Source organism: Chitinophaga sp. CF418, from assembly GCF_900142925.1.
In the GTDB taxonomy this organism is placed as follows: domain Bacteria; phylum Bacteroidota; class Bacteroidia; order Chitinophagales; family Chitinophagaceae; genus Chitinophaga.
The window spans coordinates 172228-287570 of record NZ_FRCN01000014.1 but is presented as its reverse complement, the minus strand read 5'-3'; the positions used below and the strand labels follow the sequence as shown (position 1 = coordinate 287570).

Annotated in this window: 102 protein-coding genes (2 of these 102 only partly in view); 59 read left to right on the top strand and 43 right to left on the bottom strand. The window is 43.4% G+C overall.

The annotated features are described in order from the left end of the window. From F3I09_RS27630 to F3I09_RS27620, 3 genes are all read left to right on the top strand, one after another. On the top strand, positions 1-349 hold the 3' end of the coding sequence (locus F3I09_RS27630) for an NAD(P)/FAD-dependent oxidoreductase (protein WP_149698290.1). Its footprint begins 1088 nt before the window's first position; 349 of the gene's 1437 nt are visible here — the last part of the coding sequence; the start codon falls outside the window, past its left edge; its stop codon occupies positions 347-349. 233 nt (positions 350-582) lie between these two features. Continuing rightward, positions 583-3168, top strand: coding sequence for a T9SS type A sorting domain-containing protein (locus tag F3I09_RS27625; RefSeq protein WP_223233406.1), 2586 nt, complete (start codon positions 583-585; stop codon positions 3166-3168). Between the two features lie 234 nt (positions 3169-3402). Then, positions 3403-4278, top strand: coding sequence for a polysaccharide lyase (locus tag F3I09_RS27620; RefSeq protein WP_149698288.1), 876 nt, complete (start codon positions 3403-3405; stop codon positions 4276-4278). A 57-nt stretch (positions 4279-4335) separates the two neighbouring features. Here the strand turns inward: F3I09_RS27620 and F3I09_RS27615 are convergent, their stop codons facing one another. The 7 genes from F3I09_RS27615 to F3I09_RS27585 all read right to left on the bottom strand — a co-directional run bounded on the left by F3I09_RS27615 (position 4336) and on the right by F3I09_RS27585 (position 14314). Beyond that, positions 4336-5079, bottom strand: a complete 744-nt coding sequence (locus F3I09_RS27615; protein WP_149698287.1) for a hypothetical protein — start codon at positions 5077-5079, stop codon at positions 4336-4338. Positions 5080-5176: 97 nt separating this feature from the next. Continuing rightward, positions 5177-7645 (bottom strand): PAS domain-containing sensor histidine kinase, encoded by a 2469-nt coding sequence (locus F3I09_RS27610; protein WP_149698286.1) that lies wholly within the window; start codon positions 7643-7645, stop codon positions 5177-5179. A 51-nt stretch (positions 7646-7696) separates the two neighbouring features. Then, entirely contained in the window at positions 7697-8176 is a 480-nt protein-coding gene (locus F3I09_RS27605) for a YdeI/OmpD-associated family protein (RefSeq protein ID WP_149698285.1), read from the bottom strand. Positions 8177-8185: 9 nt separating this feature from the next. Further along, entirely contained in the window at positions 8186-8842 is a 657-nt protein-coding gene (locus tag F3I09_RS27600) for a hypothetical protein (RefSeq protein WP_149698284.1), read from the bottom strand. Positions 8843-8847: 5 nt separating this feature from the next. After that, a complete protein-coding gene (locus F3I09_RS27595; RefSeq protein ID WP_149698283.1) occupies positions 8848-9351 on the bottom strand; it encodes an RNA polymerase sigma factor in 504 nt (167 codons plus the stop codon). Positions 9352-9808: 457 nt separating this feature from the next. Next, positions 9809-13870: a DEAD/DEAH box helicase gene (locus F3I09_RS27590; RefSeq protein WP_149698282.1), complete on the bottom strand. Its 4062-nt coding sequence runs from the start codon at positions 13868-13870 to the stop codon at positions 9809-9811. A gap of 30 nt (positions 13871-13900) precedes the next feature. Beyond that, positions 13901-14314 (bottom strand): response regulator, encoded by a 414-nt coding sequence (locus F3I09_RS27585; RefSeq protein WP_149698281.1) that lies wholly within the window; start codon positions 14312-14314, stop codon positions 13901-13903. A 153-nt stretch (positions 14315-14467) separates the two neighbouring features. Between F3I09_RS27585 and F3I09_RS27580 the strand changes: the two genes are divergently transcribed. Next, on the top strand, positions 14468-20581 hold the full coding sequence (locus F3I09_RS27580; RefSeq protein ID WP_188133980.1) for a HAMP domain-containing protein: 6114 nt from the start codon (positions 14468-14470) through the stop codon (positions 20579-20581). Positions 20582-20611: 30 nt separating this feature from the next. Further along, positions 20612-21874 carry a response regulator gene (locus F3I09_RS27575; RefSeq protein ID WP_149698280.1) on the top strand — a complete coding sequence of 421 codons (1263 nt, stop codon included), beginning with the start codon at positions 20612-20614 and terminating at the stop codon, positions 21872-21874. A gap of 77 nt (positions 21875-21951) precedes the next feature. Here the strand turns inward: F3I09_RS27575 and F3I09_RS27570 are convergent, their stop codons facing one another. Next, positions 21952-24375 carry a glycoside hydrolase family 3 N-terminal domain-containing protein gene (locus tag F3I09_RS27570; protein WP_188133979.1) on the bottom strand — a complete coding sequence of 808 codons (2424 nt, stop codon included), beginning with the start codon at positions 24373-24375 and terminating at the stop codon, positions 21952-21954. A gap of 216 nt (positions 24376-24591) precedes the next feature. On the opposite strand from F3I09_RS27570, the gene F3I09_RS27565 reads away from it, so the two are divergent. From F3I09_RS27565 to F3I09_RS27540, 6 genes are all read left to right on the top strand, one after another. Further along, complete coding sequence (locus F3I09_RS27565; RefSeq protein ID WP_149698279.1) at positions 24592-25698, top strand: Fic family protein; 1107 nt, start codon at positions 24592-24594, stop codon at positions 25696-25698. A 106-nt stretch (positions 25699-25804) separates the two neighbouring features. After that, entirely contained in the window at positions 25805-26470 is a 666-nt protein-coding gene (locus F3I09_RS27560; protein ID WP_149698278.1) for a hydrolase, read from the top strand. A 160-nt stretch (positions 26471-26630) separates the two neighbouring features. Further along, positions 26631-28523 (top strand): amidohydrolase, encoded by a 1893-nt coding sequence (locus F3I09_RS27555; protein WP_149698277.1) that lies wholly within the window; start codon positions 26631-26633, stop codon positions 28521-28523. Positions 28524-28538: 15 nt separating this feature from the next. After that, positions 28539-28973, top strand: a complete 435-nt coding sequence (locus tag F3I09_RS27550) for a DoxX family protein (protein WP_149698276.1) — start codon at positions 28539-28541, stop codon at positions 28971-28973. Between the two features lie 12 nt (positions 28974-28985). Further along, positions 28986-29459: a Dps family protein gene (locus F3I09_RS27545; RefSeq protein WP_149698275.1), complete on the top strand. Its 474-nt coding sequence runs from the start codon at positions 28986-28988 to the stop codon at positions 29457-29459. A 6-nt stretch (positions 29460-29465) separates the two neighbouring features. Next, positions 29466-30110, top strand: a complete 645-nt coding sequence (locus F3I09_RS27540; protein ID WP_149698274.1) for a YoaK family protein — start codon at positions 29466-29468, stop codon at positions 30108-30110. A 109-nt stretch (positions 30111-30219) separates the two neighbouring features. Here F3I09_RS27540 and F3I09_RS27535 read toward each other — a convergent pair whose 3' ends face one another. Both F3I09_RS27535 and F3I09_RS27530 read right to left on the bottom strand, forming a co-directional pair. Next, positions 30220-32136 (bottom strand): SPFH domain-containing protein, encoded by a 1917-nt coding sequence (locus F3I09_RS27535; protein ID WP_149698273.1) that lies wholly within the window; start codon positions 32134-32136, stop codon positions 30220-30222. A 554-nt stretch (positions 32137-32690) separates the two neighbouring features. Next, entirely contained in the window at positions 32691-33086 is a 396-nt protein-coding gene (locus tag F3I09_RS27530) for a VOC family protein (RefSeq protein ID WP_149698272.1), read from the bottom strand. A gap of 38 nt (positions 33087-33124) precedes the next feature. Between F3I09_RS27530 and F3I09_RS27525 the strand changes: the two genes are divergently transcribed. Continuing rightward, positions 33125-34351, top strand: coding sequence for a cytochrome c3 family protein (locus F3I09_RS27525; RefSeq protein WP_149698271.1), 1227 nt, complete (start codon positions 33125-33127; stop codon positions 34349-34351). Here the strand turns inward: F3I09_RS27525 and F3I09_RS27520 are convergent. Beyond that, complete coding sequence (locus F3I09_RS27520) at positions 34344-34919, bottom strand: Crp/Fnr family transcriptional regulator (RefSeq protein WP_149698270.1); 576 nt, start codon at positions 34917-34919, stop codon at positions 34344-34346. The genes F3I09_RS27525 and F3I09_RS27520 overlap by 8 nt on opposite strands. Positions 34920-35002: 83 nt before the next feature. Between F3I09_RS27520 and F3I09_RS27515 the strand changes: the two genes are divergently transcribed. From F3I09_RS27515 to F3I09_RS27500, 4 genes are all read left to right on the top strand, one after another. Next, the gene (locus tag F3I09_RS27515; RefSeq protein WP_149698269.1) at positions 35003-35983 is read left to right on the top strand and encodes an NAD(P)-dependent oxidoreductase; all 981 of its coding nucleotides are present in this window, start codon (positions 35003-35005) and stop codon (positions 35981-35983) included. Positions 35984-36255: 272 nt separating this feature from the next. Further along, positions 36256-36672 carry a PQQ-binding-like beta-propeller repeat protein gene (locus tag F3I09_RS27510; RefSeq protein WP_149698268.1) on the top strand — a complete coding sequence of 139 codons (417 nt, stop codon included), beginning with the start codon at positions 36256-36258 and terminating at the stop codon, positions 36670-36672. A gap of 334 nt (positions 36673-37006) precedes the next feature. After that, positions 37007-38080, top strand: a complete 1074-nt coding sequence (locus tag F3I09_RS27505; protein WP_149698267.1) for a sensor histidine kinase — start codon at positions 37007-37009, stop codon at positions 38078-38080. Then, entirely contained in the window at positions 38058-38810 is a 753-nt protein-coding gene (locus tag F3I09_RS27500; RefSeq protein WP_149698266.1) for a LytTR family DNA-binding domain-containing protein, read from the top strand. Before F3I09_RS27505 ends, F3I09_RS27500 begins: the two co-directional genes overlap by 23 nt. On the opposite strand, the gene F3I09_RS34220 is transcribed toward F3I09_RS27500, so the two are convergent. After that, complete coding sequence (locus tag F3I09_RS34220) at positions 38807-38962, bottom strand: hypothetical protein (RefSeq protein WP_188133978.1); 156 nt, start codon at positions 38960-38962, stop codon at positions 38807-38809. The genes F3I09_RS27500 and F3I09_RS34220 overlap by 4 nt on opposite strands. A gap of 114 nt (positions 38963-39076) precedes the next feature. Here F3I09_RS34220 and F3I09_RS27495 point away from each other — a divergent pair, with 114 nt between their 5' ends. After that, a complete protein-coding gene (locus tag F3I09_RS27495) occupies positions 39077-39889 on the top strand; it encodes a 2OG-Fe(II) oxygenase (RefSeq protein ID WP_149698265.1) in 813 nt (270 codons plus the stop codon). Positions 39890-39953: 64 nt separating this feature from the next. Here the strand turns inward: F3I09_RS27495 and F3I09_RS27490 are convergent, their stop codons facing one another. From F3I09_RS27490 to F3I09_RS27480, 3 genes are read right to left on the bottom strand one after another with little or no spacing between them, the layout of a single operon-like run. Continuing rightward, positions 39954-41435: a hypothetical protein gene (locus F3I09_RS27490; RefSeq protein WP_149698264.1), complete on the bottom strand. Its 1482-nt coding sequence runs from the start codon at positions 41433-41435 to the stop codon at positions 39954-39956. Further along, complete coding sequence (locus F3I09_RS27485; RefSeq protein ID WP_149698263.1) at positions 41407-42363, bottom strand: FecR family protein; 957 nt, start codon at positions 42361-42363, stop codon at positions 41407-41409. Before F3I09_RS27485 ends, F3I09_RS27490 begins: the two co-directional genes overlap by 29 nt. Positions 42364-42365: 2 nt before the next feature. Next, positions 42366-42947 carry an RNA polymerase sigma-70 factor gene (locus F3I09_RS27480; protein ID WP_188133977.1) on the bottom strand — a complete coding sequence of 194 codons (582 nt, stop codon included), beginning with the start codon at positions 42945-42947 and terminating at the stop codon, positions 42366-42368. Positions 42948-43160: 213 nt separating this feature from the next. Here F3I09_RS27480 and abc-f point away from each other — a divergent pair, with 213 nt between their 5' ends. Beyond that, complete coding sequence (gene abc-f, locus F3I09_RS27475) at positions 43161-44750, top strand: ribosomal protection-like ABC-F family protein (protein WP_149698261.1); 1590 nt, start codon at positions 43161-43163, stop codon at positions 44748-44750. Positions 44751-44763: 13 nt separating this feature from the next. Here the strand turns inward: abc-f and F3I09_RS27470 are convergent, their stop codons facing one another. Then, a complete protein-coding gene (locus F3I09_RS27470) occupies positions 44764-45129 on the bottom strand; it encodes a hypothetical protein (RefSeq protein ID WP_223233405.1) in 366 nt (121 codons plus the stop codon). A 245-nt stretch (positions 45130-45374) separates the two neighbouring features. Here F3I09_RS27470 and F3I09_RS27465 point away from each other — a divergent pair, with 245 nt between their 5' ends. Then, on the top strand, positions 45375-45641 hold the full coding sequence (locus F3I09_RS27465; protein ID WP_149698260.1) for a hypothetical protein: 267 nt from the start codon (positions 45375-45377) through the stop codon (positions 45639-45641). Positions 45642-46320: 679 nt separating this feature from the next. Here F3I09_RS27465 and F3I09_RS27460 read toward each other — a convergent pair. Next, positions 46321-47115 (bottom strand): SDR family oxidoreductase, encoded by a 795-nt coding sequence (locus F3I09_RS27460; protein ID WP_149698259.1) that lies wholly within the window; start codon positions 47113-47115, stop codon positions 46321-46323. 127 nt (positions 47116-47242) lie between these two features. Between F3I09_RS27460 and F3I09_RS27455 the strand changes: the two genes are divergently transcribed. Continuing rightward, positions 47243-47620 (top strand): helix-turn-helix domain-containing protein, encoded by a 378-nt coding sequence (locus F3I09_RS27455; RefSeq protein WP_149698258.1) that lies wholly within the window; start codon positions 47243-47245, stop codon positions 47618-47620. Here F3I09_RS27455 and F3I09_RS27450 read toward each other — a convergent pair. Both F3I09_RS27450 and F3I09_RS27445 read right to left on the bottom strand, forming a co-directional pair. Beyond that, positions 47608-47976, bottom strand: a complete 369-nt coding sequence (locus F3I09_RS27450) for a VOC family protein (protein ID WP_149698257.1) — start codon at positions 47974-47976, stop codon at positions 47608-47610. The two genes, F3I09_RS27455 and F3I09_RS27450, sit on opposite strands and share 13 nt — an antisense overlap. Positions 47977-48038: 62 nt before the next feature. Next, the gene (locus F3I09_RS27445) at positions 48039-48623 is read right to left on the bottom strand and encodes a TetR/AcrR family transcriptional regulator (RefSeq protein ID WP_149698256.1); all 585 of its coding nucleotides are present in this window, start codon (positions 48621-48623) and stop codon (positions 48039-48041) included. A 138-nt stretch (positions 48624-48761) separates the two neighbouring features. On the opposite strand from F3I09_RS27445, the gene F3I09_RS27440 reads away from it, so the two are divergent. Then, a complete protein-coding gene (locus F3I09_RS27440) occupies positions 48762-50888 on the top strand; it encodes a T9SS type A sorting domain-containing protein (protein ID WP_149698255.1) in 2127 nt (708 codons plus the stop codon). 387 nt (positions 50889-51275) lie between these two features. Beyond that, positions 51276-52649 carry a hypothetical protein gene (locus F3I09_RS27435; protein ID WP_149698254.1) on the top strand — a complete coding sequence of 458 codons (1374 nt, stop codon included), beginning with the start codon at positions 51276-51278 and terminating at the stop codon, positions 52647-52649. On the opposite strand, the gene F3I09_RS27430 is transcribed toward F3I09_RS27435, so the two are convergent. The 10 genes from F3I09_RS27430 to F3I09_RS27385 all read right to left on the bottom strand — a co-directional run bounded on the left by F3I09_RS27430 (position 52617) and on the right by F3I09_RS27385 (position 62480). Continuing rightward, positions 52617-53384: an ABC transporter permease subunit gene (locus F3I09_RS27430; RefSeq protein WP_149698253.1), complete on the bottom strand. Its 768-nt coding sequence runs from the start codon at positions 53382-53384 to the stop codon at positions 52617-52619. The genes F3I09_RS27435 and F3I09_RS27430 overlap by 33 nt on opposite strands. Continuing rightward, positions 53384-54112, bottom strand: a complete 729-nt coding sequence (locus F3I09_RS27425; protein WP_149698252.1) for an ABC transporter ATP-binding protein — start codon at positions 54110-54112, stop codon at positions 53384-53386. Before F3I09_RS27425 ends, F3I09_RS27430 begins: the two co-directional genes overlap by 1 nt. Beyond that, positions 54109-55341: a nitrous oxide reductase family maturation protein NosD gene (gene nosD, locus F3I09_RS27420; RefSeq protein ID WP_149698251.1), complete on the bottom strand. Its 1233-nt coding sequence runs from the start codon at positions 55339-55341 to the stop codon at positions 54109-54111. Before nosD ends, F3I09_RS27425 begins: the two co-directional genes overlap by 4 nt. Positions 55342-55346: 5 nt before the next feature. Beyond that, positions 55347-55775: a hypothetical protein gene (locus F3I09_RS27415; RefSeq protein ID WP_149698250.1), complete on the bottom strand. Its 429-nt coding sequence runs from the start codon at positions 55773-55775 to the stop codon at positions 55347-55349. After that, on the bottom strand, positions 55772-56350 hold the full coding sequence (locus F3I09_RS27410; RefSeq protein ID WP_223233404.1) for a hypothetical protein: 579 nt from the start codon (positions 56348-56350) through the stop codon (positions 55772-55774). Before F3I09_RS27410 ends, F3I09_RS27415 begins: the two co-directional genes overlap by 4 nt. Before the next feature lie 58 nt (positions 56351-56408). Then, positions 56409-58325, bottom strand: coding sequence for a Sec-dependent nitrous-oxide reductase (nosZ, locus tag F3I09_RS27405; RefSeq protein ID WP_223233403.1), 1917 nt, complete (start codon positions 58323-58325; stop codon positions 56409-56411). Between the two features lie 97 nt (positions 58326-58422). Next, positions 58423-58911 (bottom strand): cytochrome c family protein, encoded by a 489-nt coding sequence (locus F3I09_RS27400; protein ID WP_149698248.1) that lies wholly within the window; start codon positions 58909-58911, stop codon positions 58423-58425. Between the two features lie 578 nt (positions 58912-59489). Continuing rightward, positions 59490-60557, bottom strand: coding sequence for a YncE family protein (locus F3I09_RS27395; RefSeq protein WP_149698247.1), 1068 nt, complete (start codon positions 60555-60557; stop codon positions 59490-59492). A gap of 114 nt (positions 60558-60671) precedes the next feature. After that, positions 60672-61406 carry an AAA family ATPase gene (locus F3I09_RS27390; RefSeq protein ID WP_149698246.1) on the bottom strand — a complete coding sequence of 245 codons (735 nt, stop codon included), beginning with the start codon at positions 61404-61406 and terminating at the stop codon, positions 60672-60674. A 219-nt stretch (positions 61407-61625) separates the two neighbouring features. Beyond that, entirely contained in the window at positions 61626-62480 is an 855-nt protein-coding gene (locus tag F3I09_RS27385) for an enoyl-CoA hydratase/isomerase family protein (protein ID WP_149698245.1), read from the bottom strand. 95 nt (positions 62481-62575) lie between these two features. Between F3I09_RS27385 and F3I09_RS27380 the strand changes: the two genes are divergently transcribed. Beyond that, positions 62576-62941 carry a helix-turn-helix domain-containing protein gene (locus tag F3I09_RS27380; protein WP_149698244.1) on the top strand — a complete coding sequence of 122 codons (366 nt, stop codon included), beginning with the start codon at positions 62576-62578 and terminating at the stop codon, positions 62939-62941. Positions 62942-62980: 39 nt separating this feature from the next. Here the strand turns inward: F3I09_RS27380 and F3I09_RS27375 are convergent, their stop codons facing one another. From F3I09_RS27375 to F3I09_RS27365, 3 genes are read right to left on the bottom strand one after another with little or no spacing between them, the layout of a single operon-like run. Beyond that, positions 62981-63748, bottom strand: coding sequence for an ABC transporter permease (locus F3I09_RS27375; RefSeq protein ID WP_149698243.1), 768 nt, complete (start codon positions 63746-63748; stop codon positions 62981-62983). Between the two features lies 1 nt (position 63749). After that, on the bottom strand, positions 63750-64508 hold the full coding sequence (locus tag F3I09_RS27370) for an ABC transporter ATP-binding protein (protein ID WP_149698242.1): 759 nt from the start codon (positions 64506-64508) through the stop codon (positions 63750-63752). A 12-nt stretch (positions 64509-64520) separates the two neighbouring features. After that, a complete protein-coding gene (locus F3I09_RS27365) occupies positions 64521-65465 on the bottom strand; it encodes a pentapeptide repeat-containing protein (protein WP_149698241.1) in 945 nt (314 codons plus the stop codon). Positions 65466-65829: 364 nt separating this feature from the next. Here F3I09_RS27365 and F3I09_RS27360 point away from each other — a divergent pair, with 364 nt between their 5' ends. Beyond that, positions 65830-66255: a VOC family protein gene (locus F3I09_RS27360; protein ID WP_223233402.1), complete on the top strand. Its 426-nt coding sequence runs from the start codon at positions 65830-65832 to the stop codon at positions 66253-66255. Between the two features lie 328 nt (positions 66256-66583). Here F3I09_RS27360 and F3I09_RS27355 read toward each other — a convergent pair whose 3' ends face one another. Continuing rightward, positions 66584-67480, bottom strand: a complete 897-nt coding sequence (locus F3I09_RS27355) for a LysR family transcriptional regulator (RefSeq protein ID WP_149698239.1) — start codon at positions 67478-67480, stop codon at positions 66584-66586. 109 nt (positions 67481-67589) lie between these two features. On the opposite strand from F3I09_RS27355, the gene F3I09_RS27350 reads away from it, so the two are divergent. Continuing rightward, a complete protein-coding gene (locus F3I09_RS27350; protein ID WP_149698238.1) occupies positions 67590-68141 on the top strand; it encodes a hypothetical protein in 552 nt (183 codons plus the stop codon). A 288-nt stretch (positions 68142-68429) separates the two neighbouring features. On the opposite strand, the gene F3I09_RS27345 is transcribed toward F3I09_RS27350, so the two are convergent. From F3I09_RS27345 to F3I09_RS27335, 3 genes are all read right to left on the bottom strand, one after another. Next, positions 68430-70673 carry a histidine kinase dimerization/phosphoacceptor domain -containing protein gene (locus tag F3I09_RS27345; protein ID WP_149698237.1) on the bottom strand — a complete coding sequence of 748 codons (2244 nt, stop codon included), beginning with the start codon at positions 70671-70673 and terminating at the stop codon, positions 68430-68432. A gap of 121 nt (positions 70674-70794) precedes the next feature. Further along, positions 70795-71691 carry a LysR family transcriptional regulator gene (locus tag F3I09_RS27340; RefSeq protein WP_149698236.1) on the bottom strand — a complete coding sequence of 299 codons (897 nt, stop codon included), beginning with the start codon at positions 71689-71691 and terminating at the stop codon, positions 70795-70797. 242 nt (positions 71692-71933) lie between these two features. Next, a complete protein-coding gene (locus tag F3I09_RS27335; protein ID WP_149698235.1) occupies positions 71934-73886 on the bottom strand; it encodes a sigma 54-interacting response regulator in 1953 nt (650 codons plus the stop codon). A 278-nt stretch (positions 73887-74164) separates the two neighbouring features. Here F3I09_RS27335 and F3I09_RS27330 point away from each other — a divergent pair, with 278 nt between their 5' ends. From F3I09_RS27330 to F3I09_RS27310, 5 genes are all read left to right on the top strand, one after another. After that, the gene (locus F3I09_RS27330; RefSeq protein WP_149698234.1) at positions 74165-74839 is read left to right on the top strand and encodes a putative quinol monooxygenase; all 675 of its coding nucleotides are present in this window, start codon (positions 74165-74167) and stop codon (positions 74837-74839) included. A 349-nt stretch (positions 74840-75188) separates the two neighbouring features. Then, positions 75189-76094, top strand: coding sequence for an alpha/beta fold hydrolase (locus tag F3I09_RS27325; RefSeq protein WP_149698233.1), 906 nt, complete (start codon positions 75189-75191; stop codon positions 76092-76094). A gap of 356 nt (positions 76095-76450) precedes the next feature. Continuing rightward, positions 76451-77068 (top strand): pyridoxamine 5'-phosphate oxidase family protein, encoded by a 618-nt coding sequence (locus tag F3I09_RS27320; protein WP_149698232.1) that lies wholly within the window; start codon positions 76451-76453, stop codon positions 77066-77068. Between the two features lie 17 nt (positions 77069-77085). Further along, on the top strand, positions 77086-77955 hold the full coding sequence (locus F3I09_RS27315; protein WP_149698231.1) for a helix-turn-helix domain-containing protein: 870 nt from the start codon (positions 77086-77088) through the stop codon (positions 77953-77955). 35 nt (positions 77956-77990) lie between these two features. Further along, the gene (locus tag F3I09_RS27310) at positions 77991-78434 is read left to right on the top strand and encodes a DMT family transporter (protein WP_149698230.1); all 444 of its coding nucleotides are present in this window, start codon (positions 77991-77993) and stop codon (positions 78432-78434) included. Between the two features lie 120 nt (positions 78435-78554). Here the strand turns inward: F3I09_RS27310 and F3I09_RS27305 are convergent, their stop codons facing one another. Next, entirely contained in the window at positions 78555-79601 is a 1047-nt protein-coding gene (locus F3I09_RS27305) for a proline iminopeptidase-family hydrolase (protein WP_149698229.1), read from the bottom strand. A 123-nt stretch (positions 79602-79724) separates the two neighbouring features. Continuing rightward, a complete protein-coding gene (locus tag F3I09_RS27300; RefSeq protein ID WP_223233401.1) occupies positions 79725-80300 on the bottom strand; it encodes a Crp/Fnr family transcriptional regulator in 576 nt (191 codons plus the stop codon). Positions 80301-80552: 252 nt separating this feature from the next. Here F3I09_RS27300 and F3I09_RS27295 point away from each other — a divergent pair, with 252 nt between their 5' ends. The 3 genes from F3I09_RS27295 to F3I09_RS27285 all read left to right on the top strand — a co-directional run bounded on the left by F3I09_RS27295 (position 80553) and on the right by F3I09_RS27285 (position 82574). Then, on the top strand, positions 80553-81365 hold the full coding sequence (locus tag F3I09_RS27295; RefSeq protein WP_149698227.1) for an alpha/beta fold hydrolase: 813 nt from the start codon (positions 80553-80555) through the stop codon (positions 81363-81365). Between the two features lie 39 nt (positions 81366-81404). Next, positions 81405-82262, top strand: a complete 858-nt coding sequence (locus F3I09_RS27290; RefSeq protein WP_149698226.1) for an alpha/beta fold hydrolase — start codon at positions 81405-81407, stop codon at positions 82260-82262. A 135-nt stretch (positions 82263-82397) separates the two neighbouring features. Further along, positions 82398-82574 (top strand): alpha/beta fold hydrolase, encoded by a 177-nt coding sequence (locus tag F3I09_RS27285; RefSeq protein ID WP_370512670.1) that lies wholly within the window; start codon positions 82398-82400, stop codon positions 82572-82574. Here the strand turns inward: F3I09_RS27285 and F3I09_RS27280 are convergent. Next, positions 82571-83146: a TlpA disulfide reductase family protein gene (locus F3I09_RS27280; protein ID WP_149698225.1), complete on the bottom strand. Its 576-nt coding sequence runs from the start codon at positions 83144-83146 to the stop codon at positions 82571-82573. The two genes, F3I09_RS27285 and F3I09_RS27280, sit on opposite strands and share 4 nt — an antisense overlap. Before the next feature lie 129 nt (positions 83147-83275). On the opposite strand from F3I09_RS27280, the gene F3I09_RS27275 reads away from it, so the two are divergent. The 6 genes from F3I09_RS27275 to F3I09_RS27255 all read left to right on the top strand — a co-directional run bounded on the left by F3I09_RS27275 (position 83276) and on the right by F3I09_RS27255 (position 93063). After that, positions 83276-84628: a cell wall metabolism sensor histidine kinase WalK gene (locus F3I09_RS27275; protein WP_149698224.1), complete on the top strand. Its 1353-nt coding sequence runs from the start codon at positions 83276-83278 to the stop codon at positions 84626-84628. Beyond that, the gene (locus F3I09_RS27270; protein WP_223233399.1) at positions 84621-85322 is read left to right on the top strand and encodes a response regulator transcription factor; all 702 of its coding nucleotides are present in this window, start codon (positions 84621-84623) and stop codon (positions 85320-85322) included. The genes F3I09_RS27275 and F3I09_RS27270 overlap by 8 nt, the downstream gene beginning before the upstream one ends. A 488-nt stretch (positions 85323-85810) precedes the next feature. Further along, a complete protein-coding gene (locus F3I09_RS27265) occupies positions 85811-87583 on the top strand; it encodes a hypothetical protein (RefSeq protein WP_149698223.1) in 1773 nt (590 codons plus the stop codon). 254 nt (positions 87584-87837) lie between these two features. Continuing rightward, positions 87838-88239 (top strand): DUF1016 N-terminal domain-containing protein, encoded by a 402-nt coding sequence (locus F3I09_RS34485; RefSeq protein WP_370512669.1) that lies wholly within the window; start codon positions 87838-87840, stop codon positions 88237-88239. Continuing rightward, positions 88214-88588, top strand: a complete 375-nt coding sequence (locus tag F3I09_RS34840; protein ID WP_223233398.1) for a PDDEXK nuclease domain-containing protein — start codon at positions 88214-88216, stop codon at positions 88586-88588. The genes F3I09_RS34485 and F3I09_RS34840 overlap by 26 nt, the downstream gene beginning before the upstream one ends. Before the next feature lie 350 nt (positions 88589-88938). Continuing rightward, positions 88939-93063 carry a hypothetical protein gene (locus F3I09_RS27255; RefSeq protein ID WP_149698222.1) on the top strand — a complete coding sequence of 1375 codons (4125 nt, stop codon included), beginning with the start codon at positions 88939-88941 and terminating at the stop codon, positions 93061-93063. A gap of 104 nt (positions 93064-93167) precedes the next feature. Here F3I09_RS27255 and F3I09_RS27250 read toward each other — a convergent pair whose 3' ends face one another. Further along, complete coding sequence (locus tag F3I09_RS27250; protein WP_149698221.1) at positions 93168-93947, bottom strand: PIN domain-containing protein; 780 nt, start codon at positions 93945-93947, stop codon at positions 93168-93170. A 115-nt stretch (positions 93948-94062) separates the two neighbouring features. Then, positions 94063-94482 carry a hypothetical protein gene (locus tag F3I09_RS27245; protein WP_149698220.1) on the bottom strand — a complete coding sequence of 140 codons (420 nt, stop codon included), beginning with the start codon at positions 94480-94482 and terminating at the stop codon, positions 94063-94065. Between the two features lie 102 nt (positions 94483-94584). On the opposite strand from F3I09_RS27245, the gene F3I09_RS27240 reads away from it, so the two are divergent. Beyond that, positions 94585-96195 carry a recombinase family protein gene (locus F3I09_RS27240; RefSeq protein ID WP_223233409.1) on the top strand — a complete coding sequence of 537 codons (1611 nt, stop codon included), beginning with the start codon at positions 94585-94587 and terminating at the stop codon, positions 96193-96195. Between the two features lie 67 nt (positions 96196-96262). On the opposite strand, the gene F3I09_RS27235 is transcribed toward F3I09_RS27240, so the two are convergent. Then, positions 96263-96955: a S24 family peptidase gene (locus tag F3I09_RS27235; protein ID WP_149698218.1), complete on the bottom strand. Its 693-nt coding sequence runs from the start codon at positions 96953-96955 to the stop codon at positions 96263-96265. A gap of 1037 nt (positions 96956-97992) precedes the next feature. Between F3I09_RS27235 and F3I09_RS27230 the strand changes: the two genes are divergently transcribed. From F3I09_RS27230 to F3I09_RS27200, 7 genes are all read left to right on the top strand, one after another. After that, positions 97993-98628 (top strand): hypothetical protein, encoded by a 636-nt coding sequence (locus tag F3I09_RS27230; protein ID WP_149698217.1) that lies wholly within the window; start codon positions 97993-97995, stop codon positions 98626-98628. Positions 98629-98928: 300 nt separating this feature from the next. Beyond that, positions 98929-99531, top strand: coding sequence for a hypothetical protein (locus tag F3I09_RS27225; RefSeq protein WP_188133976.1), 603 nt, complete (start codon positions 98929-98931; stop codon positions 99529-99531). A 633-nt stretch (positions 99532-100164) separates the two neighbouring features. Then, positions 100165-101052 (top strand): DNA cytosine methyltransferase, encoded by an 888-nt coding sequence (locus tag F3I09_RS27220; protein WP_149698215.1) that lies wholly within the window; start codon positions 100165-100167, stop codon positions 101050-101052. Between the two features lie 66 nt (positions 101053-101118). Next, positions 101119-101568, top strand: coding sequence for a hypothetical protein (locus tag F3I09_RS27215; RefSeq protein WP_149698214.1), 450 nt, complete (start codon positions 101119-101121; stop codon positions 101566-101568). Between the two features lie 44 nt (positions 101569-101612). Beyond that, complete coding sequence (locus tag F3I09_RS27210) at positions 101613-102455, top strand: hypothetical protein (protein WP_149698213.1); 843 nt, start codon at positions 101613-101615, stop codon at positions 102453-102455. 58 nt (positions 102456-102513) lie between these two features. Further along, positions 102514-102987, top strand: coding sequence for a hypothetical protein (locus tag F3I09_RS27205; RefSeq protein WP_149698212.1), 474 nt, complete (start codon positions 102514-102516; stop codon positions 102985-102987). Then, positions 102984-103799: a hypothetical protein gene (locus F3I09_RS27200; protein WP_149698211.1), complete on the top strand. Its 816-nt coding sequence runs from the start codon at positions 102984-102986 to the stop codon at positions 103797-103799. Before F3I09_RS27205 ends, F3I09_RS27200 begins: the two co-directional genes overlap by 4 nt. Before the next feature lie 146 nt (positions 103800-103945). On the opposite strand, the gene F3I09_RS27195 is transcribed toward F3I09_RS27200, so the two are convergent. After that, on the bottom strand, positions 103946-104698 hold the full coding sequence (locus tag F3I09_RS27195; protein ID WP_149698210.1) for a HAMP domain-containing sensor histidine kinase: 753 nt from the start codon (positions 104696-104698) through the stop codon (positions 103946-103948). Between the two features lie 170 nt (positions 104699-104868). Between F3I09_RS27195 and F3I09_RS27190 the strand changes: the two genes are divergently transcribed. From F3I09_RS27190 to F3I09_RS27135, 12 genes are all read left to right on the top strand, one after another. Further along, positions 104869-105120 carry a helix-turn-helix domain-containing protein gene (locus F3I09_RS27190; protein ID WP_149698209.1) on the top strand — a complete coding sequence of 84 codons (252 nt, stop codon included), beginning with the start codon at positions 104869-104871 and terminating at the stop codon, positions 105118-105120. Between the two features lie 381 nt (positions 105121-105501). Continuing rightward, positions 105502-105795: a type II toxin-antitoxin system HigB family toxin gene (locus F3I09_RS34835; RefSeq protein ID WP_149698208.1), complete on the top strand. Its 294-nt coding sequence runs from the start codon at positions 105502-105504 to the stop codon at positions 105793-105795. 185 nt (positions 105796-105980) lie between these two features. Continuing rightward, on the top strand, positions 105981-106364 hold the full coding sequence (locus F3I09_RS27180) for a transcriptional regulator (protein ID WP_149698207.1): 384 nt from the start codon (positions 105981-105983) through the stop codon (positions 106362-106364). A gap of 270 nt (positions 106365-106634) precedes the next feature. Further along, entirely contained in the window at positions 106635-107297 is a 663-nt protein-coding gene (locus F3I09_RS27175) for a hypothetical protein (RefSeq protein WP_149698206.1), read from the top strand. A gap of 217 nt (positions 107298-107514) precedes the next feature. Beyond that, entirely contained in the window at positions 107515-108225 is a 711-nt protein-coding gene (locus F3I09_RS27170; RefSeq protein ID WP_149698205.1) for a hypothetical protein, read from the top strand. A 187-nt stretch (positions 108226-108412) separates the two neighbouring features. Next, on the top strand, positions 108413-108976 hold the full coding sequence (locus F3I09_RS27165; RefSeq protein ID WP_149698204.1) for a hypothetical protein: 564 nt from the start codon (positions 108413-108415) through the stop codon (positions 108974-108976). 3 nt (positions 108977-108979) lie between these two features. Then, positions 108980-110884: a phage terminase large subunit family protein gene (locus tag F3I09_RS27160; RefSeq protein WP_149698203.1), complete on the top strand. Its 1905-nt coding sequence runs from the start codon at positions 108980-108982 to the stop codon at positions 110882-110884. A gap of 11 nt (positions 110885-110895) precedes the next feature. Continuing rightward, positions 110896-111306 carry a hypothetical protein gene (locus tag F3I09_RS27155; protein WP_149698202.1) on the top strand — a complete coding sequence of 137 codons (411 nt, stop codon included), beginning with the start codon at positions 110896-110898 and terminating at the stop codon, positions 111304-111306. Continuing rightward, positions 111306-111515, top strand: a complete 210-nt coding sequence (locus F3I09_RS27150) for a phage head-tail joining protein (RefSeq protein ID WP_149698201.1) — start codon at positions 111306-111308, stop codon at positions 111513-111515. Before F3I09_RS27155 ends, F3I09_RS27150 begins: the two co-directional genes overlap by 1 nt. Next, the gene (locus tag F3I09_RS27145; protein WP_149698200.1) at positions 111515-113017 is read left to right on the top strand and encodes a phage portal protein; all 1503 of its coding nucleotides are present in this window, start codon (positions 111515-111517) and stop codon (positions 113015-113017) included. The genes F3I09_RS27150 and F3I09_RS27145 overlap by 1 nt, the downstream gene beginning before the upstream one ends. Next, entirely contained in the window at positions 112971-113321 is a 351-nt protein-coding gene (locus F3I09_RS34830; protein ID WP_149698199.1) for a DUF1064 domain-containing protein, read from the top strand. The genes F3I09_RS27145 and F3I09_RS34830 overlap by 47 nt, the downstream gene beginning before the upstream one ends. Before the next feature lie 51 nt (positions 113322-113372). Next, positions 113373-115343: the 5' portion of a prohead protease/major capsid protein fusion protein gene (locus F3I09_RS27135; protein ID WP_149698198.1), read on the top strand. 21 nt of this gene lie beyond the right edge of the window; only the first 1971 of its 1992 coding nucleotides appear in the window; the start codon lies at positions 113373-113375; its stop codon lies off the right edge, out of view.

The following is a 115343-nucleotide window of genomic DNA, read 5'->3' as shown; positions in this document are numbered from 1 at the left end:
CCATGTTCCCAATGGCTCTACGAAAGATATGACAGCTGCTATTGAGAACCAGGTAGAGCGTTTTGCACCTGGTTTTAAAGATCTTATCATTGGCAGGCATGTGATGAATACTGCGGATGTAGAAGCCTATAACCCCAATTATATCGGCGGAGATATCAACGGTGGTATTCTCGATATCACACAACTATATACGAGGCCTGCAATGAGATGGTCGCCTTATACTACGCCGGCTAAAGGTATTTATGTATGTTCTTCTTCCACACCACCCGGAGGTGGCATTCATGGTATGTGCGGTTATCATGCTGCAAAGAAGGCTTTGAAAGATGTCTTTGACATCATCATAAAATAATCATGATCCATGGTTTAAATTCTGTTAACATTCCGTTTGATATCTATTGACAGCTTTGCCCCCAATTGCTTGCTATATTAGTAAGATCGTATATCGTACGTGTGTAACCCGTTTTGTGAGCACTCAATATCAACCAACGTCAGACCACGAGAAAACTTCACATCAACCTATGTTTTATAAGAATCAATAGCGCCTTTATTCACAAACCTTAAATGACCAATTTACTTATGCGTATGCCTAATTTTACAAAGCTGTCTTTGTATGTGACCCTGCTATGCGGTACTGTGCCGGCCCTTGCACAGACTGACATAACATCAGCCGCTGGAGTACTGACGGTTCAGTATTCCAACTCGAATGCGGCAGAGAACTATCCGAAGCTGATAGACGACAATGTTAATACGAAGTATTACATTGCCAAAACAGCGATCTGGGTGCAGTTTGAAGCTGCCAGATCAGCTACTGTTAACCAGTACTCCATCACCTCTGCCAATGATTTTTCCACCAGAGACCCTAAAGACTGGAACCTCCAGGCCTCAGATGATGGCAGGACATGGACTACACTGGATACCCAGACGGGACAAGCATTTACAGCCCGTTTCCAGACCAAAACCTATTCATTTACCAACACAACTCCTTACCTCTATTACCGGTTGAATATTACCGCTAATAATGGCGCAGGAGCTATTCAGTTCTCTGAATGGGAGCTGACAGGTACCCTTGGTGGACCTGGTTCCGGTCCCGGTGGCTTGACAGCCACCCTGCAGCCAGGGAATAAGGCAAGCCTCAGCTGGTCTGACAATGCGACCAATGAAACTGGTTACCGTATTGAAAGCTCGCTGGATGCGGTTACGTTCCTGCCACGTGCAACCGTAGGTGCTAACGTGACATCCTATACAGATTCTTCACTGAGTATCGGTACTAATTTCATTTACCGGGTGAGAGCAGTGAATGCTACCGGCGTATCTGTTGCAGATACTTCTGATGTCGTGACAACTCCTAATGTGGCTGCGGGTGCTGACATCACCAACTTTGCAGATGCTGTGGTAACAGATCAGTACAATACCACCGGCGCGGAAGGACTGGCCAAAGTGGTAGATAACAATACTTACAGCAAATACCTGGCATGGGCGCCTGTGACCTGGATCCGTTATTACTTACAGGGTGGCGCTGTCGCTACCATGTATAGTATAACTTCTGCAAATGATGCGGTAGAAAGGGACCCGAAGAACTGGGTATTCCAGGGTTCAAATAATGGTAGTACCTGGACCGATCTGCAGGTACAGACTAATCAGCTGTTTACAACCAGGTTTAAGAAACGTATTTATGTAGTGCCCAACACGACTTCCTATAAATACTACCGTTTAAATATCACCGCCAATAACGGCGCTGGCATTACACAACTGGCGGAACTGGAGATCTTTGGTGCAGGCACTGGTACGGTAGATACTTCCGCTCCTGCAGCGCCGACCGGATTTACAACACAGACGGTTTCCAGCAATCAGATCATCCTTAACTGGCAGGACAATGCTGCAACAGAGACCAGCTATCGCCTGGAGAGAACTACAGATACATTGAACTGGGATGACGCGTTTGTGCTACCGGCAAATACCAGCCGGTATTTCTCGCTGGACCTGTCTCCGCTGACTACCTATTATTACAGGGTGAGAGCTGAAAATGCAAATGGTGTGTCTACATGGATAAGCGGCAGTAATACTACTGTGACTGATGTGCCGCCTACACAATGGCAGGAACACTGGGCTGGTCATACAGAATTGTTGTCGCGGGTATATACCAACAGTAGTGTAAATATCTGGTTTGATGACGCTGTAAGCCGTTCCGCCACCTGGATGAACCAGGACTTCACAGATGTATGGGAGTATGTAAAACAAAACTATGGCTCTTTCAGCGATCCTAAAGTGAACATGATTTTCCATAGTAAATCAGGGTATTCCGGCGGACATCCGTCAGTAGTATTTGATGCCGATCACGACTATAAGAACTCCGGCGACCTGGGGGGCAGCTGGGACACGAGAGAAGGCTGGAACCTGCATGCTTCTATTCACGAAGTAGGACATATTGTGGAAGGTGGCAGTAAGGGCATTCATAACTCCCCTTCATTCCCTATCTGGGGAGATAGTAAATGGGCGGAAATATTCATTTATGACGTCATGAAACGCCTTGGTTGGGAAGGAGATGCCCAGCAGGCTTACAATGATTTTGTGGTGAAAGAGGAAAGTTTTCCTAAGCCTGGTACGCACTGGTTCCGCGACTGGTTCTTCCCAATCTATGACAGGGCAGATTCCAGTGCCGCATTAAACCGCTATTTTGACCTGCTGGCGCAATATTTCCCACAGCATAATGGTGAATATACCCGTGACCTGAACCTGGGTGAATTTATACACTTCTGGAGCGGCGCTGCGCAATTCAGTCTTGAAGCGCAGGCAGATACTGCTTTCGGATGGTCAAAAGACGTGGAGATGCAGTTTAAACAGGCACAGATAGATTTCCCCTTCACTTATCCACAGCCACTCAATATCAGCACAACAGCCGTTGCCTCTGTCAAGGCGAAATCGGTATTGAATATCTGGCCTAACCCGGCCAGCAATACGCTGAATCTTTCCCTGCCTGCAGATAACAAAGTGTATACAGTAGATATATATAATATCGCCGGTGTAAGAAGGCTGTCTCAGCGGATAAAAGGAAATTATAATAACCTGAATATCTCTTCCCTGCCGGATGGCGTGTATATCGTTACCGTGAGGGATAATAAACAGGTGATCCAAAAGGAAAAGATATTGGTAAACAATACTTCCCGTTAACCAGCGTTATAACATGCAATAGCAGTTCCGCCCGCCTAAGGCGCGGCGGAACTTTTTTTGTTTATTTAAGTAGTACTAACTGCAGCTTCGTCCGACATCTAGGATAATCCACAGCTTAGAACCAGAAGACCCTTATATGCATAGATGCAATCGATTGTCTTAATGACCAAATGACGAACAGCATAATATATTGAGCATATCTTTTTTCATTTTCCCTTAAAAAACCATTACAAAATGAACAGACATCAAATTGTCAATGTCACCAGGTGCGCTGCACTTTCCATGATCACATTACTATCAGCCTGTACTAAAGAAACCGTTAAGGAAGAGCGCCTGGCCGCAGGCAGTAGCCTGGAAACCGAGGCTGTAGGCAGCACTATTCTGAACAGTTGGAGTGTAAACTGGGATAATTATGCCCATGGCAGCACTTATACAGCAAACAACGCTGCTACAGATTTCGGTAATGTAACCGGCTGGGTTGACAGCCGGGGAATGATCTCCAATGGAAATCTGCGTATCACATTATTAAAGAATGCATTATCCGGTGCGGGTGGTGTGGTTGCCAACATTGATATCTCAGACGGTACTGCCTATGAAGTTGATTATGACATCAGGTTTCACAGCCAGTTTGACTGGAGCAGAGGCGGAAAGTTAGGTTTTGGCTTCTCTATCGGTGATGGTAACACTGGGGGCGACCCGGGTTGGGATGGTAATGGTGGATCCGCACGCCTGATGTGGTACCAGACCGACGCCGGCAGGGTATTCTTCCAACCTTACCTTTATTTTAAAGACCAGTCAGGCGAGTACGGAGAAACATTCGGTAAGTCCTATCCTTCTTCGGGTAGCCTGGTTAAAGGGCAGACCTATCACGTACACCTGTATGTGAAAAGTAATACCGGCAGTAATACCGATGGCCACGTACAATACGTAATTGATGGTACAGTAGTGCTTGACAGGGATATCCGCTGGACAACAAATGACAGCAAGAGATTGATCAAAGGGTTGACCTTCCATACTTTCCGCGGTGGTAGCCAGGATTATTGGGAGTCAGCTACAGATGGATATATCTATTATGATAACCTGAAAGTTAATAGGATCAGCACTAACTGACAACATAAAAATAGCTAAGCCTCCAAAGCCTTTCAAAAGGGCTTTGGAGGCTTTTTATTATAAATCAGCCATTTCCCGTTTGGAGAGTCTCACCCACTGGGTATTCAGCCTGCGCACATATCCCGGATGGAGTTCTATTTCATCCTTTACAGCCTGGAACTGTGCTTTTGCCTCCTGCGTACGTTGTTGTTTCTTCAACATCATTCCGTAATAGTACATGGCTTCCAGTGAGTGATGTACGCGGACCACCTTTTTGTATTCTTCTTCGGCTTTTACATAATCAGTGCTGCCTTCCAGTGCTCTTGCATACAGCAGCTCGTCTTCCTGTTTGGTCATCCGGAAATTACGCATGTCCAACAGCCGGTTGTAAAAGGAGACACTCTCGAAATACTGTTCATTATAAAAATATAGTCTTGCCAGTAGTAGTAGAATGCCCTGGTCGTTAGCATGATGGGCATTGAGACAGGATTGCGCCAGTTCAATAGCCTGCTGGTATTGCCGTCGGTGTGCATATGCATTGGCCAGTGCCAGTTTGTTGGCAACGGTATCGGAGATCCTTACTTTACGTTCCAGCTCCTTGATGTTATGGCCTGGTACAAATAACTCCTGGAGATTGCTGGTCACTTGTCCGCCATTAAGGGTCGGCCAGATCTCCCGGACGAAATAGGCAATGGCGCCAACGCCTGGCAGGAAAAGCAGGATGTAGATCCAGTCCTTCTTTCCATTTTTCATAGCATGCACAATACAAACAAGTTGTGCAATAAGTATCAGGTAGTAATAGTCATTCCAGAAAGGTAACATGGCATTCTAGGTTAGGTATAGGAGGTTTTACAGGCAGCAAAAATAATTCAATGCTTTGAAATTTAATATCCGGAGTTTGATTTTCGTTTCGTTACTGTTATACTCCCGGTATGATGATATGGAAAGTAGTGCCTTTACCCGGTGATGACTCTACGTACAGATGCCCTGAGTGGTTGGCCACGATACGTCTGCATAGAGACAATCCTATACCTGAACCGGGATAATCAGATCGGGTGTGGAGACGTTTGAAGACTTCAAATATCTGGTCAGCATATTTTTGTTCAAAGCCAATACCATTGTCGCTGAAAGAGATATCGAAGTATTGTTTATATCGTTCTGGTTTACCCATATAGATACTGGCCTGTTCTCCTGAAATAGGCGCAGATTTAATTTCGATTACCGGACGGATGCCTGGTTGAATAAACTTCAGGGCATTGCTCATCAGGTTATAAAATAGCTGGTTGATCTGTAAAGGAATGCCTTGCACAACAGGTAATGACCCTATAATAATCTCCGCGTGTCTTTCCTCCACGATCAATTCAAAATCGCTGATCACGCTTTGCAGGATAATGGCAAGGTCTATTTCCCGCATCATATTGCCCTTTTCCAGCAGGCGTGAAAATTCCAGCAGATCTTTAATCAGCATGGACATTCTCTCTGAAGACTGGTTGATCTTTTCCACCATCCGTTTATGATGGTGAGGAAGGTCTTCTTTGTTATTCAGAATGTCAGCATAGATACGGATCTTTCGCAATGGTTCCTGCAGGTCATGGCTGGCTACATAGGCATATTGTTCCAGTTCCTGGTTGGAACGTACCAGGCTAAGATTGGCGTCCTGCAATTCTTCGTTCATTGCAGCCAGTTCTTCATTGGAAGCGGCCAGTTCTTCCGTTCTTTCAGCCACCACCAATTCCAGGGTACTTTGATACTCCAGCAGTTTATTCCGTGCCAGCACTTGTTCTGTCACATCAATGGTCATATCTACCACGGCATAAACTTCTCCTGCTGCATTCAGAAGGGGCTTATAGGTGAAATTGAAGTAGAAGGTTTCGGGCTTGCCATTAATGACCAATACTGATCTGGCTTCTTTTTCATGGTGGGCTACACCGGTGGTATATACAGTATCCAGTATCTTCATGAAAGGTTGATCATTCAGTTCAGGTACCGCTACTCCCAATGGTTTGCCCAATACTGAATAACCTTTACCCCAGAACCTGATCATCGGTTCGTTGGCTACTTCTATAATAAACCGGGGCCCCACAAAGAGAGCAGTTGCTACCGGGGCTTCTTCTACCAGTGAACGGAAACGGGCTTCGCTCTCACGCAGCGCCTGTTGTACACCCAATTCCGCCCTGAGGTCACGTGCTACACAGGCAACGGCAATGGGCTCTCCGTTCATTGGGCTGTCCAGTCTGAAAGCATTGGTATGGAAAGGTATCTGTTCACCCGTTTCCTGATGGGTATAATATTGTCTTCCCATCCATTTACCTATATTGACAACAGTGGGGAGGATCTCTTTTTCCAGCTCTATCCGGTGTTCCCGTGTAAAGATATCCCTGATATTGAGGGTAAGGGCGGATACTTTGCTGCTTATTCCAAGAAGTTGCACACCTGCATCGTTCACGTAGGCAATCGAGCCATCCATGTTTGCAACAGCAATAAGGTCACTGCTGTTTTCCACGAGCGTTAGCAGTTTTTGCTGTTCCTTTCCAATAGCCGCATTATTAAACGAAAGGGAGAAACGTTGTTCCACTTCTTTTAACAGTCCGTCCTGCTCTTTCTGAGTGGTAATGTCCAGGCAGATGCCGGAAAAGGAAACCGGGGTACCGGAGATGTCATACTCGTATTTGCCCCGCACCTTTCCCCAATGAATAGAACCGTCATCCCAGACGAAGCGGGCTTCATAATGAAGGAATCCGGTATTTTCGGCTTCCTTATAGGCCCGTTCTCTCAACATTCTATCTTCCGGATGAACATGACTGATCAATATGTCACGGTCTTTGACCACCTTTTCCCTGTTGCCCGTCATGATATAGTATAGATTGGGGGAAAAATCGATGGTATTATTAATGAGGTCTATTGTAAAGATGCCAGCATCCGATGCTTCAACGGCAAGAGCCGCCATTTTTTCTGCTGCCTGAGCTTTCGCATTGGCGGTGACTTCGGCGGTAACATCCTGACTGATGCCTGAAAGGCGGTTTGCTATTCCTTTAGTATTGAAGTACGCCTGTCCTTTAACATTCAGCCATATGATATTCTTACTATCCACAGTAGTGCATCTGAAACGTACATTGAACAGATGATCTGAATCTGGTTGTAAAGCTTGTTTGATTGCCTCTCGGATAGCTGGCTGGTCGGCAGGATGAATATGCCGGATAACGGACTCATAAGTAGGCTCTTCCATTTCATCCAGGCAGAAAAGTGCTCTGCACCGGTCATCCAGAACGATTTGCCGGTTAAGGATATCTACATCCCATGTGCCGATCCCTGCGGCATGCAATGCGAATCTTATCTGTAATTCCTGGCCCTTTGGGATAGATTTATCAGGTCTTGGACGTTCACTCATTTTCTCTTTGGCAGTACAGTACACTACAAGTTAATAAATCAGCTGAATAATTTATTTATCATTCAGCTTTCTGCCATTTTCCAGTTTTTCAATTAAAAGGCTGAGCCTGTTCTGCCTGGTCTCTTCTCTTTTGGCAGAAGTGATCCAGACGATATATTCTTTCCTGTCGGTATAGGACAGCTTATCAAAAAAGACCCTGGCCTTAGGGTGTTTGGAGAAAAGGGCCGTCACTTCTTCAGGCAGTATCACTTCTCTGGGTGCCAGGTCTTGCTCCAATACGATGTGAATAGTGTCCCCCAGCTCCTTTCCCAACTCTTTCCGGATTGCCTGGGTAATGCCAAGTGTGTGACAGGTGGTACCCATTTTCGACAGGCTGCCTCTGTAGGTTACCTTACCATCTATTAATGCCTTTACTTTCACCTGGCCTTTTACACCATACAACTCTTGTACATCGTAGGGGAATTCAACATAACCGGCATTCATACTGCCATGTTGCACTATTACAGCATCAAAAGTTACTTTCTTTGACATTTTTCAGATTTATTCTTTTTCGTAAGCCTCGATCTCTTTCAGAAAATTCATCGCCTTTATAACGGAGGTCCACTCGTTACTACCAAATATAAACTTAAACCAGGGTTTATCGGCATTCTCCAGCCTGATGTTCCGGTACAGCCAGACAGAAATTATTGTGAAAACGATGGTAACGGTCAGCTGTAATACCCACAACCCGATGGTCCCATGTTCGAACATACTTTTATTAATATAAAAAGTCGTGTAAAAGGGCGCTGAAAGGAATAATATCCGGGCAATATTGATAGTGGAAGATTGGAGTGCAGCGAGTTTACGCTGTACTTCCACCACATGCATGCTGTTGTCGATCTGTTGAATGAGCACCACTTGCCTGATATAAGCAACGATGGCGGCTACTGTGGTAATAATAATGGCCACTGCGGATATTACAAAGAAGTGCCGGTAATACGTCATGGCCGATAAGGCAAAGCATACGAGCACGGACAGTAATAAGGCCCACAAGATCCCTAAAATGACTGCAATGATCTTGACTGTTTTCAATGGGCGTAGGGCAGTCCGGGCTTTTTGTGTTTGTATCTCGGTAATGATGCGGTGATTAAGTGCCAGTGATCTTTCCAGCTTCTTATCATAATTGGCCCACATTTCTTTTAATGCGTTGTCTTCCATATTAATTAATTATGAATAGTAGAGAATTTTCTTTTCAGTTTGTTTTTGATACGGTTGATCTTCGTTGCAATGTTTGTTTCAGTGAGTCCCAGAATTTCTGCAATTTCCCTGTAGCTTTTTTCTTCCAGGTAGAGGATCATGATGGCCCTGTCCAGTTCAGGCAATTCACTGATGAAACGTTGAAGGAGCTTAAGCTGTGGGCCGGTATCTTCTTCTTCTTCCGCGGCTATTATAATATCAGCAGTAAGCCCGGAGGTACGGCCTGCTCTTTTGCTGTCTTTGCGATAAAAGGAGATCGCTACATTCAGCGCTATTCTGTATAGCCAGGTGGAATACTTATACTGATCATTGTACCCACCAAACGACCGCCATAACTGATAGACGATCTCCTGGATAAGGTCTTTTCTATCCTCAGTATTTTTGCAATAGGAGTTCGCTATTTTATAGATAATCCCTTTATGCTGTTCTATTACCAATAGAAAGGCATTATCTTCTTTTGAAGGGGGCATAAATGGTTGCAATTAAGGTCATGAATAAGATATTTTACCTTATTATTCGCAGAGGGGAATAAAAAATCACAACAGGATACCAGCCGGTCCTGAAAGTAGTACTATTTAACAATATGGGGTTGGGATTTAATTAAGGTTTTCTAACGCCTTTTTAAAACAAAGGCAGGTAATTCATAGGATAGTAAAAATTATTTTCAAGAGTTTCAATCTTCGGCTCAAACTCCACACCATAGCAGGATTCGAGCCGAAGTAAAAAGGCGTTTCATAGGATAGTATACGCTAAAGATAATCAAATTTTGATATCAGGAAATTATTTCTTCTCTTTTTGAAATATTTAATATTAAAATGAAAAAAATAGCGTTGTGGAATAAAAATTCCGCAGTTTTTGAACGATAAATTATTAAAAATCTATTGAGTATTTCTATCATTCCCCTGATAGATTTATTTAACGTTGTTATCAACTCTTCGAGATCAACGAAAGCAATTCTTCCGTCGATAATTTTCCGCTAATATCACTTCCTTCAAGCAACCTGTCGGCCAGGTCTCTTTTACTATGATGAAGAGCAATGATCTTTTCTTCGATGGTATGTTTTGCTACCAGCCGGTAAATGGTAACCGGTCTTGTCTGGCCGATACGGTAAGCCCTGTCAGAGGCCTGTTCTTCAATAGCAGGGTTCCACCATGGATCAAGATGTATGACATAATCGGCGGCAGTCAGATTCAGGCCAGTTCCTCCCGCTTTCAGGCTGATCAGGAATAGTGAGCCTTCGCCTGACTGGAATTGTTGAACTACTTTTTCTCTTGCAGGGATAGGCGTACTGCCATCCAGATAACAATATGGTATACACAATTCATCAAGTGCCTGCCGTACCAGTTCCAGGTGACGTACATACTGGCTGAATACAAGCGCACGATGATTGTTGTCGATCAGTTCTTTTACTATTTCAAGGAATACAGCCAGTTTGGTTGAGTGGATGTCTATCTCAGGATCTATCATCCGGGCATTACATGCAGCCATCCGTAGTTTACCTATTTCTGTCAGCGTGTTCAGATGTTGTTTGCTATTCTTTTCCCGGCTGTATTTTTTGATGTTCTCTACGGCATTCCGGCGCATGACCTCATAAAATGCGGCTTCGTCCGGTGAGAGGGAAACCATTTTAACGATCTCGGTTTTCTCCGGCAGCTCATCCAGAACCGCTGTTTTTGTGCGGCGCAACATGAATGGGCCTATTAATTTCCTGAGATGTTTGGTCACACTGCTTTCCGCATTATAAATGACCGGTGTGGCAAATTGTTTATTGAAGTGTTGCAGGTTGCCGAGTAGTCCGGGATTGATAAAGTTAAAAAGGTTCCATATTTCTGTCAGATGATTCTGTACAGGTGTACCCGTCAGGATCAGTTTAAATCCGGCCTGCAGTGCCATGGCGGCCCTGGAGGTTTTAGTCTGGTAATTTTTAATGGTATGGGCTTCATCGAGTACAACGGTATTCCAGTGGATACCTGCCAGCAATTTATCTTCTGACTGCAGGATGCCATAAGTGATCAGGACTATATCAAAAGGTCCTGCTGTTTTCAATACAGCCGACCTGCTGCCATTATTGATCTGCTTTACCTGCAAAGAAGGTGCAAACCTGTACAGTTCATTGGCCCAGTTAGGTAATACCGATGCCGGACATACTACCAATGCTGGCCCATCACCTGCCCGGTACAGTAACATGGTAATAGCCTGTATGGTCTTGCCAAGCCCCATATCATCCGCCAGGCAGGCGCCTGCTCCCCAGCCTGCAATGCGTACCATCCAACGGAAACCTTCTTCCTGGTAGGGACGTAATTGTGTTTGTAGGGTAGCCGGTACTTCGGGATGAATATCTTCAGCCATTGCCTGCCTGGCGCGCAATGTCTTCCAGTGTTCGTCAGTGTCCGCATTGCCTGCGCCCTCCAGCAATTCATCCAGCATATGTGCTGCCAGCGGACGGATATGTATCTGCTCATGTTCCATCAGCGCAATACTGGCCAGTTCATTGAGTTGCCTGTGCAGTTTTGTGGTGAGTGAGAGGAACTCTCCGTTTCGTAAGGTGATGAACCGTGTAGGATTGACTTTAACCGCATCCAGCAGTTCCTTTAATGACAAGACCGTGTCTTCATCTATTTTCAGTTCTCCGTTGCAGGTAAACCATTTCCCATCCACTTTACGGATCGTGACCCGTAGCTGTGCCTGATGCGCCACTCCTCTGACTTTCAGTTTTTGTCCTTCCGGCCATTCTGCTACCGCGAGTTCAGGATGCCGGTATATTATTTCTAGCAGCTGCAGGCAGTCCAGCGGATCATCAAAGATGATGGTATCGTCCACGACTTCCTGTACTACAGATTCCTGTATCAGGATCATCAGTTTGGCCAGGTTGCTTTTCTCTGCCTCCAGGTCCCTGATAGCCTGGCATCTTTCGCCATTGGTGACACCAATAAGGTGCCGGGCGCCCTCTCCCGGTTTACAGTAAGGAGGATCAACCGCAAATGGTTTTACGAAGAAAGAGGCTTTGAGCGCATCTCCGGTAGGTTGCAGCTGTACCCGTATCCGCGCATCCGCGGCACGTTGCTTTATATTTAAAGCGGCTGTATCGTCTAAATTGGAATGGACAGTGATATGTGTGCCGATATTCCGCAGGGCATGCAACAGTTTATCTTTGCCTTCCGCCGGCACTGTGCCGATCTGTTTTAATGTTTGGAGTACTGACCGTTGCTGTTGCGTCAGCCTGATCACTCTTAAACGGGTAGACGTTTCTTTTATCAGCACTGTTTCCCGCGTATGATCGCTGATGTTGGTACTGAATATATATCCTTTGCCCGTTCCGTTTACAATCAGTTCTGGCTGACCCTTGATCACTTCTACAGGAACAGAGGGATCTTCCAGTAAAAAAAGATTGGGATGACCGGTTATTTCCTGCCAGACCCTTTCTCCAAAAATATATGACGCTGTACCATAAGTATGATAGCTCTCTTTCAGAATGGTGCCCGCTATCCTCATATCATGGTCTGTCAGGTTTTCCAGCTGCCCTTCCTTCAGCTTCTTCAGATCTGTGGGCCTGCCACGGCTCCAGCCGGTATCCTCCTGGTGCGTTTGTATAACGGGCAGTATCTCCGATCTGCTTATATCTATCAGGTAAGCCAGACGGGTAATGGTCGGTGTCTTTTCTTTCAATGGTGTGCTGGTCTCCGGGAGGATCAGGGTATTCAGTAACCGCTCCCATTCAGGTACGGCCTGCATACGGGAGAATATGGGCTGTTTCCCTATGAAAGCAGTAAGCTCCCGGAAGGTTTTTTCTGTGCCCAGGTAGGCCTGTTCCCGGAATAGATAAAGCAGTTCATATGTCAGCAGGCGGTAGTGATGATGTATCCCCCTGTATAGCATCTCTTTAATGAAAGGGGCATATGTTTTCAGCAGTTTGCTTTTAGGATAAAAAGCTTGCAGGCATATCACTGAAAGATAGCTGAGAATGTGTTTTTCCGGTTGCCGGGATGTAGTTTCCAGCAGGATCTGTAGCATGTGTTCTGCCCGCTCTTTCCTGCCATTATGAAAGTGTAACAGGCTGATAGCCGGTGTGATATCCTGGAAAAGTTTTTTGTCATATGCCGTCAGTATTTTGTTGATGACGGCATATGTTTTTTCTTCCGGTAATATGGTCAATGTATAGGCATACAAAAAAGCAAAAAGTGGAGATACAGGAATACTGTTCTTTTTATCCTGCTGCCGCTGCTGTTTGATACCTTGTTCAAATAAGGCCAGTGTTTTGTCCGGCTGGCCTTCATAAAGCTGTACAACTGCACCTGCATAAAGTGCATCGGTACCACTAATGTCTTCTTTGATGTAGCCTTCCTGCAATGCAACCTCGGCATGAGCCAGTAAAGCCGCTTCCACACTGATAAATGCCGCTACCTGTTGCCTGAACGCATGTAATGTTTCCAGGGGTGTCATGGCCAACAGATGCTGTTTTACTGCTGCCGTATATAGCTTTATAATGCTATCGGTATCAAATAAACGCAGTAACCCTTCGTACTCCGGATAATATAGCAGATAACACAGGTGGGGGACGTATTCCTGCAACTCAAAAGAGATCTTTCTTACGGGGGGCAGTAGTAAGGACTTTTCTCCGGTAAAGTAAGCGGTCAGTAATTGCTGCAGTTCCTGCAGACGGGCACTGGTACTATAAAAAGAGTAAGGTTTGGCATGATCAAGTAAGCGGAGGTATTGCGGTTGGCGAATATTTTCAGGAAACAGGAGAAAACCCAGTTCGGGTATCAGTGAATAATTGCCGGCCAGGTTGTAACTGCCGAGGCCTTTTTCTCTCAGTAGTTCCAGTATATCAATAATCCTATCTTGTGACATCTCCCTGACGCGGTTCACCGCATCAATGAACGTATACCGCTCCAACGGATAAAGATAGACGGATAGTACGTCAATGATGATCCTGGCGTCGGCATCCTGGGACTGATATTGTTCTTTGTAAAAGGAAAGATTCACCATCGTTGGTGCAATCTACATTTTATCTGTCGTTCATGGTTTGACAAAAGACAGCATATAGCGGGCAGTGGTCAGGAAGGAAGCCAGGTCGCTGGGTTTGGTAATATAGTCTTTAACCCCCAACTCGATGCTTTTAGCCTTGAATACAGGTGAAGTGGATGTGCTCCAGATAATTTTAGGAATGTCCATGAAACGTCCCTGATCGTTCAGCTCTTTAACAACTTCTACACCGGTCAGCTCAGGAATATTATAATCAAGGATCATAAGCGCTGGTAATTCCCCTTCTCCGATACTGTCCAGATATCTGACAAACTTTCTGCCATTAGGAATGCACACCAATTGCCAGCCAGGATCTATTTCTTCAATCGCATTTTCAAGCAGCTCCTGGTCATCAATATCATCTTCTGCCAACAGGATCAGCCTCTTCGAATGGCCTAAAAGTTGCATCTGTTAAGTTGTTTTTATGGAAACAAAAATACTTACTTCAAACCACATAATACATAGCATCTATATGGTATAGAGCTGAGTTCAAAAAGAACTGTAAACACAACTTAAAGAAAAAATTGATTTATATATAGAGCTTGAGCTAACACCTTTATCATGAACACGCGGAGAAAAAGTCCCGAGAATACTGCTTTGCCTGAAAAGGGTGTGGAGAAAAATCCACAAACTTCCACAGCAAAAAGCAAAAAGCAAACAAAACAGGTCTATGCGCCGGTGACTGACGAATTGGATTTACGTCAGCTATTACAGGTGTTATCTGAGGTCAGAAGCGGTAACTTCTCGGCCAGGATGCCGGCAGACAGCATCGGGTTAAGTGGTAAGATCTGTGATACTGTCAATGAGATCATTTCCCTGAATGAAACACTGGTAGAAGAATTAACCCTGGCGCGGAATACCATTGGGAAAATGGGACGTCTGAATCACCGGGTGGTGATGCCCCGTACTGCAAAAGGATCCTGGGACACGGCGGTGCTCTCCATCAATACATTGATCTCGGATCTCGTACATCCAACTATCGAAATAGCACATGTAATCAGTTCTGTGGCGAAAGGAAATCTTTCCCAGGAAATGCCGTTGCAGATAGAAGATCACGTGCTGCAAGGGGAGTTTGCCCGTATTGCCACTGAAGTGAATGGGATGGTGAAACAGCTGAACCTCTTCTCCCGCGAGGTGACACGTGTAGCCCGTGAGGTAGGCTCTGAAGGTAAACTGGGAGGACAGGCGAAAGTAAAAGACGTGGCAGGTGTATGGAAAGATCTTACCGACTCTGTAAACCAGATGGCGGGCAACCTGACCGCCCAGGTGCGTAATATCGCAGATGTGACCACAGCGGTGGCGAAAGGAGATCTTTCCAAGAAAATTACAGTAGACGTACAGGGAGAGATCCTTGAACTGAAAGATACGATCAATACCATGGTGGACCAGCTAAACTCCTTCTCATCCGAGGTAACGCGCGTGGCGCGTGAGGTGGGTACAGATGGTAAGCTGGGAGGTCAGGCTGAGGTGAAAGGGGTGGCAGGTACCTGGAAGGACCTGACAGACTCTGTGAACCAGATGGCGTCCAACCTGACAGGCCAGGTACGTAACATCGCCGAGGTAACGACAGCGGTGGCAAGAGGCGACCTGTCACGTAAGATCACCGTGGATGTGCGCGGGGAGATCCTGGAGCTTAAAAACACCATGAACACGATGGTGGACCAGCTGAACTCTTTCTCTGCTGAGGTAACGCGTGTGGCGCGTGAGGTAGGTTCTGAAGGTAAGCTTGGAGGCCAGGCGACCGTAAAAGGCGTAGGTGGTGTGTGGAAAGACCTGACGGACTCTGTAAACCAGATGGCGGGTAACCTGACGGCCCAGGTACGTAACATCGCAGACGTGACAACGGCCGTAGCGAAAGGTGACCTCTCCCGTAAGATCACTGTGGACGTAAAGGGAGAGATCCTGGAACTGAAAAATACCATTAATACCATGGTGGACCAGCTGAACTCCTTCGCTTCTGAGGTGACCCGTGTGGCACTGGAAGTAGGTACGGAAGGTAAGCTGGGTGGCCAGGCGAAAGTGCAGGGAGTGGGTGGTACCTGGAAAGATCTGACGGACTCCGTAAACCAGATGGCGTCCAACCTGACGGCCCAGGTGCGTAATATTGCTGAAGTAACAACAGCGGTAGCGAATGGTGATTTGTCCAAAAAGATCACTGTGAATGTGGAAGGAGAAATCCTGGAGCTGAAAAAGACGATCAACACAATGGTGGACCAGCTGAACTCTTTCGCCTCTGAGGTGACCCGTGTGGCGCTGGAAGTAGGTACAGAAGGTAAGTTGGGGGGCCAGGCGAAAGTGCAGGGCGTGGGCGGTACCTGGAAAGATCTGACAGAATCCGTGAACCAGATGGGGTCTAACCTGACAGCCCAGGTGCGTAATATTGCAGAGGTGACGACAGCGGTAGCGAAAGGTGACCTCTCCCGTAAGATCACGGTGGACGTAAAAGGAGAGATCCTGGAGTTGAAAAATACGATCAACACCATGGTGGATCAGCTGAACTCATTTGGTTCGGAAGTGTTCCGTGTGGCCCGTGAAGTAGGTTCTGAAGGTAAACTTGGCGGCCAGGCAGATGTACCTGGCGTGGAGGGCTTATGGAAAGACCTGACGGACTCCGTGAACATTATGGCGTCCAACCTGACATCGCAGGTACGTAACATCGCAGAGGTAACAACTGCGGTGGCAAATGGTGACCTGTCCCGTAAAATTGAAGTAGACGTAAAAGGAGAGATCCTTGAATTGAAGAATACCATCAATACCATGGTGGAACAGCTGCGCGCCTTTGCCTCTGAGGTAACGCGTGTGGCCCGTGAGGTAGGTACAGACGGTAAACTGGGTGGTCAGGCATTCGTACCGGGCGTAGGTGGTACCTGGAAAGATCTGACGGACTCAGTAAACCAGATGGCGGGTAACCTGACAGCCCAGGTGCGTAACATCGCCGATGTGGCTATTGCCGTGGCAAACGGAGATATGTCCCGTAAGATCACAGTAGACGTACGCGGAGAGATCCTGCAGCTGAAAGAAACCCTTAATACCATGGTGGACCAGCTGCGTGCGTTTGCCTCTGAGGTAACGCGTGTGGCCCGTGAAGTAGGTACAGACGGTAAACTGGGTGGACAGGCATTTGTACCGGGGGTGGCCGGTACCTGGAAAGACCTGACGGACTCTGTAAACCAGATGACTGGTAACCTGACCTCACAGGTGCGTAACATTGCAGAGGTAACGAAAGCCGTGGCCTCCGGTGACTTATCCAAAAAAGTAACGATAGACGTAAAAGGAGAGATCCTTGATCTGAAAAATACCATCAACACGATGGTGGACCAGCTGAACTCATTCGCCTTCGAGGTAACGCGTGTGGCCCGTGAGGTGGGTACCGAAGGTAAGCTGGGTGGCCAGGCAGAAGTACAGGGTGTGGGAGGTACCTGGAAGGACCTGACGGACTCTGTAAATATGATGGCGTCCAACCTGACCAACCAGGTACGTGGTATCGCCAAGGTGGTAACTGCCGTGGCTACAGGTAACCTGAAACAGAAATTGTCCATCGTATCCCGTGGTGAGGTGGCACAGTTGACAGAGACCATCAATGAAATGATCGATACGCTGGCATTGTTTGCCGACCAGGTAACGACGGTGGCCCGTGAAGTGGGTGTGGAAGGACGACTGGGAGGTCAGGCGAGTGTGCCAGGCGCTTCCGGTATCTGGAAGAACCTGACAGAAAACGTGAACCAGCTGGCGGAAAACCTCACTACCCAGGTGCGTGCTATCTCCGCAGTGGCATCTGCGGTAACGAAAGGTGATCTCACCCAGATGATCCGCGTGGAAGCAAAAGGTGAGGTGGAAGAATTGAAAGATACCATCAACCAGATGATTGCCAATCTGAAACAGACAACGCTGCGTAACCAGGAGCAGGACTGGCTGAAATCCAACCTGGCCAAGTTCACACAAATGCTGCAGGGCCAAAAAGACCTGAATACGGTAACCCGCCGCATCCTATCGGAGCTGGCGCAGGTGGTGAACGCGCAGAAAGGCATGTTCTACATCCTTGAACAGGAAGAGAACCTGGTAAATCCAAAACTGAAGTTATTTGCAGCATACGCTTATGGCAGCGAGGTAGGCATGTCCCGGGAATTTGCACTCGGACAGGGCCTGGTAGGACAATGTGCTGTGGAGAAAGAACGTATCCTGCTGACCAATGTACCCTCCAACTATATTAAGATCAGCTCCGGCCTGGGCGAGGCCCCCCCGGTGAACCTGATCGTGCTGCCCGTATTGTTTGAAACACAGATCAAGGCGGTGATAGAACTGGCCTCCTTCGATATGTTCAGCCAGACACACCTGGACTTCCTCAGCCAGCTGACGGAAAGTATCGGTATCGTGCTGAATACGATCGAAGCGAATTCCAGAACGGAAGACTTGCTGGAACAGTCCCAGTCACTGGCGGATGAGTTAAGACGTACCAACGAAGAGCTGCAGGATAAAGCCCACCTGCTGGTGAAACAGAAGGAGGAGGTGGAAGAGAAGAACAAAGAGGTGGAAGAGGCAAGGAAATCTTTGGAAGAAAAAGCAGAACAGTTACAGCTTACTTCCAAGTATAAATCGGAGTTCCTGGCCAATATGTCACACGAGCTGCGTACGCCGTTGAACTCCCTGCTGATCCTGGCGCAACAGCTGTATGAAAACCATGACGGCAACCTGAATGAAAAACAGGTACGTTATGCAAAAACCATCCACAGTTGCGGCGATGACCTGATCCAGCTGATCAATGATATTCTCGACCTGTCGAAGATTGAATCCGGTTATATTTCCACAGACTTCATCAAGGTGCGTTTCAGCGAGGTGGTATCTTTTGTGGAGACTACATTTAAACACGTCTCAGAAAGTAAGAACCTGCGCTTCCGGATCGAGATGGACGACCAGCTACCTCCGTCTCTGGAAACGGACGTACAGCGTCTGAACCAGATCCTGAAAAACCTGCTTTCCAATGCGTTTAAGTTCACAGAAAAAGGAGAAGTGAAGCTCCGTATCTATGAAGCAAAACGTAACTGGCGTATGATCAGTGAAAGCCTGGAAAGCGCGGACAAAGTAGTGGCCTTCGAGATCAGGGATACGGGAATAGGTATTTCAAAAGATAAGCAGAATATTATCTTCGAAGCTTTCCAGCAGGCAGAAGGCTCCACCAGCCGAAAATATGGAGGTACCGGCCTCGGGCTGTCCATCAGCCGTGGCCTGGCAGACCTGCTGGGTGGTTCCATTGAACTGGAAAGTGTGGCCGGACGGGGTAGTACCTTTACACTGTTCCTACCACTGCAATATAACCCTGCTACTATCAGAAGAGAGAAACAAAGCAGCCTGACGGTAGGACAATACCAGCTACCTGACGGATATGAGGCTTCTCTCATGCAAACCATACCCGGAGTAAAGGTCCCTGAAACAAAAGACCTGGACGGCTTAAATGAGATCATTAACGAAATAGGTGATGACCGGACACATATTATCGATACGGATAAAGTAGTGCTGATCGTAGAAGATGATGTGCGTTTTGCCAAGATCATGCTCGAAAAGGCACATGAGATGGGCCTGAAAGTAGTAGTGGCTACCAGCTTCGGCGATGTGTTCGACCTGACAAACAAATACAATCCGATTGCAGTGACATTGGATGTAAAACTGCCGGACGCCAGCGGGTGGAGGGTATTGGATCTCTTTAAGAATGACATTAACCTTCGCCACATTCCTATTCACCTGATCTCGGGAGAAGAGAACCGTTTACTGGCGATGCATCGTGGCGCCAGAAGTTTTAGTCTGAAGCCGTTGAAGGCGGAAGCATTAAATGTATTATTCGCCAACATTTTGGAACATGATAACCGGAGAACGAAAAAAGTATTGGTCGTGGAAGATAATGAACCGGATGCTTCACAGATCGCCAGGATACTGGACAATGGTGATCTGATCGAGATGGATTTTGTGGTAAATGGAAAAGCGGCGATTGATCGCGTAAATAATACAGTATATGATTGTATCATTGCAGATTATATGCTGCCGGATATTGACGGTGCGGAGTTCGTTGCCAATATGAATACGGTGAACCGGTACAATGCAACGCCGGTGATTGTATATTCAGCAAAGGATTTTTCCAATAGTGAAAAATCAAAGCTGAAACAGTATGCAAATAAAATATTGCTGAAAGGTGTTAATTCCCTTGACCTGTTATTGGAAGAAACGGTGATGCAGCTGCACATTAGTCACCAGTCCCTGTTGCCGGAAAAGAGAAAGCTGATCGAAGATCTCCGTTCTCAGAAAGATGTACTGATCCATAAAAATGTCCTGGTAGTAGATGATGACGTTCGCAATCTGTTTGCACTGACTACTGCATTTGAAAGATTCCATATTAATACGATTACGGCGGAAAGCGGTAAGGAGGCAATGAATATTCTTAGTGAAAATAGCGACATCGATATTGTACTGATGGATATCATGATGCCTGAAATGGATGGTTATGAAACGATGCAGAAGATCAGAAGGGAGCATAAAAACAGTGCATTGCCTATTATTGCTGTAACAGCAAAAGCAATGAAAGGTGACAGGGAGAAATGCCTGGAAGCCGGTGCCTCTGACTATATCACAAAACCATTAAAAATTGATCAATTGCTGTCGCTGATGCGTGTATGGCTGTACAGGTAGTTTTTATATTCAATTGAAAATCGAACAATTTTGCAGGACCAGGACTTAATTAAAATATTGGTTGTCGACGACCGGCCGGATAATTTATTATCCATAGAATCCATCCTGGAAAGGGAGAGCTATACGATTGTAAAAGCCAGTTCAGGGAGGGCTGCGCTGAAAATCCTGTTAAAGGAATTCGATTTCTCATTAATACTGATGGATGTGCAGATGCCTGACATGAATGGTTTTGAAACAGCTGCGCTTATCTATCAACGGGATAAACTGAAAGAGATCCCCATCATCTTTATTACAGCCCACAGCCATGAAGAGGAGGCTATTTTTAAAGGATATAGAGTAGGGGCGGTAGATTTTATCTATAAACCTATCAATCCTGAATTGTTGCGTATAAAGGTGGGACTGTTCGTTGAACTGTACCGTAAAACGCAATCTCTCATTGCACAGGAACAGAAGTTGCTGCTGGCAAATGCTTCCCTGCAACGGGAAATTGTAGAAAGAGAAGCTTCCGAACTTAAAGTACGCGAACTGAACCGGCAACTGCTGCAGAATAACATACATCTGAAGGCTGTGAATGAAGAACTGGACAGGTTTGCGTACATAGCATCTCATGATCTGCAGGAACCTTTGCGAAAGATCAGGGTCTTCAGTGATATGATCCTGCAAAGGAAAAACGGCGAAGTGGAAGTGAATAAATATGTGCAAAAGATCACAAATGCGACTATTCGCATGCAACAACTGGTAAGCGATCTGTTAAGGTTTTCACGCCATTCCATACAGGGAGGTGACTTTATGCTGTGCGATCTGAATGAGCTGGTGAAAGAGGCGTTGACGGAACTGGAGATCAAGATCCAGCAGACCAATGCCAGGATACAGATTGACGCATTGCCCTCCTTACAGGTGATCCCGACCCTGATGCGGCAGGTGTTCTATAATCTTATCAGCAATGCATTAAAGTTCCGGAAAAAGGAAGTAGCGCCAGAAGTACATATTTATGCAGAGATGGTGACCTCCCCGGAGTATCTGAGAGAAAGAGATAACGGTAATTACTACAAGATCTTTGTAACGGATAATGGTATTGGTTTCGAGAGCCAGTATGTAGAGGATATTTTCGTTGTGTTCAAGAGATTGCACAGTTATCATGAGATAGAAGGCACAGGCATCGGCTTGTCTATCTGCAAAAAGATCATGGAACAGCACAATGGCTTTATTACAGCCACGAGTGAGATTGATAACGGTGCTACCTTTATCATTGGTATTCCTGAGAAGCAACTGCTGCCAATGAATATAGCGTAACTTAATATTTTATGAAATAGAAATAGCCATCCCGTTTGTGCGAGATGACTATTTCTATTTTTGTTGTTTGCTACGGATCAATATTTACACAATACCTGTTGCTTCACCTCAAAGCTGCCATTTAAACGGATGTCGTCAGATGACGCGCCGACCATTACAGAAAAAGTACCTGGTTCTACCACCCATTTCATATCAATATTCAGCAACTTCAGATCTTCAGGTAACAGTTCAAAGGTAACTTCCTGCTGTTCGCCTGGCGCCAGATGTATACGCTTGAATTTCTTCAATTGTTTTACCGCAGTAACAACGGCGCTGGCATCATCACGAACATATAACTGAGCTACTTCATCGCCGGCTACCTTGCTTGTATTCTTCAATGTGAAGGTAACAGACACTTTCAGGTTATTGCCTGTGGCCTGTACGTTAGTCTTCAGGTGCTGATAGTCGAAAGTAGAATAGCTTAAACCATAGCCGAAGCTGTATAAAGGTTTCGCATCCATTTCTACATAGTCATGCCTGGATGCATGTTTGTAGTTGTAATATACGGGCAATTGTCCTACAGACTTAGGAATGGAAACTGGTAAACGGCCAGCAGGGTTATAATCACCAAATAGTACATCTGCCACTGCATTTCCACCTTCCTGACCAGGATACCATGCATTCACAATGGCAGGTACATGCTGTGCTGCCCAGTTGATATTCAGCGGACGGCCTTCAATCAGTACCAGTACCACCGGTTTACCGGTAGCCATAATACGCTCCAGCAGGCGGGATTGTAAACCCATCAGGTCAAGGCTTACCCTGTCATATCCTTCCCCGCTTTCCATATCGCTTACTGCCACTTCTGCTGATTTAACTTCTGCCGCGCCGGTGCTCTGGTAAGAGGTTTCGAAATCGCGTGCGCTGGAGCCACCCAGTACCAGCACTACAGCGTCTGCCTGTTGGGCAGCTGCAACAGCTTCATTGATGCTGGCATGAGCAGTATCGCGGATGGCACAACCTTTTACATAAGTAATCTTTGTATCAGGTGATACTTTGGCCTTAATACCTTCCAGTACGGTCACTATCTTTTCCTGAGGCTGTGGAGCGGTATAATCCCCCAGCTGGTTGTAAATGTTGTCTGCATTGGGGCCGATCACTGCCAGATTTTTAATGGTCTTATTCAGTGGCAGCAACCCATTTTCATTCTTCATCAGTACGATTGATTCAGCTGCTACGCGTTTTGCCAGTGCTTTATTCTCAGCCGTACCTACTGACTTTTCTGCAACATCTGCATCTACATATGGGTGCTCGAACAAGCCCATGGCGAATTTCAGTCTGAGTACATGCGCCACAGCTGTATCAACCGTTGCCATTGTTACCTTTTTATCGTTCACAGCTTTTATTAAAGCATCGCTATAAGCTTCGCCTCCAAGGTCTGCATCCAAACCTGCGTTGATAGACAGCGCCGCCGCTTCTTCCATGGTCGCCGCTACATGATGATTAGAGCGCACACCGGGAATGCCGCCCAGATCAGAAACGGTGAAGCCTCTGAATCCCCATTGTTTTACCAGCACATTTTTCAACAGGAAACTGTTGGAGCTGCACGGTACGCCGTCAATGGAGTTGTAAGACGCCATGATGGATAATGCTCCCGCTTTGATAGCTGACTGGAAAGGAGGCAGATAGGATGAATACAGGTCTCTCAGACCGGTAAGTGCGATACCGCCGTTATGTCCGCCTTCAGGAGAACCATATGCGGTGAAATGTTTCAATGTAGAGATCACATTGCTGCCGGTATTGATATTACTGCCCTGGAAGCCTTTTACCATAGAGATACCCATCTGGCCGATCAGGTATGGATCTTCTCCATAGGTTTCTTCCAGTCTGGACCAGCGGGGCTCACGTACGAGATCCAGTACCGGGCCGTAGCCAATATGTGCACCCTGTACGCGTGCTTCCTTTGCAATGGCCGCTGCCATCTCCTGGATCAGGGCTGGGTCCCATGTGCTGGCCTGACCTATAGATGTAGAGAAGACAGTGGTTCCGATGGCCATATGTCCATGCGGACATTCCTCTGCCAGCAGAAGAGGTATACCCAGGCGGGTATTTTCCATCATATACTTCTGCAGGGCATTGGTAGCCTTCGCAGACAACTTCGGTGTCAGACCGGTCACCAGCGTTTTCTTCGTCCATGGATCGGCTCTTAAAGTAGCCCAGAAGCTACCAATATACCGTTTGGTGATCACTGTCTTAAATGCTTCACTGATGCCTACGGAATCACCTTTCTTTTCATACATATCCCATCCCAGCAGGGTGCATAACTGCCCTACTTTCTCTTCCAGTGTCATTCTCTTCAGCAGGTCTTTTACCCGGGCATCAACCGGTGCTGAAGGGTTTTTGTAAACGGCAGGGCTGGCAGTTCCTTTTTTTACCTGCCCCAGGGCTTGTGAGCCTAACCCGAGCACCATTATGAAAAGCATAAGATAACTCCGGCTAATAGCGATTTTGTTCATTCTCATTGGACCTGTTGATAAGATTCTATTATGTTAAGCTAATTGACAATCATTTGTTTAAAGCTCTATCAGTAAAAATAACAAGTACTGTGAGGAATTTCATAAGAATTTTGTCCGGTGGGGTTTTGCGGAGATTATGTAGCTTATTCTCCGCAAATTATGCGGAGAATAAGAGCGTCCTGACATGAATAAATCGTATATTCACCGCATAATTTGCGGAGAATGGCTACCTATATACATGAACTTGAAGATTGGCCGCATTTTCATTGGGAGCAGGAAATGCTTTCCGTGAAATTGGGTGCTGTACGCCATCGGCAGGGAAAGATCATGGGCCATATGGAGGCGTTAGGTTTTCCTTTGCAGGAAGAAGCGATGCTGGTGATCCTGACGTTGGATATTGTAAAGACGAATGAAATAGAAGGAGAGCTGCTGAATCCTGAACAGGTACGTTCTTCAGTTGCGCGCAAGCTGGGAATGGACATTCCGGGACTTATTCCTTCAGACAGACACATAGAAGGAGTGGTAGAGATGATGCTGGATGCTATCCTCCGGTATGATCTGCCACTCACTGAGGAACGTTTATTTGACTGGCATGCCGCAATGTTTCCGGCCGGAAGAAGCGGTATGTATAAAATCATTGCAGGAGACTGGCGTGACGATTCCAAAGGTCCCATGCAGGTTGTTTCCGGCGCTGCGGGAAAAGAACAGGTACATTTTCAGGCGCCACACGCCGATATGATAGCCAGAGAGATAAAAATCTTTCTGGATTGGTTTAATGGAGGTGTTAATATTGACCCTGTGCTAAAAGCAGCGGTTGCACACCTGTGGTTTTTGACGATCCATCCCTTTGCAGATGGTAACGGGCGTATTGCCCGCGCCGTAGCCGATATGCAACTGGCCCGCGCAGATCAGACCAGCCTTCGCTTTTACAGTATGTCTGCACAGATCAAAAAGGAAAGAAATGCGTATTATAAAATATTGGAAAGAACGCAGAAGGGAAGTCTTGATATTACAAAATGGCTGGAATGGTTTATTGACTGCCTGGAGCGTACCCTGATCGCCACTGAGGATATACTATCAGCAGTATTGAAGAAAGCCCGTTATTGGGATAAACACACTGCTGTTACCTTGAATGAGCGTCAGCGCCTGATGATAAATAAACTATTTGACGGGTTTGAAGGCAACCTCACTTCTTCCAAATGGGCAAAGATCACCAAATGTTCACAGGATACCGCTTTGCGAGACATCCAGGATCTCGTTGATAAAGGCATGTTACAAAAAACATCCTCAGGTGGAAGAAACACAAATTATGTGTTGAAAATGGATTAACCCCCACTTCGCCGGTGAATTGTACAACATTTCTCTGCATATGGCAATTGCGCCCCTCTCCCGTCCTTAATAACTTTGGATCTATTAACTTACCAAATTATAGATCATGCCAAACGCCACGCAATTGTCAGGTAAAGAAGCGCAACCATCTGCCGAACTACTCAATCCCGAAAATCATACACTTGTACTGATCGATTACGAAGGACAAATGGGTTTTGCCACTAAGAGCATCGATATCACAGAACTTCGTAATAATGTAGCCATTATAGCAGGAGCATCAAAAATCTTCAATGTACCCACTGTTGTAACAACTGTAGCAGAGGATAGCTTTAGTGGTCCGGTATTCCTGGAGCTGGAAGCTGCATATCCCAAAGCTACCTCCGGTTACATCGACAGAACTTCCATGAACACATGGGAAGATATCAATGCTTACAATGCCATTGTGGGAAAAGGAAAGAATAAAATTGTACTGGCCGGATTATGGACCAGCGTGTGTATTGTCGGTCCTGCACTTTCTGCCATTGCAGCAGGATACGAAGTATATGTAGTTACTGACGCCTGTGGCGACGTGTCAACAGAAGCGCATGAAAGAGCGGTACAGCGTATGATACAGGCAGGTGCGAAACCTGTTACTTCTATACAATATCTGCTCGAGTTACAACGCGACTGGGCAAGACAAGGCACTTATGAACCAGTGACCACACTTGTAAAGAAACATGGAGGTGGCTATGGCCTCGGCATTCAGTATGCACATACGATGTTAAAACACTAACAGCACAGATATTTTTCATAGCAGAGATCCTCTGCAGATAATATAGGGGAACAGGGCGTTTTCAAAGAACTGTGAGAGAAGTACGAATCCCGTACTTCTCCTTCACAGTGACGGCCCTTAATACTGTTTAATAACACCTATGCGCGTCAAATAAGGGTTCATGAAAGCAGATCTGATACTTTATAACGGGAATATACATACAGTTGACCGGGACAATCCTGCTGCTACAGCTGTCGCTATCAAAGATGGTAAATTCATAGCGGTGGGAGACGATATAAGCGTCATGAAAATGGCAGGTGAAGGTTCCACATTGATAGATCTGAAAAGAAGACGTACCATCCCCGGATTAAATGATTCACACACTCACCTGATACGTGGTGGCCTGAACTTTAACCTGGAACTACGTTGGGATGGAGTGCCATCCCTGGCAGATGCGATGAGAATGCTGAAAGAACAGGTAGCCCGCACGCCTTCACCACAATGGGTTCGCGTAGTAGGTGGCTGGAGTGAATTCCAGTTTGCAGAAAAGCGTATGCCTACCCTGGATGAGATCAACGCAGCAGCTCCGGATACACCTGTTTTTATCTTACACCTGTACGATAGGGCGCTGCTCAACAGAGCGGCATTGAGAGCGGTGGGATATACAAAAGACACGCCTGATCCTCCCGGAGGAAAGATCCAGCGGGATGCCGGAGGGGAACCTACCGGGCTGCTGCTGGCTACGCCCAATGCTATGATCCTGTATTCGACACTGTCAAAAGGACCTAAGTTGTCTTATGAATACCAGGTGAATTCTACCCGGCATTTCATGCGCGAGATGAACCGCTTTGGTATTACCAGTGTGATCGATGCGGGAGGTGGTTATCAGAACTTCCCGGATGATTATAAAGTGATTGATGAACTGCACAGAGAGAAACAACTTACTGTGCGTATTGCCTACAATCTTTTCACGCAAAGGCCAAAACATGAGGAAGAAGATTTTGACAGCTGGATAAAATCTGTAAAAGTCTACCAGGGTGATGATATGTACCGTCACAACGGTGCAGGAGAAATGCTGGTATTCTCTGCAGCGGATTTTGAATCTTTTGTACAGCCGCGTCCCGACCTTCCTGCCGTCATGGAAGAAGAGCTGGAACGAGTTGTGCGTCTCCTGGTAAGCAACCGTTGGCCTTTCCGGTTACATGCCACATATAATGAAAGTATCACCCGCTTCCTGAACGTGTTTGAGAAAGTGAATAGGGACATTCCTTTTGATGGTTTACCCTGGATCTTTGATCATGCGGAAACGATTGATGAAAGAAATATAGAGCGGGTAAAAGCCCTGGGCGGAGGTATTGCCATTCAAAGCCGTATGGCCTATCAGGGAGAATACTTTACGGACAGATATGGTAAAGCTGCTGCCGCGCATACACCGCCGGTTAAACGGATGCTGGAAATGGGCGTGCCTGTGGGTGCCGGTAGCGATGCCACCCGTGTGTCGAGCTATAACCCCTGGGTAGGGCTATATTGGCTGAGTGCGGGCAGAACGGTAGGTGGTCTGCAATTGTATCCCGATCAGCAACGCCTGAGCAGGGAAACAGCCCTGGAATTGTACACCAGGGGCAGCGCCTGGTTCTCCAATGAACAACAGAAGAAAGGCGTTATAAAGGTTGGGATGCTGGCGGATCTGACAGTATTGGATAGCGACTATTTCACGGTAACTGAAGAGGAAATTAAAGGCATAGAAGCTGACCTGACAATTGTGGATGGCCGTATTGTATATGCCAAAGGCGACTTCGATCAGTGGACGCCACCGGCTATTCCCATATTGCCCGATTGGTCTCCTACGGCAGTTTATAATGGCTATTATCCCGGTTCCAACAGGTTGGGTACTAAAACTTATAAGTTCAGGGAAAAGACTCCGTCAAATGATATTAGCGCCATGGTCCATCAGTGTATCGGTAGTTGTGGCGTGCATGGTCATGAACATGACAGGGCGCGTAAGAGTGATGTGCCTGTGAATAATTACACCGCTTTCTGGGGAGCCCTGGGTTGCTCCTGCTTTGCTTTTTAACTCAATAATGAGAAGATGATAGAAATACTGAAGGGTGTGTTATACTCTGATCTTGGAAGTGATATCAATAACCGGGCAATGTTTGTTTTCAGAATATTACTGGCGTTGGAATTGTTCAGGGTACACGGGTTGAAGAAATTTAAGGTGGAGAACGGACAGCGGGAACACGTGCCCAATCCATTACATCTTCCTGAGAAACTAAATGCCATGGTGGCGACGTTATCTGACACCATAGCTCCTTTCCTGGTAATGATCGGTATTGCTACAAGGTTGGTAGTATTGCCTGTTATTGGTGTGACAGCTATTGGTTATTTTGTGGTACACCGGCATGATAATGTTGAAGTAAGAGATGTACCCTATATGTATACGCTTTGCTTCCTTTTCCTGTTGTGTGTAGGTGCCGGAACTATTTCAGCAGATCATTACATCTATTCAATATTAACACAATAAACGTTTTTACAGATGGAGCCAAATATCGGTATCAAAAAAGAATACCTGTCACAGGTTGCACATGAGTTGAACAAGATCCTGGCGGATGAATTCCTGTTGTATACTAAGACCCGCAATGCACACTGGAACGTAGAAGGTCCGGACTTTCATTCCAAACATGTGTTCTTCGAGGCGCAGTATGAAGAGCTGGATGAGATTATGGATAGCGTGGCAGAACGCGTACGCTCTCTCGGTCATTATGCTCCTGCTACGCTGAAGGAATACCTTGCGTTGACCCACCTGACGGAGAAAAGCCGTTCAGCAAATGATGGCGCCGGTTTTATCAGTGAGTTACTGGCAGATCATGAAAGCCTGATCATTCATCTTCGTGAGAATATCAACCGCTTCGCGAATGACTGGCATGATGTAGGTACCAGCGATTATATTACAGGTCTCATGGAACAGCATGAAAAGATGGCCTGGATGTTAAGAGCACATTTAAGATAACAGACTATGGATGAAAAGAAAAATATAGCCTACATCAGTATTTGTCTGGCTTTTGCAGCAGGCTTCTGTGATGCTGCTACTTTCACTGCCGCAGATGAATTGTTCTCTGCGCATGTGACGGGCAACTTCGTAGTATTTGCCTATGACCTTATCAGGGGAGCAGAGGCAAAATCCTGGTTGAAATTGCTGTCTTTCCCGGTGTTCACGATTGCAGTTATTGCAGCGGGATGGTTTGCGCCAAAACTAAAAAGCGGTTACACACTATTGTTGGTGGAAGGTGCGATCCTGCTCGGGGCGGGAGCTCTTGATATTGCATTGGGAAGACCAGGCAGTACATGGGGAATGGTGATGCCCTATATAGTAGTATTGGCTATGGGAATACAGAATGCATTCGGCCGTTTGTATACCACCGCCGCATATGCTCCAACCACGATGATGACAGGCAATGTAACCCAGCTGACATTGGATATTGCGAAAATACTGATGCCTGGTGTATGGACCAGCGATCACCGGCCTGCATTTGCAAAGCAGTTTATGGTTATTGGCGGATTTCTGGCTGGTTGTCTGGCAGGTGCATTCCTGGCCGCCCATTTTGGAATGTGGACGGTAGCATTGCCAGGTGCATTATTGCTGTTGCTTTTCTTTATATAAGTTTTGTTCTCTGGCAGATATACTAATGACAGTACAACTGTCTAACAGGAATGGAAAAGGGCTGGTCTTCATGGCCAGCCCTTCTTGTATGTAGAAATGGATGAAAGGGTTATTTAGTTTCTTCTTTGGGTCCTTCCTGTTTGTTGCCCAGCTGCTCCAGTAGTTTCAGTCCCAGCAAACCGCTGATAGAACCATTGGTGCTGTCTCCGCCTCCAATGAGGATGTCAGGCATGATCTTGATATGCTGCTCACCGATGGCTTCCATTACCTTCAATTGGGTAAAGTTGTTACCGCCCATCGCTTCCACCGCCAGTTTATAAGACTCGGCGCTGGACTTACCGATAGCAAGGATCTTTTCAGCTTCCGCATTACCGGTTAGGGAGATCTTTTCTGCATCAGCTTTTGCGATCAGCTCTGTTCTTTCAGCTTCTGCTTTCGCCAGTACACGTACTTTTTCGGCCTCACCACTCGCCAGTAGTTTCATCCTGTCAGCTTCCGCATTGGCCTGCAGACGTACGCTGTTGGCATCACCGGTGGCCTTTTTAACCGCAGCGTCAGCGATCCTTTCTGCGATCAATACACCCTGGTCGGCCTTAACGATCTCTTTCTGGATTTCAGCGATAGCCGTTTCTTTTTCGAGCGCCTGCCTGGTTTCCTGTGCACGCATCTGCGTATCGTAGGTTACCTTCTGCTCTTCCGCCAGTTTACGGTCTGTCAGTGTTTTCATCAGGCTTTCAGGTGGCACGATGTCGCCGATCAGTGTATCCACACCGAATACGTTATATTGTTCCAGTACTCTACCAATGTGTGATTTGGCAGATTCCTGTCTTTCCTTACGGCTCTTCAGGAAGTCGATCACCTCAGCGTCCTGTGCGGAGTTACGGAAATAGTTACCGATGGTAGGCTCCAGTACCTGAGTAACCAGGTTGCCCATATTACCGAAACGGGCAATTACTTTAGGCGCCTCGGTAGACGGAATATGAATGATCTGCGCTACGTCCAGGTTGAAGGTAAAACCGTCCTTACTACGCACTGTAATGGTAGACAGGTTTTTGTCCAGCTGGTGAGCTTCGCTCCGTGCAGAGGCCCAGTTCAGCACCAGGTTGGTAGTAGGCACATATTCTACTTTCATGATGTACGGGTTGATAGGATATTTACCAGGTCCCAGTGGGTCGGCCCATACACCCTTGTGGTTTTTGGCAACGATGTTACCATGTTTGAACTCTACGCCGCTGAGGTCCTCCCCATCACTACCCACATAAGAAATAACGACACCCACATGGCTGATTGGGATCTCGGTCATCTGCCGCATTTCCACTTTGGCAAACCATGGGTTCAGGAAGTAGGAACCGGAGAGGATCACCTGCTCCTGCAGACCTTTATACCCGCCATTGGTAAGGAAGGCGTCTGCATCCTGGAAGTTGTTGTGGTTGGAGATGATCTTACCTGCGATCTGGCCGGTTTCGATAGCCTTACCTTCCAGGGTGGTAACGATACCTACTGCATTATCAGGTACAGTGGTCATATCAGTGATCTCCACTTCAAAAAGGAAAGTGTTGATACGATAAGAACCGGGTGTCATGATAGCAGTCTGTCGTCCTTTTTGGCCGCCGTTGTTAAGGAATGATTCCGCATTCTGGAAAGCATCGCAATCCACGCGGCGGGCCATAATAGCACCTGGCTGTAGTTCAGTACCGTCTTTTGCCAGTACTAGTCCGATCTTACCAGTAGGGATAATGGTAAATGACTGGAACGTCACTTCATATTGCCAGAACCATTTCCCGAAATATACACCGGGAGCCAGTGTCTGTGACTGAAAGCCCGCTTCACCATTAGTGGCGATGATACGGCCTTCCGGCAACTCCTGTTTACCAACCAGGACGAATTTCTTTGTAACAAGACCGATCTTGTCTTCCGGTACAATAACAAGACCAAAGAAGACGCGAAGGATGTACTTGTAGAGAATAAGGCATAGTACAGGCAGGCCGATGATCATCAGCCACCTGAGCATGTCAGATGTTTGCATAATTGTGCTGTGTTTATATGATATAGAAAATAGGATGCCGCTGACGCGTATATATGCATATACGCGAATAGATTGTACAAAACCGTACAAATGTGCATAGCGTTACTTTTACAGTTGTTACTGTAGTGAAAACGTGTGCAGACAGTAAGTCTGTTAAAACTTTCCGTCGTTCGTATAACTAAATTCCGGGGGGAGAAGTGTTAAGAATGGTGAAGTGTAAAAGGTACAGGTCTGTACGTATAAAGGAATCAGTGTCCATTGTAAATTTAATTACCATACAAAGGTTATAACAATTTTCTGAATTGCAAAAAAGATTCGGACGAATGGCATTAAAACATACTGCAAAAAACTGTTATTGTAGTTTGATAATCATTTAGTTGAATGATGTGTATAAATATTTGAATATTTTTCTCAGACGATGCTGTTAATACCCTTTAAATGCTCCCATATCCGGGCATCCAGCACGGCTATCCGCGAATACTTTTATATCTGCATCCTGCTCTTTTGGTAGTTTTAGATAAGGGAAACTATAGGGTGGGGTTTTACAAAAAATATCATTGTCTGACAGGCTGTATCAGGTCCCACATATTGCCATACAAATCTTCAAAAACAGCTACCGTTCCATAAGGTTCATGAACAGGCTGTCTGACAATTTTTACCGCTTTATCCAGCAGGTTCCGAAAGTCTCTCTCAAAATCATCCGTATAAAGAAACAGGAATACCCTGCCTCCCGTCTGATTGCCAACCCTGCTTTTCTGTTCTTCGCCAACGGCCTGGGCAAAGAGCAGGTTACATCCTTCTGATCCCGGCGGGGCTACCAGCACCCATCTTTTGTTATCGCCCAGCAGGGTATCTTCTATAAGGGTAAAATGGAGTTTTTCGGTATAGAACCGGATAGCATCGTCGTAATTGTCAACGACAAGCGTGATATGTGCGATCTTTTGTTTCATACTATAAATATATATCTTGAGGTCATTATTCCAACGTCATGAACAAACGCCTGCTATGCATATCCCTGCTGATCATTTCCTGTATTATTATTTTTTCACAATGTATCAGCAAGCGGCCGAAGGAAGATAACAAAGACCTCCGGGGAGAGCAATTTGCAGGATCAGCAGCCTGTATCAGCTGCCATAAGAATATTTACGATAGCTACGTAACCACCGGGCATTATAAGACTTCCAGCCCTGCCTCCCAGACAGCTATCAAGGGTAGTTTTGTAAGCCCTAATAATGTTTTTTCTTACAGTAATGGAACGAAGGTAGTAATGGAAGTCCGCGATAGTGGTCTTTTCCAGGCTGCTTATTCCGATAGTGCTTTACAGGAATTGCACCGGTTTGATATCAGTGTCGGATCAGGCAGAAAGGCGCAGACCTTTCTTTCCTGGCGGAATGGAAAGTATTTTCAGCTGCCACTGTCCTATTTTATCTCTGCGCATAGCTGGGCTAATAGTCCCGGTTTTCCGCCGTCTTATCCAAAATTTGACAGGATGATACCCAGTACCTGTTTCGGTTGTCATAGCTCCGCCGTGGGTATTAAAAACGTAAAGATGGAGGGTGTGCAGCTATCCGAGGAGTTTGAAAAAAATCAGCTGGTATATGGTATTGATTGTGAACGATGTCATGGTCCTGCGGCGGAACATGTAGCTTTTCACCAGGAACATCCGCAGGAAAAAGATGCCAGGCACATTACAAAGATCGGTTCCCTGAAAACCCGGCAGAAGCTGGATATGTGTGCACTTTGTCATTCCGGGTTGGGGACTCCGCAAAAGCCTGCTTTTGAATTTAAACCCGGAGATGCCTTATCGGATTATTTCTTTCCCGATATTACCCGCCCGGAAAAAGCGACGGCGATTGATGTACATGGAAAACAATATCAGTTATTTACTGCCAGTAAATGCTTTATAAAAAGTGATGGGATGAGCTGCTCTTCCTGCCATAATCCGCATAATAATGAGAGGGACCAGTTACTGGCTTTTTCTCAACGTTGTATGAGTTGTCATAAGACGGAAGATCATACCTTTTGTAAAATGACTTCGCTGCCAGCTGCCGTGCTTTCAAAGAATTGTATTGACTGTCATATGCCGGCATTGCCTTCCCGGAATATCACCATGCTGACCAACGGACAAACCAGCCCTACGCCGGATTCCATGCGTACACATCTGATCACTGTTTACAGGGAGGAAACAAAGAAATTCATGGCGGCGCTCAAATAGTAGTATTATCGGCATCTTTCAGTAACCTGTTCAGGCTTCTGACAGAAATGCCCAGGTATTCGGAAAGGTCTTGTTTTGTAAAGGTGATCTGCTGGGATTCAAGAGCAGACAGCAGCTGGGGTAATATTTCCGATAATGTATATAATTGTTGTCTTGCAGCCTTCTCAGAGATCCTGGCCAGCCGGGTAGCGATCAATTCCAGAACAACGCTGCCAAAGGTGGGTAGTGTTTTGAAGAAATGATGAAACTGCACGCTACTCATGGTATAAACGGTCAGCGGTGTGATGGCTTCTATTGTGCATGTTGCCCTGGTGTGCCTGATCGCTTCTATCTCCCCGAGTATCTCCCCTTCTCCCAGGAAATCCAGGATATAATCTCTTTCATTGTTTTCTGTAATAAAACACTTTGTCACACCCGACCTGATAATATATACACTCTGGAGCGCCTGGTCCTGTACAATCAGCCGCTGTTTAGGCTGAAGGGTTCGCAGCGTGATAGCATTGCCGGTGCTTTCATTGCCTGTCAGCTCTTCCATTAAATTCCGCAGTTGCAGATTTGTTGTGATCATATCTGTAAGTGGGACAAATGTCCCAAAATTTGGATTAACACCCCTTAACTTAGGGGTGAAGAATATTAAGATACCACTAACATATGAAAGTTTTAGTTACCGGAAGCGCCGGACATCTTGGAGAAGGACTGGCCCGTATACTGAAGGCTCAGCACTATGAGGTGATTGGCATAGATATCCTTGCCTCTTCGTTTACAACGCATGTTGGTTCTATCACAGACAGGGACTTTGTAAAAAGTTGTCTTGATGGCGTGAAGGCCGTATTTCATACAGCCACATTACATAAGCCGCATGTAGCTACGCACAGCATGCAGGAGTTTATTGATACCAATATCACCGGCACCCTGAACCTGCTGCAGGAATCTGTTACCGCAGGTGTGGAGGCTTTCGTTTTCACCAGTACAACCAGCGTTTTCGGAGATGCGCTGGAGCCAAAAGAGGGATCACCTGCCGCATGGATCACGGAAGAGGTGACGCCCGTGCCCAAGAACATCTATGGTGTTACCAAAGCCGCAGCGGAGGATCTGTGCCAGCTGTTTTTCAGGAACCAGGGACTGTCCTGTATTGTGCTTAGGACTTCCCGCTTTTTCCCTGAAGAAGACGACAACCACAAGGTAAGAAATGCCTATACAGACGATAACCTGAAGGCCAATGAATTCCTCCACCGCCGTGTGGAACTGGAAGATGCCGTAAATGCACATATACTGGCCGCCAAAAAGGCAAAAGAGATAGGTTTCGGTAAGTATATTATCAGCGCTACCACTCCTTTTATGCGTGGACATGCTACCTATCTCCGGAATAATGCGTTATGGGTAGTACAGGGACTTGTGCCTGAGTATGTACAGGAATATGAGCGACGGGGCTGGAAAATGTTCCAGGGAATTGACAGGGTATATGTCAATGAAAAAGCAAGGAAAGAGCTCGGATGGAAACCCGTGTATGATTTCAGGCATATTATAGAACGCCTGAAAGCGGGAGAAGATCTGCGTAGTCCGCTCGCTAAAGTAGTAGGATCTAAGGGCTATCACGCGGAAGCATTCGAAGATGGTCCTTATCCGGTATAAATTGGGGAGGGGCAGCTGGCAATGAAGCCGGTTGCCCCTTAATTAGAATGGCGGATTCATTCCCCCTGTATACTAATTGCAAAGAAAGCACACCTGACAAAGCTAAAATTGTAAAAAAGAGAACAACTTCAATAAACGGCGGCGCCTATAGAAGAAAAAGCCGTCCCCCAGGAAGCCCTGCCCGGTGAAACGCCCTGGCCCACGCAGCCCATTTCCGGGTTGCCACCAATACCTCCGGAAAGAAAAGCATCCTGGATGAGGTGCCTTATACCATGACAGGCTACATCCGTTTCCTGGATAAAGATGGTTACCCGGGCATTAAACCGCCCTGGGGCACTTTAAATGCCGTAAACCTGAATACAGGTAAGCTGCTATGGAAAGTTCCTCCGGGAGAGTTTGAAGCGCTTAAAAAGAGGGGAATACCCCCGACAGGGACCCAGGTATACGGCGGACCCGTTGTTACCAAAGGGGGGCTGATATTTGTGGCGTCTACGCAGGACGAAAAGATCAGGGCTTTCGATAAAAAGACCGGCCGCCAGCTATGGGAGGCACAGTTGCCTGCCGCCGGGTATGCCACCCCGGCTGTTTATTCCCTGCAGGGCAGGCAGTACGTGGTAATTGCCTGTGGTGGTGGAAAAATAGGCAGTAAGTCGGGGGATACCTACGTGGCGTTCGCCCTGCCCGGATAGGTCTGCTATACCAGGCCTTTCACTTCAGTAGGCCATAATTTCAGTTCAGTAGGGATTTTTGTAAGCTCAGTCAGATTGGCCGGTAATTGTCTGGTATTTGACACAAATTGCCGTCAAATAACGGAAACGATCATGACAAGTACAATTCACTACGCGTCACAGCTGTATAAAATAGGTAAATTGCTGAATATTATTAAAATCGTTTTATCTGTTTTATCATTAGGCATACTATATATGATATGGGAGTTGCTGACAAAACCAGTTCGTCGCGTATATTCCAATTAAACATATTCATCAATAGGATAGTGTGGCCTGGTAAAAAGTCTCACATATTATGGCTACATCCAACTATAAATTCTTGCGACTTTATGGCTATCCTATTTTTTGTTTGCTTACTAATCTCATTTTCTTCCTGATTAACCCCTACGAGCGTACCTTCAACGCCTGGAGACAATTCACCGTATTTGATTTTATTGTCAACACCCTGGTGTCGTGGTTGTTCCCCCTGCTGGTAATCGAAACTGGTATATGGCTGACCTACGTGCTACACCGCAGGCTGCCCTGGGAACGGAATATGAGAATGCGTTTCATTGTACAGCTGATATCGCACATAGGCATCATCCTGCTGCTTGTTTATCTCTTTTTTCATGTACCCTTCCCTGAAAAATTCGCTTTTAACCAGCTGCTTTACCGGCAATCTTCCATCACCGGGATGATCTATTGCCTCGTAATCACTTCCATCTTTGCGGCAGAACATCTTATCAACAGGTTGAACAATGCGCGCCTGGAGGCATTTAAATTGAATGAGCTGGCTGTACAGGCACAGCTGGATGCTTTGAAGCTACAGCTGGACCCGCATTTCCTGTTTAATAACCTGAGTGCACTCACGTCCCTGATAGAGGAAAATCCCTCCTTATCTGTTAATTATGTGGTGAAATTATCTTCCATCTACCGCTATATGTTGGCCAACCGTACACAGAATACTATTGCCATAGCGGTGGAACTCGATTTTATCAAGAATGTGCTTTTCCTGCATAAGATCAGGTATGGCCAGGCCATCCGTGTCAATATATCACCGGAAATAGATCATCTGCAAAGTGATATTGCTCCGCTGACCTTACAGTTACTCATTGAAAATGCGATTAAACATAACCAGTTTACCAATGATTCGCCCCTGATTATCGATATTTACATTGAAGATAATAAGTGGCTTGTGGTGAAGAATAACAAGAATCCCAAGCGGATACAGGAGCCAGGCGCACAGCTGGGGTTGAAGAACATTACCCAGCGTTACCTGCTGCTGAGTGGTAACAAGCCTATTATTAACAATACCGGAAACTACTTTGAAGTGAAGATACCATTGATGAAAAAAAATGCAAAGGAACATGCTGAGCATACTGATCATTGAAGACGAGTTACCTAATGCGGCGAGATTGAAAAAACTGTTATTGCAGATCGATAAACAAATTCAGATTGTTGGAGAATTGCAGACGGTACAGTCAAGTATAGACTGGCTGAAAGAGCATGAACATCCCGATATCATCTGTATGGATATTAAGCTGACGGATGGACTAAGCTTTGAGATCTTCGACCATGTGCAGATCCGCTCACATGTTATCTTTATTACCGCTTACGATGAATACGCCCTGAAGGCATTTGAAGTGAATGGTATTGACTATTTGCTGAAACCACTAGAGGAAGCACAGCTCGAAAAAAGCATCACAAGAATAAAGGGATTGGTTAACCCCTCCAATGGTCCAGACCTGCTGGACGTGATCAGGAAGATGCAACACCGGGAAGTGGTATACCGGTCCCGTTTCCTGGTATCTTACCGCGATCTGCTGATACCGGTGATGGTGGAGGGTATCGCTTATTTCTTTTCGGAAAATAAACTGGTCTATCTTGTTACCAAACAATCAGAACGTTATGCAATAGATCAGACCCTGGAAGAGCTGGAACAGGAGTTGAACCCCAGGGATTTTTTCCGGGCCACCAGACAATACATTGTATCTGCCGGAGCTATACAAAAGATCCACCAGGTATTTAATGGTAAGCTGAAACTGGACCTGTTTCCTCCCGCGGAGGAAGTAGTGGTGAGCAGGGAGAAATCAAATGCGTTGAGGAAGTGGTTGAGCTAAGCTGCTGGTTTCCGGTATTCCATTAACTCCTTTTTTATAAATTTCTTACCGGCCTTTCTTTCTCCTTTCCAGTACCATCTGTGCATCTCTTTGCTCAGATGTTTGCACCATTCAGTTACGACAGTAAGATGCCATTTTCTTTTGTAAGCCATGGGGAAATTAAAATAGTCCGGCGAAGATAAATTATTTTCACCTGAGTAAGGGTAGCTGATAAATTGAATTGTCGTATAGCAACGTTGTTCTATACCAATTTAATCTATCATTCTATGAATTACTACATGCCGGATGTTACTAAACTGCAAGCACTTGCCAGTGAGAATAAGAAAAGATACGCAGAAGGAGACCCTTTCCCGCATATATATCTGGATAATGTTTTTCCGGAAGAAGCGCTGAATAGTGTACTGGAGGAATTCCCCGGAGCAAATGATGTGAACTGGCACAGATTCCGTAATGCACAGGAAATGAAACTGGCATTGAAAGATGAAAGTAACTACGGCGCATTCACACGACATTTTATCAATTCTTTGAATTCACGCCCCTTTCTCAAATTCCTGGAAGAGCTTACAGGGATAGGTGGATTAATACCCGACCCTTATCTGGAAGGTGGCGGTTTGCATCAGATTGTCAGAGGTGGATTACTGAAGATACACGCCGATTTCAACAAGCATCCCATTACAAACCTTGACCGCCGTTTAAATGTATTAATATACCTGAATAAGGATTGGGATGAAAGTTATGGTGGTCATTTTGAACTGTGGGATAGGAGTATGGAAAAGGCAGAAGTAAAGATATTACCGCTGTTTAACAGGATGGCTGTTTTCAGTACAACATCCTATTCCTATCACGGACATCCGGATGCCTTGAATTGTCCTGAAGACCGTACAAGGAAATCCATTGCACTTTATTATTACACAAATGGCAGGCCCGAGGAGGAAATAGATCCTGCATTGGGAAGTCATACAACACTATTTAAGATCAGAAGGGACAAGAAAGAAGATTTCAAGAAAGGAATAAGATTGGGCTGGAAAGACTTCGTCCCCCCGGTAATAACGCATGTTTACAACAGATTGATATCCTGAGTCAATGCCTACAGAAGAATGCCGTGCAATGACTATACCCTGTCATTGCCGGCATTTAAGATGCTTAAAATAGTTTGTAAAACAATGAAAGTTGTATGCCGATCCATCGCTTGAAGTCGCCAGCGGTACTATAGTTTTGACCAAATCGATAGGCGCCGTAACTTTCGCTAAATGTATAGGGCGCCCTGCCATATTCGAAATGTTGATAGTCGCCAGCCGAGGTCTGAGCATATACTGAGGTGGAATCAGATGTCTTTTTGAGTATGTTGTAATGGATCTGTGCCTGGAAGGTTATATGTGGGCTCACTGTTTTAGACCATCCTGCGCCGTAACGTGTTAGCCGTTCCTTCACGCCATATATGATGGCTGAATCAGGTGATGTTCTTCTGTTCAATGTACCTGTAGTGAAACCGAAATGCAACTGTTGCTCATCATTTAATCTGACGGGAACACCCGCTCCCCAGCGGAGACGGCCACCAGGAAAAGCATAACCGTAAGAGAGGATACCATAGACGTATTTTATGCCTGCCATCAATGATGCATTAAGATACAATATCTCATCTGTACTGAATCCCGTTTTCACGAATGGATGATACCATGCAACTTCATCAGGGTTTAGTTTTGGAAGCCTGGATGATCTGTCTCTCTGCCGGTCATTACTTTCTTTTTGCTTTTTCTCTTTTGCAATGGCAATGCTTTTCATAATGGGCTGAATGGTGTTCCTGATAACTGGCGCCTTTTTATTGCCGCCATTATTATCAGTGTTGTCAAACAGCGTTAATGAAAACATTTTCGGGGTATAATTTGCAACTGTAGCATAGGCAGGTGGTATTGGCAATAAACTTTCTCTGTTGTCAACGGCCAGGCTGCCTGTGATGTTCCTCCCCTGTGATGAGAAAGGAACGGCGCCTTCTTTTGCAGCGGGGGCAGTTGCGTTACCGGTGGCTGCTGGTTTAGCGTAGCCTGCAGCCTGGTTTGTCTTTGTGCCTGTTTCTACAGTTGTCGGAGCTTTGGAAGCTTTATCTGAGCTTGTATTTTTCGTAGTGTTTTTTACTGCAGGAGCATTAGTGATGCTCTTTAATTGATTAGCTGGTAATGTTGACGGTTTCACTGCACTGGAAGCCTTATTGTTAACTGCTTTTGATGGCTGGCCTGTAACGTTTGTTGCCGGTAGTGAAACACTCGCGGTATTTGTGGTAGGTTTTTGGCTAACAGGCGGCTGATAGTCCATGAAAAGAATATGATCGCCAAGGATCCGGTAGTTAAGCCCTGCCTGTTGTTGTACCTGTTTTAATATATCTGACAGCTGCCACTTCCCGGCTTTTAATGTAATGCGTTTTTTCAGCGACGCATTTTGCATATTCAGGGAATACTGCAATCCGGTTTGCTTCGCGATTGTTTTTGCCAGTGATGTAATGTCAATAGGAGTTTGCGATATTTTTACAATGGCTTTTTCATACTGTTGTGCATATAGTTTACCGGTGAATGTTGACAAGAGGATACAAAACAGAAGAAGGTTAATCCGCTTTCTCGAAATAGATCTCATCGTTGTTTAGATTGCGAGTATATTTTACATTAAGTGTTATGGCAATTACTTCCAGTATATAGTCAAGTGATTTATTCTCAAAATTGCTGGAGATCTTGAGGGCGGCAATCTCAGGATTCCTGATGATTATTTTCTTATGATAAGCGCTGGATAACGTTGCTACCACTACTTCCAGGTCTTCATTGTCGAAATGGAAGGTACGTTGTTCCGGTTCCCGTGCCAGCTGTTTTTCTTTCTTCAGATATTTGCCTGTTTCTCCTCCGGAAATGATGACCTGTTGTTCTGCAACAGACATGAGTACCTTGCCACTGATTACTTTTACAGAGATCGCAGTATCAGTATTATATACATGAAATGAGGTACCCAGTACTTTGATGTTTACAGGGCCTGTAGTAATAACGAATGGCTGATTGGCTATAGTCTTTACATCGAAATAGCCACTGCCCTTCAGTACTACATGTCTTTCATTTCCCGTAAGTGATACGGGATAAGTGATACTACTGCCAGGAGAAATGGTAACCCGGGAGCCACAAGGCAGGATCCGCTCTTCTGTTTTATGCAATGAGGCAGTGACTGTATTTTGCTGAGATGTACGATTGTTGATCTTAAATAATATTGCCGCAGAAATAGCAAAGACGAAAAGCACGGATGCTGCGGCTGCCCATCTGAGCAATATGGTGCGTTTGGACGGTAATCTTTTTGGAAGCGGCTGCAATTCTTCCCATGCAGACTGTATGTTGCCTACTTCGTGAGGACGCAGCGAGGTGTGATTCCAGGCGGTCCATAATGCGACGAACTCCTGCCGGTTGGATTCATTGCTGGTCTTCCAATCATCAATGGCCATAGCTTCTTCCGGTGAAGCTTCACCGGAGAAGTATTTTGACAGTAAGTCATCATTTACGATAATATTTTCAGCTCCCTGTGCCATAACTATTGAATAAGTTTGTTTATTCCAGTCAATAAGTGATAGCTTATCATGAGCCAGAAGAATGCTTTGCCGGATAGGATGGTCCGTAAAATACGCAGTGCTTTGCCCATTTGTGCTTCGACGGTTTTAACAGATATATTGAGCTCTTCAGCGATCTCGGCGTAACTTTTCTCTTCAAACCTGCTCTTGTAGAATATTTCCCGGCATTTGTCCGGTAATGTTTTCATAGCTTCCAGCACCTCTTTTTTCAGGTCTGTCAGTTCAATATGTTCTTCCAGTGTGGATGTACCCTCCTGCTCGCCGGAGGCAAACTGATCATAGTGCCGTTGCCTTATTTTCCTGCTTTTGATATAATTCAGACAGTGATTGTGCGTAGCCACATACAGGTAGGAACGGACAGACTGTTTGATGGTCAGGGCTTCTCTTTTCTGCCATAGTTGCATAAAGACAGACTGTACCACATCTTTAGCCTCGTCATTGTCTTTCAGTATAGTATAGGCATATGTATGCAATACTTCAAAATATTCAAAGAAGTACTGCTCCAGTAGACCATTGTCTTTTTTTGACCCTTTTACCGCTTCCAATGCCTCGCGCTTATAATTTGTCGCCGAAGGTAGACAATGCAGAGAAAGGATTACCCTTACGCGAAATGAAAAAAAATAAAAAAAAGTATTTAAGTTTGCAGAAATCAAAAGAAAAGACCCATCAATGTGAGATATAATTTCTTTCAAAAAGGATAAGTAGCGCTTCCCGCTGAGGGAGGAGCTGGAATTATTGGCTTTTAAAAGAAAGGAATTATGTTAATTCTGCAGAATCTCACGTATACCCATCCCAATAAAGATTTATTGTTCGACAATATTAATCTTACTGTTAACAGGCAAGATAAGATTGCCCTTATAGGCAATAACGGCGCAGGTAAGTCTACCCTGCTGAAAATCATGGCTGGTGTGCTTCAGCCTTCAGGCGGCGTCATGCAGGCTGATGCCGTACCCTATTACATACCACAGCTCTTTGGGCAGTTCAATGATATCACCATTGCGCAGGCGCTTCAGATTGAGGATAAATTGAAGGCCTTACAGGAAATCCTTGATGGCAATGTAACAGAAGAAAACCTGGTAGTGTTAAACGATGACTGGACTATTGAAGAAAGATGTAAGGAAGCCCTGGTCCACTGGGGATTGGAAGAACTGGACCTTGAACAGAAGATGGCAACCCTTAGCGGCGGACAGAAAACAAAAGTCTTCCTGGCGGGGATAGCCATTCATCAGCCTGAGGTAGTATTGCTGGATGAACCAAGTAATCACCTGGACAGATCAGGTAGGGCGCTGTTGTATGAGTTGATACAGTCCACCTCCAGTACTTTGATTGTAGTCAGCCATGACAGGAAATTGTTAAACCTGTTGGATTCCGTATGTGAATTGAGCAAACGCGGGATAACTGTTTACGGAGGCAATTATGATTTTTACCGGGAGCAGAAAATGATCGAAGGTAATGCACTGGACCAGGATATCCGAAGTAAGGAAAAAGCATTACGAAAAGCGCGTGAAACAGAGCGGGAAACAGCTGAGAGACAGCAAAAGATGGATGCCCGTGGTAAAAAGAAACAGGAAAAAGCGGGACTGCCTACTATATCCATGAACACTTTCAGAAATAATGCAGAGAAGAGTACTGCGCGCATAAAAGGTGTTCATGCAGAAAAGGTCGATACTATTTCTCAAGGACTGAATGAACTGCGGAAGGAGTTGCCTGATATGGATAAAATGAAGTTAGGCTTCGATAATTCCACGCTTCATAAAGGGAAAATATTATTTACTGCGAATGATATCAACTACCGGTATGGTAAACGCTTACTCTGGAAACAAGCGCTGACTTTTCAGATCACCAGTGGAGAACGGATAGTGTTGAAAGGATTGAATGGTTCTGGTAAAACCACTCTGATCAATATTATCCTTGGGAAGCTGGAACCTGCATCTGGAACGGTTAGCAGGGCTGATAACAGGACTGTGTATATAGACCAGGATTATTCATTGATCGATAATAGTCTTCAGGTGTATGAACAGGCGCAGCAGTTTAATGATGGTGCATTGCAAGAGCATGAGATAAAGACTCGTCTTACACGTTTCCTGTTTACCAAAGACTATTGGGATAAACCCTGTAGTGCGCTCAGTGGTGGTGAGAAGATGCGCTTAATGCTCTGCTGTTTGACTATTAGTGATAAGACACCTGATATTATTGTGTTGGATGAACCTACCAACAACCTGGACATTCAAAACATTGAGATCCTGACTGCCGCTGTGAATGAGTATAGAGGTACGCTCATAGTAGTGTCTCATGATGAGTATTTCCTGGAGCAGATAAATGTGGTGCGGATACTGGAATTATATTGATGAGCCGGTGCAGCTACTTTGTTGCAACATCTGCGGAATGCCAGTCGTGCTTGCAGAAGCGGCACTGGCGTGCCAGCGGTGTCCGGGTGATCAGGTTACATTTAGGACAAAGATTTAGTGGTAATACATCCTTGTGTTCCCGCCAGATCCTTTCTACCACTCTACGTTTCAGTTCATGCGGGCCATCTGCTATCATATCCAGGATTGCCTGTTCATCGCTGATCCATCCTTTTGTCCGCATCATAGTAAGCATTGATTCAGAAGTTGTCTTTGACTTATACATGAGCGTCTGGCGTGCCTTTAATTCATCTGCTGTCTGGAACTTCTGGCAATAGCCATAAATATAGTCTTCCAGCTCACGGTACATTATCATATTCATGTCAATTTCACACTTTATTAAAATATACACGAAATTCTAATATTCCTGCTGAATATCATATGAAAAAAGTATATATCCCACAATATAGTGCAAAAGCAAGCTTTTGCCTTTTCAGCGGGAAGCGTCCGGTTATGAAAACTCGTTCCCATACCCTCTTTTTTCGTATGGCTGAGTTTGATTACCAATTACTTGTGTTTAATTATATTTGGTAACGATTGCAAACAGATATTCTTATACCTGGGACAATGAAAAATACATATCGCTTTAGAGCCAACAGCAAACAGGATGTCTTGAAGTTACAACGCATCCTTGGGGGTGAATATGAAATATCACCCGTTAAAGAGGGATCTTCCGCAGTGGAAGTGCATTTGGAATCTCCATTCACTATTGAGGAAATTATCCGGTTTATTGAGTCATTACCGAATAGTAATGTAATGTACCAGACGATTGATCATAAGGAGAAGTACACGGGAAAATTGAACCTGGCACGCTACCGGAATATTAATAATTGACCGTTTTTGCTAAAACGGTTTATCTGTTCTTATGCCCATTATACAGCGGTTTATATACTGAAGGGACTGTCAGAACAGGGGTACCTTTCTTTATGCATATTTCCAGATCCTCGCAGCTTAATCGCAGCAGGGAAGGGATTTTTTTGAAGTCAATAAATCAAAGAACCTTTGGTTAGTGACTTTAGGGAATTACTGTGCTGCCTTTCCGCTTCTAAGCTTTACATGTTTCCCTGCTTCACGATGCAATGTTAGGGAAGATTCCAACACAGATTTGGACAATGTATACGAAGGCCGCTTATGTCGATATAAGGGCCTTTTATCGCGTTATAAAGGCGGTTCCTCCCATCTCTAACAAAGTCAGCTTCTTCATATAGCTTGCATATGAATTGCATATGACCAGCATACAGCCAGCATATAATCAGGATATTCCTCCGTTATTCCTCCGTTATTCCTCCGTTTTTAACGGAAGAATAACGGAGGAATATCCTGATCATATGCAACTCATATGAACGTTGTGTATGGGATGTATCTTATTTCGGTTCTTTGGGACCAGGGGGATTCATTCCGTGTCCCGGGGCAACCCCGGGCTACAAACATATGGCTCCTCCTGCGCCTATTGAGGCGAATGATACCGAATGCATGCCTTTCGGAAGGCTATTCCGATACAATAATTGTCTCGTTAAATAGTTGGAATTGTCCCTCCGTCGATGACATATTCTGTACCTGTGAGATACCCGGCCCTTGGTGAAACAAGAAATCCTACAAATTCAGCCACTTCTTCAGGCTTCGCCGGCCGGCCAATCGGTATACCGCTCAAGGCATCCACTACATTTTGTGTGGCTTGTTCTACGGATATATTTGAGCTTTCGGCAATACGTTCCATCATTCTGGTGGCGGCGGTGGTCATTATCCAACCCGGGGAGACTGTCAATACACGAACACCTTTGGGAGAAACCTCATTTGATAAACCTTTGCTATAATTGATAAGCCCGGCTTTAGCTGCTGCATAAGGTAAAGTAGAATCGTATAAAGGCAATTTGCCCTGAATGGAAGCGATGTGAATGATAACCCCTGCACCTCTTTCTATCATGCCTGGTAAAAATCCCCTGTCCAGCCTTACTGGCGCCAATAAATTTGCCTGAAGGGTATTTATCCAGTCCTGGTCTGTCAGCGCCTTAAAGCCGCCGCCAGGGGTTTCAGAACCGCCCAGATTATTTACCAGGATGTCAAGTCGGCTGAACCTGTTTAAGACTTCATTCAACACCCTTTGCGCTCCTTCAGCTGTGCTCAGATCTGCAGAAATGAAATGAAGCTTATCATTAGCATTCTCCGGCTGATTCCTTGCTGTAATGATCACTGTTGCTCCTGCCTGTAATAAGCGGTCGGCAATAGCTTTTCCCGTACCTTTTGTACCACCGGTTACAAGTGCTATTTTCCCCCGAAGCTCGTCGTTGAAATTAAATTGTTGTTCCATTTATTGCATTATTTGAATACAAAATTGGAGCCTGTGATAGTCTCAGACAAGAACGGAAAACCGAATTGCATAGGGATAAATTTTTCCCATATTGTCACATCTGGCGCATTGAGCTAATTTTGTTGCTATGTATGAAAGAAAAATTTCTCCGAACCTGAATTGCGGACTTGACCTGGTTGCCGAAGTGTTATACGGCAAGTGGAAGATCCGTCTGTTGTGGTTTATAAACGAAGGATATAAACGACCGAGTGAACTACAACGGAAAATTCCCGATGCATCAAGAAGAGTGCTCAATATCCAGTTGAATGAACTGGAAGGGCATGAATTGATATCAAAGGTTATTTATCCGCAGGCGCCACCAAAAGTTGAATACAGTTTAACCGGGTTTGGTAGAAGCCTGATCCCGGTGATCGCTGCGTTAGGCAATTGGGGAGATGAAAATGCAGACCGGTTGAGGGCTGTGATTTTGAAGCAGATAGGACAAAATCATGATCAATCCAAATAATGCGCAACCTCAATAAACAGCTCATCAAAATAAAAATAGAAACCAAAGCTATCTCTTATTTTCTGAGGCTCCCGCTCAAGCTGTATTCCGCCGGCTTTTAGCTTCGAAAAGGTGTCATTCACTTTTTCAGCACTATCAAGTATAAACCCAATATGGAATGCATCCGGATAGGCTGTGTTAGCATTTTTGTTCATTTTTGAAGACATCAGTACAAGGGTAAAATCGGCTGGGTTTCTCAATACCGCAATCATGTTGTCTCCTTTTGTCTCCAGACATTTGAAATCAAAATGGGATTCAAAGAATGTTATTGCTCCCGCTACATTCGATACGGGTAAGTTAAGGTGGTTAATTGTCATTTCTCTAAAAGTTAGTAGTTGATAATAAATGAATGTTCGTTCTTTAATAAGGGAAAAAAATTTTAAGGAGCCAGGGATTTAATCACTAATTTGAAGAGCTGTTTCAGCTTCTGCTCTGTCAGAGTAAAGGGTTTTCCAGCCATAGTGCTTTCAAAATGGAACTTCACCAGGGTGTAAAACGGACCATAGGCAATAGCCCAGTACTGCTCTGCCGGTATATCAACAAGTTCTCCTTTCCTGACGGCATTGCTAACAAAATCCTGCATGACTTTTCTGAAAACACTTGGTTTTATGTCTTTGTGGTTAATAAGCGGAGAGTTGCGGAACTGCTCAGAAAACTGGTATTCCAGGGGATTCTGACAGATATTTTTGAAACGATTCTTCCATTGTAACCATAGCCCATCCTCAAATGGCATATCGGGGGAAAAATTGGTCAAGGCATCCCTTTCAAATTTCTCCCAAACATTTATGTAAAGCTGGTTCAGCAAGTCCTCGCGGTTTTTGAAATAGATGTAAATAGTTGAGGCAGAAATATTAGCCTCTTTGGCCAATTTCTGCATACTAAGACCATCAAACCCTTCTTTTACAATCATCTCAATCGCTTTTTCCCGGATGGTCAGCTCCTTATTTTCATCTTTAACTCTCATGGTGCAAATATAAACGAATATTCATTCGGTTTAGAATTTTTTTGAGAATACTGGAAAGTTAATCCTGTATTAAGCGGGTTATTAACCCCTTTATTAAGATCTTGCCTGTTAAATTGTAGCGAACCAAACTCCACGTATATGCGGAAAATATTGCTACAAATCCTATTGATTGCAGCGTCATGCTGTAGCCCTTTATTTTTGTCAGCTCAGGTGGCGCCCGCCGCTCAATCTGTTACAGGCAAGGTGATCTGCGGTTACCAGGCCTGGTTTAATGCTTTTGGAGATGGCTCGCCAGTGGCCCGCTGGCGGCACTGGTCGGCCGGACAGTACCAGACCAACAACGGCTCACCTGCTCCGGGAGCTATTACCTTTGAGGCATATCCTGACGTTACAGAATACGGAGCAGGTCAGTTGTTTCAGACAGCGCTGGGCAACCTGAATAACGGACAGCCTTCCAGGTTATTCTCATCCTGGTTTCCGGAAGTGATTGACCGCCATTTCAAATGGATGCAGGATAACGGCATTGATGGCGCAGCCCTGCAGCGTTTCCTGGGAGAGACCCGGGATGGCGTATTCCGGACCAATCGCGACAGTGTAACTACCCGCCTGCGTCGTGCGGCTGAGAAATACCAGCGCATTTTCTACATCATGTATGACATGAGTGCAGATGATACTACTTATTTTAAGAATGACTGGCTACATATAGAGAACGACCTGCAAGTGGTCAATTCACCTTATTATGCCCATGAGGATGGTAAACCGGTGATCTGTATCTGGGGCTTTGGCCTGACCGGCCGGCCGAACGCCCCTGGTAACAGTCTGGCTATCATCAACTGGTTAAAAGGGAAAGGCTATTATGTAATTGGCGGCGTACCTACCCACTGGCGCACCGGTACTGATGATTCCTATGCCGGTTACAGTGCGGTATATGATGCATTTGATATGATCTCTCCATGGTCAGTAGGCCGTTTCAAGGATCTTGCAGGTGCAGATAATTTCAGGAATAATCAGCTAGTGCCTGATCTGGCCTATTGTAACTCTCACAATATTGATTATCAGCCTGTGATCTTCTCCGGTTTTGCCTGGAGTAACTGGAACGGGGGGCCGGTGAATGAAATTCCACGTAATAAGGGAGAGTTCTTCTGGCGTCAGCTATACAACATCAAGAACCTGGGAATGAACACCGCTTATATCGCCATGTTTGATGAATATGATGAAGGCACCAATATCATGAAAATGGCCGACAGCTATTTTGCAGTACCTAATAACCAGTATTTCCTGACCAGCAGTGCAGATAGTACTTATATCGGGTCTGACTTTTACCTGCGACTTACCGGCAGGGCCACACAGGTACTGAAAGGGACTCAGCCACTGACCACCAATGTGCCTATTCCTTACGCTGTAGCGCCCCTTTGGTTCCGTACCAGTGTGGAAGCCGGATATGATGCTATGTTAAGCTGGACAAACAGCGCCGATCCAAGTTCTGTTCCGCAGAATGTCAGCGCTCCTTTGTGTGGTGTAGTGAATGGAGAAACTAGTCATACCGGCCCTTCATCTATACGGATAAGTGGTACAGATAATTCTACCGCGAGCTCTTACTATTACTTCCGGGCATTTGATGTGAGCATCCCGGTGAATGCAGCTACAAAACTGAGCTTCTGGACCTATCCTACCAACAACCTTTCCCGTTATGTAACAGTAGACCTGGTAATGACAGACGGTACTACCCTGCGCGATATAGGTGCTACGGATCAGAACGGGACTTCCATGCATCCTGGTGCAGGGCATGGCGTAGTGAATAACTGGCGCCGCATCTACAGCAATATTGGTAACTGGTTGAATGGAAAGACCGTTGATCGTATCATGATTGCTTATGATCATGGAGTGGAAACCGGTAACTTTAAAACTTATATAGAAGATATTGTCATCAGTGATACTATCAGTGTAAACAGTCCGTTGAGAATGGCTGGTGTAGCAGAACATATTACCCCAACGCCGGTAGATGAAAGCAAGTTATCCGGTTTATTGCAGGTATACCCGCAGCCTGCTATTAATACGGCTATCCTGAAATTCAGGAATGGATGGAAAGGAAATGGCCTGGTGACAATCCTTAATGTAAATGGAGTGGCTGCTGGTCAGCGGATGATCAATATTGAAGGAGGAAAGGCAAGTTTGCCGGTAGGTGATCTGCATTCAGGGCTATATTTTTTGAAGGTGGAGCAGCAGGGAAACAGTGTAACGCAGAAATTAGTAGTGGCGTATTAAAGGTCGGTGATAATAAGTCTGTACGCCGTCGGCGTACAGACTTATATAATTAAAAGCGAGGTGCCAACGTCATTCCATATTGATCCAGCAAAGGGTCAATATTATTACCCCTGGATAGGCCAAGTCCGGTTCCGGCGATATCTTCTGAAAAGAACCTCCATTGGAATATATACAGTATATATGGTCCTAATCTGGCAGCCAGTACCCGTTTCAGATTGTTGTAAATTACCATTTCAGGCTGGCTGACATTGGTGTTTTCAATAGGTTGCATTACCTTATCTCCCGTGTCGAAAATGACTGATAATGGCTCATTAAAGAAATAATAGCAACAGTTAAAAAAGGATAAATTTGTCTTTTATTGACAACTTTACTAATTTTGATATTGCTATGGAGTCAAGGAAGTCAGGAACGAGAAATGAGAAACTGGCGCCGTTATCTGCGGGCCATAAATCTGGTTGGTGGTGGGGGATAACAGGCGGCCTTCACCGACGAATAGCGAATACATCCCTGGCATCCTGGATACAAATAGCCTTGGCGAATCTGGCAGTGGTGGCACTCCTGGGATTGGTATTGCGAGGTAAGATACTTTTCAATATCCCTTTCCTGGATTTTAGGTACCTGCTACATGCGCACTCACATTTTGCCTTTGGAGGCTGGATTACGGTCGCTTTGTTGTCGCTGATGGCCTATATTATTTTACCGTCTGAATACGCAGGGAAGGCGATATATAAATGGATGCTGACAGCTATTCTGATCACCTCCTATGGCATGTTGTTCACTTTCCCGTTTCAGGGATATGGACTTTACAGTATTTTGTTTTCGAACCTGTTTATTTTTTCTTCTTACGCGTTCACTGTTGTTTTTATTAAAGATATCTGGAAGTCTGCTGTGGTCAGCTCAGTAAAAGTACTCTCTATCGGGGCTGTTATATATATGTCCCTTTCTTCGGCAGGCGCTTTCACGCTGGCATACCTGATGGCAACAAAATCGCAGCAGACATATTTATACAGGGACGCCATATACAGTTATCTACACCTGCAATACAGTGGTTTCTTCTCTTTATCTGTCTTTGCCCTGATGTTACACTATCTGAAGATAGATAACAGGTATACAAAGTGGTTTACATGGTCATTAACTGCTTCTGTATTACCTACTATGTTTCTATGTTATCTCTGGCATGAGATCAGCAACCTCTTTCAGATAATCGCTTTTGCGGGAAGTATTTTATTGATAGCCACACTGATATGTTTCCTGCTTATGCTCCCGGCATTGTTGCCTGGCATTCAGAAAACGAAGCCGCTTACTAAAAAAGTTGTCGGTATTGCGATGATCGCTTTCATATTTAAATTGATCTTCCAGGCGCTGACCATCATACCTTCACTAGGTGTACTTGCCTTTTCAAACCGGCCAATAATAATAGGCTTCCTTCATTTGGTATTGCTAGGATTCGTTTCGTTGTTTATACTTGCTTATTGTATTGAGAACAGACTATTCAAATACAACAGGATGGGTGCAATAGCATTATGGACATTTGTAGCAGGTATTGTCCTGAACGAACTGGCACTCTTTTCCCAGGGACTTGGATATATGTTAATGATGAGTAGTTCAATGCTTGACTGGCTCTTATTGCTCGCTGCGGTTTGCCTGTGCTCCGGAGCTTTGCTGATGGCCATTCAAAACAGGCGGACCATATATCGGCGCAGTCCTGTTATTGACACGGATGGCCGCTTAAAGGTCCTTCCTGTTAAATATCCTGACTGAAAGTAATAAGGGAACAATAATCCACAGCATCATACAAGCTATAGAGAAAATACTGCCGGTGGCTGAGCCCAGGAACTTTTTAAAAAGTGCGCCGGAATAACCCATCAGTACTGCCACATCCAGATGCAGTAACATCAGCACCCTCGCGAGATCAATAGGATTGAATGCAATAATACCGACTACTGTCTGATCTATCGGATAATCGCTGAAAGAATATATAAACGCAAGCAGAAATCCGTCGAACAGCAATGTAAAGAATAGTGCGGTTGCAATGGCGATCCCTATTCCCTTGGTTTTATCCCGGCACTTAACAAAGATCAGCAGGGCAAGTGAGGAGAATACAAAAGTGAGCAGTATGCCAATCAGCGTCAGAATAAATGATTCAATACCGGATACAAGCAGCAACAGCGGTATTCCAATTCCCACGGCATAAGCAGCAGACAAAGACAATGTGAGGGCTGAATACTCTGCCAGAATAACCTTATTCCGCTTGATAGGTTGAGATAACAGCAGCTCTGTGAATTCTATTGCGTTGAAAAAATAAATGGTGGAGAACAGGATCGTGATAAGTGGCACGAACAGCAAGGTGATATTCAGTAAACTCAATAATCCCTTTGTGGGATTATCGTCAATGCCTAAGACGCCCACCGCGAGTACTGATAAAATAATGGTATAAAATAGTATGACCTTGTTCCGCATCAGATCAAGCAGAACATATTTGATAATTGTTTTCATCACTGTATGGTTTTGGCAACGCGTGATTCATTTTTCATGATATGCGCAATCACCCTGTTTAGTTTTTCTTCACCTGTGGCTGCCTGAAGCTCTTCAACAGTTCTGTAAAAAAGAAGCTCTCCATCCTGCAGATAAATAATGTGACTGGCTATTCCTTCGAGATCACTCAGTACATGGGAGGTGATCAATATGAGCTTGCCGGCCTCCCTTTCTTTCTGGATCTTCTCCTTTAGCAGTTCGCTTGAAACGGGGTCAAGACCGGCAGTGGGTTCGTCAAGAATATACACGCTGGGCGAAAACAGGAATGCAAGTGAAGCACTTACCTTCTGCCTTGTTCCTCCCGACAGGCTGCGCATCGTCTTGTTGCCGAGCTTATTTAACTGAAATCCGTAGATCAGTTCTTCGTCATAATTCTGTGTATCCTTCCTCATTTCCCTGATCAGGGAAAATACCTGGTCTATGGTCATATTATCAGGATAATGTCCGATTTGCGGCATATAACCGATTAATGAGCGGTACAACCAGTCGCTCTTCACTGATTGACCGTTAATGGTGATATTACCTTTCTCCGGAATCACAAGGCCGAGAATAGATTTTATCAGGGTTGTTTTTCCTGATCCGTTCGGTCCAAGCAATGAGATGGCCTGTCCCTGTCGCATATGGACGTTGATATTTTTCAGTGCGGCAAACTTGCCGAAAGACTTGGTGAGATGTTCGATCTTAATCATAGTTTCCACTTTTTCATTCTTGGAGTATCATCTTTGAGTTGATCCGGTATAATGCTTGGCATTACTTTTTCCACCTGGTCCATGATGCCTGTAAGAAAACTCCGGTACAAGATCATCGCTGTTGGTATACGTTCGGAAACAACAGAATAGACGCTTACCGGGTAATAAGGCACATCGCCGGTTCCATCTTTATCCAGATCATAACCGTCATATTTGTCCCAGAAATTTTCGCTGAAGTGATTTAACATAGTGGTGCCATTCGTGGCAACATCAAAGGAGTTGGCTGTGAAGTTATTCCTCGTGAAATCACTTCCTGAGCAACTTGCCATTACTTTAATGCCCCAGCCATTTTCAACGAACTGGTTTTCGCTTACTGCAATGTTGGTAGTACTCTCCATATACAGGCCAACGGTATTCTTTAGAAACTGGTTATGATTGATCTTACTATCTGAAATTTCCTTTAATAAGATGGCATATGCCGCATCTCCCCAGTTGTGCCGGAAGATGTTGCCGGTCATCGTTACGCCTTTGGAGTACATAACCGCCACACCTGAACCATTGTCTGAAAAGCGGTTGTCAGTGTAGGTATCATTATGAGAGAACATGAAATGTAATCCATAACGAACATTGTTGTGTGAAACATTCCCTCTAATAGAAGAAGCCGTGACGAACTCAAAATAGATGCCGTCACGATGTCCTGAAATGTCATTTCCTGCAATTACCAGGTTATGGCATTTCCATGCATGGATACCGTTACCGCTGTTCAATTCATCTTCTGAGTTGGCTTGGATGACATTGTTCTGTACAACAGTGGAACCGGCGTTTTGCAAATAGATACCGTAGGTATTGTTGAATGCTCTGTTGCTACGAACGATAACCTGATTAGCATTCTGTACCCTTATGGCAGCCATATCTGTCATGCTGGAGCGGCCAGTGTTTTGCACCTGGAGGCCCTGCACTATGACTGAATCAGCCGTAATAAAGAGGACCTGGGACTTATGTTCGCCGTCAATTATAGGATACTGTACCCCAACGATCACGAGTTTTTTATTGATAAGAATATCGTGTTCTTTATATATTCCCGGTTGTAGCAAAAGTGTATCATTCCGTTTTGCTGCGTTAATGGCTTTTTGAAAACTATTCTGGCCGGGATATACCTTTACGGACTTTGCCCGGGATAAACCGGGCAGGAGTATAAGCAGTAATATGATCAACTTGTGAGGCGACATGATTGCTATTTTAGATCTTGCCAGGTTGTCTTTTGGGCATGCGTTACTGAATGTTGAATGTGTGTTGCAGCTTCAGCAGTTTCAACAGCGATGAGCCCTCCGCTCATGGGGCTTTTGAATACATCCGCTTTTAACAGAATGGCCTTTTTAGCATCAATGTATTTGTCCGGTTCATTAAATGCGGCGACAAAAAGCAATAACTCATTCTCCTGCATTGATTGTTCGCCAGTGAATTTTTTCATGCAAATCAGATCATCAAATTTGTATGCTTTCCCATTTTTATCTACTATTTCACAGGCGAATTTTTTATCTATGATTACCATTCTGCAATGAGCGCAGGCCTCTTTACCGTAGTCGATCGGCTGGAAGCTGCGCTTACAGGAAGTAAGGAGCAGGGCTATGAATATGGCAGCTAAAAACAATAAGTTGTTCATAGTCGTGTAGATTTTCTTCGTTCATAATAACAGCCTGCCAGTAGCAATACACCGGCAAGAATGAAGCACCATCCTCCGACATGTGGTTGAGACAGGGCTTCGAAGTTCAGCATCTTCTTATACCCTAAAAGTGGTGGTTGATACGCCATACCGGGTACTTTTATAGGTGCATCGGGATTCAGGTTGTGACCGTAATCATATTCCCATTTATAAAAGTCATAGAATGAAAACAGTCCGAGCACCAGGAATACAGCAGTCCACAGATAGTAACCGATTCTCCTATTGAGTAGCAATACCACCACTCCCAGTCCCATGAAAGAAAGTATAGCAACCGGCAGATAGACGAATTCCCGGAAATCCGCTTTGTGAATAGTTTTCATCCCGATATAATGATTCAGGCCATTAATGATGTCCACATCTCCGGTAATATCATTGATCCAGATCTTCATAGAGAGACCTCCGGGATACTGTGGCGCCCGCAGGTCGATCTGCCACATGGGGAATATCCACAAAGAGGCAAGAAAGATGATGACCAGGATGATGCTTCCTTTCCCGAATGCGCTTAATTTATTCATGCGTCAAAAGATAACAATGGCAGTACCAACGGGTACTGCCATTAGTAAAGGAACAGGTTTATTTTTGTGCTGTAAGTACGGCTGCTGTATCTGTAGCATTCGTACCATATTTCAGTGGTACGTTGCTGCCTTTAGCGGAAACTCTCAGATAGCCCTGCATTTCCTGATGCAAAGCAGAACAGAAGTCTGTACAATAGAATGGATAGATGCCTTGTTTATCCGGAATAAATTTCAATGTGGATGTCTCGCCGGGCATGATCAGCAACTCAGCGTTGGCATTGTTCTTTATGGCAAAGCCGTGCGGAACATCCCAATCCTGTTCAAGATTGGTGACATGGAAATAGATCTCATCGCCGACGAATACGCCCTCTATATTATCCGGTGTTAAATGAGACCGGATAGCGGTCATATAGATATCCACCCTGTTGCCCTGGCGGATAACTTTTGCATTCTTTTCACCGAGTGCTATAAATGGGTGTTTGTTCTGCATGATGTCGTAGAACTTCGTACTCTTATCCTTTATTTTCTGGGCGGGTAATGCCTGTGCATAGTGAGGCTCGCCAAAGGTGGGGAAGTCCAGCAACAGCTTTAGTTTCTCTCCTTCAATGGAGTAGAGCTGTGCAGACTGTGCCAGTTCCGGCCCTGTTGGGAGGAAGCGGTCTTTGGTGATCTTGTTATACGCAACGAGGTATTTACCATAAGGTTTCTTCGTATCACCGCCAGGTACCATCAGGTGGCCTACAGAATAGAAGGTAGGAGATCTGTCAATTACTTTAAGGTCTTTAATATTCCATTTAACCACTTCTGATGAAATGAAGAAGGAGGTATATGCATTACCTTCTGCATCAAACTCTGTATGTAATGGGCCTAAACCGGGCTTTTTCACTTCGCCGTACAGTGCTTCTTCGTATTTTACCACAGGGATGCCGTAGTAAACGCCCTCAAATTTTTTATTCTGAATAGCAGCCTGGAGTTTGGTGAATGAAAACACAGGGATCAATGCAGCCAGTTTCCCGCTGCCCACTATATATTCGCCGGTAGGATCTATATCACATCCATGTGGAGATTTAGGACATGGAATCATATACAGCATATCAGGACAATCTTTTGGATCAAGCACCAGTACATCTTTCTGCAATGTGGAAGTAGTGTTTTGTGTGTGCTCGTCAAAAGTGTTGTGTACATATCCGGCAGGTAGTCTTTTTCCTTTGCCTGCGTTGGCATATTCTTCTGCTTTTTTCCAGTTTACCGCTACAATGAAGTCCTTATCTTTTTGTGAAGCATTTACTTCAAGCAGTGTATTGGCCTGTTCGGTATTATAGGTGGAGAAGAAGAACCAGTCGTGAGAAGGGCCTTTACCTGCATGACTCAGATCAAGGTTCATACCTGGCAGCATGATCTGGAAGGCGATATCCATATTGCCGGTAGTTTTATCTACACGTACGAAGGTGGCGGTACTTTTAAAGTTCTGTTTGAAGGAATTGATAGGAACATCTTCGTTGCCCATAGGTACGGCAAAGCGGGTACCTGCTACCACATATTCCGTATTCTCAGTAATGAAGGGTGAAGAGTGGTTACCCGCACTGTTCGGAATTTCCAGTATCTCCATTGTCTTGAAGGTTGAAAGATCGATACGGGCAATGCGGGGAGTATTGTTAGCATTCGCGAATAACCAGCGGCCATCATGTTCTCCGTTTGTCTGGGATAGCTCCAGGTGGTGCTGATCATCCCAGGGAACATAACCGGCAGTTGTTTTCAACATGTCTTTGGTTTCCTCACTATATCCATATCCGTTCTCCGGGTTCAGCGAAAATACCGGTATCATTTTTAATAGCCTGCCGGAAGGTAGGCCATACACAGTAACCTGGCCGTTAAAACCGCCGGAGACGAAATTGTAAAATTCATCATACTTGCCGGGCGCTACATATACTTTGGATGCAGCGTCGCCACTTACGGCTGATTCAGTATTCTTCATTTTACAACTTTGCATGCTACCCAAAACGGCACAGCAGATCATTAGAAAAGAAAGCCTTTTCATAAAATTCATTTATATAATTGAGAAGAGAATTCAACTAATTCTTACCATCGGTTTTGCGCATGAATTCAAGGATGGCACGCGCATCTTCATCTTTTAGGTTCTGATTGGGCATTCTGACCATACAGATTTCGAGCATAGCCTGTGCTTCAGCGTTTTTGTTTAACATCTCATCAGTATTGGTGATGAAATTCATGATCCACTCAGGTGTTCTGCGGTCTGTGACTCCTTTCCAGCCGGGGCCTACCAGTTTCTCACCGGTCGTTTTGTGACAGGAGGCGCACTTTATATCGTAGGTTTGTTGTCCTGCGGCGATCATCTTTTCATCCAGGGGATGTGTCAATTGAACATTCGTAAATTTTCCAACGCCTTTCGCATCTCCGGAAGCCGCCGGTGTTGGTGCTGGCTCTGTGGGGGATGTTTCGGCCGTTTCATTCGATGGTGGTGGTTTTTGTTCGGAGTTTCCGCAGCTGTAGAGTGCAACGGTTATTGCACAACAGGCGATACAGAAGAGTTTTAGTTTCATAAAGGAAAGATTTTTGGTGAATCAAGAACTTCACTATGCAAAAGTCGGGGCTGTTCGGTTACTTATTTATGATTTGGGTCATTGAATATAGTGAAAAATATCATCTTTTTGTGATAAAAGAATGATGTTTATCACATGTTTAATGGGTGTATGGGGCATCTTTCTCCTTAGCTGCTATTTATTTTCCGGAAATATTTAGGGTTTCTTAGAGATCAGGCCTGGAGGGCTTACAGGAGAGGTCGATGATCTGAAGGAAAGCGATTTATACAAATACTCACAAAAAGGGGACAAACCATCAGATGCATGAAGCTTGTTCTAAAAAAATAACAATAAGATGCATAATTCCCGTATTCAGCATCTTTATTTACGCTTTAAACTTACCGTTGCTAATATCAGTGATGGCCCGGGGAGACCAGACTCTGTCAGTGTTTGCTACTTGTTATTCAATGGCGGTAGGGCCAATTTTAAATAAAAAAACGGCCCTACTTAAATAGAGCCGTTTTTTTATTGCTAAAGCTTGCCGTTATTATTTTTCCATGCTTTTTTTGCTGGAGTTTCCTGAGTGAGGTTCCGTTCAGCTATTTGCCATTTCCGATCCAGGCCATTCCGTCCGGCCCTTTACCCGTCTCAAAACGACGGCTTATCGTCATAGTTTGCAGATCTATTTCCGCTACATTGTCTTTACCGGTAACGCCTACAAGAACATGTCTGCCATCCGGTTCGATAAATATAGCCTCGGCTCCCATACCCAGGGAGATTGTCTTAACCACCTTATGACTGGCTGCATCTATAATGACGAGATTACCATCAGGCCAGTTGTCGGTACCTAAAACATATTTACCGTCTAAGGAAAACTTAAGTCTTGATAATTGTTTAGCACCATCAACTAAGAAACTGTCTACTTTCTTTTGTTGTGCAAGATCAACAATAGCTACCCCTTCACCATTTTTCAATCCCACCCATACCTGTTTGTCATCGGGACTGACAGCAATACCTTCGGGGTTTCTCCCGACAGGCACAATGGTTTCCTGCCATGAACCAGCAGCCAGAGGGTCTGGCTTTTCTTCTTCGTTATCAGCTTTATTATTGTTGTTCCCCCAACGTTGTTTGTGCAGGTAAAATATAGAAATGGTTCCAGAGCCGCGATTGGTAGAAACAAGATATTTTCCGTCCCTGGTGGCGGCCAATGTATGTGTGCCATCCTGTCCTGTACCATTCAGCCACACTATCTTGTTGCTTGCCGGGTCATAAGCGCCAATCATACGTGCACCTTCGGCCGTAAAATAAAACAGGCCATTTATAGCTATTAAGCCATGGGGGTTCCACAAGGGGCCAAGATCGACCCGGTGTATCTCTTTTTGCGCAGCAATATCGATTACAGATAGGGTATTTCCCGGCTCCTGATAGCTACCTGTATTGCTAACTATGGCATAATGCCTGTCTGCTGAAACTGTAACTTCATGTGGCTCTTTGCCTACTGGAATAGTTTTGACCACTTTGCCCGAGGTAAGGTTCACAAATGCAAGATTGCCATCGATGTTACCATTTGTTTTAATTTTATTGACTACGAGCAGGTCCGCACTTTGTGCCTGTGTTGTGCAATAACTCAACCCAAGAATGCCCAGCAATAATACAAGACAACGCATAATTGATAATTTACTGTAAAAAACGCTTACGTAAGCAGTTATTACTTCAGATTAAAGTAGTGCCAAATATAACAGACATGAAAAAGCTTCATGAAAGAAATATGTGAATCGCCATTATTCTGCGACTAACTGGCTTTTTTCGGGGAGCTTATTCTCCAGGTTCCTGAGAACTGTGGCTTTTATCTGTGTATAGGCGTCATCCTTTGCTTCTGCGTATGATATATTATACCGGCGTTTAATCGCCTGCATATCGTCGGGGAATTTATTTAGCAGTTTATCATAATATTTATCCAGTTCAGTTGCGCTTGGCATCTCATACGCTATATGGAGCTGAAATCGTCTTAATAGTGCTTTGTCTATAATTTGTGCATGGTTAGTGGCTCCGATTAGCAATGCTCTTTCAGGATAGTAATCGATAAGTTGTATAAGTGTATTCACCAATCTACGCATTTCTCCAACATCTTTATCGTCATTGCCACGCGCTTTGCCAACCTGGTCAAATTCGTCAAGGAACAGTACTGCCTTTTCCCGGATGGCTTTATCGAAAACCTGTTTGATATTCTGTGAGGTTTCTCCGATGCGGGCAGACACAATATTACTCAGATCTAATATCAGTAGTGGTTTGTTTAAGGCCTTTGCAATTGCTTTGGCCGTTGTTGTTTTACCACAACCGGAACTGCCATGCAGCAATAATTTATTGTTTACAGGTAGCCCGAACTTGTGCAGTTCTTCTATATAGAAGTGCTCTTTTATAAGCTGCTCAATTTTTGTTTTATTGTCATGGCTTAATAAGACATCGTTAAGTGTTACTTGCTCTTTGTCATTTATAATAAAATCAGAAACGTTCATCAACGCATTACTTGTTTTATAATTAACATTTGCTATACTCTTCAGCTACTTTTCCTGATACACCGTGCAAATTTAACTCTTCCATGTGTACTACCCAATATGATATCCAAATGTAGTGGACATCCCGGCGGGGGCAAACAATGGGCGGGGCGTTTACAAAAGAAATGATACTCCTATCCTGATGAACGTACTTTTTATATTTAGTATCAGCCATGTAAACTATATTAAACTCCTGAGCAGTTCTTCCAGCTTTAATTCACCTTCTACGGTCTGTGCCCCATGTTCCATTGCTCCTTTCATAATCTCTGCCGTTCTGGGAGAAAATGCCAATGTTGCCCAACCATCATTTTCTGCTTTGAAACCTTCTACATTTCTTACCGGAGGCAATACTTTTTTTGCTGTTGCTATTACTCCTTCCGGTAAGGCTGCAATATGTTTTGCCATTTGGCCTACGAACGTGTCTATTTCCATATCTGGTACAGCACGATTGATCCAGCCATAGCGCTCGGCAGTAGCAGCATCGAACAAATCGGCTCCTAAGATGACTTCTAACGAACGGCCACGGGTCATTCTCATAGAAAGGTATTGTGTAGCGCCTCCTCCGGGTATAATGCCCATCAAGGCTTCACATTGGGACAGTTTCCCTTTTTCCAAAGAAGCAAAGCTCATATCGGCAGCTGCGACAAATTCGGCGCCTCCACCACGGGCTATGCCTTTCAATTTTACAATCGTTAGCTGAGGTTGTTCCCTGAGCATTTCGCCGACGGCCTGGAAGATATTCAGCCCTTCTGGTGCTGCCTTGCCCAATTCGTCCAATATATCTTGTTCTTCCAGGATATTGATATCCACGTGGGCGATGAAAAAATCGGGATTCGCACTATCAAATACGATCACTTTAACATCATTATCCTTAGACAGGTCACTGAGTAACTGTCGCAATTCTTTTATCAGTTTACCGCTCAACGCATTGACTGGTACATTGTCTAAAGTAACACTAGCTACACCGTTTTCGATGTTGAGATGCAGTAATTTGTAATTTTTCTCTTTAAAGATTGAAGTGCTAATCTGTTCCATTTTATCAAGAATGTATCTTTAATTTTGTTGTTTCTTTTAACAAAAGTAAAAGGTGTATTTTTCACTCTTGAAAACGCTATAGTAAACCATAGCACATGGAAAAAGAAGAGAATAAAGAGAAGCCGTACATCTGTACGATTAAAGACCAGGAAGAAATCAGGTATGCCCAGGATGCGCTGTATGTGTTGAATGGTAAATGGCGTATGCCTATCATTGTAGCCTTGTACAATGGCCTCTATCGTTACCGGGAGATTGCCAGAAATATACCAGGCATTACCTTTGCTATGCTGTCAAAGGAGTTGCAAGTGATGGAACTTAATAACCTGGTGCTAAGGATTGAAGATCCTGATTTCCCCAAAACGGTAGAATATAGGCTGACTGATTATTGCACGTCTTTATATCCCATTGTTGAAAGTTTGATAAACTGGGGAAGACAACATCGAAAAGTGATCAGTTCCTGATTAAATTCATGTGAACATCTGTCAATGAACTGCCGCCTTTTACCCCTGTTTCTTATACACTCTCATCGCAAGGCCACAAGCCATGAGCATGATTCCGACGCACCATGCAAGAGCAACCCATATTTCACTGCCTACCGGCTGATTTGAAAGTAGTGCCCGTATGGCCTCTACGATCGAGGTAAGCGGCTGATTTTCTGCAAAGGCACGCACGGCCGGCGGCATCGTTTTGGTTGGCACGAACGCTGAGCTGATTAGCGGTAGGAAGTGAATCGGATAGGCGATTGCACTTGCGCCATCCACTGTTTTTGCCGACAATCCGGCAATCGCTGCTATCCATGTCAGGGCCAGCGTAAACATCGCGAGTATACCGGCCACGGCCAGCCAGGAGAATACCCCGGCCGATGAGCGGAAGCCCATAATGAGCGCTACGATAATGATTACGACAACCGAAATTGCGTTGGATACCAACGAGGTCAGCACGTGTCCCCACAATGCGGCCGAACGTGCAACCGGCATGGAGTTGAAACGCTCGAATATGCCTCGCTGTACATCGGTAAACAGGCGAAAAGATACGTAGCCTACACTATTTGCAACGGCAATTAGCAGTATACCGGGCAATAGGTAATTCACATAGTTATCGGTGCCGGTTTGAATGGCGCCGCCCAACACATAGACAAACAATAGCATCATCGCAATGGGCATGATGGTAACCGTGATGATGGTGTCCATGCTGCGGAAGACATGACGCATGGAACGTCCAAGCATAACACTCATGTCCATAAAAAAATAGTTCTTTATAGTTTCCATTTTACTTTTCTTTTTTTCCAACAATTGCAAGAAATATCTCCTCCAACGTCGGTTGTTTTTCAATGTATTCAACCTTTGCAGGCGGGAACAACTTTTTCAGTTCCGCCAGTGTGCCGCTCACGATAATCCTACCCTCATGAAGAATAGCAATCTTATCTGCGAGCTGTTCGGCCTCCTCCAGATACTGGGTGGTCAGGAATACTGTCGTGCCGTTACCAGCAAGCTCTTTGACAATCTTCCAAACCTCAATGCGAGCTTCGGGGTCAAGTCCGGTTGTCGGCTCATCGAGGAAAATAAGCGGAGATTTTCCAACAAGACTCATGGCGATGTCCAGCCTGCGGCGCATACCTCCCGAATAAGTAGAAGCCCTGCGGTCGGCGGCATCAGTCAAACCTAAGCGTCTAAGCAAATCGTCTGCGACCTGACGCGGATTGCTAAGGTGCCACAGTCTGGCGATCATGACAAGATTTTCCCGCCCGGTTAAGACCTCGTCCACAGCCGCAAATTGCCCGGTCAGACTAATCGACCGCCGTACATTGTCGGGTTTTGACACAACGTTGAATCCGTTTACAGTAACATGGCCACTGTCTTGTTTCAACAATGTGGTGAGGATTTTAACAATCGTTGTCTTGCCTGAGCCATTGGGGCCGAGCAGGGCGAAAATGCTGCCCTTTTCCACCTCGAAATCTACTCCTTTCAGGACATGAAGCTGCCTGTAGGACTTTTGCAGTCCTATCACTTGAATTGCGTTGTTTTGCATATACTTGCCTCCTTATATAATTGTAACTTTTGATAAATCGGCCCCAATGCCTTTGAGTGAGGCATAAGTCAGCTTATCCATCATCGCGCCGTCAAAGCGGATGGTATTGATAGCCCGGTAATATTTATTGGTCAATGCGAAGGTTGTACGGAAGGATACATTTTTGAGTGTCGCGCCATTAAACGTGACTTCATTCAGTGCTGCGTTGTGAAACTTGACGCCAATAAAGGTCTGTCCGTCAAGGCATAATCCCCGCAGGTCGGAATAATTAAAGTCCACGTTGTTAAAGACGCAGTTTTCAAAGATTGTTTTTGTAAGGTCGGTCTTGATAAGTTTTACGTCAATCAGTTTTGCGTTTGTGAATTTTGCGCGGGTCAGCTCTGACGCGCTGAATTCGGTGCGTACAAGAATGGTCTTGTTGAAGGTGGCATCCGTAAGGTTAATGGCGGATAAGGTGCAATCTGTCAGATTCGTTCCGTCGAAATTGGCTTCACGTACATCGCTGCCCGTAAATTTGCTGCCGGTCAGGTCTGCGCCCGCAAAGTCGGAGCCACGCAATGCACTCCCATTAAATTTCATTTTATGTGCTGTAACGCCTGCGAAGTCACTCTTTGTCAGGTCGCTTCCGCTGAAGTTCGTCAGCAACTGCTGCTCCGGCGAGTCGGAAAGGTTGGCGATCTCCTGTTCCGGTTGCTCAATGTCGCCAATACTGTCAGGGGGCATTTTAAATGCCATCTCATCGTTTGTGGACGGGAAGTTTTCTGAAAAATAGTTAAGGTCGACACCCAGAATTTCCGCGAGCCGGTTAATAGTAATGAGATCGGGTATTGATTCTCCGCGTTCCCATTTTCCAACTGCCTGTGGGCTGATGAATAGCAATTGGGCAAGTTGCGCCTGAGACATATTTACCCTCTTTCGTGCCTGGGCGATTTTGCCGCCGATTATCTTAGTATCCATAATGCTATCTTTTGGTTTTATTTTTTTGACAGTACAAAGATATTCTGGTCTTTCCCTACAATCAGCAAAAAGGCGGAACCTGTTAGTTGTAATCATACTACTTGTGGTTGTTATTTAACAACGTGTGGTTGTATGTGTTGAAAATCAATACTATAAAATGGGCTATGTAGCAAGCCCTGGCGAATGGAAGTGTAAGCCCGCTTTTCGCAAACCTTCATGAATATATCCTGGATAGGTTTTTAAATAGCTATAATCATATAAACTGCGGCCAGCACATGCAGACTATTTGCAGTATATTAATATTGAGATCATAGGTTTTGAATTATAAAGAAGTAAAACGATGGTAAAAAGCAAATTACTACGAATGGACAACGTCCTCATCGTCGTCGATGACCTCGAAGCCGTGAAAGCCTTCTTTCTCGAACTCGGATTCGAGTTGGAGGGCGAAACAACCGTCGGGGGCTCCACGGTAGATCGTCTCATTGGCCTTCAGAACGTCCGTGCCACCCTCGTACTGATGCGAACACCGGACGGCCACGGGCGAATTGAGCTGGACAAATTCCACACGCCGGGAGCGATCAGAACCGGACCCGAGAAGGTTCCGGTAAATGAACTTGGGATCAGACGTATCATGCTCGCCGTCGATCGTATCGATGAAGTGGTCGCACGCCTGCTTGCTCACGGCGCTGAACTGGTCGGCGAAGTGGTGCAATACGAGAGTATGTATCGGCTCGCATACCTACGCGGTCCCGAGGGCATCATCGTCGGGTTAAGCGAGCAGCTCAAGTAATAAATCGGCAACTGAGGTTTTAAAGCAGAGGCACTCATGGCGGATGAAGAGATCGAGGGTATTGCTAAGACCTTATTCAATCAGAAAAGCAAAAAGTTAGGGATTCATTCATATGAGCAATTTGTTGAGGCATTTGAGAAATATAGCAGTTTAAAGAAGTCTTAATATAAAATGCAGCCATTAGATGAATTAATTCATTTTCATACAGATGATGAAGTTTATGTGATGGATACATACGCAGGTAAGTAGGCCAGACTAAAGACTATATAAATACAAATAGCTATGATGAACTAATCAATATGACTGAAGAGTGGATATGGAGAGGGATTTATGCCTGTTGACCATGATAGTCTTCCGCATGATGGACTAATAGCTGCGCCAGTAATCGCGCTGCTTTTTTGCGATATTGACCTGCCAGCCAGGAAATAGTAGCCAATCGGGTCATACCTTCACCTGTAATTTTCAGTGCTTTTAAATGAGGATAGTTAAAGATCGACGAACCCATTAATATGGTTGCCCACCGACCACTATCTACCAATTGTAAAAGCGTATTGATGTCATTTACTTCCATTTTGATATCAGGTATTAAATGATGATCTTCCAATAAAAGATCCAGGTAATTGCGGATGCTATATCCTCTGGTAGGCAATATCAAAGGCAGGCCATCTAATTGCTTAATGTTGATCTGCTTTCTACCACCCATCGGATGGCTTTTGTGCACTACGAGCGCCAGGCAGGAAGAAAACAAACGTTCAATTTCAAATCCTTCGCCTTTCTCACCTTGCGAAAAAGATAACATCATATCAATATGACCCTGCTCAAGCTTGTCCAGTAAATCCTGAGTGGTGCCAAAGCTGATTTTTATGCTGATTTTTGGATACTCTTGTGAAAAGTCCAGTATAGCTTTCGTTAACAAAGCCATTAATCCATAGGTTACGCCGATCGACAGCGTTCCTGTATTCAGATTCATCAAATCCTTCAACATGTCCTTGCCGTCTTGGGCATCTTTCGCTGTCTTGAGGGCATAAGGCAAAAACGTTCTACCTGCCTCTGTGAGCCGTACCCGCTTTGCGATCCTGTCAAACAACGTTATTCCCAGTTCATCTTCCAATTGTTTGATCTGTTGAGATAGTGTGCTTTGCGTAATAAATAATGCACCCGAAGCCTCAGTAAAATTTTGTAATTCGGCAGCTTTGATAAAGTATTTCAATTGACGAAGTTCCATCCTTAAAAATATTAAAAATAATCGGTTTTACCGATCAAGTATATCGAAAATATGAGTTTAGACGATTAATAAATTTCGGTGACCTTTGAATCGTTAAACAAAAAATATCATGGAAATCAAACAAACTACCGAAAACGCGCTTTCTCACTCAACTGTAAAAGCGATCATTAACGCGCCAATTGAAAAAGTAAACATCGCAGATTGGTTATTCAATCTCCCCGATGAAGAGTATCAAAGGTGTTCTACAGCTCATATCGCAGCCGGCTTTACACGCACTTTAGCTGGCGAGCCCGTGTCAATCAATGTAGAAACCATCGGTAACGCGCTTATCATTCAGCATTATGTGGCTACTGAGTACAGGGCAGATTATTGCCGTATGTTATCGGTTTCTGATACGATCACCGCCAACGGCCGCAGCAAAGTTCAGGTGCTATGGGAACTTAGAGCCACAAAGTTGGACGATCAAACCTGTGAATATACCAACGAAATTCATGCAACAGCAACGCCTGAGTTTTTTGAATTTATGAAAGTGCACAACATTTCTTTGACTCAGGCTGCTCACGACCGCCAGGTTGCATCGGATGCTCACAATCATGAAGAAACACCCCTGTTTGCAAAAAGCATCGAAAAGAAGGCCCTTACCGGCAGTTATGGTATTTGATTGAATGGTTTTAAAAAAAAAATGAAATCGAAATTAATCAGATTGGTGAATATGCCAGAGTGGTGGACAACAGATGTATAGGATATTATTGTCAATTTGGCTTTATCTAGTGCAATTGGATATGTTAGAGCCAAATTGACATAAAATGAGCAAATTAATTGGAAGGGAGAAAGAATTAAATCTCAAAATAGGAAGAAGCTTGTAATAGCTATTAACCGGAGTGTTTATAGAAACGTTCAAGGATACCTGCAGCAGGTAGTAAAGATGATTTAATAAAAGCGTTTGTGCCTATAAGCTAAATATCTCCGATGGTGTACTGCTTTGCATTTCCGATGTGGGTGAGCCTTTGGGCAAGAACATGATTTTTATAAAGGTGCCATTGTTTGATACGATGGTGGCCTCCCCATTTATATTTCCCGTCAGTCCTTTTACCAGTTTTAAACCGGTCCCAAAGTTGTCTTTGCCGGCATAGGGAAAGCCGATCCCATTGTCTTTGATGACGAGGCTAGCAACACCGTGCTCGATGGCAAAGGTAACAACGATTTCCGGATATGAAATGGTTTGATCGAATGCATACTTGAATGAATTGGTAATTATTTCATTTATTATCAGTCCGAGGGGTACACCTTGTGAGACATCGAGTTCAATAGGGGAAATGTCTAATGTAACAGTTACGAATGTACTGCTGCCAAGTGCATCCTGGAGGTGCTGTACGAGTTCGGTGATGTAAACTTTCATGTTGACGGACGACACGTTCTCTGTTCTATAAAGCTTTTGATAAAGCAGAGAGGTAGCGTATATACGGTTTTGGCTGGTTTGCAATGCGAAATGAGCCTCTCCACTGAGAGAATCGGATTGTAATTCGAGGAGACTTACGATGGTCTGCAAATTATTCTTAACGCGATGATTTACTTCCTGTAGCAGCCATTCTTTTTCGGTGACGAGGTGTTCCAGGTGTTCGTTTTTGATGGCCATTGTCTTATTGTTCCGCTGTTTGAGCTGGTATTGCCGGTAGAGCAAACCTATGACGGCCAGCGCAAGTACAATACCAATCATAGTGATGTTGCGGATCAGGTGAGCCTGTCGCAGATTGGTGGCCTGCAGGTTGGTTTTTTGGGTGAGCAAAGAGATGGAATCCACTTTCTTAGAGGTTTCGTATTCTACATCCAGTTGTTGAAACTGGCGTGTTTTGACATCATTGTGGAGTAAATCGTCTTGCGTTTTGTATTTGAGTAAATCGTAAAATGCTGCTCTATAATTTCCTTCGGCCGAATCGACCTTGTAACTGATATCATATCGGGAAACCCATTCAGGCGAGGTGGGCAGCAGCGATACAGTCATACATTTATCGAGGTACAGGCGAGCTTTGGCAATATCATGCTCATTCAAATGATACCTAACCAATGCTATGCAAACGCGGTTGGCCCACTCCGCCGTCAGTGTGTTTTCTTCAATCAACTTTTCCAGGATGACAGCATATTTGTACGCTTTTTTTTGTTGTTTCCCGACGTAGTGTCCGTCCATGTATACCATTCCCATGAGGGCTTTTACCCTGGCATTAGAAGAATCGAGCAAGCCCCGGGGAATCGCATCTAAAACTTCAATGGCTTTGCGAGACTGGTGAAGGTCTAGATAAGTGCGGCCTAGTACATAAGCCATCAGCAGTGCATTCGGACCATCTTTGTGCTGTAAAGCTACGGTCAGTCCTTCATGATAATACGCAATGCTGATCTCTGCTCTGCCGGCGTTCCGGTACAGCGAACCAAGCAGGTTGTTAATCGTAGCCATTTGCATACTGGAATCGTTGGTCGCCTTTGCAGCTTTCAGTGCGAGTAATGCATATTCGAATGCACGTCTGTAATCCCCCTGGTTGTTACAATTCCTGCCGAGCAGTTCATATGCATCCTGTGTTTTTTTTTGCCCAATGGCCTCGTATATTGCCACTGCCTGGAGAAGATATTCATTGGAAACTGCATATTCTTCCTCTATGCTATGCAGATCGCCCAATGTGGTGAGGGCCCATCCTTCCAGCACCTTGTCTCCTGCCAGGTGGAAGGCCTTTACCGCAAGACCCGTAATTCGGATACGTTCCCTGCGTTGAGAACTATCTGAATAATCATAAAAGGCCTGCAGCTCAAAATATGCCAGTCCAAGCAAACGTTGACTATTGCTTTTTTGCAACAGGGGAATGGATTGCATTACGGCCGCTTGACCTTCCTTTCTCTTTCCTTGTTCCGTGAGCATAAACCCTTTCATGAGTAACTGGTGGCCTGCCAGTTCTGTCGACTGCACTATTCGATTTAGCCGATCTGCTTCGGTCAAACAGGCATTTGCGCTGTCCAGGTTTATTGCTAATTCGCCCTTCTTCCAGATATGGTACTCTGCCAGGTGTATGAGTGTTTTTACCCGTGTGTAGTTGTCGCTGGTATTCGTCAACTCATGCCTGAGTGAATCGGCCTGGAGCAGACTGAACTCCTGGGCTGCCGCCGGGACGACTGCTGAGGTCATAATAAGCAATAGGAGGAAGCGCATGAGAAGGTTGTTTAAGTATGCAATATACGGGCGCTAACAAGACGATGTGATAAAGCTGTTTTAAAGTGTAGGTATAGCTGGAATTGGTTATATGTAAATCAATAATCCTTTGATGTCTTTCTCAAAACCAGTTCATTGTCAATATTTGTTCCAGTTGTCGGATCTCATTGGAGTATATCGTCTTTTTCCGTTTGCCGAAATGCAGGGTGTTTTCCACGTGCGGACTTCCCTCCCAGGCGAGTTTAACCGATTTAAGCGCAAGCTCTTTTTTAGCAAGAAAATCCGGTATTACGGCGAAGCCTTTTCCCTTACTTAGGCAACGCAGTATAGAAGAGAAATAAGGAACTACATAGTTTGGCTTAAGGTCTGGCAGGCAGTCAAAATTCGCCGTCCAGAAATGTTCAAGGTACTCCATGTCGGCTGCAGTGGTGTACCATATCTGCTCTTTCAGCCATTCCCTGATCGCCGTTCTTTCATTGGTCAATACCAGGCTATCAAATTGTTCGGTATCTGTTTCATTGCCACAGATCAAAATGATACGCTCTGTAGTAAACGGTATATATTCCAGGTTTGTTTGACTGCCCTTTTTCGGGGTCAATATCAGATCCAGTTTCCCTGTATCAAGTTCTTGTAGAATCTGGCGATACTCACCAAACCGTAAGACAAGATTGAAAGGTAATTGTGCAAGGTGTTCTTCAAGTGTGTATTTAAAGATTTCAAACCCCATACCTACACTGATCGTTGGCTTCTCCACTTTGGAATTTCTGTGGAAGGATTCTTCTGCCGCCTCCAGTTTGTTGATAGGGTCTATTATACAATTATATAGTATAATACCACGTTCCGTGGGTATCATCTTCTTTGCTACCCGCTCAAACAAGCGGTATCCGGTATAAGCTTCCAGGGAGTTTAGATGAACACTTACACCGGGCTGGGAAATAAACAGTGCTTGCGCGGCAGTAGATAGGTTGCCCGTCTCGTAAACTGCTTTAAATGTTCTAAACCATTCTAAATTCAACATGGCTTAAGGTTTTTTTAAATTGACTATGTCAGATGTATCACATAAGCCATTTAAGTGCCATTTGCCGATAAATAATATAAAAATGAAATTTAAATACGCAATGTATTGAGAAGCAATTGTCTCACGGAGATGTTTAGGTGAACAGGAAAATATTACTGGCACTGAGCTCCGAAAATATCGGAGTCGCGCTGATTTTTACGTCCAATATTTTCGGAGTCGCATTAATTGGTTTCCCCATACATTCATAGATCTTCCCGCCTGATTTTCAGCTTGGCCATTTTTGATTCCAGTGTCGTAGGTTTGATATTCATTAATTGTGCAGCTCCATTGGCGCCACGGACGCGGCCATTCGCCTGTTTGAGTATCGAAATGATATATTCCCGTTCTGTTTCAGCCTGGATGTTTTTTACATCCTCAAGCGTTTTAATCACCTTCGTGGTTGGTATTGTGTGACCTGTAAGTTTTCGTTTCAGTTCTAATTTTGATTTGCCGTCATTGAGAATGGCAGCCTGTTCTATAACATTCTCAAGTTCCCGGATATTTCCCGGCCAATCATAAGCAATCATGTCTTCCATCATTGAAGTGAGAATGCCATGGAACGGTTTATTAAATTCCCTGCAGAATTTTTCCGCAAAATAAATAGCCAGTTCTTTTATATCACTTTTACGTTCCCGCAATGACGGTAAAGTAATAGGGAAAACATTCACACGGTAATATAGGTCAAGCCGGAAATTTCCTGCAGCAACTTCTTTCTCCAGGTTACGGTTAGTAGCAGCTACTACACGAACATTTACTTTTGTAAGTGAACTACTACCAATACATTGAATTTCCTTCTCCTGCAAAAAACGCAAAATTTTTACCTGCATCTCAGGCAAAAGTTCTCCTATCTCATCTAAGAAAATAGTTCCACCATCAGCCTGTTCGAACTTGCCTTTTCTTTTTTCCGTAGCGTCGGTAAACGCACCTTTTTCATGACCAAATAGTTCTGACTCTATTAGCGTAGCCGGAATAGCCGCGCAATTTACTGTGATGTAGGGCGCATTTTTTCTTGGCGACAATAAATGAATGGCCCGCGCCAGTTTTTCTTTCCCGGTTCCACTTTCTCCAAGAATTAAAACTGATGTATTGTAAAACGCGACTTGTGCAGCAAGGTCTAATGCTCCTAACAGGAGATGGTGGTTGCCGATAATGCTCCGGAATTCGGGGTAATTCAGCGAATCTCCCTGTAGCTTTCTTTCTGCATTAGCCTGATCATATTTTGAAATGGCCAGATTGTCTCCGTAAATTAGTTTTTCAGCTACTTCTGCCAGACTCGTTCTCAAATGGTCCAGCATGGAAATGTGCTTGTTCGTGTATATATTACGTTGACGACTGTAGAAAAAGTAGTGAAATGATAGTCCATTGCTTAGCACAACAGGAAATACGAGGTAAGATTGTATATTGAAAGTTTCAATCAACGTTTTTTGAAGTGACGGTATATTCGGCTTTTCACTGGCAGGTTCATTGTTATAAATGGTCGTGTTTATATCCACATGGCTGTTTGAGAGAATTACAGACAGCGCTGTTCTCTTCAGATTTGTAATTGTCAGCAGCTCTTTTTCTCCAATAAACTGGTATTCATCGAATCCAATGCGCAAATACCCTTTATCGTTGAATTGAACGGTATTGAGTGGTCTTAGTCCAGATGTGATAAGATCGAATGGTACACAAGATTGCATGATCCCGGCAATCTTCAACAACTTTTGCTGGCTATCCGAATTTTCATTGCTTATTTCTGTTAACTGTTTCTGTAAAAGTATTTCCTGGTTCGTTTTTGCTTCGAGACTATGCGCATGCCGGTACCAGGCAATATCCAACATAATCAGCAAGTCTTTTTTCCTGTATGGCTTAACTAAAAATCCATCAGGATAAGTCATCTTCGCTTCTTCTAATACTTTCTGGTTTGAATTGGCCGATAAATAAACAAACGCAATATGCTCAGATTTTAATTTCCTCGCAATATCGATACCGGAGCGCTCTCCCTGTAAACGGATATCAAGCAATACAATGTCAGGCCTATTTCTTTTTAAACTCTCTTCGGCTTCTTCGACAGACGCAGCTATGCCGCTTACTTCATAGCCCGATCGCTGTAATACCTGCTGCAGATTACTGGCTACAATGAATTCGTCTTCTACAATCAGTACCTTTTTTGTCATAATTGCAGCTGCTTAAAAATGAGAATACATTTAGAAATTATAAAATATTTAGACATTACATATAGAATATTGTACCGTCCTTTATAGACATCGACCAGATAGGCTGGATACAGGTTAAAAATACGTTTAACAAACTTTTATTCAAGATGAAAAAAATCTGCCGCTAACCTTTCATTATTAAAATAATACGACCAACCATTACTGTGTTTGTTTTTCCGCCGGAAAATTTATTGCCAACTTTGCCTGACAAACTTATCACATTTCTTAATATTATCGCAATGAAAACTCGCAGAATATGGGAGATAGCCTTCTCAAGGTTTTTGTGTGTCAAAAAAGGGCAGACTATTGTTTTAACACAATATCATATAAAAAATTCCTATCGGGATGAATTTCTCGAAGTTTTAGAGCGATATGCGTTTAGCTCCCTTCAGGCAACCGGTAATGCAATGGCAGAAGCATATTATGAGAGAGGAGATAGCTGTATCATGTGGATGATAGAACGATGGAGCAGTCCTGATTTTTATAAAAAAAATAAAAGAACTACTGCAGCAAAAGCTGTCGGTGCTTTAGTTAAGATTGGAATGGCAGGTCCGGTTGAAACCTTTTTTCTACAAGAGCTGGAATTATTTTCTAGAGAAATTAGCCGGGATGCATTAACCATCATGTTATTTGTAGATGTGAAGGCTGGTACAGAAGAACATTTCAAATCGATAAACCGTAATATAATGCCTGCTCTCCAGAAGTCCCCCGGTTTGTTGTTGTTTCAGCTAAATCAGGTAGTTAACCACAAAACCCAGTTTGTAATTTATAAGAAATTCAGTAACTGGGACACATTTCAGTATCATTTAAAGGAGCCGGCACTTGATCCTGTAATGAAGTTCCTGCAAACCTCCATCAAAGAATATCCATTTGAAAATGGATATCATCACCTTATTCAATTTGGACAACTTTAAGGAACTCTTTCCCCTTTACGCCTACTATATACCATCACTAACAACCGGCTCTTCCAGTCCGGTCATATTGGATATTTACTTCACCGCGTGCGCATCCCTGACGGGAAAAGAATCTGTATGACAAATCCAGCTATATATTATCAGACAACCGCGCATATTACTTTTTTGATAGCACCGATTAATACAGTGATTTTAGAAATCGAATTATAGAACTGACCTTTGATGGTAATAAAAGAAATATGTAAAAGCGACGTTATTGTTGACTCATCACATTCCTTCAGCAAGAGAGCAAGCACCTAAAAGGGTGATCTCAAACAGACAAAGAATTATTAAACTAAAAACAAACGCAATGAAAAACAAGACACACTATCACTCAGCGGAGATCAGCGGCGTAAATATCTTTTTCAGGGAAGCGGGTCCCGCCAATGCTCCGGTTTTGCTGTTGTTGCACGGCTATCCAACCTCTTCACACATGTACCGTAACCTGATCAATGATTTGTCAGACAAATACCATTTGATTGCGCCCGATTACCCAGGTTATGGAAGAAGTGAACAACCACCTATGGCCGATTTTGAATATAGTTTTGCAAACTATGCCAGGATTATAGAAGAGTTGCTGCAGCACTTGCATATTGAAAAATTCAGCCTCTACCTAATGGATTACGGTGCTCCCATTGGCTGGACACTCGCCTCAAAGTACCCGGAAAGGATAGAGAGCATCATTGTTCAGAATGGCTGTTGCTATGAAGAAGGATTAGAAACCTTCTGGGATCCCATTAAGGCTCTTTGGAAAGACAGAAATGACAAAGAGGCTATTAAAGCTTGCCAGTCCTTTCATAGCCCAGATGGATTGAAATGGCAATACACACATCATGTTCCGGATGAAAGCCTTATATCTCCTGATAACTGGGAGATCGATCTCAGGCACCTGCAACGTCCTGAAAACGACGACATACAGATCGCGCTGTTTTATGATTACCAAAACAACGTAAAACAATATCCTAAATGGCAGGAATATCTGCGTACAGCAAATCCGGAAATGTTAATTGTGTATGGAAAAGACGATTATATTTTTCCTGGTGTTGGTGCAGAGGCGTTCAAAAAAGATGTAAAGAACCTGGAGTTTCATCTTTATCCAACGGGACATTTTGCGCTTGAAAGTTTTGGTGATGAAATTGCAGCAACCATACGGAACTTCTTAGACAGAAAAGTGGGTGATCGCAAGCTGGACGGAGCACTGGCTCAGTCAGTATAAAGCATTGGTTAAGGATACAACAGCTCCAAATATAGAAAAGGGTTTATACGCCGGAAGGAGCTTTGTTGTATCCTGTTGTAATAACAACCTTCTAAATTAAATCTGTTTTTATGAGTTCTTCAGACAACAGGGGGCCCGTCGGAATAAAGCCACAAAATACTATAGCCGGATCACAAGATCCGAATGGGCAAATACCGGAGATAATTGTTATACCAGATGAATGTGGCGATTCGCTATGGGATGATGTATTGGCGCAACATCCGGATCTGACAACAATCATCAGTAAACTTACAGTTCCGGAATCGGATCAGCCCCCTTCTCTTTTAAAATCGAGCACAACCAAATCATAAATAGTAATGAATTATGCATCATTAGCATTTACAGATGCGGTCAGGGATATGCAGGAGAAATTGGGTAGCCGTAAAAGCTATGCCCGTCTGGAAAATAGAAGCTATGTGGATGGGCTCACGGAGAATGAAACGGGGTTTATCTCGGACCGGGATAGTTTTTATATGGCTACCATTGGGGAGAATGGATATCCTTACATACAACATCGGGGTGGCCCCCAGGGTTTTATTAAAGTGCTGGATACAAAACAGTTGGGTATTATTGACTACAAAGGCAACGCCCAATATATTACTGTAGGTAATATTACCACCAATAATAACGTGGCATTGATCATGGTGGATTATCCCACAAGAACAAGATTGAAATTGTATGCTAAAGCCAGGATTGTTGAACTGAAAGACGATCCTGCGCTGTATGCACGGCTTGACCTGGAGGGCTATGAATTTCGTCCGGAAAGAATGATGGTATTTGATGTAGATGCTTACGACTGGAATTGTCAGCAACACATCACACCCCGGTATTCAATTGAGGAAATCAATAAAGCTTTTGCTTCACAGAGCAAATATATTTTACAATTAGAAGCCGAATTAAAAAAATTGAAAGAGAGACCCGTGGCTGACGAGTAATATAAAACTTATTGAAAATGAAAATTAGCCGTAAATTAAAGAAAGACAGTCAGATTGCTGAGCCGGCGCTCTTCCAGATTCATTCCATCCAATCGCTTCTTGCGAGAAATAAAGAAGGAGAAGCACCTTTTTTTTGCGAAGAAATGTATCTCATTATCTGGATCCTGAAGGGTGCTGTAAAAATAAGTCTTGATACAGATGTGTTCCTTATAAATGAAAACGTGTTTTTCTATGCGAAGCCTGGCCAGGTTTTTACAATGGAGATTGATGAAGAGGCAAAAGGTTATGCGATATCTTTTGTAGAAGAATACATTGAATTAACTGATGTCAGATTGGCCGGTTTATTTCACATTTCGCTTTTCAACCGGTTTAACTCTATACCAATCATCCATATATGGGGTGATGCGATAGCCTTAATGGTATCCTTAGCTGACAAAATGATACAGGAATATAATAATGTGCTGGATTTGCGTTCGGACATACTGAAGGGATACCTGAAGATATTCATGATCTACTTATGCCGGCAATTAAAACAGGATGGCCAGGGCATTTACTGGTCCCGGAAGTCTGGCCTGGTTAAGCTATTTTTTACACAACTGGAAAGGTACTATGCTTCCAAAAAGATGGTGAAAGAGTATGCTGAGATCTTAGCTGTATCCCCCAATTACCTGAACGGTGTGGTGAAAGAATTGTCGGGACGCACGGTTAGTCATCACATACAGCAGCGGATTGTTCTTGAAGCGAAACGAAGGGTGCTTCATGACGGTTATAGTTTGAAGGAGACTGCTTATGATCTGGGATTTTGGGATCCTGCTCATTTCAGCAAGTATTTTAAGAACTGCTCCGGCATTAGCTTTACCGCCTTCAAAAAAGGGCTTTCAATGTAAATGAACGATCGTTTATCTGATAGAAAAATATAATTATGAAAATAGCTTGGCTTTTTGTGGTCTTTTTATGTGGTGCTTTATTGCCTTTACAGGGTGGGCTTAATGCCAAACTGGCGAAATCAATCGGCAGCCCTGTTTATGCTTCTATGATCTGTTTTATCGTAGGAGCGCTCACCATGGTCCTTTATGTTCCCTTTACAAAAGAAACATTCTCCTGGCAACTGCTTAAGGGCAGTGATATTACAGCAGTGTTGGGTGGTGGTGTCATTGGTGCTGTATTCATTACGGGAAGTATGCTGGCGCTTCCAAGGCTAGGTATGGCACTTACGTTCGGGCTTGTGGTAGCCGGGCAGGTTATCATTTCAGTATTGCTGGATCACTTTAGCCTCCTGGTTGCAGCGCAGCATCCTGTTAACATTTGGCGCGGCCTTGGTATGCTGCTGATCATTACGGGAGTTGCTATGGTAGAAAAATTTTAGAGAAATAATCAGCGCTATTAATACCTTGAACAAGGAAAGCCTTCAAATCGTCAGATTTGAAGGCTTTCGGATTTTATACTGACCCTGGGTTGCAACTCATCATTTGCTTCCTGGGTGTTTTTACTTTAAGGTGTTATTATTGACATCCTTTATAAAGTGTATCATCCCGTTCATGTAAAATGGTTGCTGATCGTACATACTCAGGTGACTACCGTCAGCACAGTACAAAAACTGCCCATGTTGCACCTGTTGGCTCATCCATTTTATATGTTCGGGGTTCATTTCATCGTATTTGGCGCCTATAAACAGTGCTGGCACAACAATCTCTTTCAGCCGGTCGCTTATATCCCAGGTAAGTAAACCTCCAATAATGCCGAATTCACTTGGGCCCTGTAATGCCAGGTAATAAGGCATATTCAGTTTACCCAGCGCCCTTTTGAGGGGTTCCGGCCATTGCTCTAATGGCAGGCGACAAATAAACTTAGCATAAAAATGCTTTGTTACAAGTTCGGAATACTTCGGGTTAGCATAATCGTTCCTGGCCGACAATTCATTGATTGTGTCGAGTACTGCAGAGGGCAATTGTTTCACCAGCACCTGCTGAATATAATTGTTAAACTCCTTTCCGCTTGACACCATATTCGAGATGATCAACGCTTTCAGATGTTGCTGGTATTTTATTGCATATTCCATAGCCAGCAGGCCACCCCACGAATGGCCGAATACGTAAAAATTTGATGCATCCAGCTTTAATGCCTGCCGTACCTGCTCAACCTCATCCACAGCACTTGCTACGTTGTAACGGCTGCTGTCACCTGGCTTATCACTATTGCCATTACCCAATTCATCATAGTAATAAAATTCTATTCCTTCGCCCGGGAAATAGCTTTCAAATGCTTCCAGATAATCGTGGGGAAATCCTGGTCCCCCGGCAAGTAGCAGCACCTTTATTTTGGGATTATTGCCAATCCGTTTTGTCCATACGTTGAAAATACCTTTAGGTGTCTTTATGGGTACCATTTTGACACCTCCTGTTTGCACGGTCGTTGTATCCGTAATAAAATAGTCAGCCTTATTGCTTTTTGTGTCTGGAGCCGAGCAGTTAGCAAGCAGCATCAACCATATCATGGATGCAATCAATGCGAACGTTTTTTTTAAATACATCATCTTGTTATTTTAATACTGATACTAATTATGGTTTTTCATTGTTTTTTCAATTTCGATGCAAAACTCTGCAATGAAAATCATATGTTAATTACCCTAGGATAATTAATGGTGCTAACAAGTAGTTTAATCATGCTTGAGTTGCTTTCTGATACGACTTAAGGACTGGGGCGTCACATTCAGGTAAGTGGCGATCAGATAATTCGAAAACATATTTAACAGGTAGGGCTCCTCCTCAAGAAATCTCTTATACCGATCAGGAGCAGGCAATGTAAGTAGTGTATTGATGCGATCATAGACCTGTATAAAAGCCTTTTCGGTCAACAGACGCAGCCAGCGTTCAACTGCAGGCGATTCCCCGACCAGTTTTTTTAATTCATCTGCAGAAAACCGGATAGCGGTTACAGGTAACAGGGTATCGATGGTGAGTGTGGCTGGTTGGCGGGAAAGAAAACTTCTATAGTCTACGGCAAAAATATTCTTTGTGGTGCTTGCCGGGCTGTTGAAGTGAAAAAACCAGGTAATTGTTTTTCCTTTAAAATCGATGAAGTAGGAAATACATTCTCCTTCAATGATAAAGTAAATGTATTGACATACATTACCTGCTTCCAGCAATCGCTTTCCTTCGGCGAATTTTACCAATCTGCAGTTTTCTTCTACCAGCTTTTTCGTCGCATCATCAAGCACAACGTCCTGCGACATGTAATCCAGAAAAGGAGTGCAAAATATTGATTGATTAATATTATTGTGTGAAGGAAGAGTGGTCTTTTTTTTCATCACCGTACAAGCGTGTGTTTTTAGCTGTTTTTAACACAAATGAAAATGATTGAAAAAAAAGCAACGATTAAAATTATAAGCGTTCCTATTAATTAAGTTATTTGTCCGATCACATACTTCTTTTCAAATTTGATCGATCAATCTGGTCACCCTAATTATAACTTTAAATTTCATATTATGAAAAAGAAGATTGTGGTCGTGATGTCCAGCGTAATGGGCGCACTGCTTGTACTTGTATCATTAGTTTCCTTTACTGGCACTCTGAGGCAGCACACAACCGCTAAAGAAGAAGATAAACCAACCATAGTGCTGGTACACGGGGCTTTTGCCGATGGATCTTCCTGGAATAAGGTAATACCTGCTTTACAGGAAAAAGGTTACCACACGATAGCCGTTCAAAATCCATTGACCTCCTTAAGTGATGATGTCGCGTTTGTAGAGCGGGCTATCGCAGAAGTAAAAGGGAAGGTGATACTGGTAGGTCATTCATGGGGAGGCGTCGTTATTACCCAGGCCGGGAACAACGAAAAGGTCCAGTCGCTTGTATATGTAGCCGCTTATGCACCGGATGAGGGGCAAAGCATTGAGAGTCTCAGCAAGGATGCATATGAGGTGAGAAAAATATCGAATGTGCAGGGGCTTGCAGATCCTATTGTTAGTAGTGACGGTTATATACGCCTGAAGGAAGAAACGGTTGTAAACCATTTTGCACAGGACCTGCCGGCACAAGAAGCCAGGATCATTGCAGCCGGACAGGGGCGCTTTCACTTTAGTACTATAACAGCCAAAGTAAGTAACCCTGCCTGGAAAAATAAGCCAAGTTTTTATGTTGTCTCGGACAAGGATCATATGATATCACCACAGCTGGAAAGCGAGATGGCCAAAAACATTCATGCCACTACTTATCATCTGGATGCAAGCCACGTGGTTATGTTGTCACAACCAGCAGCTGTCGTAAAGGTGATCCTCGCAGCGGCCGGTGATAAATAGGCAGGTCATAACATTTATTCTTATGTTTTAATGTTTTTTATGAAAGATCAGATATTTTATAGAACGGTCGCAATAGATGGGCTGAACATTTTCTATCGTGAAGCCGGTACAGCAGCGCACCCGGTATTACTGTTACTACACGGTTTCCCTTCCTCTTCACACATGTACAGGGACCTTATTGCTGATCTATCTGGTGCATATCATGTTGTTGCTCCTGACTATCCCGGATTTGGGCAAAGCAGTGCCCCTGACGTGCAGCAGTTTTCGTATACGTTTGATAATTTATCGGTCATTATTGAACGCTTTATTGATCACCTGCAACTTCGGAATATCAACCTGTATATCCAGGATTACGGCGGTCCTATAGGGCTGAGAATCGCCAGTCGTCGCCCCGAAATGATCCGGTCACTTATCATACAAAATGCGAATGCGTATCATGAAGGCTTAGGACAGGCATTGGAGCCTTTGGTCACCTATATTCAAAAACCGGATGCCGAGCAGGAGAAAGCGGCCCGTTTTTTCCTGACATCCGCGGCTACTAAATGGCTATATCTGACTGGCGCCAATGATGAAACCCGGATAAGTCCGGATAGCTATATAACCGATCAATATTATCTTGACCGGGCTGGAAATGATAAAATACAACTCGCCCTTTTCCGGGATTATGGAAGTAATCTTGCCCTGTACGAGGAATGGCATAAGTATTTTAAAGAACATCAACCTAAGACATTGGTCGTATGGGGGAAAAACGATCCCATGTTTATAGCACCTGGCGGGAATGCTTATAGAAAAGATCTGCCCGAAGCGGAAATAATTCAGATTGATGGAGGGCATTTTCTACTTGAGGAGCATCACGGATTTGTTGCTGACTTAATAAACCGTTTTATTCCAGGATAAAAAAATCCACACAATGAAAAATAAAACTACCTATGATTTTATTGATATAAACGGGGGCAATATTTTTTACCGCGAAGCGGGACCAAAAATGCGCCGGTTATTCTCCTCTTGCATGGTTATCCTTCGTCATCGCATATGTTCAGGAATCTGATGACTGATTTATCGGACAAATATCACCTGATCGCCCCTGATTATCCAGGTTTTGGCAGGAGCGAACAACCGCCCATAGCTGATTTATCTTATACATTTGACAATACAAGTGAGCGGCGAAGGCGAACTAATCGTTACTTCGCCGTTTCTATTCTTTATTAATGCCCCATTTTTTTTGTGTCTTCAATTGAACGGATAAATGCAGCTGCAGCCTCATCTTCCGTAAGACGTCCATCATATCCTACCAACTTATGACGAATGATCATATTTCCGTCAATGACAAATCGTGTAGGGATACCTATTGTTCCGAACTCCGTATAGTATTTGTTTTGAATGCTATCTTTCCCTTTTTCATCAAACACAACATGAAAGTTATAGTTATACTTTGCCATATCTTTTTGCACAAGACTTTTATATTCGGGTGATTTCTCACGTGTGTCCACAAAAAGGAAGGCTACGGTGGTGTCATTTGCATATTGCTTTACTACTTTATTGACCATTGGAAAATCTTTATGGCAATAGTAACACCATGTTGACCAAAAATACACGACCAGCGTTTTATTTTTGAAGTCAGAAAGGCTTACAGTTTTGCCGTTTATATCTAACATACTGAACTGGGGAGCAGGTATATTAAATAGCGTATCGACGCGTGTTTGCCTATATTCGGTATTTGAATTACCGTGTACGGCAACAGACATGCAAAAAAGCAACAGGTAAAAGAGACGTATTTTCATAATTGATGTAATTTCGATTACAAAAATATCAGACGCAATACGGTTGAATGTTAAAAAGGAGGACTTTTCTGTTAACTAATGTTAAGTGAACATTTATGAAAGCGTTATAGTGTAATTTTAGCGGGTATTATGAGGAGAAGATTGAAGTTTACATTCTTTGTTGCAATAATTGCCGTATTGCTGATTGTGTTGTTCCAGATCTATTGGGTGTATAATAACTTTAAAGTCAGTGAGCGTAATTTTATAAATTCAGCAAAGTACGCATTGCAGAGAAGTATCAGTTTATACCAGCTGCGGCAGAGTGAACTTCCTACGTCACTGAAGTACAAAGATCCCACCCTTACATTTTTTCTGAAAACAATTCCTAATCGCGATTCCATTGCTTTTGATACACCTGCGGTTATTAAACCATTTCATGCTGAATTTTTAACAGTCAAAATTGATGAGTATAATATAAATGAAGTGAGTGCTATCATGGGAAGATTGATATCACAGCAATTCCGTCGACCGGTAAATCTCGATTCTTTGAGCCTGATATATAACGAGGAACTGCAAAAAGAGAATATTGCAGTCTCCTTTAGGCTCATAGTTTTAGATAGTACAACGGTTCTTACACAGCATGAAATTGCAGTGCCTATAAAGTTCCACAGATCTCCTGTTGTTATTATTCTGGCTATTCCAGAAAATTCATCGTTGGTGCTGTGGAAGCAGAATATTCTTCCTGCTGTCATTTCTCTGGTACTGATACTATTATCTGCGGGAAGTCTTTTTGTTATGGGAAGAATGATTATCCGTCAAATGCGACTCAACAATTTTAAAGACGATTTCATCAATAATATCACGCATGAGTTAAGAACGCCACTTACCATTTTGAAATCATCAGTAGACGCGCTAAAGAGTTTCGGCGCTTCATCAGATCCAGAGAGACTTGACAGGTATTTAAACATCAATTTGGGCACACTTGAAAAGCTGGATAAAGACATCGACCGTATATTAGAGATCAGTAAATATGAACACGGCATCATGCATACACAGTCGACGGTTGTTAATTTAACCGATCTCTCTGCAGCGGTATCTGACCGTTTTGACTTGCATGCGCCAGATAAGATTTCCATTCGTAATTCTTTACATAACGAAGAGGTTAATACAGACCGTTTTATTATAGATACGATTTTAAGTAACCTTATAGATAATGCAATTAAGTATTCACAGGGAGATATTCTTATCGATATTAGCTTTCAGCATATTGATAATGGCTGGCAATTGCAGATACAGGACAATGGGAAGGGTATCGATCAGTTTCATTTGCCCTTTATATTCGATAAATTTTACCGTGTGCAATCGAAAAATGTGCATGAAGTGAAAGGTTATGGTCTGGGATTGAGCTATGTGAAACTGTTGGTCGCGGCATTAAATGGGAAGATCTTTGTCAGGAGTCAGATTGATAAAGGAACAATTTTTACTATTCAGTTTCATGATTAATAAGATTAACATATTGCTTGTAGAAGATGAGCCTGTATTGGCTGCTATCATAAAAGAATCGCTTGAAACCCGCGATTTTATTGTCAACATTGCCGTTAATGGTAACAACGGATGGTCTATGTTCAAAAAGCTGAAACCAGATATTTGTATCATCGATGTTATGTTGCCTGGAAAGGATGGATTTTCATTGGTTTCAGACATTCGTACAATAGATGAGAAAGTGCCTATCATTTTTCTTACTGCAAGAAAGCAACCTGAAGATGTTATACATGGCCTTGAAATAGGGGCAGATGACTACATGAAGAAACCTTTTTCAATGGAAGAACTGGTGTTACGGCTAAAAGTCATGGTCCGACGGCAGAACCAGTTTTCAGCCTTTGGGAATAGTTTGTCCGGCGTAGTAAAGGTCGGCAGATTTATGTTTAATATTCAAAAACAGACATTAACGGCTGAGGGCCAGGTCATCCAGTTATCACAGCGTGAAGCAGATTTATTGACATTGTTGATAGATGCGAAAAATGAATTGCTGGATAGAAAAACTGCATTGCTCAAGCTGTGGGGAGATGATGATCCATTTGCCGCCCGAAGCATGGATGTTTATATCACGAGGATCCGGAAATATTTTCGTGAAGATGCTTCTATTGAGATCATCAACATCAGGGGAAAGGGGTATAGTCTGATAGAGTATTTGTAGCTTATTAAGGTGGTGGTGGCTTTTTGGGGCAAAAAGAAAGAACAGATAGATATCTGTTATTTTTCCTGGCGGGCTGGGAGGGACAAAGTTTCGAACCGCTTTACAATTGAACTTCATCAAATAAGTGATTTCTGCGTTGGGTATTTGTTTTTGTAACGGTGATATAATATAGGGAATCAGGTAGAGCCGCTTAGATTCCCATTCAATATGTTGACAGGGTTTATAGGACGAAACTTACAGGCAAATGTAAGACAGCGGCTTATTGATCTTAAAATGAACGTCGAAAATGAAAACAATTCGGCGATTGGAACCACGGTAGTGTAAACCTGGATGCTCGTTAATTGATTATAAGTACATAATATATTTGCTTTTCAATTCCTCCGTTCTTATCTTGGTCCCCGAAATATAATTGGATAATATACCATGAAATAAATACGTGCCGCCTAAAGCCGTAGGATATCATTATTTATCATATACCTAAACCAAAAATGAAAACATTCAGTCTTTTGTTGGCCTCCATCGGTCTTAGTATGACCTGTTTTGCCCAGAAGCCAACTATTAAATGGGGGGAAGAATTTAAATTACGTAAAGGCAGTAGCGACCTTGAAGTAATATCAGTAGACAAATCCGGCGCCTATCTGCAGGAAAGTCACCAGGCCCTGAAAGGTTATTTTGTAGTAGCTGCCACCATGCGTGAATCCGCTTCTCTTGTAAAAGTGGATAGGAATTTAACCGAAGTATTCCGGAATGATTTTAACAAGGAGTTGAGAGGCAAGGAGTTCGAGCAGTTCTTCCCATTTGGAGATAAATTATTTCTGATTTCATCTGATTACAGCCGTCGCGACAAAACGAAAGCTGTTTACGCTTCTGCAGTAAACAAAAGCACCGGAGAACTCACAGGAGAATTCAAAGAAGTAGCCATCTTTCAGAAAGAAGAAAAGAGGGATGATATTGATTTCAAAATTACCTACAATGCAGACAGTACCAAGATCATATTGGTGAGTAGTATAAAAGGAAAGGAAAGAAATGAATACGCGGTGCAGGAATTTGATAAAAATTTCAAAAAAATCGGTAAGCCTGTAGTGCTTAATAATGAATTTGAAGCAAAGAAATATCAGCTTCAGGACTTATTATACCTGGGCAATAATAAGATTCTGCTCGTTGGACGGTTGTATGAATATGAAGAAGGTAAAAGGAAGAAAGCGAAATTCCTGGATTTCACCAATTATAACATCCGCCTGTATGACGAAAAAGGAAAGCAACAGGCAGAGATCAACACCACTGTCAATGGTAAATGGCTGAACAGTACTAAAGTGGTACAGGAAAAGAACAAAGACCTTGTATTGGCTGCGTTCTACAGCAATACCAAAAAAGGCAAGACCATTGATGGTTTGCTGGTGCAAAGGATCAATATAAATGACGGTACAGTTCTCTCTACCAGTGATAAAGCGATTAATAATTCCCTTTTAACTGCAGACAATGATGATGATGATAAAGATGATGATGACAAAGATGAAGACAAAGAGGAAAGAAAGGAAAGAGAGAGGCTTAATAAACTGAAAGATGAAGGGGAAGGGTTCTCCAGATACATGCAGTTCAGGAACATTTTTTATACTCCTGACAATGGACTGGTTATTCTGGCAGAACAATATAAAGAATATGTAACAGTCTCACACAATACAAGTTCAGCAGGCGCTGGTGCTGGTGCGATGATGGGAGGCGGAAGCACCACTACTACATATCATTACAATTCCGGCGATCTGATGATGTGTAAGATCGATGCCGGAGGTAATATCGGCTGGCTGGAGATCCTGCCTAAGGATCAGCGGGAAGTAATATCGATGACAAGCGCTTCTTCCGGTATGGGTATGGGTTTTGGCGGTTTGGGCCTTGGTCTCAGCTATAGTTATACCGGATACTTTGATGAAGGAAACAGGCCCTTTTATTCCGGCTTTGGTGCTATGCAAACAGATGGTAATATCCAGGTCATCTTTAACGATAGTCCTAAAAATAGCGGCGTTATGCAGGCCGGCCAGAAGACAAAAAAGATCATCCGTTATGCCAAGTCTGATTGCTATTTGCTGAATATCGATGCGGTCTCCGGTAAACTTGGAAGAAAACAGTTCTTTTCCAATACGGATGTGCCTACAGCGATGCCTCGTTTAGGGTCTATCATCAATAATGAGATGTATCTGGTAGGTAAAACAGACCGTATGTTTGGAAAAACCAAACTTGCGATAGCAAAGATTACAGTGAAGTAATATTTGTTTTTATATAAAGTAATAAAGAGGTCGGACCTGTTACGGTCAAAATCATTCAGGAAGAGACCTGGCATCACCGATCTGCAACAAAAAAGCCTTCAGACATCATCTGAAGGCTTTTTATTTCCTGCGGGCTACCGGGGACAGTTTTCGGACTTTTTTGACATGGAACTAGACTTTTACAAGGCATATTCCGACATTTTGCGGACACCGTCCGCAAAATTGTATTTATCTGATTCACTGGTGTTAGGATTTTGCGCTTATTGTCCGCAAAATCTATAGCAACTCAATCTGAAACATCAGAAACAGATAATAAGTCGGCCTCAAACCTGCTATTAGAAAGACTTAGTTTTTCTCATTTCATTGAACTGCTCAAACTGGATACTAAGTTGAAACGTGAATTTTATGAAGTGGAAACAATTCGGAACAACTGGAGTGTACGCGATTTGCAACGAGCAATGAACAGTATGCTATATGAGAGGACTGGATTGAGTACTAATAAACATGCCGTGTTAAATAGTGATGTGAAACAAGCGGATTTGAAAGCTGAGAATATATTTCGCAACGCTTACATGCTTGAATTTTTAGGTCTGGAAGAAAAAGATATATATACTGAATCAGACCTTGAACATGGGGGGGCGGGGATTCTGTTTTGAAGCTAGGCAAAGACGTATAACTTTCGATAATACACATTACCGTATAGATTTGGTATTTTATCATCGTATATTAAAATGCCATGTTCTTTTAGATTTAAAGATTGGCGAATTTACACACGCAGATGCCCAAATGAATGTTTATCTGAACTATTACAAGGAGAATGAAATGCATGAAGGGGATAATCCGCCGGTAGGTATTATACTCTGTGCAAGTAGGAACGAGAACTTGGTCAGGTATGCGACCTCCGGTTTACCACAGCAAGTTTTTGTATCTAAGTATCTTATTAATCTGCCCAGTGAAGATGAATTGGCAAAGATTATAGATGAAGAGCGAAGGAAATTGGGATAGTCTAATGGGGCAAAATATGACTATAAAAAAGCGGGTATAATTAAGCGCTTTTGCCTAATTATACCCGCTTTCACTTAGTTGCGGGCTACTGGGGACAACTTTCGAACCGGTTTGTAGAATGTCTATCTGAAATTCAAGGATTTATTAGGGAAATCCATTAGTTAAAAATGAGAAGGCCGAACTTGGAATGCATTTCTTCCGGATAAGGAACTGGAATAGCTTCTTAGCATCCCGATATACCCTAAATATTTAGTAGTGACTGTTTTTTCTATATATCTGGATCTATTGCTGACCCGAAGAATCACAGACTATATAATTCTGTGTTCATATTCTATCAAGCTATAACTTGAATGAATCTGCGAAAAGGGGAAGTTCTTACAGTAATACTATTTTCTCTTGCAGTTCTTGGTGAGGTTCTGGCAATCGGTAAGATACTTGTGCAAGATGTTGGTGCTTCTTCATACTCTTCTATGTGTGTTCATGAGAGGCTGTGCATCGCTAAATTATTTAGCGATAATGTAATCACAAAAGATAAATTTTTAATAACTTTAAATATAATCATCCCCAAACGTTTAAACTTCTACATGTCTGTTACAGAAAATGGCCCAGAGGGCTACGATTACCAATACCTCGGCAGTTTATATGTAATTTTACACATCTGGAGCCAGCGTGCTTTAAAAGCTGTTTATATCGACCGCTTAGGCAGCGAAGATCTGACACTGCTAATAGATGACCCAAATGGCCATCAGGAAATTATCGAAGCTCAATTCAAAAACCGGAGCTCCGCATTTGATGATGATATTTTTAATAGCTGTATTAATAAGTTCAGTGCCTTTAAATGCGATTCTACGATCCTTTCAAAATTGCAGGAAGTAAGCATAAACGATTTCTTTATTCTGACTTCTGGGGTTGTTTCGGGTGTTCCTTCCCGGATACATGTGGTAGCAAGACCGTATACTTTTGAGAAAAGTACCGGAAAAAGTAATAGTAAAGACCTTCAATTGCTTATCAATGATATCGACAAAGAGTATTCAGTTGCACAAACAGATACTCAGAAGAAACGAAAAAAATTCTTAGAAAATCTGAAGCAGTCGTTGACACCTAAAACAATGAGCGATTTGTTACAAAGGGTAACCCTAATTGATCGTCTTACAAAGAAGGAAATTGTCAGCATTATCGGTTTTTACCTAACGGATCATTTAGTTCCGGTTTCGGCACAGCGTCATGTAATGTTAGAATATCTCGAACTAATTAAGGAAAAAAGAGGAAGGGGCGTGGACGTTTTTGCCGACCTTGAAAGGCTGATAGCAGCCAACACGAAGAATTTGCCTGCGCCTGATCCTAATTACCACTTGCGAGGTGATGAGGCAGGTTTCATTGAGGAGTTAATGCGGAAATATGTTTTATTACTAACCGGCGTCCCGCTTTGCGGAAAAACACAGACAGCAATCTATACCGCGTTAAAAGTTATCGAAAGCAACAAGTCAATCGAATATTACGCAACAACCGACACTAGGGCAGCAGAACAATTTCTGTACAGCAATGAATTTGGAGCAAGGATATGTTATTTAGAAGATCCCATTAATTCGGATCAGTCTGGCAGTAAATCGGTACAATATCGACTATTGGAATCATTGGTACATAATCTGCCAACAAGTAAGCAGCGATATTTAATTGTTACTGCCGCTAATGAAGACGTAAATCATCTTACGAACGGTGGTTATTTAAGTGGTCAGACCTGGCAGGATCTTACTATAGAACAACCATCTTTTCTTAGTGATCTTTGGGAAAGATTTAGTATTGACAGATCTGTTCCGGAACAGATCAGCAATCTGACAAAAAAGCTTCTCTCTGGTGGGGATTACTCCGAAAAAATACAGCCGGGACAATTGGCATACCTTAGCCGTAACCATCAGCGCTTAAACACTATCAATCCGGAGGCGCTACTTCATTTTATCAATTTTCGCGCAAGTACACTCACTGAATCCACTCTAAAAGAAAGTGGGGAGGTAATAGAGGCTATAATAATTATGGCGGCCACAAGCAATACTCGTAACGGTATCAGCGACAAGGATCTTCAGTATTTTAGCGATGACCGGCTGGATTATTGGCCTGCAATTAATCATGATGAGGAAAGAAGTTTTCGCGGAATAATATTCGGGGCAAAAAAAACACACGTTTACACCATAAGAGAATACGAGGATTTACCTCCAATCAAGGCACAACTGGAATATGGCCTTAGTAAATTGATTGATTACGGTTACCTGGAATATCGGCAAGGACATTACCAGTTTAAACACCCAATTTATAGAGAAGCAGCAAGAACTATACTGTTACCCGGCAACCCTTTACGTTTTAAAAAGGCAATTTCCAGCCTTCGGAAGTCTATAGCCTGTTTAAATGTGAATGTTGCATTACAGGCTACACGTAATCTACTTTTTATAGGAAGTTCCTGCAAGGAAAAAGTTGACCAGCAAGCTCTCATTTCGATAGGCATATCAGGCCTACTATCTACCTTTGTCAGTGTCCGTGATCAGTCTCTTCTTTTCCTAATCAGTCAATTTGATGATCTCTCCCAGGATTTGCAAGAGAAGGTTAGCGAAGAAATTCAAAAACGCTGTCAAAGCCAATTCGGAACTTATGTGTGGCAGCGTGATACCGCTTTCATTCCCGAGGTAAAGTACATCGAAAAAGAATTCGATCGCCCATATCGAAATCACAATCAAATATATCGGGAATGGAAACAATTCTGCGAGAGCGAAACACAGCCAGATTCCTATCGCGCCTGGAAAATCGTAAAATCGTTAGATCAAGCAATCCGGGGAAAGAAGAAAAGGATAGCATACGACGTAGTTGCTTTGCGAAGGTTTCTAAATTACAATGAAGGTTTTATTCGGGGAAAGGCGGCTTATTTGTTGGCGGCTAGTGCTACCGATAACGATGTGAAGTTAGTGAAAGAATTGTTTGCAGCACATGATCCGCTGGTCAATTACCAACTGATTAAAGGACTATTTCGTTCTTGGCCTTATTTTAAATCTCCAGCGATAAAGGAAGAAATGAAGCTGTTCATGATCCGGGCTTATGATAACCTCTTTGTTGTACTCAGTTCTGTAGACTTGTTTTCACAATTTAGTGCTGGTCATACGCAATACACATTCGATTGGATGTATGATATTGAAGACAATGCGGCTTTAGATATGTGGTATTTATGGGGAGAGTTGATGCCTGTATTTTTCAAGCACCTACCTACCTCGATCCGTATTAATACCAGTCGCTTTACGATGACGTTCAAAGAAGCCCAAGTTCCTGATGGAGCGTTGATAGTTATCTTGGATGCTTTCATTAACTGGTTGCAGGAAAATATTAAAGACAAAGGGTATCACTCCTCAATGGCGGATATCCCGATTTGGTTTTTTTCAGAAAAAATAGATATTATAAAAGGCCCAGCCCGATTGGATTTCATAAAAAAATTCCACAATATCGATAACAAAGTATTTCAGGCAACATTCTGGAGATATATTGTTGCACAATGGCCAAAACTTGGCTCTCCCGAAACTTCTTATTTAAGAACACAGATCCAATATCTAAGTACATTAATTCATAGTGTCATACTCACAACTGAATCTATACCAGATGAATTACAGTGTGAGATACTGTGGACATCTTTGACAGGCAAGACTGCAAGGAAGATTGTAGAGCAGGTGCCATCAACATTGCTACTGAACAGCCTAGCGACTCTATACTTGCTGCCGCCTTTCAATGAGCTCCCATACAAAAATACCACTGTATGGAACACTGTTTTAGCTTATTTACTTAAACACCCGAACTTTGAAGGTTTTGATATAGCGCTGACCGTATTCTTTGACGATGTGCTGATCATGGGAAATAATCGTAATGGAACCTGGAACGATCCTAAGCAGCAATTGAAATATTTATTAAAAACTGGGACCGAGTTGACAAGAAAGACTGTTTTTACAAAGTTGTTGCTTGATCTAATGGGAACCAATACTTCAAATGCAAAGGCATATCTTGATATTTTATTTGCTCATTGCAGTGAAGCAGAGATGGAGCGATACAGCGAAGAAGCGGCTGTTAATATTGAAGCAATCTCGAACTCAGGTAACCTTGCCCGTATGCCGGATTTTCTGTCTACGGCAGTCGAAAAGAAGATTGTTTTTGATCTAATGATATTTAGAATGATTGATGAAAAATGGATTGAAAATATGGAGGCAGAGACCCTGGAAAAATTTGGTAAAGTAATCGTATTTGCTTTGCAGCAGAATGAGGTTAAAACTCTTGAGGGGATTGATCTTTTTCGGACATGGGCGAGAGTAAATGTTACATTTTTTACTGTCGAAGAAATGGAAATTATAGAAAGTTATATGGCTCGTCTTCAAGAAAGAGCAAGAGAACAGAGATATACGAAAGAGGATTTGTATCAAAGAAGGTTTCGAGAAATGGCAGAGCATTACTAACTATACATATAATGGAAGTGTTAGTTAAGATGACTGTGTAAAGTATATGCCTGTATTATTGGCTCGATTTCGGCAGTGGGAACATGATTGGGCTATACCATCTGTTACTTACCCCTCGCTATTTCTGCTTCTGATTCTATCCACATCCAAAATCTATACTCATCATATTCGTCAGTAAGGTCAATAACCTCTTTTCTCATTTTAAGAGCCCGGGCAAGGTTGTTATAGAAATGTACATTTCTCTTGTGGAGATCCTCATGAAGTTTTGTGAAATCAATAGGATCGCTAAACTCTTTGTAGTTAGATGTCACAAATATTAAATCGGTGGCAATTTCATTCTTCTGATTTACATGCTCTATTGCTCCAAAATAAAGCAAAGCATCCGCCATATTATTCTTACTATTATGAAAAGGAGCTTGTTTTGTAAGAGCTCTATCTGCCATGTCAATTTTAAGCTGATCATATATTTTAAACTTTTCGGATTCATAAAGTAGCTTCTCTACCCTTGAAAAAAATATTTGGGCAAGATGCTCTTGTTCTTCCTGCACTTGTGTATACTTTTCAACTATTCTTACCAATGCTGCTTTATCTTCTTTGGAGAGCAAGTCAGCTAATTTCATTGCACTTTTGGCATGTTGTCGAATACTGGAAATCACATCTTCCAATACTCGCTTTTTATTTCTTTCCCACTCCTCAAGAATTATATCACAGGTTAAGAGCACAGTTATCTTTTGATCTATCTGCTGTTCAAGTTCAATCAAAACTTCCTCTATTCTTGGCTTGGCCAAGTCTAACCAAGTGCTTGTGTCTAGTATTAACTTTGCCATTTGTTGATAGTTGCTGGGTGAATCGGCCTTAGACGGCATTCTTTCTTTTCTTGCCATAAGTCGACTAGATGTTGAATATCTCCTTGTCCTTCGAAGAATTTTTTATTATCTTATCTTTTGTTATCTTATCTATGCAGTCATTCATTAAAGTATATTGGAAATAGAACAATAATTAATCCAAATTCCAATAGGCGGTTTCCGCATCATCGCCAAATTCATCCTCTAACCATTGTTCATACGATGGATACTCATAATAATCATCATGTCCGTCATCATAGTCATCATCCCAATGACGTTGGTGATTTTCTGGTTTATGCCACTTTTTAATCAACTTATGTTTTATGAGGTTAATCTCTAATGCGCGTAGATATTCGCCTTCTACGGATAATGTTTTGTCTAGAAAAATATCCTGATTTATTGAGAAGTGATAGAGATTGACAATACACCACAGAACATATTGAGGGGGCTGCGTGATAATCTCTTGAATAGATGATCCTTCATAGTCGCCAAAACCGATTTTATAGTGTCTTTGATAAACCATTAACTTATTTATGTTTTCCTCATCTTCAGTTACAGGTTCTCCTAAAGTCACTTTCCTGAGGTAACTTTCCTTTAAAGTGTTCAGTGTGATGAAATTGTCATTTAAATCGCCAAGTTCTATTTTAGGATTTTCTAATTTTAATTTAGCTATTAAATATATGGCAATTATTCAAAAACAGAGGTTCCTAAAGTCTCCCATCAAGCTGCCATTGTTTATACGCGTGTTTCCAGCAAGGAGCAAGCAGACCACAATTTGAGTTTGGATGTCCAGCGTAAGGCTATTGAAGATTTTGCCCAACGAAGTGATCTGAATATTATCGGATATTTTGGCGGCACTTATGAAAGTGCTAAAACGGATGGGCGTAAGGAGTTTACCAGGATGCTTGAGTTCATTAAAAAGCATAAGGGAAAAGTAAGCCATGTTTTGGTATATACCCTGGACAGATTTTCGAGAACCGGTGGTGCGGCTATCAAATTAGCAGAAGAGTTGCGGGAAAAGTATGGGGTAACCGTCTATGCTGTGACGCAACCGGCAGATACCTCTAATCCGAGTGGTGTGCTGCAACAGAGTATTCATTTTATTTTCAGCCAATACGACAATCAGCTTCGTAAGCAACGGGCGATGGCTGGTATGAAGGAAAAGTTTGATAAAGGGATTTGGGTTACCAAGCCACCACAGGGGTATGATATAGTGCGGACTAACGGGCAACGGAAGATAGTCGTAAATGAGGTAGGTAAGAAGTTAAGGAAGGCTTTTATCTGGAAAGCGGAAGGGATAAAGAATGACGAGATTATTTCCAGGCTTCGTGCGATGGGAGTTAAAATGTATAAGCAACAGCTAACGAAAATATTCAAGCGACCATTTTATTGTGGGGTTATTAATCATGGGCTGTTGGAAGGAAAGATTGTCGAGGGAAATCATGAAAAACTGATCAGCAAGGAGATCTTTCTCAAGGTAAATGACATACATCAAAGTTCAGGAGGATATGGAGTTCCGCATAAAAAGGAACAAGATGAAGTACCGCTAAAGATATTTATTAGATGTGACACCTGTCACCAGCCATTTACAGGCTATGTAGTAAAGGCTAAGGGTCTTTGGTACTATAAATGCCGCACAGAAGGGTGTAAGTGCAATAAAAGCGCTAAACGGATACACGAGTTGTTTGGGCTGCTATTGCACCAGTATCGCGTGGATAATGCACTCATTGGGCCATTAAAATCGGCGTTACTGACAGAATACAATGAAATGAATAAGGAGGGGCTGGAACAACAGATCTTTTTCAACAATCAGCTAAAGGAGATAAATATCAAAATTGACAATTTAGAGGAAAGCCGATACGTGTTAAAGGAAATAAGTCAGGAGACATTTGATAAATTTCATCCCCGTTATATAAAGGAGCAGGAGAACATATTAAAGCAATTGGCCAAATTCACGCAAAGCATTTCGAACCCGGAAGAAGCAATAGAACAAGCCTTATTGCTTTCATGTAAACTCCCTGTAGTATGGAGTTCCAGCGATGCAGGTGCCAAAGAAAAGCTCCAAAAACTCATATTCCCCGATGGAATCGTGTATGATCGCAAAAATGAGTCATTTCGAACTCCGAAAGTCAATACAATTTTTTCCCGGATTGCCCACCTGTCGGGCAATTCCCCCGAAAACGAAAAAGGGACAAATCATACTTGTGATGATTTGTCCCTCTTAGCGGAGAAGAAGGGATTCTCCGACAGTCTATTTCTTTATTGCCTTTATGTTGTTTGTCAATGAATTGTATATATTTTAATTATCTATTTAAATGCTTTACTTCCGGGTTTACTTCCGGGTTTACTGTTGTTTAGTGTTTCGTTATTTCCGCCTTGACTTTGAATACAGCCACAATGTGCTGCCACTTTCTAGGAAATGGCGGATATGTTTCCTGGTCAGGATTATCGCTTTTTAAAACGATATGTGTGTCATCAGTTCCAGCGTAGAGGCGTTTTACGACACCTTCATAGTTTGTATCCACGATATAATATATTTCTCCCCAGTTGATCAATGTTTTGTCTTCCAGTTTACGCACAGCTGCGCGAGATCCATTTTTAAAAGTCGGGACCATCGATTCGCCTACTACCTCTATAGCTCCGTCAACTATTCCTATAAAAGGTATATCTAAAAATTCAACAATTAATTCAGGTTCGTCATTAAACAATGCTATTGTGCCTGCGGAGGCCTTCGTGTTCGTCATCGGTACGGGTTTTTTTTTCGCTTTTAGAGCTATCCTAAATTTTAACGCCCGTGAATTAGAAAAATTGTCGCTTTCATCAGAAAAAGACGAACTGTCGTCTTTTTCGTCAGGCATAAGCCAGTTTTTGCCAAGGTCAGGATATGCTGCCAGGATCATATCCATTGTGCGTTTTAGTGGGGTTCCACTAGGGTTGTTGGTAATTGAGGATAACGTTGTTCTTGAAATACCGGTCTTTTCTGCAAAATCAGTTACGTTAATTTTATTTTCCTCTAAATAGGCTTTAATTCGCTGATTTACACTCATAAAATATATAGTTAAAATAATTATTGACTACTCGTCGTCATTTTTATTTGTTTTTGACGATGGATCGTCGTAAACTTGCATCATAATAGCAAATATACATATCAATTTGACATAAAGATTGCGTAAATGTACGGAAAATTCGACGAAACGACGATTCGTAGTTATAAGTCTAGAAAACAAATACATAAGGAGAGGCGCGAATTGATTGGCTTTATTAGTTCAAAATTACAACATGGCGACTTTAAGACGATAGAGCGACGATTGGGAAAGAGATTGACGAGCAATCGACGAGGCGAGCAGGTAGTGCAGGGCATGTCCTATAATAGTGTTCGATATACCCTAGATCCTGAGCACCCTCTTTTTTGTAAACGTGTAATTGAGGAGGCTATGCAGTTAATTATTGAACGCGAAAGTCAAGAGGATGGGAATGTCGGTAATTGAGTTAAGCAACAATGATCTTATCACGGAATTAAGGCGCTTGCGAATGCACCTTGCTGTCACCAGTAACGAAAGAACAATCATGATTCTAACGGAGGCTGAGAATCGGCTAACCGGGAGTTCTAACGAGCTCCCGGCAAAATTCCCCAAAAAGAAGTTCACAAAACTTCAGACCAAGCAGGAAGCCTTCAATAAGTATTACAATAAATAAAATTTATTAGCGCACTTAGGCGCGAAGCAACAAGAGACGTCTTGAGTAGATCTACATTAAAGATCTACCTAGCTATCTATTGCTCAGAAATTGAGACATAAACATTGACAAACGGGCACGAAGTCTTGTTTCTACAAAACTTCCTTATTACTACGCAAAATGATTATGCTAGAAAAAGTCGCGATCAAAAACGGGGATGAAATCTGTCTTTCGTGTGATGTGAAAAGCATGAAGAGAATTATTCAAGCACGGAAGGGGGATATGGTTAGAGTTGTAGCTATAAGTGTTCCAGCCCTCATTGTCGAGGATCGTTTCGGATATCGTTTTGCCATAAATGAAAAGCAAATAGAAGTTACAAAATAGATAATTAAGAACAAATAAAGATTATATGCCAGCAGAATTCCAAAGACAAAAACGGTATCTATCTCTTAACGATGGGTTAATGAAAGAACGGACCCAGGAGGGTAGTGAACTACGGCACAATAGCCTCTACAACGTTTGGCTTGTGGGGGTTACATACCGCAATGTTGAGAGAGAGGAAAACGGGGTTAGAAAGGTTAAAGGGGAAATTATTCAACTCCACTTATTAGACAGTGTTGACTATTGGATTTTGGAGACTTGGAGTAATAGCGCCTACGCCCGTGCATTTTATCAGACAATGCAGAATATTTATTTTGATCTGCCACTTACGTTTACAACTCGACAAAAGATCGAGAACGGGCGTAAGAAGCCGGCAATGTTTGTTTCTCAGGATGGGTTAGCTCTGAAATGGTGCTATACAAAAGATAATATGCAAGATTGCCCTCCCCTTACTACTTCGACGGGAAGAGATGGCGGGGTGGTGTATGATGATACACTACAGCAGATATTTTTCGCCGGTAAAATTGAGGATTGGCTTCTTCCCTGTCTGTCCAAGCAAGCGAATCCATTCCCTAATCATCCTTTGTATTTGGGAGAGTTTGGCAAGGGTGGGGCTGTGTCTAATTTAGTTCATAATGGAGAGGGCGATGACTTGCCGTTCTAACAACTTTAATATTTATACATGAATAAAATAGCAGTGAAACTTATAGATATATCTGCGATAGCCTCTAGTTCTTTATTGGTTGCTAAAATCATGAATTTCCCAATAATAGAACGTATTGGGTGGTGCTGGATTCTTTTGCCTGCCTGGTTGTTACTGGCTGTGATTTATGCGATACTGATAATGTTAAGCCTGTGCTTTCTTTTTCCTGTGGTTAAGAGTTTGCTTTCAGAAATCAAGTTTCTATTTAGGCGGAGAGTGAAAACAAAATGGCAAAAGCTGTATTCTCAAAATTAAAATTTAATGAACATGCGTAGTGCGACACGAAGCAAGGCGTCTGCTTTTTTATCAACTCTGTATGCTAAATGTATGTCTGGGTCCCCTTTTAAAATGGGCGAAGTGACTAAACTTATTCGCATCTCTTCCAACGCGCCAACAATTGCCGCACGTAATGGATTTGCTAGGCGGGTTAAATATGTCGGGGATCAAGGGTATGTATGGGAGTGGCTACGGCCGACTTCTCCTGACAATGATATGGTGACAGAGTTCATTGATGCTGTTGCGGAATATACTAACGATCGTAAACCTCAAACTAGCAGTGGAGGTGAAAGTATTGGTCAGCCGGGGAAACAAACGTTGATAGGTTTCAGTAAGCAGTTAGGGATGGTGGAAATGAAAAACGCTGTGGCTGAAGGTTATGTCGATTTGGATGCAGATAATTTGTTAAGAATTGCAACTGATGTAATCCTTCCCATAGATGAAAGTTCTGTTGCCCAAGAGCAAGATCTAATACCTCGATATATTGCGGCTCGTTTGGATGGAATAGACGTCAAAGTCAACGACATATTGCAGTCGATTTCGAAGCGTCGTAGTATCTGGGATTGGTTAAGTTCGAAATCTAAATAGACGCTGCATAGAATGGCGAAAACATGTAATGCCAGTTCGTGCATTGGTCCCGTGTTTAGCAAGGGTTTTTGTAGGTTTCATCAATATCTGCGAAACGATAAAAAAGCAAAACGGATCCGGCAATTTAGCATTAAGAGGGAAAGGATTAATAGAAGGGAGTATCAGCCCCAAGCTAGGCAGTTCGTAATAGATAATCCTGTTTGCAATATCCGTAGTCCCGTCTGTAGTTATCATGCAGAGTGTGTTAATCACAGAAAGGGGAAAGATACCATTAAACTCTTGCTAGATATGTCATTTTGGGAGGCTTCCTGCTTTCTCTGTAACAATTGGATTGAGGCTAATCATCAATGGGCGGTTGACCGTGGACATAAACTTTCACGACTTACAATTCACTAATCAATGTACATCGAGGCTACAAACGAACAGAAAAGCCACGGTATTAGGATCCGAATATGTAAATATGGATACTTTTTACCGGCTGGCAAATGGGAATGTATTGCCCTGTCTTTTTTTAAATGGCATATACATCTTTACAGGAAAAAGAGATTTCGTGACCAGTGGCCGTTGGCCCACTAATGCATACGAGAGTGCCGGAAAGCAAATAGCCAGAAACGTTTTAATGACTAATAGACTATGTATAGACCAAGTGCAAAAGGTTATTTCAGCGGTGTAGGAGGTATGGAGCTAGGAATGATGTTTGCCGGAGTGAATGTTGTTCAGTCTCTGGACCTCGATGAAGAAGCCACGGCGTGTATGCTAATGAATGCCCAATATTTTCAACATCCGGTATTGACACAAGATATTAGAGAGATTACAGTATTAGGGCAAAAAAGCACCGACATTATTGTTGGTACGTATCCCTGCACTAAATATAGTACTGGGGCGGATATTCATAATGCCCGTACGGGTGAAGATTTGTTTCTTCATTTTTTTAGACACGTAGCCATCGAGCAGCCGGAAATGTATATCATCGAAAATGTTCCGGGAATGAGAAAGTTCAAGGTGGTTATGGAGGCAATGACTCAATTGCCAGGTTATTACGTTAATATCTTTTGCCCTGTTAATGCAGCATTATGGCTCCCGCAAGAAAGGAAAAGATTGATCCTAATTGGTACACGCAAGCCGTTTATGGTGTCGGCTCCTGCTCAGTCGTTTCGTCGTCCAAAGATTAAAGATATACTTGAGCCTGACGTCCACATTGATTTGCAAGATTATGTGATATCACGAATAAAAGGCAAGTACAGGGACAAGCCGATTATTGTAGATCCTGAGAATGAGCGAGCCATTGCGCCTACCTGTGTAGCGCACTATTCCAAAGACCAAGGCACGAGGATGGTTAAGGATAGGTCTTCGCCATATGGGTTACGTCCCTTTACCATTCGTGAGTACGCTAGGCTCCAAGGTTTTCCGGATGATTTTATTTTCCCGAATAAAATGAGCTCCTACCGGCTCATTGGGAATGCTGTAGCGGTTAACATGGGCGAATGGGTTGGTAGAGAGGCAATGAGATACTTTAACTGATATCGTTGAAACTTCTTTGTTGGATACGCCTAATCCCATTTTAAAACACAATTGTAAAAAGACGAAATGAAGAAAGTCACATTTAATTCTGAGGGTAGAAACCACTCGGAATTCGCCGCCGTGCGTCCCTATAGTACCAAGCCTGTTATCGAGTCGGAATTTTTTGATACAGAAAAGCGATACTATAAACTTGAAGATGGCCGTGTCTTCGATGCGGACCTGTATGATAAGAATTATAAAGTAGTAAATAAAAAAATTCACAGAAAGGGATACAAGGGCGAGAATGCATGTAAAAAGATGGCTGCAATTGCCTGTGTAATTGTAGTGTTTTCCCTTTCTGCTTGTACAGTGGGCGGCAATAAGGACGCAATCAAATCTGTTGTAGATAGTTCAAAATATCTTGAAAAGATCGCATCAGGTCTAAATGATCCTAAGGAGCTTTTTTCAACGGCTATGCCGGTATTTCGAATTCATTGTAGGGCTGGAATGGAATTTAAAGGCGCTTGTCGCTGGTAGTGATTAAATATTATTAGACCCGTACTTATATAACAAAATCAATAATGGCAGCAGATACAACTTTTTGTTTTACGTTTTACCCTGGTGATTATCTGAGAGACACGAACTGCCTGAGTCCTGCGACTCAGGTGGTTTATGACCGGATGATGTGCGAACATATGCGTAACACATGTATAACACACGAACAACATGGCTTTTTCACGCGCAAGTTAACAGATGAGGAAAGGATGGAGCTCAATCAAGTTTTGACAAAGGTTGATGGAGGTTATTTGATTGCTTGGATAGCTGATAGTATAGCAAAAAAGCGTGCCTATAGTGCCTCTCGTGCCGAGAATAGAGCAGGTAAAAAAAAGATAAAAGGCAATAACATATGTGAATCATATGATTCACATATGGAAGATGAAAATGAAAATAGAAATAGAAAGGGAAATAGTAAAGAGGGAATAGGGGGTGTGGGGGAAAAGGGAGAAACGTTTTCCACTAATTCAAATTTTTCCAATTCGAAGGATATTTTCATTGTGCCGGAAATGATTGGAATTTTCAAGCAGCATAATCCTGGTTATGTCAAACAGACTGAAAAAGACTATCCGGCAGCCCGCAAAATAGCTGAATTGATTGCAGATGAAGAGAGCGTTCACCTTGAAGAGGAAAGTGGGTTTCTCGTTGTCAAAGATGTATGGGAGACTATCGTCACATTTACGGCGCAGGATTCGTTTTATAAAAATTTTTCCCTCTCACAGGTGGAAAAACATATCCAATCGATCATTTTGAAGCTACGGAATGCGAGGGAGGAAGTAGTCGACGGTCCGGTTGCCGGTGGTATGATAACGCACAATCTTAATGCGGCCGCGCTCGCAATGCAGATTTTAAGGAGTAAGCGCAGTTAACCCTTTACCTCTCGGGGCAATGACTAAATTTTAACAGGAACTTAAAAATGGTTAGCAAGTGATTTCTGTAAACGGTGGAAATGTTTTGAATTATCCGCAAATAATTTCAAATCTCGAGGAGGAGTATAAAGATTTGTATGATCGTGCCGAGGCCTTGAAAAGACGTAATCTTAAATCAAACGATGTAGAAAGGGCCTGTGTGCGTAAATGGTTTGAATTGGAGCGTTGCCGTGATGATTACAAGAATTATTTGGTTGACTTGGCAAATAAAATGTGTTTTTATATCCCCTCCGTAGGTTCGGTTCTAACATTGCGTGAACCGTTACGTCATAATGGAGTTAAGGTTTTTGGCGTTGGTGATAAAGTCACAGTATTGGGTGTTGAAATAAGGGCAGGGGAAACTGGGTGCACTGAAGACGTAGGTGGACAGCGCCTCTATTCGGTGGAAATTAGTGAATTGCCGGGCGTGGATCTCTTGCCGAGCATTTTTTTAGAAATTATTGAAGCGCAAAAAAATAGACAACTTGTATGAATAAGCTGGTAAAACGGGATTCCATGCCCTTAGCGGTTCTTGTACAGCGCAATAGGGAGCTAAATTGGAAAGCAGCTGAAGTGCTGGCTCCGGAACGTCGTAAGATGGTTGAGGCAGGCTTGTCTGCAAAAATAATTGATAGAGAACAGGAGGAAGTGGAGACTGAATTGATTACAATCATTACGTCAACATATTCTATCGCCGGTCAGAAGGCGGACCCAGGGACATTAGCTATTTACGCATCGGAGTTCTATGGTAGACTGATAGAAGTGTATCCAAGGGTAACCATTGACGAAATTCGGCAAGCGTTGCGGAACGGCGTTTATGATGAGTATGGAGAATACTTCGGGTTAAATGTTAAGACATTTATTTTTTTTATAAGATCCTATATCAATAGCGATGCGCGCCGAAAAGCTGTAGAAGAATGGTCTGCGTCTCGGGAACGTCTTTCTGAATCGTTGCCGGACGAACGTAAAAACATCCGAGCAAGCGCCAATTATAGTAATGAGTTGTATTTCTTGTTTTTGGCAGGTAAATTGGAATTCGATCTGATACCCGCATTCCTCTACGACTTTATGTCTCGTGTTGGGATACTTCAGGACGAATTAAATGTAACACGTGCCGGGAGCTATTACTACACAGTATTAAATAATGACCGGTCACGGTTTGTAGCCAACATTTTGCATGACGGGAAAGAGAGAGAAAGAAAATCCGCAATTATCATGGTAGCAAAACAATTTGCAATATGGGATTTTTTTCAACGATGTAAGGATTGGCGTCGCCGAGCTATATTTTTAAAGTACGCTATCTGATTTTTTTCCCAAAATCTCATGGTAGTATTCAAAGAGGGCGGGCGTGATCACCTGCCCTGTATTTTATCGTTTTAAATATACACAACATAGATTTCTACCGGCTTTTCCCCATTTCTTTCTATGATAAAGTGTTTATTGCCGGTATGTTATATAGGTTCTGTGATTGGCTTAACGTTAGTAGGAATGCATACTGTAAATGTTGTACCTTGGCTTTCTTCACTATCAACAGATATCATCCCGTTGAGAATCTCCATATTTCTTTTGCATATTGCAAGTCCAAGTCCTGTACCAGGGACGTTATAATCGAGTTGCTGATATGGCTTAAATATTTTCTTCAAGTCCTTTTTTGCAATGCCACATCCCTGATCCTCCACTGATATAAATAGGTAATCTTGTCTGTTACCGGCTCTAACATTAATCTCCCCTCCGGGACTAGAAAACTTTATTGCATTCATAATGATATTTGAGAATACTATGGATAATTTAGCCATATCACTTCTTATTATAACTGGGGCGTCCTCAGAAATTGAGGCAAATATTTTTAATTGTTTGGCGGCCGCCGGAACCCGATAGCCGTTAACTTGGGAACTGAGCCATTGTCTTATATCAATTTCCTCTAAAATAATGTCTAGGGCCGTCCTGTTGAATTCTAAAATATTTCGGTTCAGCCCGTGCAACATATTACATGCGTAACGCATAAGTTCCATCGCCTGTTTGTTTTCTATTGAAAGTTCGTCGTAGTTGATGAGGTCGAGGCCGCTTGTGATGTTTGCTACTATGTTATTTGTATCATGCGCCCATGTCTCAATGAATTCTACATAATGCTTTTCTGAATATTGATCGTAGATATTACCTAAGTGCTTCCTTGCAATTTTTGTATTGGGATATTTTGACCTCATTTAAATTAATATTTAATCAGTTATATATATCTGCTTATATAGGGTCTATATAAAGACGGTGTATTTATATGATGGTACTATTTTAACGGTATGCTTATTGAATGGACGTTATATAAGGGAATTTAATAAATGCACATTCTGTATGTTTACCGGGTAAACAATGGAGCATAATGAGTGATATTAACCAAGATGGATTTCAACATGTGAATGATTTCGCTGCGAAAGTGGCCGAACGGGTTAAACAATTACGTAAAAAAAAGGGGTATAGTAACCAGGAACATTTTGCTTGGGATCATGGGTTGAGCCGTAGCCAGTATGGGAAGTGGGAACAGGGTGCAGACATGAGGATTTCTTCCTTAGAAAGGCTTTTTAACGCATTGGAAATAACCCCTCGGGAGTTTTTCAGTGAGGGGTTTGAGTGAGTTATTAAACATTTAGTTTTTTATATATACCCGGTTCTTGCTACCGGGTTTTTTTATTTGCGCATGCTAATTCGTGTTTCGCCTCAAATGTTAAATTCCCAATTCATTGTTAGAACTGCTTTCGATATTGAGTTGTGAAAACTATATATCTGTTTCTGATTGTATTCCAAAAGGATATATATACCTAAATAGTAAAAATTTTAGCATATATATTGTTTATAGTCCGTTATATTATTGTAAAACAACTGGTTATATGATAATCGGTGATACTGCATAAAATGCATTGAAATGACTAAATAAATTAGTAAAAATTTCAAAAAATGAAATAAAATTACCGTTTGTGTATTTTAATTTGTACATTTGCATTATTATTTTACTTTTATGAGAGTATTATCTAGATCAACAATTATTGAATATGCTAATGAGCATCCTGATTCTACAGATCCTTTACTGAGATGGTACAGATTGACCTGTGAGGCAGCTTGGAAACAGTTTCAAGATATTAAAGACACGTTCGGTAGTGTAGACTATGTGGGAGATGATTTGTATGTGTTCAATATTAAAGGAAACAGGTATAGGCTAATAGCTCGGATATTTTTCGGCAAGTCACTTGTATATATAAGATTTTTCGGTTCGCATGCAGAATACGACAAATTAGATGTGTCAACTTTATAGTATAGCCCTTTCATTTATTGAGTTACAGTAAACCCCAAACCACCCGAAATGAGTACAAAGACCTCTAACGAAACCGACGAAGCTTGAAGTAAAGTAGAGCCTCGTGGTAGGTGTTCCCAAATTTTGACCTTAAACAATTTGGGCCCAATGTACACATGGGTATTTGTGTAGTAATCTGGATAAACATGAAAAAAACACCAACTTCCCTTGTACTCTCAACTGAGAGGGAGTATAAAGAAGTCATGGAAAGGATTGACTTCTTAATGAGGAAAGGGGAAAGAAATCTCAATGAAGCAGAATCTCAGGAACTTGATGTCATCGCAATCGCAGCAGAAAATTATGAGAAAAGGCATTACCAATTGCCAATGCCTCAGTCTCTTGAAGAAATGATCGAACTAAAGAGATTCGAGAAAAGAATTAAGCAGAAAGAGCTCGCTCGGATTCTCGAAGTTACTGAATCAAAGCTTTCTCAAATTCTTAACAAGAAAAGAGAGCCGGATATTCAGTTCATTAAGAATGTTTACATGAAACTCGAAATAGATGCAAAATTTATCTTGGATCATGTATAGTTTGAAATAATCAATACACCATAAATGAAAGACATAGCTTGCTATGTCTTTTTTTATGACTATAGAGGTTTGTTATTGCTGTGCTGCTGGAATGCAAGTTATAATTGTCGTTTTAAAATTCATCCCGCCAAATTATTCAAAATGGTCAAGTGAATTGCTTTTTGCAATAATCCACAAAGTGTTGATAAAATTTCTATTGGAATTACATAGAAGCATCATACTATTGCTCTGCATTCGCAAGCGCTCCGTGTTTATTTAATACTTCCCTCTATGATAAGAGTAGAAACACGCGATGCTATAAGAAGTATCAACAATCTGGCTGTTAAATTATCGCCACAGCAAACAAAATTGGCCCTCTCCCGTTCAATAAACCGTACCCTGACGCAGGGAAGAACGGTTGCACGTAGAAAAGTCGCACAACAGTATAACATTCCACAGGCTGTACTATCTAACGTTATTCAGTTAAGTCGTTCTACTTCAAATACGCTAACTGGGCATTTGCTTGCGGACGGTAAGCACATTTCATTAATAAATTTTAAACCGAAGTTTGAAACTCCGACGAAATCGATTCGAGGGAAACGGCGCGGCGGTAATGTTGTTCGTGCATTTAAGCGAAGGAAAAAGAAAGTTGCAAAGGGGACGGTTGAAATTAAGCCTGGGGAAAGAATTGAATTGCCCTATGCATTTATGACCCCTCGTATCAGCGCAGTTTTTGCAAGAGGAAAGTATGGATCTAGGGGGTTCGAAAAACGCTTTACCCGTGATAAAAGTAGCGGAAATGATTTACCCATACAGGCATTGGTTTCTGTATCTGTACATACCGCAGCATTAACTCCAGAGTCTAGGGAGGCTGTTCTATCCAAGATTGACGCCGTATTCCCGCAAGAGCTTAACAGAGAAATAAGTTACAGAATAAGCCAGCTGAATAGGTGATAACTATCTACTTACTCAAATTATCTCACAACTATATAAGATGTTTTACCCGGTCTCAACTCTGTGCCATTGTGGTCAGTGTCATAGGAGATAAGTTTAGAGACTTATGCCCCCTACCCTCTGGGTCCTTCCCTGACAATAGTCTTGCGGGCGGGCACAGCCGCGAAACTTCGTTAGGGTTAGAGTTTTTTTTGGTTGACAACTTCAGTAATAATAAATGGCAAAAATAAGAAAGGAGAAGCCCGTCAGTACGGGGGGAGAGCAAAATGATGAAACCGTGGAAAAACGGTACATAACCGCGAAAATTTCGGATTTGGTTATAGATAATCGGAACGCGAATCGGGGGACCAATTTAGGGCGGGAATTGCTTATGAAGTCGGTTTCAAAGTATGGTGTAGGGCGTGGCGTCTTGGTGGATAAGAATTTGAAATTGATAGGCGGGAATCATACAGTTAAGGAGTTGGAGCGCCAGGGATTTACTGAGGTTGTTATTGTTCCTACTAGTGGTAATACATTGGTTGTTACTCAGCGAATAGACATTGATAAGGACAGTAAGGAGGGGCACGAGTTGGCTATTGCAGACAACCGAGTTAACCAGGCTAACCTTTCGTTTGACATTGATGTATTGTCAGACCTTAGTACGGAGTTCGACTTGGATTTAGACAGTATGGTTATGGATTTGGATGAACTTTCGTCGTCTCTTCAGATGGTGGATGATGGGCCTTTAAAAAAGCCATCCAACGCAAAAGCTACCGGTGCCGGGGATAATATGGAGGCGTCAGAGGGTGCGGGCGGACCAACTTCATACTCGCTTATTGTTGCGCTTAGTGATGATATGCGGGAGCGCCTGGATGAATTTAAAGAGGCTCGTGAGATCTCTTTAGATAGTGAGGCTTTTTATTTGATGCTTAAAATGGTTACTGAATGATAAAAGGGCTTTTAATCCTTTATGGGTGTGTACTGTGGTACTTAATAAGTTTTTGTGGTGTGTGTTTTCTTTTCTGGCATTACGAAAGGTTTGATTTCGCGTCCGGAGTAATGGCGTGTACTTCTGCTAATCTTATTTCCCGTATACCACTATTGTTTGTTCCATCTGAAAATTGATTTGTTAAGATATGGCAAGGCCCGCACTAGAAAGAGTTTCCCAAAGAGAGTACGCCCGCAGGTTGGGGGTGAGTAATGAGGCGGTGAGCAAAGCGGTAGCAAAGGGATGGATAAAAAAGGGATGGGATCCAAAGGAAAAAAAAATTATTGTATCTCATGCCAATGCCGAGTGGGGGGAATTGCATCTTCAACAACAGGCAAAAAATATAGTTCCTGGTCCTGCACCATCTACGAATAATCATGATGATGCTATCCCTCATAACGATTCGGGCACGCTAAGTAGCAATACAAGCTATGCCAATGCGAAGAGAGTAAAGGAAATAGCGCAGGCACAGTTGACGGTATTGGATTTGAAAAAGAAAAAGGGGGAACTCGTGGAGAGAGATCTTGTGTACAAGCAACTTTTTAAACATGGACAAATACTGCGTACTGTTTTAATGGGTATTCCTGATAAGTGTATTGATGATATTATAGCAGCCAAATCACGTTCTGAGGCGCATTTGGTTATGACGACGGCGCTGCATAATGCACTGGAAGCGGCCACAAGTAAGCAGATAGAATTGATGAATGAATAGCCTATGGAGGTAGCAATGGAATTCGATGCAATTAGAGGTTTTATTGACGGGTTGAGGCCAGAACAGCGCATGACAGTTACAGAATGGGCCGACACTCATAGATGGCTGGATAGTAAGGCCGCAGCTGAGCCCGGGCGGTACTCTAGTAGTAGAACTCCTTACTGGATTGAGCCAATGAACTTGCTTTCCGTCACCACCATTTTCCGAAAGTTAGTAATAATGAAGGCGGCGCAGGTGGGGGCTACAGAGATCTTATTGAATTTTATTGGGTATTTGATTGATATGGCCCCGGGTCCAATCCTGGGGGTTATGCCTACTATGGACACTATGGAACGAAATTCAAAGGGGCGTATTGCTCCTATGATCGAAGCGTCACCGCGTTTGCGGAGCAAGATAAAGGACAGTAACAGTAAGAACAGCGGAAATACAATCAACAATAAAGAGTTTCCTGGTGGAGTGCTGGCGCTCACTGGTGCCAACTCGGGTGCGGGGTTGCGCTCTATGCCGGTAAGGTATTTAATGTTGGATGAGGTGGACGGTTACCCGATGGATGTTGAGGGAGAGGGTAGTCCTATCGGACTCGCGGAACAGCGCACCGCTACGTTTAGTAATCGTAAGATACTTGAAATAAGTACTCCTACAATTCAAGGTCTTTCTATCATTGAAAACGAATTTCAGCAGACAGACCAGAGGTATTATCATGTCCCTTGTCCTCATTGTGGCGGAATGCAGTCGCTAAAATTCAACCGGCTGCGGTGGACGCCCGGGGTATTCGAGGATGCGGCGTACCTCTGTGAACATTGTGAAGAGTTGATTCAGGAACGGTTCAAATCTCAGATGTTGGAACGGGGGCGGTGGTATGCTTCAGCTCCGGAAAAAGCAAATAGGTATGTTGCCGGGTTTCATTTGAGCGCATTGTATAGTCCTTACGGCTGGAAGTCCTGGGGGGAAATTGCGGAGCAGTGGGAGAAGGCACAAGGGGACGACACGAAGTTGAAACAGTTTTACAATACTGTACTGGGGGAAACTTGGAAGGAAAGAAGTGATGCGCCAGAATGGGAGAATATCAGTCGTAGGGCGGAAGATTACCCGCATAATACGTTGCGTGATGGGGTTGTCTTTTTGACCGCTGGCGTAGATGTGCAGAAGGATCGGTTAGAGCTCGAAATTGTAGGGTGGATGCCGGGGTTTAAGTCTCACCAAGTGGATTTCAGGGTATTACTTGGGGACATTGAGAAAAAAGAGGTGTGGGCGGAGCTGGACAAAGTAGTACGTGAGGTTTGGCCTTTAGCGAATGGGGCAGGCTTGCCTATTCGTTTAATGACGATAGATACCGGTTATCAGGCTAATATCGTGTATAGATGGGCGAAGAAACACGGATTTTCAAAAGTTGTACCCATTAAGGGCAGCGAATCACTACAGAATTATTTCTCTCCACCGCGTGCTATCGATATTGTAAAGCATGGGAAGAAAGTTAATAAACAAAAGGTTTGGCATGTTGGGGTAAACTTCATAAAGTCTGAGGTTTATGCGAACCTGCGTCAGGAAATCGACATAGAAACGGGAACAGTACCAGATGGATATTGCTATTTTCCTAGGCGAGATAGCCACTATTTCCGTGGATTGACAGCGGAGGTGCAGGAGGTTGTAAGAAATAGACGGGGCTACTTGCAATATATCTGGAAAAAAAAATATGAACGAAACGAGCCACTGGATTGCAGGGTATATGCACGGGCCGCAGCGTCTATTTGTGGCGCGGATAGATGGACGCCAGAAAGATGGCGAAAGGAGGCTGAAGGGATACAGGTGATGCCTCATTCTGTTCAGGAAACAAAGATTGCATCCTTGCCTATTAAGAACATAAAAAGGGCAAGGGCAGAGAATAAAACATCATTTTGGAATCGATAAATAAAAGTTTGATGGCAGTTATTACTTTCCCATTAATGCAGAAACCTATAGAGCAGCGTATTATTGATGCTGCGTGTATTTATTGGGATCTCGATTGCGATTTTTTTCATTACAAGGGAGAAAGTGGCGGCGCTCGCAGAAAGGGACGTACGAAGAATTCATCTTCGGCGGCATCCTATAAAAAGTCTATTGTATACTATTTGTTAAAGGAGAAGACGGCATACAGTTACCCGGAATTGGCTCGAATATTTAATTACATAAGCCACATGCCGGTTATAAGATCGGTAGAGACAATCGCATGTCAGAAAGATATTTATAAACAGATAAAGACGGACCTATCCAGTATTGAAGCTATTGCGGATAACTTAGCTGCCAGATTTGAATTAGTCAATATAAATATTTCCCTTTCAAATGTTATCTAATGAATAGTATTCCTTATACCGAACAACATTTTAAAACCTTGTCCGAGGCGTATGCGCAAGGAGTATCTATTGTGCAATATGGAGATAAGCGGATAGAGTACCGCAGTAAAGAAGAAATGCGTGGTATCCTGTTGGAAATGGCCGATGCATTGAATAAGAAGAGGCCACACCGTCGGCGTCAAATGTCATTCACAAAAGGATTGAAGTAATGAATTTATTGGAAAAGGCAATTGCTGTGGTGTCCCCGTCTTTGGCGTTACGGCGGGTGTCTAATCGTGCGAAATTGCAGGTAATGGATAGCCATGTCCGCCGGTATGAAGGGGGAGCCTATGGGCCGCGGTTCAGTAGTTTTGGCAGTGCCAGGATAGAAAGCACGAATAAAATGATTGCGCGTGACCGTAGGAATCTGGTTGCCCGTTCTCAGCACCTGTCGAACAATAGCCCATATGCCAGGCGTGCCCCTAAGTTGATCGCGAACAATGTAGTAGGAACGGGTATTGTACCCACGTTCACAAGCGGTTCTAAAGGGAGTAAGCGTAATGTAGAGAAAGTCGTTTCAGCTTGGGAGCAATGGGCGAAAAAGTTAAGGTGCGACTACGACGGGAATTTTAACTTTTATGGCCTACAGAAGTTAGCAATGCAAAATGTCGTGGTAGATGGTGAGATTATAGCGATCCGCAAGCGGGTAACGTCTAAGGAGAATAAATTCGGTATTCAAGTTCTTATGTTGGGAGGGGAGTATATTGATACCACAAAACACACCTATGCAGGCGGGGCCTACCAGTCTGGGGGCTATGATTACTATGGTATCAAATACGATGAGAAGAATAAGCGTGTGGGGTACTGGATTTATGACCGCAATCCATTAGACGGAAACACGAAAAGCACACTGATACCTATTGAAGACATAGCGCATGTGTATGAGGTAGAGCGCCCGCAGCAAAATAGAGGGGTGCCCTTCTCTGCGTCCACGCTTCTCACCCAAAAAGACGGGGACGATTATGCCGATGCGGAGTTGCTAGGGAAAAAGGCCGCAGCCTGTATGCCGGTTTTTGTGACGAATGCGGACCCGGAGCAGGTGGCTGATGGGGAGGATGACAGAATAGAGCATTTGGAGCCAGGTACAATAAATTATCTACGGCCCAATGAGCAGGTTACTATAGCTCAACCCCCACAGAATCCAGGGTATTCTGATTACATGAGATCAATTAACCGTGCCGTAGCTACTGGATATGGGGTTACCTATGAACAGCTTACGGGTGATCTATCTAATGTTAATTTTTCATCTGGGCGAATGGGAAAGTTAGAGTTTCATAGAAATGTTGATGATTGGCAGTACATGTTGTTGATTCCAAAACTTTGTGAGCCTGTTTTGGGGTGGTTCCTTGAAGCGTGTGAAATTGCAATTGGGGTTGGTGTAACTGATAATATCGTTATTAGTTGGACCACGCCGCGTAGGGAAATGATAGATCCGGTAAAGGAAACAAATAGTTTGAAGGAGCAGAACCGGGCGGGATACAAATCATGGCAGGAAGTTGTAAGAAGTCAGGGGGACAACCCGGACGTAGTATTTAATCAACTGGTTGAGGATCAAAAGAGGTTTGAAGCGGCGGGGTTATCCCCTGATTGGACACCTGCCTTTCAACAGAAAGTAATGCAGCAGAATGGGAAATCGAGATCTGGGAGCAGGCCGGGTGAGTGGGAGGCATAATAAGTACGGCGCAAAAAAGATAGTTATAGATGGTATACGCTTCGCTTCCACAAAGGAGGGAATGCGTTATACCGTTTTGCGTTTAATGCAACGGTGTGGGGAAATTACTGATTTAAAGTTGCAGCCATCCTTTGCCCTGGTCGTGGATGGCTATAAAATCGCCACATATAGGGCAGATTTCTCCTATTACGATATGGGCGGCAATTATATCGTTGAAGACGTAAAGGGAGTTAGAACGCCTGTATATAGGCTTAAGAAGAAACTAGTGCATGCACTGCATGGGATCGAAATAAAAGAGACATAGGTTATTTTCTGTTTATAAAGTTGTACCCCGCCGCGGCATTTTTGTCGCATTATGAGCCGCACAGAGAAACAGACCGAAAAATTTTATAGTCGCGCGTTGGTTGATTCCGCCAGCATTGTCGAGACGGAAGCCGGTGAGCGTTTCTTTGATGTGGTATTTGCCACAGAAACACCTGTTTTTCGTAAAGCATGGGAGGAAAGTTTTAACGAGATCCTATTGTGCGAAAAAAGATATATCCGAACTGGAAGGCTTGACGAAAACGCTGTCCCATTGCTGGACAATCACGACCGTTACACGGGAGTGCTTGGACAGTACGGCAGTGTTGTTTCTTATGAGATTAAAGATAGGCAGTGTCGCGCTACGATTCGATTTAGTACCCGTGAAGATCTTACAGGTATTTGGAATGATATAAGGGCGGGAATTATCAAGTCTATTTCAGTAGGATATAATGTTTACAAGTATATACGGGAAGTTTCGGCTGAAGATAAAGCCATTCCTAACTATAAGGCGGCTGATTGGGAGCCTATTGAAATTTCCCTTGCACCTGTTCCTGCTGATTTCCGTAGCAAAATAAGGTCCGACGAATACGGCGGGCACAATATCACAATAGAAAATTACTCACTCGTAAAAAATACCCGCACAAATATGGAAGGAGAAAATGCCCCGGTGACAGAACCGGTACAGAACACAATGCCAGCAACCCACGCTACTCGTATAGCTGATCCGGTTACGGCTCCTGCACCTACTGCTGCGCCCACGGAAAGTTCCGACCAGATGCGCGCAGACGGCATTGCTAGTGAACGAAAGAGAATTATCGATATAAGTAATGCAGTAAGGGCTGCCGGGTTGCCTATAGAGTTTAGCCAGACGCTGATTAATAACGGTACCCAAATTGATGCAGCCCGTGCTGTCATTATTGATGAGTTAGCGAAGACAGGTAATCCTGTTAGCGGTGGCCCTAGTGCTTCAGCCCGTGGTGATGAAAATCAGTTAAGGCGCAAGCATATGGTTGATGGGATTATGCACCGAGCAATGCCTGGTTCTGTTAAAGATCTGAGTGAGCAGGCCCGTGAATATCGCCATCTTAGTCTATTGAATTTGGCGCGTCATACACTTGATGTGAATGGTGAAAAGGCTTATAGGCTTTCGGATGCGGAGGTAGTTACCCGCGCTTTTGCAACAACCGATTTCCCTGATCTGCTTAGTAATACAACAGAGAGATTTTTGCGCTATTTCTATGAGCAGCAAAATTTTGCTTGGAAGCAGTTGGCCGCGGCTAAATCCAATAAGGATTTCAGGACTAGCACAGGCGTTGCTGTTGACGGTAAGATTACATTCGACAAGGTTGGCGAGAATGGAGAATTTAAACATTCATCCCTGATTACGAATGATAAGGCAACAACCAAGTTGCAAACATTTGGAAATGTAATTTCCATCGGTAGGCAAGCTATTATCAATGATGACCTGGATATTTTTAAAGAGCTGCCCAAGCTGATAGCCCAAGGCGCCGGGACACTGCAAGCTAAAATGTTTTGGGATCTGGTTACGGGTAATGCAAAAGCTGCTGACGGTAAGGCGTTATTCCATGCTGACCATAATAATCTTGCGTCGGGTGCAGCCATCGGTGCGCCGTCAATTGATACTCTGAGTGCGGGACGTGTTGCAATGTGGCGTCAAACTACGCCAACGGGCGGATTCCTGGCAGTAAAGGCTAAGTACTTCGTAGTGCCTGCGGAATTGGAAACGAAAGCGGAGCAACTTATGGCAGCAATTACAGCTAATGAAGTAGCTAAGGTCAACGGTTTTACTGGCAAGTATGAAATTCTCGTAGATCCGCATTTAACGGATCCTAAAGAGTGGTATTTGGCAGCTGATCCAAACGAGGTTGAAGGCATTGTATATGCATATCTATCTGGTCAGGAAGGTTTGAATATCGACAGTATTGTAGATCCAAAAAAGCAAACAGTTGACACTGTTTCTTCACTGGATTTCGATACCAAAGTCTGGGGTTATCGTGGATGG

Excerpts from the sequence above, each read along its gene's own strand:
- F3I09_RS27200 (WP_149698211.1), top strand. The coding sequence starts at position 102,984 with ATGAATAAGCTGGTAAAACGGGATTCCATGCCCTTAGCGGTTCTTGTA.
- F3I09_RS27270 (WP_223233399.1), top strand. The coding sequence starts at position 84,621 with ATGATTAATAAGATTAACATATTGCTTGTAGAAGATGAGCCTGTATTG.
- F3I09_RS27220 (WP_149698215.1), top strand. The coding sequence starts at position 100,165 with ATGTATAGACCAAGTGCAAAAGGTTATTTCAGCGGTGTAGGAGGTATG.
- F3I09_RS27445 (WP_149698256.1), bottom strand. The coding sequence starts at position 48,623 with ATGAGAGTTAAAGATGAAAATAAGGAGCTGACCATCCGGGAAAAAGCG.
- F3I09_RS27225 (WP_188133976.1), top strand. The coding sequence starts at position 98,929 with ATGAACATGCGTAGTGCGACACGAAGCAAGGCGTCTGCTTTTTTATCA.
- F3I09_RS27210 (WP_149698213.1), top strand. The coding sequence starts at position 101,613 with ATGGCAGCAGATACAACTTTTTGTTTTACGTTTTACCCTGGTGATTAT.
- F3I09_RS27295 (WP_149698227.1), top strand. The coding sequence starts at position 80,553 with ATGAAAAAGAAGATTGTGGTCGTGATGTCCAGCGTAATGGGCGCACTG.
- F3I09_RS27150 (WP_149698201.1), top strand. The coding sequence starts at position 111,306 with ATGAATAGTATTCCTTATACCGAACAACATTTTAAAACCTTGTCCGAG.
- F3I09_RS27525 (WP_149698271.1), top strand. The coding sequence starts at position 33,125 with ATGAACAAACGCCTGCTATGCATATCCCTGCTGATCATTTCCTGTATT.
- F3I09_RS27280 (WP_149698225.1), bottom strand. The coding sequence starts at position 83,146 with ATGAAAATACGTCTCTTTTACCTGTTGCTTTTTTGCATGTCTGTTGCC.
- F3I09_RS27470 (WP_223233405.1), bottom strand. The coding sequence starts at position 45,129 with ATGAATATGATAATGTACCGTGAGCTGGAAGACTATATTTATGGCTAT.
- F3I09_RS27325 (WP_149698233.1), top strand. The coding sequence starts at position 75,189 with ATGAAAAACAAGACACACTATCACTCAGCGGAGATCAGCGGCGTAAAT.
- F3I09_RS27600 (WP_149698284.1), bottom strand. The coding sequence starts at position 8,842 with ATGGAAGACAACGCATTAAAAGAAATGTGGGCCAATTATGATAAGAAG.
- F3I09_RS27580 (WP_188133980.1), top strand. The coding sequence starts at position 14,468 with ATGAACACGCGGAGAAAAAGTCCCGAGAATACTGCTTTGCCTGAAAAG.
- F3I09_RS27460 (WP_149698259.1), bottom strand. The coding sequence starts at position 47,115 with ATGGAACAACAATTTAATTTCAACGACGAGCTTCGGGGGAAAATAGCA.
- F3I09_RS27145 (WP_149698200.1), top strand. The coding sequence starts at position 111,515 with ATGAATTTATTGGAAAAGGCAATTGCTGTGGTGTCCCCGTCTTTGGCG.
- F3I09_RS27265 (WP_149698223.1), top strand. The coding sequence starts at position 85,811 with ATGAAAACATTCAGTCTTTTGTTGGCCTCCATCGGTCTTAGTATGACC.
- F3I09_RS27235 (WP_149698218.1), bottom strand. The coding sequence starts at position 96,955 with ATGAGTGTAAATCAGCGAATTAAAGCCTATTTAGAGGAAAATAAAATT.
- F3I09_RS27305 (WP_149698229.1), bottom strand. The coding sequence starts at position 79,601 with ATGATGTATTTAAAAAAAACGTTCGCATTGATTGCATCCATGATATGG.
- F3I09_RS27545 (WP_149698275.1), top strand. The coding sequence starts at position 28,986 with ATGGAGCCAAATATCGGTATCAAAAAAGAATACCTGTCACAGGTTGCA.
- F3I09_RS27520 (WP_149698270.1), bottom strand. The coding sequence starts at position 34,919 with ATGATCACAACAAATCTGCAACTGCGGAATTTAATGGAAGAGCTGACA.
- F3I09_RS27510 (WP_149698268.1), top strand. The coding sequence starts at position 36,256 with ATGACAGGCTACATCCGTTTCCTGGATAAAGATGGTTACCCGGGCATT.
- nosZ (WP_223233403.1), bottom strand. The coding sequence starts at position 58,325 with ATGAAGAATACTGAATCAGCCGTAAGTGGCGACGCTGCATCCAAAGTA.
- F3I09_RS27465 (WP_149698260.1), top strand. The coding sequence starts at position 45,375 with ATGAAAAATACATATCGCTTTAGAGCCAACAGCAAACAGGATGTCTTG.
- F3I09_RS27615 (WP_149698287.1), bottom strand. The coding sequence starts at position 5,079 with ATGTTACCTTTCTGGAATGACTATTACTACCTGATACTTATTGCACAA.
- F3I09_RS27530 (WP_149698272.1), bottom strand. The coding sequence starts at position 33,086 with ATGAAACAAAAGATCGCACATATCACGCTTGTCGTTGACAATTACGAC.
- F3I09_RS27415 (WP_149698250.1), bottom strand. The coding sequence starts at position 55,775 with ATGAACAACTTATTGTTTTTAGCTGCCATATTCATAGCCCTGCTCCTT.
- F3I09_RS27335 (WP_149698235.1), bottom strand. The coding sequence starts at position 73,886 with ATGACAAAAAAGGTACTGATTGTAGAAGACGAATTCATTGTAGCCAGT.
- F3I09_RS27170 (WP_149698205.1), top strand. The coding sequence starts at position 107,515 with ATGGCAAAAATAAGAAAGGAGAAGCCCGTCAGTACGGGGGGAGAGCAA.
- F3I09_RS27215 (WP_149698214.1), top strand. The coding sequence starts at position 101,119 with ATGAAGAAAGTCACATTTAATTCTGAGGGTAGAAACCACTCGGAATTC.
- F3I09_RS27400 (WP_149698248.1), bottom strand. The coding sequence starts at position 58,911 with ATGAAACTAAAACTCTTCTGTATCGCCTGTTGTGCAATAACCGTTGCA.
- F3I09_RS27390 (WP_149698246.1), bottom strand. The coding sequence starts at position 61,406 with ATGAACGTTTCTGATTTTATTATAAATGACAAAGAGCAAGTAACACTT.
- F3I09_RS27440 (WP_149698255.1), top strand. The coding sequence starts at position 48,762 with ATGCGGAAAATATTGCTACAAATCCTATTGATTGCAGCGTCATGCTGT.
- F3I09_RS27540 (WP_149698274.1), top strand. The coding sequence starts at position 29,466 with ATGGATGAAAAGAAAAATATAGCCTACATCAGTATTTGTCTGGCTTTT.
- F3I09_RS27610 (WP_149698286.1), bottom strand. The coding sequence starts at position 7,645 with ATGAGTGAACGTCCAAGACCTGATAAATCTATCCCAAAGGGCCAGGAA.
- F3I09_RS27330 (WP_149698234.1), top strand. The coding sequence starts at position 74,165 with ATGAAAACTCGCAGAATATGGGAGATAGCCTTCTCAAGGTTTTTGTGT.
- F3I09_RS27180 (WP_149698207.1), top strand. The coding sequence starts at position 105,981 with ATGAAAAAAACACCAACTTCCCTTGTACTCTCAACTGAGAGGGAGTAT.
- F3I09_RS27375 (WP_149698243.1), bottom strand. The coding sequence starts at position 63,748 with ATGGAAACTATAAAGAACTATTTTTTTATGGACATGAGTGTTATGCTT.
- F3I09_RS27315 (WP_149698231.1), top strand. The coding sequence starts at position 77,086 with ATGAAAATTAGCCGTAAATTAAAGAAAGACAGTCAGATTGCTGAGCCG.
- F3I09_RS27195 (WP_149698210.1), bottom strand. The coding sequence starts at position 104,698 with ATGAGGTCAAAATATCCCAATACAAAAATTGCAAGGAAGCACTTAGGT.
- F3I09_RS27275 (WP_149698224.1), top strand. The coding sequence starts at position 83,276 with ATGAGGAGAAGATTGAAGTTTACATTCTTTGTTGCAATAATTGCCGTA.
- F3I09_RS27570 (WP_188133979.1), bottom strand. The coding sequence starts at position 24,375 with ATGAGAATGAACAAAATCGCTATTAGCCGGAGTTATCTTATGCTTTTC.
- F3I09_RS27365 (WP_149698241.1), bottom strand. The coding sequence starts at position 65,465 with ATGGATACTAAGATAATCGGCGGCAAAATCGCCCAGGCACGAAAGAGG.
- F3I09_RS27385 (WP_149698245.1), bottom strand. The coding sequence starts at position 62,480 with ATGGAACAGATTAGCACTTCAATCTTTAAAGAGAAAAATTACAAATTA.
- F3I09_RS27410 (WP_223233404.1), bottom strand. The coding sequence starts at position 56,350 with ATGAATAAATTAAGCGCATTCGGGAAAGGAAGCATCATCCTGGTCATC.
- F3I09_RS27290 (WP_149698226.1), top strand. The coding sequence starts at position 81,405 with ATGAAAGATCAGATATTTTATAGAACGGTCGCAATAGATGGGCTGAAC.
- F3I09_RS34830 (WP_149698199.1), top strand. The coding sequence starts at position 112,971 with ATGGGAAATCGAGATCTGGGAGCAGGCCGGGTGAGTGGGAGGCATAAT.
- F3I09_RS27155 (WP_149698202.1), top strand. The coding sequence starts at position 110,896 with ATGGCAGTTATTACTTTCCCATTAATGCAGAAACCTATAGAGCAGCGT.
- F3I09_RS27495 (WP_149698265.1), top strand. The coding sequence starts at position 39,077 with ATGAATTACTACATGCCGGATGTTACTAAACTGCAAGCACTTGCCAGT.
- F3I09_RS27535 (WP_149698273.1), bottom strand. The coding sequence starts at position 32,136 with ATGCAAACATCTGACATGCTCAGGTGGCTGATGATCATCGGCCTGCCT.
- F3I09_RS27255 (WP_149698222.1), top strand. The coding sequence starts at position 88,939 with ATGAATCTGCGAAAAGGGGAAGTTCTTACAGTAATACTATTTTCTCTT.
- F3I09_RS27490 (WP_149698264.1), bottom strand. The coding sequence starts at position 41,435 with ATGAGATCTATTTCGAGAAAGCGGATTAACCTTCTTCTGTTTTGTATC.
- F3I09_RS27425 (WP_149698252.1), bottom strand. The coding sequence starts at position 54,112 with ATGATTAAGATCGAACATCTCACCAAGTCTTTCGGCAAGTTTGCCGCA.
- nosD (WP_149698251.1), bottom strand. The coding sequence starts at position 55,341 with ATGTCGCCTCACAAGTTGATCATATTACTGCTTATACTCCTGCCCGGT.
- F3I09_RS34840 (WP_223233398.1), top strand. The coding sequence starts at position 88,214 with ATGGGGGGGCGGGGATTCTGTTTTGAAGCTAGGCAAAGACGTATAACT.
- F3I09_RS27175 (WP_149698206.1), top strand. The coding sequence starts at position 106,635 with ATGATAAGAGTAGAAACACGCGATGCTATAAGAAGTATCAACAATCTG.
- F3I09_RS27345 (WP_149698237.1), bottom strand. The coding sequence starts at position 70,673 with ATGCGCTTCCTCCTATTGCTTATTATGACCTCAGCAGTCGTCCCGGCG.
- F3I09_RS34835 (WP_149698208.1), top strand. The coding sequence starts at position 105,502 with ATGAGAGTATTATCTAGATCAACAATTATTGAATATGCTAATGAGCAT.
- F3I09_RS27505 (WP_149698267.1), top strand. The coding sequence starts at position 37,007 with ATGGCTACATCCAACTATAAATTCTTGCGACTTTATGGCTATCCTATT.
- F3I09_RS27595 (WP_149698283.1), bottom strand. The coding sequence starts at position 9,351 with ATGCCCCCTTCAAAAGAAGATAATGCCTTTCTATTGGTAATAGAACAG.
- F3I09_RS27380 (WP_149698244.1), top strand. The coding sequence starts at position 62,576 with ATGGAAAAAGAAGAGAATAAAGAGAAGCCGTACATCTGTACGATTAAA.
- F3I09_RS27360 (WP_223233402.1), top strand. The coding sequence starts at position 65,830 with ATGGACAACGTCCTCATCGTCGTCGATGACCTCGAAGCCGTGAAAGCC.
- F3I09_RS27585 (WP_149698281.1), bottom strand. The coding sequence starts at position 14,314 with ATGCAACTTTTAGGCCATTCGAAGAGGCTGATCCTGTTGGCAGAAGAT.
- F3I09_RS27190 (WP_149698209.1), top strand. The coding sequence starts at position 104,869 with ATGAGTGATATTAACCAAGATGGATTTCAACATGTGAATGATTTCGCT.
- F3I09_RS27485 (WP_149698263.1), bottom strand. The coding sequence starts at position 42,363 with ATGGCACAGGGAGCTGAAAATATTATCGTAAATGATGACTTACTGTCA.
- F3I09_RS27430 (WP_149698253.1), bottom strand. The coding sequence starts at position 53,384 with ATGAAAACAATTATCAAATATGTTCTGCTTGATCTGATGCGGAACAAG.
- F3I09_RS27230 (WP_149698217.1), top strand. The coding sequence starts at position 97,993 with ATGCCAGCAGAATTCCAAAGACAAAAACGGTATCTATCTCTTAACGAT.
- F3I09_RS27340 (WP_149698236.1), bottom strand. The coding sequence starts at position 71,691 with ATGTTGAATTTAGAATGGTTTAGAACATTTAAAGCAGTTTACGAGACG.
- F3I09_RS27605 (WP_149698285.1), bottom strand. The coding sequence starts at position 8,176 with ATGTCAAAGAAAGTAACTTTTGATGCTGTAATAGTGCAACATGGCAGT.
- F3I09_RS27625 (WP_223233406.1), top strand. The coding sequence starts at position 583 with ATGCCTAATTTTACAAAGCTGTCTTTGTATGTGACCCTGCTATGCGGT.
- F3I09_RS27300 (WP_223233401.1), bottom strand. The coding sequence starts at position 80,300 with ATGTCGCAGGACGTTGTGCTTGATGATGCGACGAAAAAGCTGGTAGAA.
- F3I09_RS27370 (WP_149698242.1), bottom strand. The coding sequence starts at position 64,508 with ATGCAAAACAACGCAATTCAAGTGATAGGACTGCAAAAGTCCTACAGG.
- F3I09_RS27500 (WP_149698266.1), top strand. The coding sequence starts at position 38,058 with ATGCTGAGCATACTGATCATTGAAGACGAGTTACCTAATGCGGCGAGA.
- F3I09_RS27350 (WP_149698238.1), top strand. The coding sequence starts at position 67,590 with ATGGAAATCAAACAAACTACCGAAAACGCGCTTTCTCACTCAACTGTA.
- F3I09_RS27320 (WP_149698232.1), top strand. The coding sequence starts at position 76,451 with ATGAATTATGCATCATTAGCATTTACAGATGCGGTCAGGGATATGCAG.
- F3I09_RS27550 (WP_149698276.1), top strand. The coding sequence starts at position 28,539 with ATGATAGAAATACTGAAGGGTGTGTTATACTCTGATCTTGGAAGTGAT.
- F3I09_RS27355 (WP_149698239.1), bottom strand. The coding sequence starts at position 67,480 with ATGGAACTTCGTCAATTGAAATACTTTATCAAAGCTGCCGAATTACAA.
- F3I09_RS27590 (WP_149698282.1), bottom strand. The coding sequence starts at position 13,870 with ATGGTGAATCTTTCCTTTTACAAAGAACAATATCAGTCCCAGGATGCC.
- F3I09_RS27310 (WP_149698230.1), top strand. The coding sequence starts at position 77,991 with ATGAAAATAGCTTGGCTTTTTGTGGTCTTTTTATGTGGTGCTTTATTG.
- F3I09_RS27160 (WP_149698203.1), top strand. The coding sequence starts at position 108,980 with ATGGAGGTAGCAATGGAATTCGATGCAATTAGAGGTTTTATTGACGGG.
- F3I09_RS27555 (WP_149698277.1), top strand. The coding sequence starts at position 26,631 with ATGAAAGCAGATCTGATACTTTATAACGGGAATATACATACAGTTGAC.
- F3I09_RS27560 (WP_149698278.1), top strand. The coding sequence starts at position 25,805 with ATGCCAAACGCCACGCAATTGTCAGGTAAAGAAGCGCAACCATCTGCC.
- F3I09_RS27515 (WP_149698269.1), top strand. The coding sequence starts at position 35,003 with ATGAAAGTTTTAGTTACCGGAAGCGCCGGACATCTTGGAGAAGGACTG.
- abc-f (WP_149698261.1), top strand. The coding sequence starts at position 43,161 with ATGTTAATTCTGCAGAATCTCACGTATACCCATCCCAATAAAGATTTA.
- F3I09_RS27395 (WP_149698247.1), bottom strand. The coding sequence starts at position 60,557 with ATGCGTTGTCTTGTATTATTGCTGGGCATTCTTGGGTTGAGTTATTGC.
- F3I09_RS27285 (WP_370512670.1), top strand. The coding sequence starts at position 82,398 with ATGTTCAGGAATCTGATGACTGATTTATCGGACAAATATCACCTGATC.
- F3I09_RS27450 (WP_149698257.1), bottom strand. The coding sequence starts at position 47,976 with ATGACAATTAACCACCTTAACTTACCCGTATCGAATGTAGCGGGAGCA.
- F3I09_RS27455 (WP_149698258.1), top strand. The coding sequence starts at position 47,243 with ATGTATGAAAGAAAAATTTCTCCGAACCTGAATTGCGGACTTGACCTG.
- F3I09_RS27435 (WP_149698254.1), top strand. The coding sequence starts at position 51,276 with ATGGAGTCAAGGAAGTCAGGAACGAGAAATGAGAAACTGGCGCCGTTA.
- F3I09_RS27250 (WP_149698221.1), bottom strand. The coding sequence starts at position 93,947 with ATGGCAAGAAAAGAAAGAATGCCGTCTAAGGCCGATTCACCCAGCAAC.
- F3I09_RS27565 (WP_149698279.1), top strand. The coding sequence starts at position 24,592 with ATGGCTACCTATATACATGAACTTGAAGATTGGCCGCATTTTCATTGG.
- F3I09_RS34220 (WP_188133978.1), bottom strand. The coding sequence starts at position 38,962 with ATGGCTTACAAAAGAAAATGGCATCTTACTGTCGTAACTGAATGGTGC.
- F3I09_RS27620 (WP_149698288.1), top strand. The coding sequence starts at position 3,403 with ATGAACAGACATCAAATTGTCAATGTCACCAGGTGCGCTGCACTTTCC.
- F3I09_RS27165 (WP_149698204.1), top strand. The coding sequence starts at position 108,413 with ATGGCAAGGCCCGCACTAGAAAGAGTTTCCCAAAGAGAGTACGCCCGC.